This window comes from Geovibrio sp. ADMFC3 (genome assembly GCF_054687035.1).
On the sequence record NZ_BAAFZG010000002.1, the window covers coordinates 402404 to 517746 of the forward strand.

Genomic DNA, 115343 nt, shown 5'->3' on the forward strand with positions numbered 1-115343 from the left:
TTCCGGGGTTTTCCAGCAGGTCAGCAGTAACGGTTGTTCCGCTTCTGGTTATTGCTGCGTCATAATTGCCGATGATCTGTTTCAGGTCGTCATTTTTAATGCCGGCTCTGATGTCAACGTTGATATCTCCGGATGCCTGAAGTATCTTGACTCCTTCTTCGGAGATATGATCCGTAATGATTACATCAAATTGTGCCATTCGCTGCCCTCTTTTATCGCTATAATTTGCATCCCGTACCTGAAAGCGTCAGGGGGAGCGTACAGACTACCAAAACGCTTATCAGATGGCAATAAGATACTAAATGTTAACCGAAATAGAACGTAATTAACAAATAAATACACACTTAAATTAACCGGAATATAATTTTTACATTCACGGCTTTACTAATTGACTTGGCAACATGGTTATGTATTGCTATAGTTTGATTTCAATTGTAATGGTATCAAAAAATTTCACGGAGAACTAAATGGCTTTTAATGACCTTTTATTAAGAACCCTCAATGGAGAAAAAACCGACAGACCCCCTATTTGGCTTATGAGGCAGGCAGGCAGGTACATGAAGGAATACAGAGACGTGAGAAGCAAGGTCAGCTTTCTTGAACTCTGCAAAACTCCGGAACTGGCGTGCGAAGTTGTTCTTCAGCCTATAGATGCTTTCGGGCTGGACTGCGCCATCCTCTTTTCCGACATTCTTGTACCCATCGAGCCTATGGGCGTTAATCTGGATTTTAAACCCGCTCCTTATATATCAAACCCTGTGAGAACCCTTGCAGATGCTGAAAGGATGAGACTTGTTGATCCCAAGACCGAACTTAAATTCGTCATGGATGCAATAAAACTTATGATAAGCAAGCTTAATGTACCGCTTATAGGCTTTTCCGGCGCTCCTTTTACCCTTGCCTGCTATATGATAGAAGGCGAAGGCTCAAAAAGCTTCCTCGAAGTTAAAAAACTCATGCACAACAATACAAAAGCATACACAACACTCATGGAGAAACTCACAGACAACACGATTTCCTACCTTCAGGCGCAGGTTGACTGCGGCTGTCCCGTTGTCCAGATGTTTGACACATGGGCGGGACTCGTATCTACGTACGAATATAAAGAATTCATATTCCCCTATGTTCAGAGAGTTGCGGAGTCTGTTAAAGGAGCGCACTTCATCTACTTCGCTAAGGACAGTTCATCGTTCTACCCCATGATCAAAAAACTGAACTGCGCTGCACTGGGCGTTGACTGGAAAACCAGCCTTAAACAAGCGGATGCCGCACTTGAACACAAGTTTGTGCTTCAGGGCAACATGGATCCCGCTCTGCTTTTCGCAGATAAGGACACCATCACAAAATACGCTAATATAATCCTTGAAGAAGGAAAATCACTTAAAGGACACATATTCAACCTTGGTCACGGCATTATGCCCCAGACTCCGGTGGAAAATGTGAAACACCTTGTGGATATAGTTAAAGGCGTTTGATGAAAGACCTTCTTTTCGCTATGTATATGGGCGGACCCGACTCTGTTGAGGCGATCCGCCCCTTTCTCAAAAATCTGTTTTCAGACCGCACCATAATCGATTTTAAAATCGGAACATGGGCGCAGAATATTCTTGCGGGCGTAATAGCGAAATCACGTTCCAAAAAAGTTGCCCCTCTTTATGAGAAAATGGGTGGTTCCTCACCCCAGCTTAAGCACATGAAAACCGTTCTGGAAAAAACCTCTGCGGTTTATTATGCAAAAACAGGCAGAGAACTGGAAGTAAGGACAGGAATGTGCTACTACCACCCGTATATTGAAGATGAGCTGGATAAGCTGAACGGTTCGGAGTTCGGAAATATATATGTGATGACTATGTACCCGCAGGATTCCTACACCACAAGCGGTCTGTGCTTCAAGCGTTTTGACGAAAAACTGAAGACAGTGAGCATAAAGGGGCATATGAAGCGTATCCCCTTCTGGCATCTCAATGAAAGTTACAACAGCTGCCTCATAGCCCGCATCTACAAAGCAGCGGAAGCTCTTGGAAAACCGCTGACAGAATGCCATATCCTTTACTCCGCCCATTCTCTGCCGGAATATACCTTGGATAAAGGCGACCTGTACACCATCCATCTGGAGGAACAGATCACCTTTATTAAAGATATGCTGCGGCACTATAATTACTCTCTGGCTTATCAGAGCCGCACAGGTCCGGTAAAATGGCTGGGGCCTGAAACATCCGTAAAGCTGGATCAGCTTGCGGATGCGGGAACGGATAATATAATCGTCGTCCCCATATCCTTTGTTTCAGACCACATCGAAACCCTTATTGAGCTTGATGAGGAATACATCAGCCACATAAGGGCAAAAGGCATAAATATAACAAGGATAGAAAGCCTCAATGCTTCGGACGACTTCGCCGAAAGCATATATAATGTTTTGCTCACTTAAACCTACCGCACTGCGGCAGCCCTGTTAGAAGGACTGATTAATCTAATGTATTGATTGGTGACTGAATTGGAAAAACTAAAAACTTTTTTAAGCATGATAAAAGTTGAACATACACTTTTTGCCCTCCCCTTTGCTTTCACAGGAATGCTTCTGGCAGCCGAGGGTCTTCCGTCTGTTCTCACAGTGTTCTGGATAGTCATCGCCGTTCTCGGCGCACGTTCCGGTGCAATGGGCTTTAACAGGCTTGTGGATGCGGCAATAGACGCACGTAACCCCAGAACCGCCAAGAGAGATATACCTGCGGGCAGAATAAGCAGGAAAGAAGCAGGACTTTACACGGCCATATCATTTGCGGTATATCTTTTTGCCGCATATATGCTGAACCCGCTGTGCTTCATGCTCTCCCCTATTCCTCTGGGTATTTTTATACTTTACTCATATACAAAACGTTTTACCTTCCTCTGCCATATAGTTCTGGGCATTGCTCTGGGGCTTGCACCCATCGGGGCATGGGTTGCAGTCAGGGGTGAAGTCAGCACGTCAATAGTGATGTTGGGTATTGCCGTTCTCCTCTGGGTGGCGGGATTTGATATAGTGTACGCATGTCAGGATATTGACTTTGACAGAAAAGAGAATCTCCACTCAATTCCCAGATACATCGGAGTCACAGGTTCTTTGAATCTTGCCCGTGCGCTTCATGCTTTAGCGTTCCTGATCTTTTTCTCCGCTAAATTCATGTTCGGATTGGGGTGGGTATATCTCGCAGGGGTTTTCCTCACAGGTATTTTCATGCTTTATCAACATGCTATACTCAAGCCCCATGACCTCTCAAAACTGGACATGGCATTTTTTAATCTCAACGCTTATATCAGTCTAACTATATTCCTCTTTACAGCCGTTGATATATTTATCTAATATAACTTATGAAAAAGTTTTTTCTCGGCATAACCGGTGCAAGCGGGGCTGTTTACGGATTAAGATTTCTGGACGAGCTGTCAAAGCTTGATGCTGAAATCCATGTCTGCATAACCCCAGACGGTCATGAAAACATAAGGATCGAAACCGGAAAAGAATTCAATCAGGAAGATTACGGCAATAATGTCATTTTTCATGACAGCAGAAATTTTGCTGCACCTGTATCCAGCGGTTCTTTTATGGTGGATCACTATATTATCGCTCCTGCCTCCATGGGCTGTGTGGGGCGTATTGCATCCGGAGTGAGTTCAAATCTTGTGGAGCGCTGCGCAGATGTGGCACTGAAGGAAAGAAGGGATCTGATAATCCTGTTCAGGGAAGCTCCGCTTAATCTGATTCACCTTGAAAACCTCACAAAACTGGCACAGGCGGGTGCTGTTATAATGCCTGCTGCACCTGCATTTTACCATAAGCCTGAATCCATAGACGATCTTATATCGTTTATGATCGGGAAAATATTTGATATACTTAAAACAGACCACAGGCTCTTTAAAAGATGGGAATGATAAAAGGCATCTGTAAAAACTGCTCCGCAGAATTTTCCTTTAAACAGGGAAAGAAAACGGAATGCCCCTCCTGCGGGCGGGTTTATCCGGTGAAGAAGAAGGCAAACCGTTTTGATGTGGCTTCGGGTGAGGAAGCAAAACAGGGCTTAAGCGAACAGGAGATCCTGAGCGGTATTGAAAAAGGAGAGTTTCTCGAAACCGACCTCGCTGCCTCAGTTTATACTCCGTGGATGGAAATAAAATACCTTATCCCGCCGAAAAGACCTGCGGTAAAAGAGTCTAAGGCATATATTGCAGGATATGTGCTGTTTATGTTCTCGCTGCTTATAAATATTATCCTGATCTGCATAATTCATCTGCAGCAGGAAAAAATAGAGATTTTGACGAGATAACAGGAGGAAATTATGGATAAAGAGAAACGCAGTCAGGAAGAGACAGAAGAAATCGAAGAAACAGAAGAAGTTGAAACACGCAAAAAATTCGCCCATGATTCATCCTGCTGCTCAGATGTGGATCTTGACGAAGAAGAAGCCAAAGAAGAGGATGAGCCCTCTGAGCAGGCGAAAAAACGCAGCAACTACGGAAACTACAAACACAGGCACGGCTCCTTTGAGAATAAAGTACACAACACCGGCGAAAAAATGGGCGACTGGCTTAAGGACAGCTACGAGAAAGGAAAAGAAGAGGTTCTCAGGCTTACTAAAATAGCTAAAATCAAACTCGACATAGTGGCACTTAAAAAGAAAAAAGACGAAAGACTTAAGCTTCTCGGCAAAAAAGCCATTGAGCTGGTCAACGAAGGCTATATCGAAGCGGATATGATCGAACCCGAATACTCCATGATCAAATCCATTGAATCTGAAATTGCAGATAAAAATATGGACATTTTCGACATAAAAAAGAAAAATAAAGAGCAGGCTCCTGAAAAAGAATCTGCAGAAACAGAAAGAAAAGCAATTGAGGCAAAATCTATACCTCTTGACGACAAAGACGAAAAATAACAACTACTGAGTGATTGATGCAACGGATTAATGAGTCTGACAAGCTTAAGAATATACTGGACTCGGTCAGGGATTTTCCTCCAATACCGCAGACGGCGTTTAAGGTAGTGAAAATCCTTGAAAATCCGGACTATCATGTGACAGACCTTGTTTACTGCGTATCAAAGGATATGGGGCTTACTACGGAGATCCTCCGTCTTGCGAACTCCGCCCTTTACAGCCCCTCATCCAAAATCTCCACCATAAAACAGGCAATAACCTACTTGGGGATGAACACAGTTAAAAACCTTGTAATATCCCTCTCTTCCAAAGCGCTCTTTGGTTCCGGGAATCTGCGCCTTCTTGAGCAGAAACTGTGGGAGCATTCGCTTACAGTCGCCATAGGTGCTAGGCTCGCAGCGCTTAAAGTTAAACCCTCTCTTGCGGAAGAATGTTTCATAATAGGACTTTTACATGACCTTGGTCAGCTTATACTGGCGAAAGAGGTAAGCAGCTATGAAACAATAGTTCAGGATGCTTACAATAAAATGCTTGATCTGAGACAGATGGAAAATGACACTCTGGGGTTTGACCACACTGATGTGGGAGGGCTCGCCCTTGAAAAATGGGGAATGCCTGAACACCTGACTGATGTGGTACGGTGGCACCACCAGCCGGACAGAAGCAAGTATAAAGACTTGGCACATCTGATATGCTTTGCCAATAATCTTACCAAATCAAAGCTTATAGGAATAAACAATCACCACGATACAGAAAAGTTTCAGAACTCAATGAAATACCTAGGAATAGTACCGGAGGACGCTGATGAGCTTGAAACAGCACTTATGGACATATACGGAAAAGAGAAAGAACTTTTTAAAATTTAGCGTCTTCCTTTGCGCCTGCGTTTTTGCAGTATCATGCGCAGGAGCGCCGCTCAATTACAAACCGACCAACGAACTTCGTGAGGATTACGGTTATGTTGCCGCATCTGAACATTTCAGGGCTTTTTATGACTTCAGTCCTATGGGCAGCGGGATAATAGTGAAAGGCGTAATCCAGAACATAAGCCGTACATTCGCCAGCAACGTTACTCTGGACGTTTCCGATTCTCTCCGCGGTCAGTTTCAGGAAAAATCCCATGTATTCAAAAATCTTGGCAGCATCAAAATGCTCAGTCACAAATCCTTTGAGTTTTATGTGCCGTCAAAGGATGAAAAAGAGCTTGTAATTGTGTACGAATTCATGCCGTCCGCAGAAGATACATTTGTTAAGCAGGGGCAGACAACAGCAGACACCCCTGATTATTTCTTTCAGCCCATAAAAGGCACAATAAAGCTTATGCTGACCAAAAAAGAAAATAAATAGAAACGTTTACAAATGCCGCCGGTAACACCGGCGGTTTTCACTTCCTCACCGCTCCTGATCCATTCTGCACGAATTTAATTCAAATTTATATTTTTTACATCTGCTGCAATTTTTATATGTTAAAATATCATAAATAGGTTAAAAACCACTGTATAGTATAAGGCAGTTTCTCTCCCGGGTTATTCATATTCATTTTTCCTCTGACTGTTGACAGTCAAAATCTGAAATTTCTCATAATTTTAAACTACTTAAATAAAAATAACTCAACATTATAAAAACATAGTTCTATTTATATTATACATTAAATACACTAAATCTGAAAAACCATGAGTGGTGGCTTAAGCTATATATATTTTACATATATTCAGGTTTTAATGTTAAATACACTTTTGACATAGTAAACAAGTGTAAGAATGAGTTTAAAAATAATAAAAAACTGCTATTTACAAATATTTTATATATAAAAATACTTTAACACATAACCAGAATAGCGAAGAGGTGAAAAAGTTTTAATTTTGACTTATATAAACTTTTTTTAAAGAAACATTGAGCATATCAATGCAGTCCAATACTTAGTTTTTACCGTAACTTAGAAATGGTAAAATTGTATACTGCACACAAACCATCTATAATACAGGATTTTTTAATGTTGACAATTTTAAAACGCTTTACTATTCTCTGAGTAGAAATTCAGGTTAATTAAAAACTCACAAATTAACCTGAATTTCACAAGGCATAGGGAGGTTGCTGAAACAGAAAAATCGGACAGCCAATTTCGGAGTACAGAAATAACCTAGCGAGGTGTTGTTTTTATGGAAAAGTCACATGAGCTTTACTGGAAAAAAGTATTAGGACTGATTCGCAATGTCCTGATCGTATGGTTCTTATGCTCTTACGCAGCAGGAATAATGTTTTCAAGCGTGCTGGACAAAATCAAACTGGGCGGCTACCCCCTCGGTTTCTGGTTTGCACAGCAGGGCTCCATCTATATCTTTGTCGCTCTTATTTTCATCTATGCGAAACTCATGGGCAAGATAGACGAAGAGTTTGATGTAGCAGAGAAATAAGGAGGGGACAATGAGTTTACAGGCAACAACGTATCTGGTAGTCGGCTTGACATTTGCCCTCTACATAGGAATCGCCTTCTGGGCGCGTGCGGGCAGCACAAAAGAGTTTTATGTCGCAGGCGGCGGTGTGCATCCGGTATTAAACGGTATGGCAACCGGAGCAGACTGGATGTCTGCGGCGTCTTTCATATCAATGGCAGGAATGATCGGTTACATGGGTTACGGCGGCGCTCTGTTCCTTATGGGATGGACAGGCGGATATGTTCTTCTCGCTATGCTTCTTGCACCTTACCTGAGAAAATTCGGAAAATTTACAGTACCTGATTTCTTTAAAGCACGTTTCTACTCCGACACAGCAACAATTGTGGCGGTTATTTGTCTTCTGGTAGCTTCAACCACGTATATTATCGGTCAGATGACCGGTGTTGGCGTGGCGTTTTCCCGCTTTCTCGGCGTATCAAACAACATGGGCGTTATAATCGGTATGGCGATAGTTTTCATGTATGCGGTTTTCGGTGGTATGAAAGGCATAACCTATACTCAGGTTGCACAGTACTGCGTACTGATTCTTGCTTACACTATCCCCGCTATATTCATATCATTCCACCTTACCGGCAACCCTATTCCCCAGCTTGGTCTCGGTTCATCTTTTTCAGGTTCTGATATGTATCTGCTTGAAAAGCTTGACCATATCGTAAACGATCTGGGATTCGGCAAATACACCACAGCGGTTCCGGGCGATAAACTGAACATGTTTGTTTACACAGTATCACTGATGATCGGTACGGCGGGTCTTCCCCACGTTATCATTCGCTTCTTTACTGTTCCCAAGGTTAAGGATGCCCGTTCTTCAGCAGGCTGGGCACTGGTTTTCATAGCCATTCTTTACACAACAGCTCCTGCTGTTGCTGCTATGGCTCGCCTTAACCTTCACTCCACAATAAACACTGCTGTCCAGTCTGGCGGCGATGTTTTTGCAGAAGAAGCAAGCATACAATACGACAACCGTCCTGAGTGGTTCAAACGCTGGGAAGTTACAGGACTTCTTAAGTTTGAAGACAAAAATAATGACGGACGTATTCAGTACTACAATGACAAGTCCAAAGATGCCGAATTCCTCTCCAAAGCTGAAGCAGCTGGCTGGCAGGGCAATGAACTCGGCGTAAACGTGGATATTATGGTTCTTGCAAACCCCGAAATCGCAAGGCTTCCCAACTGGGTTATAGCACTTGTGGCAGCGGGCGGTCTTGCGGCAGCTCTTTCAACGGCAGCAGGTCTTCTCCTTGCTATATCATCCGCAGTTTCACATGACCTTCTTAAAAACATGTTCATGAAGGATCTCACTGAAAAAGGCGAGCTGATGGCAGGAAGAATAGCAATGGCTTTCGCTATAGTCGGAGCCGGATATCTGGGGATGAACCCCCCTGACTTTGCAGCAGGTACGGTGGCAATAGCCTTCGGTCTTGCGGCTGCTTCCATCTTCCCCGCTCTTATGATGGGAATATTCAGCAAAACCATGAACAAACAGGGAGCCATAGCAGGCATGCTCGCCGGTCTCTTTGTTACAATGTTCTATGTGTTTGCTCACACAGGAATATTCTACATCAAAGGCACTGAGTTTTACCAGTTCTTCGGCGGGAAAGATTTCTTCTTCGGCATATCTCCCAACGCATTCGGAGCAATAGGCGCAGTAATAAACTTTGCAGTGGCATTCGCTGTTAAGAACATGACAACGCCTGTTCCTGAGCATATTGCAGAAATGGTAGAGAACGTACGTATCCCCAGAGGCGCAGGCGAAGCCACCGGTGGACACTAATAGACCTCTTTCCTGAATTGGAAAGGAAATGATTGACACTGTCCCGCCGGGAGCGTCTTCCGGCGGGACAGTTTATAAAGCAAAGGCAGAAAACCGCCTATGCTGAACATAAGGAGCTTAAAATGCATTATTCTTCATACGTCAGCCTTGCTCTTACGTGGGTATTATTCCTTGCACTTTTTCCGTTGACTTTTTTCTGGCTTCGCAGGGCTTGGCGCATTTTTATCAAGAATGACTACTCCGAAGTTGCCCTCAAAAGAGGAGAACAGCCTGCAAACCCGAAAAAATGGGCGCCGTTTACAGGAACAGTCAACCTTGTTGCCGGTCTCTTCACTCTCTGGACTGCTTTCGGCGTAATAGCTCTGGGTTATCCTTATGATAAATGGTCCGCAATGGCGGGAATCACAATCTGGGGTAAAATATTTGCTGACTTTATACTCCGTCAGCAGGCGCACCCCATGGTATTCGGCAAAAAAAAGAAAACAGCCGCCGCTGAATAATACTCACTGTCTACGTTTTCATATTTCAGCTTCATCAGAAAAAGTCTCCGGCGGGAGACTTTTTTGTTATAATGACACAAAGTATTCATTCACGGGGTAAAGATTATGACCGATCTTAAGCAGCTGCGCGAATGCGAACCATTTAACCATATTTCTGAAAAAGCCGCAGATGAGCTGGAAGCATTATCAAGAACCGCAGTGTATCCTGCGGATACTGTAATATTTACTCAAAAATCAAACCCCAGCGGTTTTTTGTATTTCATACGGAAAGGTCAGGTGGAAATAAGCGCCGAAACCAGTGAAGGCGTTGAAATGGTGGTCGACTACCGTAACATCGGCGGCTTCTTCGGCTGGTCTCCTATCTTCACGGGGGAAACATACGCAGCAGGAGCAAAAACAACTGAAGAAACCCACTGCCTGCTCATTCCCAAAGAGCCGTTACTTGCCCTCGCACAGCAGTACCCGATAATATCCAACTACTTCAACAAGGCGATCTATTCCCAGATACGCAAACTATACAGAGAGATGACAGAACACAAGTCTCTCGATCCTGTTGCACAAATGGAGGCCTACCCTTTTCAGAAGCGTTTAAGGGAAATGATGTCCAGACCTGTAAAAACATGCCGCATGAATACTCCCGTACAGGAAGTCGCACTGAAAATGACAGAACTGGATATTGCTGCCATAGTCGTTTGCGATGAAAACGGAAAAATGACAGGGATAGTAACAGAAAGAGATATGGTGAGGAAAGTTCTTGCAACAGATACGGAAAACTGCCTCAAACATTATACCGCAAAGGATGTAATGACGCCTAATCCTTATTTTATGACCCCTGACACATACATGTATGAAGCGGCAACTTTTATGCTCCGCCACAGCATAAGGCATCTGCCCATAATTGAGGGCAGTTCAATTGCGGGGATTGTATCAATACAGGATCTGATGAAATTCCGCAGCCAGAAATCAATGCTCCTTGTGGGAAGCGCAAAAGAAGCTGAAACCATAGAGGAACTCACCAAAATCAGGGGTGAAATATTTAAAGTTGCAAAGATACTGCTTGCGGAAAACCGCTCACATGTTGAAACAATGGAGATACTGTCATACATCCATCACAGCATAATACGACGCTGTTTTGAGCTGGTTATGCTTTCAATGATAAAAGAGGGGCACAAGGCTCCTCCGATAAAATATTCATTTATCATAATGGGAAGCGGCGGGCGTAAAGAAATGCTCCTCGGACCCGATCAGGATAACGGTTTCATCTTTGAAGACTACCCTGAAGAACTTCATGAAGAGGTTGAGGCGTTCTTTGATTCTCTGGCGGAAAGGCTGGTTACTGCTTTGGCGGATGTGGGCTACCCGCTTTGCAACGGGCAGGTTATGGTAAATAATCCGAGCTGGCGTGGACGGCTTTCCGAGTGGAAAGAGCGTGTCAGCAGATGGATTCGTGTACCCGAACCGCAGAGGGTGCGTTATTCATCCATTTTTTTTGACTTCATGCCCATTCTCGGAGAGGAGTCACTCTGTGAAAGCCTGCGTGAAACAGTATTTCAGGAGATTAAGGCTAATCCGCTGTTCCTGTTTCAGATGATGGAGCTGGATTTCAAACATAAGGTTCCCCTCAATCTCATAGGCAGGTTTATAACTTCGGGTGAAAAAGACCACAAGGGCAAGCTCTCCCTCAAGGAAAACGGCAGTATTTTCATTGTGGACTGCGCCAGAATGTTCACTCTTCAGCAGGGAATACATGCAGTGACAACCCTTGACAGACTTGATGTTCTTCAGGAAAAAAAGCTGTTCAACAGATCCACAATCGAAAACCTTAAAGCAGCCTTTGAATCGTTCACTTACCTGCGTTTACAAAACGAGATAAACCTCATTGAACAGGGAGAATACCCCAGTCATTATCTTGACCCCGATACCCTGAGCGAGCAGGAAGCAGATCTGCTGAAAGAAGCATTTAAAGTAACCAGCAAGCTTCAGGATTCCACTAAGAGATATTTTTCAAAAATAATAGGACGCTAAAAACAAAACAGAGGAATTGTCAGCAAATAATTTAAAAACCGATTTAAGATAATTTATTTTTAAATCGTGTATTATTATAATAGATATAATTTTAATAACTGTACATTTTTAAACAGATGTGTTATTTTTCAGCATACAGAGGTGGATCATGTCCATTTATTCCAGACTTGCAAATAACTGCAAAAACTTCCAGCGGCACTCTCTTAACAAAGCAGAAATGGATAAAATACGTTCTCTAAGCGGCGATTATGAAAAGCTGCATGACTATCTGGCGAAAAGATATCTCGTATGGGAAAAGGAATACACCTCTCTGTACTGGGGTGAGAAGCTTGCTCCCAGATTTTATGAGAACGGAACGCTATGTGCCCTTGAAAATATACTCGGCAAACACCTTACAACCACTAAGAAAAACAAGGCAGCAATAATATGGAAAGGTGCTGATCACGCCCAGATGGTTTATACATACCAGTCACTTTATTCCGAAGTGATCAAATGCGCCTCGGCACTCAAAAAACTCGGACTGAAAAAAGGAGATAAGGTTCTCCTTCACCTCCCTAACATACCGGAACTTATTATAGCCATGCTCGCATGTGTGAAGCTGGGTGCTGTTCACATTGTTTATCACACAAGCTACTCTACTGACTCTCTTGCAGACAGAATAAACGACTGCCGCCCGAAGATAATCATCACTTCAGACGGAACAGTTACTGCCAATCAGAATCTTAAGAACAAACTGGACAACGCACTTATAGTTTCAGACCACCAGCCCCAGTACTGCATAGTGGTGGAAAGGGTTTCAAAAAGAGTTCATATGAAGCCCCTGCGTGATATATGGTTCCATGATTTGATAAGCGATGAGCATTACTCCATAGCCAAAAATCATGGTCAGGAGTACGCAAACGCTGAAGATCCCATGTTCATGCTCTACACCTCCACGAATATGAAAGACCCTAAAGCCCTGGTTTTTCATACCGCAGGTTATCTGCTTTGGGCTTATTTCTCTTATTTACTGATGTTTGATGCCCGTGATACAGACACATTCTGGTGTACGGCAGATATCGCATGGATAACCGGACACTCCTATTTGGTATACGGTCCACTGATGGCCGGTGAAACTGTTCTGGTGTTTGAAGACACAATAGACATGGACAATGCACACAGATTTTATGATATATGTGATAAATTCTGTGTAAACAAACTATATACCCGTCCGTCAATATTGAAATCTCTTATGAACGCAGCGCAAAAAAAGAAGAAGTATATGAAGCTCGATACCTTAGAGCTGATAGCCACCGGCGGAGAGAAAATGACAGACGATGTCAGAGAGTGGGCAGCAAAAGCACTGGGCAATTATAATGCCGCACTTTTCGACATATACTCGATAACAGAGACCGGAGGCGCAATTGCATCAGCCATTCCCGGATATGAAGAATGCAGACCGGGCACCGTGGCAAAGGCTCTGCCCGGCGTTTCTGTAAGCATAATCAACAACGCCAGCGGAGAAATTCTCCCCGAAGCGGGAACTCAGGGGGCTCTGGTTCTGGACAGACCAATGCCCTCCCTCTGCCGGACTATAAATAATTCCTATGACACTTATAAAAAAATTTACTGGAAATCTTATAATAATCATGTATTCTTCAAAACAGGAGACTCCGCAGAGATTAATTCCGAAGGGTATCTTACCCTTAAAGGCAGGCTTGACGATGTTCTCCACCTGGGCGGTAAAAGGCTCAGTTTGATTGAGATTGAAGAAGCAATAAAAACACACGACAACGTTGAAGATTGCGCCGTAGTCAGCATTCCCGATGAGAAGCGCGGGGATGCCCTTATTGCGTTCAGCGTTCTGAAAAAAGAGATAGATGAAAGCTATCACGACACTACGGTTCGGGAATTGAGAGAGCGGATTATTGAAGAAATAGGAGAAATCGCTCTGCCCAGTGAAATAAGATTCACACGGACACTGCCGAAATCTCCCGACGGGGTTATCCTCCGTGATCTGCTTAAAGATATAGCAATGCAGATGTAAAGGAGTCAGATTTGAAGATTAGAGACATAATGACAACAAAGGTTATTAGCGCAAAGCCTGATGAAACGATAAAAGAAGTTATCCTCAGACTCAGAACAAACAAAATTTCCGGACTGCCTGTGGTAAACAGCAGCAACAAGCTTATCGGTGTTTTCAGCGAATCAGATGTAATGATGGCACTCCCCGATATACTTAATGATGCGGACGCCATACCTCTTATTGATATTAAAGAGCTGACAGACAACTCCGTACGTATGGTAATGTCTGAACCCAGATTCACAATTAGCCCGGATTCAGATGTGAAAGAAGCAGCAAGAATAATGCTTGAAAAATATGTTCACCGTCTCCCGGTTATTGAAAATGAAGAGCTGATAGGGCTTGTTTCCCTTGGCGATGTACTGAAAGCCCTTTCCCGTTAAACCGGCTTAACAGGGCTTCGGGATTGCCTGACATGCAGTCCCGAAAAACAGTACCCCCTATAACTGCCCCTATTTCCGGAACATACTTATAAGTGCTTCTTTGTATGGGGCTTTTATTATTCCTTTCTCCGTTATAATACCTGTCACAAGCTCATTCGGCGTTACATCAAACGCAGGGTTACAAACTTTTATCCCATCCGGCGCTGTACGTTTTGCTCCAAAGGATGTCACTTCCTCCGCATCACGTTCTTCTATTTCTATATCCCCGCCGAGTGCAGTATCAAGATCAACGGTCGATGACGGACAAGCCACATAAAAAGGTATCCCGAAATGTTTTGCTGCCACAGCAACGCCTAAAGTGCCTATTTTATTTGCAACATCGCCATTCGCCGCTACTCTGTCTGTTCCTACGATCACAAGGTCAATCTCACCTTTTGCCATAATTGATGCCGCCATATTATCGCAGATAAGTGTCACATCAATCCCTGCCCTCTGAAGCTCCCATGAAGTAAGACGTGAGCCCTGAAGAAGAGGTCTGGTTTCATCGGAAAAAACTCTGAAACGGCGTCCCTGCAAATGTGCTGTGTACATAGGAGCAGTCGCTGTGCCTATGCCTGATGTAGCCAAAGCTCCTGCATTGCAGTGAGTCAGAACGCCGCACCCTTCCCTAATCAGTTCCGCACCGTATTTTCCTATTCCGTCACAGATGGCACGGTCTTCAGCATGGATTGATTCCGCTTCCTGAACAAGCAGATCATACAAGGCCGCCGAATCTGCTAATCCGCTGACTTTTGCATTGTTTACCATACGGTTCAATGCCCAGCTAAGATTGACGGCAGTGGGGCGGGAGGAGTTAAGATATTCGGCGCATTTATGAAGCTCCTCCATAAATAAGGAAGCGGGAAGTGCCTGTTTATTTCTCATGCCGACAACAAGTCCGTAAGCGCCTGCAATACCGATAGCCGGCGCTCCCCTTACTTTTAGACGCTTAATTGAATCCCAAACCTGCTCGGCAGTTTCCTGTTTTTCAGATACTGTTTCAAGAGGCAGCATTGTCTGGTCAAGAAAATAAAGCTCACCGTTTTTCCATTCAACGGTTCCGGGCAGCTTAAATGAATGTCTCATAGATTCACCGGATGAAAATTTGATTTAAGTTTAATCAGCCAGCATACGGAGCTTGCCGGCGCATTCTTTTGATATCTCGTATATTTCTATGCCCGTCCAATGTGCATCAAACCAGACTGCACGCCCTTTCATAATACCGACAAAAAGAGTATCGTTGTACGTTGGGTTCTCTCCGGCATCATTTACACCGAGGCTTTTCACTTTATCATAGGTACCTATTTCAAAAGTATCTGAACCACGGAGTTTTCCATTGTCTTTGACACGCAACCCTTTTTCGGAGATGTCAAAAACCTTGAAAGGCTCAAAAAGCTCTCCCTTCCCTTCTTTTCTTATAAAAAATTCAGTACGGATCTGCGTTCTCTCATTGTTACGCTTCTCCTTGTTGTATAAATCCATTATCCACACACCGGAAAAAATAATTATTTCTAAATATTACACTTAAAATAACCTTGATTCAAGCAGTCCCTTGATAAATAAACTTATATTTTCAATTAAGCTGAACATCCAACGTTGTGACATATGGACAAACCTGATTAAGATTTAACCAGTAATGTATAAAATGAATAAAAATTAAGCATAACCATTGATAAGTAAAGATTATCCCAACAATTCGATTTTTAGGAAAGTGTTGACACATAAAGGCGCAATCAGTTATTCTTACCATATATAAGGGTGCGGAAATCAGCGCTCCATTCCTTTCGGAGACACTTTTCTGCGTGGTCTTACCTTTTTCAAGTATATTCTACAGTTTGTAATTCCCTGCATCGGGTTACAGCGCAGCTAAACATTGCGTCTTCCGGTTCAGGGTTAAATAAAGGAGGAAAGCATGAGGAAACTTACAGTTCTTATTGCGGCTCTTTTCATGGTCGCAGCAGCAGTTCCCGTTTCTTTCGCCAAAACCACTTTCGTTACGATTGGTACAGGCGGAGTTACAGGGGTTTACTACCCCACAGGCGGCGCAATCAGCCGTATGGTTAACGCAAAATCAAAGGAATACGGAATCAAAGCTACAGTTGAATCCACAGGCGGTTCTGTTTACAACGTAAACGCAGTTCTCGCCGGAGACCTTGAATTTGGCGTGGCCCAGTCAGACATCCAATACAAAGCTTACTACGGTAAAGACGAGTGGAAAGACAAAGGACCGCAGAAAAAACTTAGGTCTGTTTTTTCTGTTCATCCCGAAACAATTACCCTCATTGCCACTGAAGCAAGCGGCATCAAGGACATCATGACTCTTAAAGGCAACAGAGTTAACCTCGGCAACCCCGGTTCCGGTCAGCTTCAGAACTCAAAAGATCTTTTCGAGGCTTTCGGAATTAATGAAAGTGACCTCAAGGCAGAATACATAAAAGCTGTCGAAGCCCCCGGACTTCTTCAGGATGAAAGGCTTGACGCCTTCTTCTACACAGTGGGACACCCCAACGGAAATATTAAGGAAGCCACTTCAGGCAGAATTAAAGTTGCTATAGTACCCATCTCCGGCGAACCTGTTGATAAACTCATAGCAAAATACCCATACTACGCTAAATCAAGAATCGCCATAAAAGACTACCCCACAGCTGTAAATAAGGAAGATGTTGAAAGCGTTGGTGTTAAGGCAACTATCGTAACATCCTCCGATGTTGACGCTAAAGTTGTTTACGCCATTACGAAAGAAGTTTTTGACAACTTTGAAGAATTCAAAAAGATCCACCCGGCATTTGCAAATCTTGAAAGAGAGGATCTGCTTATGGGTCTTTCAGCTCCGATACACCCCGGCGCACTTAAATACTACAAAGAGGCTGGACTTGATAAGTTCATAGACAAGTCTCTTATCCAGTAATCATAATATTTTCAAAGGGAATCCGCCATAAAGGCGGGTTTCCTTTTTATTCAAGGGGTTTCTATGAGCAGAAAAATAAAATCGGCAGAAGAACTTCTGCGGGAAGAAACAGGTGAGATAAGACACCTGCGTAAATTTGAGCGAATTCTTATAGGCGTCATTGCTGTGGCGTGGGCACTCTTCCAGCTTTCTCTTGCCAGCTGGCTGATTCTTGACAGCACAAAAACAAGGGCGATTCACCTTGCTTTTGCTGTTGTTCTTCTTTTTCTCAACATACCAATAATCAAAAAGCCTAAAGGATGGCTTAAAAAAATAGTTGCTCTTAACAAGATAAGTATTGTGGACTACCTTCTGGCAATTGCCGGAGCTGTTTCTGCGCTTTATATAATGCTTGCGTGGGAAGGGCTGGCAACCCGTCAGGGAGCCCCCATAACCATAGATATAATTGCCGGGCTTGCTATTCTTGTTCTTCTCTTGGAAGCCACAAGACGCTCAATAGGACCGGCACTTTCTATTATTGCCCTTGTTTTCACCGCATATGCCTTCTTCGGACCATACATGCCCGATGTACTGGCATTCAAAGGTGTTTCTCTTAATAAATATCTCAACCAGATATCTCTTTCCACTGAAGGGATCTATGGAATACCCCTCGGTGTTTCCGCATCAATTGTTTATCTTTTTGTTCTTCTTGGAGCAATGCTTGATAAAGCCGGAGCAGGAAGATTCTTCATTGACCTTGCCCTGTCTCTTCTCGGCAGGTTTAAGGGAGGTCCGGCAAAGGCCGCAATAGTTGCGAGCGGGCTTACAGGTCTGGTCTCCGGTTCAAGTATAGCAAACGTTGTAACCACAGGAACTTTTACGATCCCGCTGATGAAAAAGGTCGGCTATCCCGCAAAGAAAGCGGCTGCCGTGGAAGTTGCCGCCAGTACGGACGGGCAGATAATGCCCCCTATAATGGGTGCAGCGGCATTCATCATAGCCGAATACGTAAATGTACCTTACCTTGAAGTGGTTAAGGCTGCTGCAATTCCTGCTTTTGTTTCATATACAGCTTTGTTTTACGTTGTTCATATTGAAGCAAGCAAACTCGGAATGAAAGGACTCCCGAAGGAAGAAACACCACGTTTCTTCGCCACTCTCAAAGGCGGTATTCACTACCTCCTGCCCATAGCAATGCTTGTTTATGAGCTTGTTGTTCTCCGCCATTCACCCGAAAAAGCTGCATTCAATGCAATACTCGTTCTCATAGCAATAATTCTTATAAGCTGCATAAGAAGTGGTCTGAAAGATAAATCTATGGGATTCGCCAAAGGTCTTTTTGAAGGTCTCGTTGTAATGTGTCAGGGCTTTATAGCCGGCAGCCGAAACATGGTCGCAGTCGCCCTTGCCACTGCTTCTGCCGGAATTATCGTAGGCGTGGTAAACATGGGAATAGGCGGCATGATCACGATGATTGTTGAGCAGCTTTCAGGAGGAAGCATATTCCTGCTGCTGTTTATCACTGCTGTCGCAAGTCTTCTCCTGGGGATGGGACTGCCCACAACAGCCACATATATCGTTATGGCGTCCCTTACTGCTCCTATAATAGTGGAAGTCGGCGGATTATACGGATTTATAGTTCCGCTCATGGCAGCGCATCTCTTCTGCTTCTACTTCGGAATTCTGGCGGATGATACGCCTCCGGTGGGTCTTGCTGCTTATGCAGCTTCAGCAATAGCAGATTCCGATCCCATCCCTACAGGTCTGCAAAGCTTCTCATATGACATGAGGACGGCGATAATACCGTTCTTTTTCATATTCAATACAGATCTTATACTGCACAATATTTTCAGCTGGACACAGGGGCTTCTTGTGTTTGTTATGGCGTGCCTCGGTGCTTTCTCATTTGCAAGTGCCATTCAGGGGTGGTATATAACAAAAAACAAGTGGTATGAAATACCCTTTTTCCTGTTTGCAACACTTGTGCTTTTTCATCCGGGTTCCATAAATAAATACCTTAATATACCTGACAGCAACAGGTATCTGGTTTATCTTATAGGTCTCGGAGTGCTGGGGCTTCTGTTCCTTGAACAGAAATTCAGAGCAAAAAGACAAACAGCATAAAAAAACATACAGGCGGGGCAGAAACCCCGCCTTACTTTTTTAAGGTGAACCGCATGAGACGAAATCTTCCCATTAATAAAATAATCAGCAGCATGCCCGTTTCAGCCACCCTTGGCATAAATGAACGCAGCAACGCAATGATAAAAGCGGGCAAAAAAGTTTATAAGTTCGGACTTGGGCAGTCCCCCTTCCCTGTTCCGGAGCATGTGGTAGAAGCTCTTAAAGCAAACTCTTATCAAAAAGATTACCTTCCTGTGAGGGGACTTAAAGAATTAAGAGACACTGTTGCTGTTTATTATGAAAAAACACAGGGATTAAACTTCACCGGAGACGACATAATTATCGGTCCCGGCTCGAAGGAACTCATGTTTATCCTTCAGACAGTTTATGAAGCTGACCTCCTTCTCCCCTCCCCAAGCTGGGTTTCATATGCTCCACAGGCTGCAATAACAGGCAAAAAAGTAATCTGGCTTAATACTGAGAGGGACAATAAATGGCTTCTAACTCCAGACACATTAGAGGCTGAATGCTCAAAAGACCCTGATAGAGCCCGTGTTCTGCTGCTTAATTATCCTAACAACCCCACAGGATACTCATACAGCGCATGTGAGCTGAAAGCTTTGGCTGAAACAGCCCGCAAATACGGCGCATTAATACTTTCTGATGAAATTTACGGAGAGGTACACCATGATGGCGACCATGTTTCCATAGCGAAATTTTATCCGGAAGGGACAATAGTTTCAGGCGGTCTCAGTAAATGGTGCGGTGCAGGAGGATGGAGACTCGGAACTTTTGCTGTTCCGTCTAATCTTCGTAAAATACTTGATGCCATGGCAGTTGTTGCCAGCGAAACTTTCACCTCTGTCAGTGCGCCTGTGCAGTATGCGGCAGTAACGGCATTCAGACAGGATAAAAAAACAGACGACTACCTTCTTCACTCCAGAAAGGTGTTGAAAGCTCTCGGGACATACTGTGCGGATACACTTATAAGTGCAGGAGCAAAACTTGAAAGACCGGACGGGGGCTTTTATCTTTTCCCTGATTTTTCACCTATGTCTGACAAGCTTCATAAAAATGGAATAACAACATCAACTGAAATGTGCGAGAAACTCCTTGAGGAAACAGGTGTTGCAGCCCTTGCGGGAAGCTGCTTCGGGCGTCCGGCGAATGAATTTACACTGAGGCTTTCCTATGTTGACTTTGACGGCGGGCTTGCCATTAGCGAATCAGCAAAATTGGGTGCAGATGCGGAACTTGGCACTGATTTCCTGAAAAAAACATGCGGTGCTTCCGTAGAAGCCATCGATCGCATGGCCGAATGGTTTCAGAAATAGATACCCCCGGGTAAACCCGGGGTTCTATGCTTTCGCCATGCTATCGCATGTTTTTTACAGCTCAATCTTGAGCTGTCCTGAATCCTGTTGCCCTTGCATTTCGACGTAATTTTTAATTACGTCTTCATTCAAACCAATACTGCTAACGAAGTAGCCTGGCGACCACACTATATTTTCATTCCAGTATACTTTTTCTAACCAATCAAAAAATTTTCGCATACGGGAAGCCAATTGGCTTTTTAATCTACCCATAACATCTGAAATACTATATTTGGGAGGAATAATTATAACCATATGCAAATGATCTAAGTCAAAGCCAATGGCTTCTATTTCAACGCCAGGCATACTTCTCAATAAACTGGGCAACGTTTTACGAATATAAGAACAGACACCAGGCTTCAGGATCTTTCGACGGTATTTACAAACCCAAACTACATGATATTTCAAGTAATAAGCACTGTGAGAGGTCTTAATGATTTCCATAGAAAAGTATACCGTCGAAAGGCTCATTCATCCACGCTTAAAAGCGTGGTGTTCTGTCTTCGACCGCATAGATACCCCCGGGTAAACCCGGGGTTCTATGCTTTCGCCATGCTATCGCATGTTTTTTACAGCTCAATCTTGAGCTGTCCTGAATCCTGTTGCCCTTGCATTTCGACGTAATTTTTAATTACGTCTTCATTCAAACCAATACTGCTAACGAAGTAGCCTGGCGACCACACTATATTTTCATTCCAGTATACTTTTTCTAACCAATCAAAAAATTTTCGCATACGGGAAGCCAATTGGCTTTTTAATCTACCCATAACATCTGAAATACTATATTTGGAAGGAATAATTATAACCATATGCAAATGATCTAAGTCAAAGCCAATGGCTTCTATTTCAACGCCAGGCATACTTCTCAATAAACTGGGCAACGTTTTACGAATATAAGAACAGACACCAGGCTTCAGGATCTTTCGACGGTATTTACAAACCCAAACTACATGATATTTCAAGTAATAAGCACTGTGAGAGGTCTTAATGATTTCCATAGAAAAGTATACCGTCGAAAGGCTCATTCATCCACGCTTAAAAGCGTGGTGTTCTGTCTTCGACCGCATAAAAAAAGCGGGGTTATGCGCCCCGCCTTAGTCTTTATTTTGTGAGCCCTACGCATTCATACCGAGTAACATGGACGCTCACAGGGCAGTTGCGGATCATTTTTTCCGCTGTTGTTCCATAAAGAAACCTTTTTACACCCCTTTTACCGTGAGAACCCAAAACCAGCAGATCATAGTTTTTGTTTTCTATTTCAAGAAGCCCTTCTTCATATGGAACTCCTCTTCTGACAAGTGATTCCCAAGCTATTTCCTTAAGCAGCGGAACATCCGCCTCAAGTTTGTTAAATGCAGCTTCGGTTTCTTCTACTATCTTTTTATTTATAGAATCCAGTTCTCTTTCAAATACATAGAGGTCAAAGTGCGCTTCATCATGCGCCACATGAAGGACAGAGAGTTCAGCCTTGAACTTCTGCGCCAGTGTAGCTGCTGTTTCGACTGCTATGTTTGAGTCCTTTGAAAAGTCTGTCATAACGAGTATTTTTTTGTAATCCATAATAAACCTCTCCCGTAAGCCTTAATCTTTGCCGAAAAGCTTCTGTATTATGCTCTGATACCGTTTTTCTATGGCATGTCTTTTCTTTTTGAGAGTATTAGTGAGATCCTTACCAGGCTCAAAGTCATTTTCCATAAAATGAATATTATGAACCTTTTCATGAGGCTTAAAGCCTTTTTTGGCGTTAAGCAGCTTATTTATCTCACGTTTTGCCTGATCAATAACCCTGCTGTCTTTGAGCATATCCTCCACATCGTGAACCATATTCTCAATCTTAGGCAGAAAGGTTTCCTTCAGTTTATCCAAATCAGGGACAATAAGAGCGCCCAGCCCCTTTTTATCCTGCCCTACAAGAACAGCGTCCTTAACAAAAGGCAGTTTTGTAATCGTGGACTCTATACGGCTGGGATCAATGTTTTCACCGTTTGCCAGCACTATAATTTCCTTTATTCGTCCGGTGATCACAAGCTCTCCGGTGAGGGTAAGCTTTCCGAGGTCGCCTGTCTTCAGATAACCGTCGGGGGTGAAGGTTTTTTCATTTTCGGTATCGTTATCGTAGTAACCGGGCATTACCTGCCTGCCCTTAACCTGAATTTCGCCTTCAGTTCCGGCGGGCAGAGGGTTATTGTCCTCATCGGCTATCCGAAGCCTTGTGTTCCCCACAGCAGGTCCCAGTGTGCCGAAGACCTCGCAATTTAGTGCCCTTCCTGCAATCGCCGGAGCGCATTCAGTCATTCCGTAAGCATTAATAATCCTGATCCCCAAAGCGTCAATCCACTCATCAAGATACTGAGGCAGACTTCCGCCTCCGCTTATGGCAAGTCTCATTCTGCCGCCGAACTTCGCCTGAACAGCCTTAAGTTTTTTGACAGCGAGCAGATTCAGAGGATAAAGCAGAGAACAGGCTGCAAAAGCTTTGAAATCTCCTGCAAGTTTTTTGAACACGGGCTCTTTCTCAAAAACCGGAAGATGCCCTTTAAGGCGGCGTTTATTTCGTTTGTATGCTGCTGATACAGCAACCAATACGTTAAATATTCTGTGTTTTGATTTACCCTGTTTTTCAAGAGCTGCGTTCACTTTGGTGTACATAGACTCCCATAAGCGGGGAACAGTTGCAACAATTGTCGGCTTATAATGCTCTAAATCTGCGGAAAAGGTTTTTATAGAGGAGTAGATTGTACAACACCCGCTCATAAGCGCCGCATATTCCGCCGCACGCTCGAATATATGCCATGTGGGCAGGATTGAAAGCCACGTATCATCATCCCGAAGTGCTATGAGCCATGGAATAACCTCAAGGTTGTACATTATGTTGTCATGGGTAAGCATAACACCTTTGGGAACGCCAGTAGTGCCTGATGTATATATAAGAGTAAAAACATCTTCCTTAAAAAGCTTGTGTTTTCTTGAGCGAAACCTTGAAATATCCTCATCGGATATGGTTCTGTCCGTGAGCAGCTCATTGTATGTATAAACACGGGAAAACATTTTATGCCTGTTCTCCCCTTCCATGATAAATATGCCTTTTACCTTGTCCAGTCCTTCAACAAAAGCTTTATGTTCATCATAGAGTTTTTCGGTTTCAAAGATTATGAACTCACAGCCGGAATGCTCCATGATAAAAGAAAGTTCCTGCTCAGGGCACTCACTCCCTCTGGGTACGCTTATGGCACCGAGAGACACAAGGGCAAGATCTGTGACAATCCATGCGTATCTGTTGTCTGACAGAAGAAGAACACGGGTATCTTTAACGATTTTTTTATCAGAAAAAGCTCTGGACAGAAGAAGAACATCTTCAAAAAGTTTCTCATATGTAACTTCATGTTCATCTTCGGTCGATCTGTATATGAATGCTGTATTTTTTTTATATTTGTCTACTGACTGTAAAAATGAGTGAAAAAGGGTTTCAGGGTTCTTGTTTTTTTTGTTCATCACCATTATCCCGACCGGTTATTAAAGAAAAGATTATAAAGCAATTACGGAATGGAAAAAAGCATTATTTTACATGAGGGGACTCAATATAAGCATGTTGAAAGAGAGGAAAAAAGGTGCGGAGAGATCCCCGCACCAGTATGATTTTTTTTGTTTTCTTAAAAGGATTGAACTTCTTTTACTTCAGGAATCTGGTCTTTCAGCCTGCCTTCAACTGCATGTTTCAGTGTCATAGTGCTGAAAGGGCAGCTTCCGCATGCGCCGGTAAGCTGTACTTTAACTATCCCGTCTTCTGTAACACCGAGAAGTTCAATGTCTCCTCCGTCTGCCTGAAGTGCGGGTCTTACCTGCTCAAGGACTGCTTCAACTCTTTCTTTTAAGCTCATTAATTTCCTCCGGTTGCGGCACTTTTTATTTCTTCTTTCATTTTCTGAACAATAGCAGGATCTTCGCCTTTTCTGATATAGAAGTCCTTAAGGGCTTCTTCAATAGCTTCCTCCGCCATTACGGAGCAGTGAATCTTCGCAGGGGGAAGACCGCCGAGAGCGTCAACAATCGCCTGATTTGTAAGAGCGAGTATCTCTTCCACTCTTTTACCTTTTATAAGCTCAGTAGCCATTGAGCTGGAAGCGATAGCCGCTCCGCAGCCGAATGTTTTAAATTTAACGTCTTTAACTATTCCTGCATCGTCTATGTCGAGGAAAATCTTCATAACATCGCCGCAGGCGGGGTTTCCCACTTCTCCGACAGCGTTAGCACCGTCTATTTCCCCCATATTGCGGGGATTCATAAAGTGGTCCATAACTTTTTCGCTGTATGGTCCTTTTGCCATTGTAACCTCCTAGTTTCCTCTGTTGTAAGCGGGAGACATTTCGCAAAGTCTTGTAACGATACCGGGCAGTTCCTCAAGCACTTTGTCCACATCCTCGTCAGTTGTATAACGAGAAAGTGAGAAAGTAATTGATCCTGCGCAAACATCGTCGGGAACTCCCACCGCCGTGAGAACGGGAGAAGCCTGAAGGTCTTCCTCGTCTTCGGCAAGGATGTTTGACGAGCATGCAGAGCCGCTCGCAGCATATATTCCTTTCAGAGCAAGCCACATAAGCAGCGACTCACCCTCTATGAACTCTATCCAGAAACTTACGTGTCCGGGAAGCCGGCGATCAGGATGCCCCGTAAAATGCAAAAAGTCAAACATATTTGCAAGCCCATCCCAGAGCCGTTTGCCGAGCCTTTCCATCTCTGCGGAGTATATGTGCATTTCCTCTTTGGCTATTTTAGCCGCTTCGCCCATGCCCACAATAGCCGCAACATTTTCAGATCCGCTTCTGTAGCCGAACTCCTGATGTCCGCCCTGCATAAGAGAGGCAACTTTCGTTCCTTTTCTTATGTAAAGAGCAGCCGCACCTCGGGGTCCGTAAAAATTCTGTGACGCAAGGGAAAGAAGATCGCAGTTAAATTTGTTTACGTCGATCTCTATGTGCCCTGCTCCGTCAACAGCGTCTATATGATAAAGAACGCCTTTTTCCTTACAAATCCTGCCTATTTCCTCATTATATTGAACAGTGCCTATTTCTGGGTTGCCAAGCATCACTGAAACAAGTGCGGTGTCAGGTCTGATCGCCTTTTTGAGATCTTCAAGGTTAATAAGACCATTGTCCGCCACTCTGAGCTTGGTTATTTCGTAACCATCATTCATAAAGGATATAAGCGGGTTCTGCACTGAAAAATGCTCAATTTCGCTTATGATAACGTGTTTCTTTTTGCAGTCATGATGCTTAAGCACTCCTTTTACCGCAAGGTTGTTTGACTCCGTACCGCAGGAGGTGAAAATCACTTCCTCTTCCTCCGCCCCTATAAGCGCCGCAACATTCTTCCTTGCTTCCTGTACGGCTTCAAATGATTCTCTGCCGAGGGGATAGAAATGTGCGCTGGGGTTACCGTAATGCTCCGTAATGAACGGAAGCATTTTATCAACCACTCTGCTGTCGGGCTTAGTTCCCGCAACATTGTCTAAAAAAGCCATTCTATTCTCCTGTCAGTTCTTTCAGATACCTGATTATCTGCTCTGTCAGAACTTTTATATAATCGCCCGTGAAACTTACCATGTTTCCGGACGGATGCTTTATAACTCCGATGCCGCCTTGCTCCATCGCTTCTTCCAGATTAAATGAAGCATATTCATAAAAAATTCCGTCCTCATCACCTGTAAACTCTGTTCCGTCTTCCATGAAAAAATCCGCAAGAAAAACGGTGGACACGGGGATGATTCTGAAATTTAGGGACATTCCCGTAACTTCTTCAAGCCTTTTTTTGTAACCGCTCATTATGTTTGAGCTGTCGTCCGCGCCAAGAAGAACATTAAAGGCGATTCTTTCCTCAAAAACCTTTGACCTGTCCCGCCCAAAGGAGAAAAGGTTTCTTGTCTGGCTTATGAGGTCATCTATTGCGTTTTTACCAAAAAGAGCTGCCGGCATCATAAGACTGCCCCGCACCTTTGTTTTATCGCCTTTAAAATGCTCTGTTATGTATTCAACAGGCTCTTTGACCTCGTAAAGATCATCATAGCCGCTGAATATTCCCGTGCAGTCTATAAGGGAGGCATCCAGCTTTCTGATGTTTTCCGCATATACACCCGGATCACCCAGAACAATGGCAATCTCCTCATCGCCGGTATCTTTAATATTCTTTGCCTCGTAAGCGGGTTTTTCCGCAGCTATTGCGGGAAGGAAATCCTCCGAGGAGTAGATGTTTACATCAAGAAGAGGCAGTTCCTCTTCTATTCTGCCCAGAAGTTCGCTGAGCAAAAGGGAATCGTTAGCATATACGGCAGCTTTCATGCCTTTCATATTATTCGCACCATTAATGTCTCTTTTAGGATAAGTTTGCAGGCTCTAAATTGCAAGGTTTAATTCTGCTTCTGATAAATAAGCTTGCCCGATGCATCGTAGGAAAATTTCAGGTTTTTAACCGGTTTGCGGTATTCACCAAAGCCTCTGTAGCGTGTGTTTTTGTCATGCACCTCAGCGGCAGCGGCATTTCCGAGATTCAGCACAAAATAGTCCTTAAACTCAACAGTCCTTTCTATACCTTTTTCTGCTATGAAATCATAGACAGTTCCGTTATCAATTTCAATGTTCACCCAGCAGACATCATTAAAGCTCAGCACTGCTGCCCTCATACCGGGCGCAGGAGCAGGAACACTTACGGGGAGCGGCTTCGGCTGTGCTTCGGCGGTTTTAACCTCTTCGGTATTTCCGGCGGGCTTGCTTTCTGTTTGCGCCTCAGGGCTTTCAACAACAGCAGGAGCCTCTGCCGTGGAGTTATCCACAGGCTCAGCCTGCGGGATCACGCTGTTCGGTTCGGAATCACCTTGTGCGGGAGCAGGTTCGGCTATGCTGATTTTTGTCTCTTTCTTCTCAAGGGCGTTGTTGTTCTTCATGGACATAAAGAAGTAAACACCTGCTATAACAAGTATCAGAACAATAATAAGAGCTGCAACAAAACCCACAGGACTTTTTCTGTCTATGGGCTCATGGGTTACAGGAGATGCCACGTAGTGAATCTCACGGTTAAAGGATTCTTTGGTACACTCCTCATCAAAAAGAGCGTCCACCTGCTCCGGTTCAAGCTTGAGAAAATTAGCATAGGTTTTCACAAAGTTTCTGGCATGCACATAGCTGGGAAGCTTGCTGAATTCGCCGGCTTCAAGGCGCAGGAGTATCTCCTCGCTTATTCTGGTCTTGTCGGTAATTGTGTCGAAATCTATGTGTTTTTTTATTCTTTCTGTTTTGAGAAATTCACCGAGTTTACTCATTTAACAACCCCAATCTTTTCATTAGTTCGCCTGCCCTTTTCCCCTGCGGAGCATCGGGAAAGTTTTCAAGCAGTTTTTCAAGGAAGGGAACGGCTTTGGAATACTCTCTGCTGTCAAAGTAAAACTCAGCCGCTCTCAGATAATTATCAGGATCTTCGGGAATCATCTCCGCCTCTTTCAGCAGAGTCTGTTCAGCTTTTGCCCTGTCACCTGTTTTTATGTAAGATTTAAAAAGAAGCCTGTAGGCGTCAGTGTATCTTCTGTTGATGTTTAAAGCTTTGTCCAGATAATAAGGAACACGGCTGTATCTGCCGGCATCGTAAAGAGCGTTTGCAGCATTGTAGAGAGCCATGATCTGATAGGGATAGCCGGGATCGTTTATAACCTTGTCCCAGTATTCCACCGCTTCATTAAGCCTGCCCGTTCCGGCAAGAACAGCAGCATATGCGTTCAGATACTCAGAGCTGTCAGGTTTTATCTGGATAGCTTTTTTGATGTACGGTTCAGCTTCGGAATAGCGTTCCTTCTTCATGAAGAAAAGCCCCATTGTATAGAGGTATTTGTCATTATCGGGTGCGAGTTCGAGAGCGCTTTGGAGTTCCTGAAAAGCCTTGTAGTCTGTATTGGTGTTAAGATACGCAACACCCATTTTATAACGTGATTCAGCGAGAGCCGCCTTATCCGGTGCGGGAGTTTCAGGTCCTTTGGCTGCGCATCCTGCTATTACCAATGCTATAAGCAGACTAAAGGTTTTTTTCATAAATAAGCCTCAGTCCCGTTAGAGTCAGGTCGGGGTCGTAGTGTCCGATATATTTGGAGTCTCTGGCGAATACGCTGCCTAGTCCGCCTGTTGCTACGACAGCAATATCGCAGCGCCCGAATTCCTCGGTCATAATCCTTTCCAGCAGACCGTCAAGCATAGACAGGTAGCCGTAATATATCCCCGACTGTAGTGAATGTATAGTGTTTTTTCCGACAACTCTTTCCACTTTTTCTATTTCAATTTCAGGAAGTTTCGCTGTTTTTGAATGCAGTATTCCGGCAGAGAGCTTAACACCCGGGCAAATTACTCCGCCGGTGTACTCCCCTTTTGCATTAACCACGTCGAACGTGGTAGCAGTGCCGAAGTCAACCACTATAACAGGTGCGCCGAATTTCTCTCTGCCTGCGACAGAGTTTACTATCCTGTCCGCCCCAACCTCTTTAGGATTCTCATAGCGGATGGGCATTCCGGTTTTCACCCCGGGCGCAATAACCATAGGCTGTTCAATATTCATATATTTAGTAGCGAGCTTTGTGAACGAATATATAAGCTGCGGAACAACGCTTGAAATTATAACCCCTTTTATATCGGTGATTTCAACGCCTTTGTTCTTAAGCAGAAGCATAATAGTGGAGGCATATTCATCCGTTGTGCGCTGTGTGTCTGTGTGGAGACGGAAACTGCATTTAATTTTATCCCCCTCAAAAATCCCCAGAACTATATTTGTGTTGCCAATATCAACCGCTAAAATCATATCCAATATCACCGGTAACTATTTCTGTTTTCACCCCTCTTTCATCCTCTGCGATGAGAAAGCCCGAAGGGGTGATACCTTTCTCCGTAAAAACGGTTTTGACACCATTCTTGTGCAGGGCTATCTTTTTGTCAAGGGAAGCCGAATATTTTTTCCATTCCTCAACAATATTTATCCTGCCTTTAAAAAACAGATCCGAAAACGATTCAAATCCGTTCATGAGGCGTGCCAGTATCTCTTCTCTGGAAAATGTCCGTCCTGTTTCAGTCTTGAGAGAAGCGGCAATTTCATTAATTTCGGGCGGAAACTCAGTCATATTCACATTAATCCCTATTCCCAGAATTACTTTATCCATCACCGAGCCGCTGATTGCTGTTTCAAATAATATTCCGCCGAGCTTTTTGCCGCCTGCCATTATGTCATTAGGCCATTTCAGGTTTACATCAGCATATTCCCGCAGAACGTCACAGACAGCAAAGCCGATGGCTATATTAAAAGCGAGAAGATCTTCAATTTTCATAGGGGGAAGATTTACGGAGAAATAAAGATTGACTCCGCTTTCGGAAACCCATCTCCTGCCGCTGCGCCCCCTGCCTGCTGTCTGGCTTTCAGCAGACGCAACTGTATAATAAGGGGTCTCGCTGTCTAAAAGGCGTGCTGTCGTGGAGTCTGTCTCATCGAAAACAAGTATATTCCTGCCGAAATTCTCTGTGGCAAGAAATTCACGGTAGAGCTTTTCATCAAACATACGCAAGCTTCTGCGAACACTCCATAAGTTCTTCAACATCGGTGGATTTCAGAATAACTTCCACATGTTTCAGATCAGCGGTATCAAAAATCATGTCAGGATTTGCCGTGTAAATAATCACGGGAATATCCGGTGACTGAGCTTTAAGATGCTCCAGCACTTCTTTACCGTTTATTTTAGGAAGGTTGAGATCCAGAATAACCAGATCAACATTCTCCTCATTAAAGCTTACCAGCCCCTCTTCGCCGTCACATGCGGTAACAACATTGAAGTTTCTGTCAGAAAACTCATCTCTTAAGAGAAGCCTTAAGCTCTCATCATCATCGATTACTAATACGGTTTTCAAGCGTTCCTCCTGCTTGGGCTCCCGGATTGCGGGAGATTTCAGAACCTTTTGTATATTTCCTTGCTTATAAAAAAGTCAGCAATCTTCATGTCCAGTGCGCCTTTTTCAGCGTCTTTTTTGACTTCTTTTGCTGCCTCATCGGGCATCATGGACTGTCCATACGGACGGGAATCTGAAGTATAGCGGTCATAACTTTCTGCGACCGCCATTATTTTTGAGAAAACATGCAGATCGTCTCCCGTTGTACCGAAAGGATATCCGCTGCCGTCAGTTTTTTCATGGTGGCTTGCCGCTATAATCGGGACATCCCTGAGTTCGGATGTCCACGGAATATTCCGAAGGAATTCATATGTGCCGAGGGCGTGAAACTGCATGCTTTTAATCTCTTCATCAGTATAAATTCCCTCACGTATGCTGAGAAGACGGTATTCCTCATCGGTAAGAAGATTTACCTCCTCGCCGTCTGAGTCTTCAAACACATATCCGGCACACTTTTCCAGATCTTCAGATATTTTATCATTAATATCCGAAATGTTTGCGTTTTTTATGACTTCAAGAAGCCTGTTCAGCTCACAAACAAGCTCTTCCGGTCTGCCTTTGAGCCTTGCACAAGCTTTAGCAAGTCTGAATCTGTTTTCTATATTTTCAGTCATGCCGGGGTAAAGTTTTTCCGTTTTAGTTAATATTTTTTCCGGCACAAATAACTTACCTATGTCGTGCAGGCGGCATGAATAGCGAAGGATCTTATCTTTCAGCCTGTTCATGAAAAAATCAGGGAAATCATCCAGATCCCTGTGCATCTCCGAAGCCAGCGTTTCACATATTGCGGTAATTCTGTTTACATGCCCCGTACGTGCAGGCTCTCTGTTTTCAAGAGCCTTTGAAAGCTCCGTTATAAAACTCTCATTCATTTTTTCGAGATTATCGTAAAGTACACCATTTTCAAGGGCAAGGCTTATAACCCCTGTCAAAGACTCGGCAACCATCTCATCATTATCATTAAACGGCAGAACGATCCTGTTGACATTTTCAAGGGTTAGGGGAACTTCGTATCTCTTTTTATTTATTATCTGAAGAACACCCGTAAGCTGGTCGTTTAGATCCGTAATAGGAAACGCCAGAACCGATTTTGTCCTGTAGCCGGACATCTTGTCAAAGCTGACATTGAACCCGAACGGGTATTCGTCATCAAGGTGATAGACATCTTTCAGGCGCAGTGTATTGCCTGTTTTTGCAACGTATCCGGCTATGCTGTTATCGTTTGCAGGTATGGTAAATTCCTTGAACGGGAGCTGAACAGAATCATTCTGCGTATATTTGAAGATAAGCTCATCCCTCTCCTCATCATATATAAATATACTCCCTGCGTCTGCACCGAGCATCCCTCGTATTCTTTTGAGAATAGTTTCCAGAAGAACATCCAGATCCCTTATTCTTACAAGTGTATATGCCAGTTCAAGGAAACTCTCGCCCGTAATTTTCAAATCCGACTCCGTTTCAGAATCATTCATGCCTGTGCAATTATAACAATAATCAGCAGCATGGAAAACAGAAGTTATAATAAAAAAACATGCTTTATGCCAGATTTAATAACGGAAAGAACAGCCGTCCAACACTTTTTACCCTTGCGGACAATGTGGTATGTATGATAACTTTTTGCGGATCAGGCGGAACATCCGTTTCCGTCTTTTTTATAGTCCGGAGGAGTCAGAAGATGAAGTACAGTCCCGTAGAAATTGAACATAAATGGCAGAAAAAATGGGAAGATGACAAGCTTTTCAAGGTAGAAGCTGACAGCTCCAGAGAAAAATTTTACTGTCTAGAAATGTTCCCTTACCCTTCGGGCAAAATACACATGGGGCATGTGCGAAACTATGCCATAGGCGATGTTATATCCCGTTTCAAGTTTATGAAAGGGTTCAACGTTATTCACCCTATGGGATGGGATGCCTTCGGGATGCCCGCTGAAAATGCGGCAATTGAACACAAAACACACCCAGCAATATGGACAAAAAGCAATATCGAATACATGAAAAAACAGCTTAAGCAGCTTGGTCTCTCATACGACTGGGATAGGGAGATAGCCACCTGCGACCCCGAATATTACAAATGGGAACAGCTTCTTGTTATCAAAATGTTTGAGAAAGGGCTTGTTTATAAAAGAACCTCACACCTTAACTGGTGCGAAGCATGCCAGACTGTTCTCGCAAATGAGCAGGTTGAGGACGGAAAGTGCTGGCGCTGTGACGGCGAAGTGAGAATTAAGGAGCTTGACGGCTGGTATTTTAAAATCACCGATTATGCTGAAGAACTCCTCTCATGTACCGAAAAAATGGACGGCTGGCCAAAAAAAGTTCTCACAATGCAGCAGAATTGGATAGGCAAGTCCTTTGGCGCTGAAATAGATTTTAATATTGAAAACACCGATGAAAAAATAACCGTATTCACTACAAGGGCAGACACGCTTTTCGGAGCCACTTTTATGTCTGTGGCGCCTGAACATCCGGTTGCCAAGAAACTCCTCTCCGGAACAGAGCAGGAAAAGGAAGGACTTGACTTCATTGAAGGAATTCTCAAGGAAGATAAAATAAACCGTATGGCAGATGATAAGGAGAAGAAAGGCTTCTTCACCGGAAAATATGTCATAAATCCCCTCAACGGACGCAGGATGCCTGTTTTCATAGCCAACTTTGTCCTCATGGACTATGGAACAGGTGCAGTTATGGCTGTTCCCGCCCACGATCAGAGGGACTTTGAATTCGCAAAAAAATATAACCTTGATATTAAAATAGCCATAATGCCTGAGGATCAGGAGCTTGTTCCCGCTGAAATGACTGAGGCATACTCCGGCGCAGGCAGACTTGTTGATGCCGCTCAATTTGAAAGCATGCCCAATGAGGAAGCAAAAATTGCGGTAGTTGAGTTTCTCGCAGGAAAAGGCATAGCAAAAAGCACTGTAAATTTCCGTCTGCGTGACTGGCAGATATCCCGCCAGAGATACTGGGGAGCACCGATTCCTTTTATAAACTGCCCGAAATGCGGCACAGTTCCCGTACCGGAAGACCAGCTCCCTGTCAGGCTGCCGGAAGATGTTGAGCTCTCCGGCACAGGCGGAAGCCCGCTGAGAAAATCAGCAGCTTTCCTTAACACCACATGCCCCAAGTGCGGCGGCGCTGCGGAAAGAGAAACCGACACCATGGACACATTCGTGGAATCATCATGGTATTTCCTCCGTTACTGCTCACCCAAGTGCGATACAGCACCATTTAAAACCGATGAGGCAAACTACTGGATGCCCGTTGACCAATATATCGGAGGAATAGAACACGCAATACTCCACCTTCTCTACTCAAGGTTTTTTACCAAGGTTCTGCGTGACCTCGGTTACATAAACTTTGACGAACCTTTTAACAGACTGCTTACGCAGGGAATGGTCTGCAAAGAGACATACAGGTGCGAGGAACACGGCTGGCTCTTCCCCGAAGAGGCCGAAGGCGGAAAATGCACCAAATGCGGCAAAGAAGTTACAGTCGGCCGTGTAGAAAAGATGAGCAAATCCAAAAAAAATGTAGTAGACCCCAACAAGCTTATTCAGCTCTACGGTGCTGATACTGCAAGGCTGTTCATTATTTTCGCTGCACCCCCTGAAAATGAACTTGAGTGGAGCGATCAGGGTGTTGAAGGCTCTTTCAGGTTCCTCGGCAGGGTCTGGAGGCTTGTTAAAAACAACATCGGACTCATTCAGCAGAACTTCGGCACAGGCGGAGATGAGGCATTCATCAAAGAAATGCTTTATCACACCCATTCAACGATCAAAAAAGTTACAAACGATATAGATAAATATCACCTTAACACGGCTGTTGCCGCCCTGATGGAGTTTGTAAACTACCTTTATAAAGCGGAAACAAAACTCAAGGCAGATGGGGAAAAACTGGTTTTCAAAGAAGCTCTTACGGCTCTTTTAAAACTTCTTAACCCCTTCACCCCTCATATAACAGAGGAACTTTGGGAAGAAGCGGAAATGAAGGAAATACTTTCCAGAAGCGACTGGCCTTCATATGTTGAAGAATATACAAAGACAGACGAAGTAACAGTTGTGGTACAGATAAATGGTAAGGTACGCTCACAGCTCTCCCTTCCCCGTGACTGTGCGCAGGAAGACGCCTTTTCAGCAGCTTTCCTTGATGAAAAAATCAAAGGCTATACAGACGGGAAAGAGGTGGTCAAAAAGATATTTGTTCCCAACAAACTGATAAACATAGTGGTGAAATAAATGCTTAAAAGCTTAAAGGGCGGCGTATCCGCCCTTATCCTCATTCTTGTTATGATAAACGGCTGCGGATATAAAATGGCAGGTATGGAAGAAAGAGCAAACTATACGCTCACCATCGCCAGCGTGTATAACCAGTCATCTGAGCCTGATATGGAAAGGGAGATTGAGGATGTTGCCGTAAACTTCTTCAGCGCAAGAGGCGCGCTGGGAGATAACGGAAAAAGCAGATACATAGCAGATCTCCGCCTTAAAGACCTTTCTTTTGAATCAAGAATCGTTACCAGAACAGGTCAGACAGGAACCTCGTCCGTTTCATGCGAACTGGAAGTAACAATACATGATCGTACAGGAAAAGAAGTTTTCACAGGAACTTTCAACAGCAGAACAGTTTACGACCTCACAAGCGATCTGGGTAAAAACAAGCGGAATAGAACTGATGCAGTAAATTACGTCATCAGGCAGTCCTTAACGGATTTTTACCATGACTTCAGACCATGATTCCAAGCTGATAATTCTCGGTACGGCAGGTTTTATTGACGCCGAGACAGAAAAAATCCGCGCATCTCTGGACGATCCTGAAGACACAGTATGGTTCGGGGATGAGATGGATTTATCCGATTTTTTCAGCTTTGTTTCCTCTCCATCTCTTTTTAACCCTATAAAACTTGCCATTGTTCATAACGCAGATAAGATCAAAGAGCTTGAGGCGTTTATGAATCAGGCACACAGATGCCCGGAGGCAGCGATAGTTCTCACTGCTGCTGCGGATGCTGAAAAAAAACTCGGCGCATTTCAAGGGTTCAGACTGACGGTAGAAAAGAAAAAAAGCCGCCGTGACAGTGTTATGGAAGTGAAAAATGAGTTTGAAAAGCATGAGCTTCCCTGCGATTACGGTGCGGCGGATGAGATCTATGATATTTTCGGCGGAGACATCAAGCAGATACGAAGCGAAATAGACAAGCTATCAATTTATTACGCACATAAAAAACCTTCATCGCCGGACGAAGTGCTTAAGCTGATAACCGCTGAAAAGCAGGAAAACATATTCGCATTCATAGACAGCTTCGCCTCCAGAGACCGTAAATCCTGTGTGCGGATACTGGACAGCCTTATAAAAGGCGGAGAGGCTGTCACAATTATCTTTGTTCTCCTTGCCCGCAGAATGAAACAGATCTATTTACAGAAGAAAGTTCCCTCTGCTCTGCAGGAAAGGATGTTCATACTCAACAAAATTAAGTCCGATGCAGCAAAATGGAAGCCGTCAGAGCTTGCCGTCCTTGCGGGGCAGTTTGCCGAGCTTGACTATAAAATCAAAACCGGACAGATACGTGACACAGATGCTGTGTACACACTGATCGGTCATATGTAATGCTTAGACCATCCTTTTCAGGCTGACAGTCCCCTTTTCAGGGTCGAAATCCGTATAATAAACCAGAATCTGAACTCCGGAGGACTTCGCCTTCTCAAATTCCGCTGCGTATGCAGGATCTATCTCATGAGCGGGTCTGAAAGCACTGCGCTTCACCTGACACATATACAGCATACAGGCGTTATACCCTTCCCTGACAGCTTTCTGCAAAACCTCAAGGTGCTTTTTACCCCTTGTTGTAACCGCATCGGGAAACATAACTGTATTCTCATCATAAAGGGTGCAGTTTTTTACTTCGATCAGAAACTTTCCCTTATCTGACTCCACATAAAAATCAAGCCTCGCCTCGTCATATGAGTATTCTCTGCGGCACAGGGAAACACTGCCCAGCTCTTCTATTTCACCGTCATTTATGGCGCTTTCAGCTATGCGGTTTACAACCATGGTATTCACCACCAGCCACTCACCGTTCACACACATAGCCTCAAGGGTGCAGGACAGCTTACGGGCGGGATTGTCTGAAACAGAACAAAGCACAGGATTACCCTCTGTAAGCAGGTTTTTCATTGAGCCTGTGTTCGGGTTATGTACAGTAATTGTTTCACCGTCTTTTATCACGTCGGTGAAAAACCTTTTATATCTTTTTACAAACTCTGCTTTAAAAAGCGCTGGAAATTCAAACATAAAATATCAACTTTTTTCCTTTATCCTGTCAGTGTTTTTGGGTGAAGTGTGATTTTTTCACTTTACACTTCATGCCGCATAGACTATTTTTCGCAACAAGAAGCATGATAACAAAAAAACTAAGGTTTTGTACTCTGAATTTTTCAGAGAATGATTTGTCCTATTTTACGAACCTAATTTACGCAAGGAGCGTTACTCAGAGAATGAAAGCTATCGAAATGCAGGCTAGACCTATAGCGCTGATGCTGTCGGTGTTTATATTCTTCCTGCTTGCCGTGAACTTCTTCTTCCTTAACATCGTAAACTACAATCTCGGCGGTATGGAAGAAAAAGCGCAGATGCAGCATGACAAAATGATCAGCGTATCAGAGAAACTAAACGCTGAAAGGGAAAAAATGACATTCGCCACCCAGGTGCTTGATGTCAGGGATATACTTTCGACCTTTAATCGTCCTCCGGGCGGATTAACCGCAATGGATATGGCTTACCTTATAGTAAGCGAGTCACGCAAACACAGCATAGACCCTTATCTGGTGCTTGCGGTAATAAAAACAGAAAGCTCTTTCAACAGAAATTCAGTGTCAAACAAAGGAGCCGTCGGGCTGATGCAGCTTCTTCCGGGAACAGCACGCTACATATCAGACCAGAAGCCTGACGTAAATATACGCAAAACAGAAGAGCTTTTCGATCCGGTCACAAATATCAAACTAGGCATAGGCTACCTCTCCTACCTCATGAATAAATACGATAACCAGAAACACGCAATCATAGCCTACAACCTCGGGCCCGGCAACTTACGCAAAAAACTCCAGAGCGGGAGCGGACTTCCTCAGGTTTACTACAGCAAGGTAATGAAAAACTACCGTCTCATGCTGAGTCTGAGCAACAAAGCTTAGATGCCCGATTTTAAAGATAAAATAACTGTACTCCTAAGTGAACCGGAAGGCGCAGCCAACCTTGGGTATATTGCCAGAATAATGGCAAATACCGGATTCAGCAGGCTTGAGCTTACCGGTATTCTTTCAGGCAGAGAGCAAACAGCGTCAATATATGCGGTGCATGCTTCCCGCATTCTTGACACTGCTGTTAAGAATTTATCCTTTAAGGAACTCACCTCAAAAGCAGATGTGGTAATAGGCTTCAGCCCCAGAAACCCTTGGGATAACGGACTTTCTTTGCCTTATGAGAAGCTGTCGGAAACAGTTAAGTCAGAAATATCCTCAGGAAAAACCATAGGACTGTTATTCGGTAATGAAGCAAACGGACTGAGCAATGAACAGCTTGCAGTCTGCCGTTACAGAGTTGCACTGCCCACAGAAGCTGAATGTCCAAGTATGAACCTTTCCCACGCTGTTCTGGTTGTTCTTTGGGAACTTAGACTTGCTCTCAAAGATATTGCCGCTGAAACTGCCGAACCTGATTTTGCGTCAGTTTCACAGAAACAGATATTCAAAGAAAAATTCTCCGAACTGCTTGAGCTGTCAGGGTATCTGAACGGGCAGAATAATGATGTTAAACTGATGGAAGTTTCAATGATGTTTGACTCAAAAGAATGGTCGGAACGGGAAATGAACCTGCTTACCTCTGTGACGGGAAAGCTGCTGCGGGAAATAAAAGCACTGAAAAAATAAAGGCGGCTTTCAAAAAACCGCCCCTTCCTTCTCCCTGTCAGTTATCTTCAAGATATTTTTTAAATTCCTGAGAAACATTTTCCCTCTCAAGGAAATCAACAAGTTTATTGATTTTGTTGATAACATCCATGTCCATGACATGTTCCATACGACACGCATTTTCCTCTGCCTGATCTTCGCTCAGACCAACAACGGTTTTGAGGAATTTTTTCAGTACCTCGTGGCGGAGAAAAATATTTTCCGCATACTTCTCACCTTCTTTAGTGAGAGTGATGAAGCTGTAGCGGTCGTAATTAATAAATCCCTTCTCGGAAAGGTGCTTGAGTGCATTTGTTACGGATGACATTTTGACGCCGAGCTTTTCTGAAATTTCTTTAGCTCTGGCAACCGGATTTTCTTTTTGGAGCAGAAGAATAGTCTCAAGATAATCCTCCATGCTTCCGGAAAGCTCTCTTTCTCTCATAAACACTCCTGTCCGCTTTTGTCTAACAAAGTTTAATACAGTCTAAAAAGAATTGAAAGGCAAATTATGTAAATAGGTTCAAAAAAGTTTAACTGGAACGAAAAAGAAATTAATTAACATCTATTTGACATTTCTCTCACATTGACGTCACAGAATTCAAATATGTTAAATTGTTATTCAGACACAGGCTTAAATTAATCCGCCTATCTGATATAATAAATAAAATATTCTCCACAGGCAATATGTACAGACTTCAAACCCTGCATATGCGGGTGGATATAACATTTATGTTTGATAAAGGGGTGTTATATGTCACAGCAGCATGAAACTGATTATATCAGGCTTAAAGCACTGATAGCCGAAATGGCGAAAGAATGTGAAACCATGATAGAAGGTTCTGTAAAAAGTCTGGTGGAACGCAACAGCGACCTCGCCCGTGAAATAATAGCATGGGACGATAAGGTGGATAACCTTGATATAGAGGTTGATGCCCTCTGCCGCAGAATAATTGCCCTCTATGAACCCAAGGCTGTTGACCTGCGCTTTGTTCTCACGGCTTCCAGAATTATCGTGGATCTTGAGAGGATAGGCGATTACAGTGTTGATATAGCTAAAGAAGTGCTAAAGCTTAATGAAATTCCCCAGATAAAGCCCTACATAGACCTGCCGAAGATGGGCGAAGCATCAGCCGCTATGCTTAATGACGCCGTAAACGCCTATTTCAACAAAGACACAGGCGCCGCATATCATGTAATCAAGAGAGACGACATAATAGACGGTCTGCACTCACAGATAATCCGTGAGCTGCTCACCTACATAGCAGAAGACATCAAAAAAACTGCGGGAGTAATATCTCTCATGCAGATAACAAGATGTATTGAGCGAATTGCCGACCACGCCACAAACATAGCAGAGCTTGTTTATTTTATGGTGGAAGGTAAAATAGTCCGCCATCAGAGGCTGGACTGAAGGAGTCAATATGATAAAAATACTGGTAATTGAAGACCACGAGGAGATGAGCGATCTCATCAAATTCAATATGGAGCAGAAAAACTATGAAGTAATATGCTCCGCTGATGCAAATGACGGTCTTATCCACCTCGAAAACTTCAGCCCTGACGTGATCCTGCTGGATCTCATGCTGCCCGGACTGAAGGGCATGGATTTTTTAAGCATCGTACGCCATAACCAGAAATACGTCCACATTCCTGTAATTATTATATCTGCCAAAAATACCGAAAACGACATCATCAAGGGTCTGGAAAACGGAGCTGATGATTACCTCACCAAGCCTTTCAGCATGAACATTCTCGCAGCAAAGGTTAAAGCTATTCTCCGTCGTACCCCTGCGATGGAAAATAAAATAATCTCCGAATCAGGCATCACAATAGACACGGTAAACTACACTGTTAAGGCAGATGGTGACGAGGTTGTTCTCACAAACAAGGAGTATGAACTTCTTGTGACTTTCCTCCGCAATCCCAAAAGGGTTTTCACCAGAAACCAGCTTCTTAACGCTGTCTGGGGTTATGATACTGATGTTTACTCCAGAACAGTGGATACACATATTTCATCACTTAGAAAGAAGCTCGGAGACAAAGGGAAAATAATCAAATCTGTTCCTAAGATTGGCTACCGCGCCGATACATGAGACTATTTGCAGGCATTTTTCTTACAATATTTGTTCCCGTAACCCTTGTTCTGATGCTTACCCTGCACTACTCCGCAGGGAGGCAGGCAGAACCGGAGGCAGGGCTCAAAATTCACGAAGTGCGTGGAAAAAGCGAAATACTGTCTGAAAATATAACCAACATGCAGGCGGAAGAACACAGCCGTGATGCCATCAACTCAAACTTTCGCATCCTCCTTATTTCTGTTGCGGTATCCGGTCTTATCTCATTCCTCCTTGCGGGCAGAATATCAATACCAATGCGGAAACTCGCTGACATAGCAGATAGAATCGAAGCCGGAGACAAAAACATAAGTTTCCCTGTATTCGGTGATAAAACAATGTCCAAAGTTGCGGACATTTTCCACCGCATGTACAGCTCCATGACCAAAAAACAGAATGAACTTGAGAATGAGCGCCACAAGCTTCAGCATGTTTTCTCAATACTAAATTAAGGAATAATCCTTCTGGATACATCGCACAAAATAAAGCACTTCAACAGTAAAGCCGTAAAAGATCTGGGTACGGAGCTTACCCTTGGCAAAAATATTGTAGATTCTCTGAACAATATGGACACAATCAACTTTGTCAGCAGGATTTTGGAGTGGAATGAGGACGGAATACACCACCTTGAACTCCGTCAGAAGATTTTTGACGCCCACGTCCGCCATCTGGACAATGAAATCCTTATAGTTTTATACAACATAACTGAACGCACCCAGTATGAGGATTTCAAAACTGAGCTGATCGGCAATATAACCCATGAGCTGAAAACACCCCTTGCCATGATAATGGGCTATGCGGAAACTCTGCTCGGCAACACGGCTGTTGACAGGAAAAATCTTGAAAAATTTCTCACTATCATCCACAGCAACTCAAAGAGACTTAATAACATCATAAACGATATCCTTGAGCTTCACAGGCTTGAACACATAGCAGACGGATTCAGCGTGGACGAACCATTACAGCTTGACTCCGCTGTCAGTGAGCTGGAGGAACGCTATGAAGATTTTGAAGTAAAAACCTTAATCAAGGCGGATTGTACCGAAATCCCCATACTGCGTGAGCATTTCATGACACTGGTAACCAACCTCACGGATAACGCACATAAATACAGCACCGGAAAAGTAATCGAAATCAGCATCAGCAGAAAGGATGATGAAATAGTTATCCATGTGGCTGATGAAGGACCAGCCATACCGGATGAAGACAGAGAGAGGATATTTGAGCGCTTCTACACCGTAAACAAATCCAAAAACAGAAACCAGACAGGCACTGGACTAGGATTATCCATAGTCAAACATATTACCGGGCTTTATGACGGCTCAATCACATTGGAAAAAAACAGCAAGGGCGGCAATACATTCACCGCCACCCTGTTTGAAAGACCCGCCAAAGCTTCTACAGAAGAAGATTCTTAGTCTTTTTTCTCTGCCTTAAGCAAAGAAACTATAATTCCCGCCGCAAGTATCGCCAAAGTCACACCAAGGCTCATCGCCGGAGGTATTTTAACCAGATGAAACATCTCCGATACAAAAATTTTGGCACCTATAAATATCAGAACAACCGAAAGAGCATACTTGAGATAGTAAAATTTTGATATCACAGCCGCCAGAGCAAAATAAAGTGACCTCAAACCTAGAATCGCAAAAATATTACTGGTATAAACCACATAAGCATCTGTAGTAATACTGAAAACCGCAGGTACGGAATCCACGGCAAATATAACATCCGCAATCTCTATGAATACAAGGGCAAGCAAAAGCGGTGTGGCATACAAAAACCTATGCCCGGTTTTAGGATTCGTGCGGTAAACAAGAAAACTGTGACCGTGGAAATCTCTTGTTACCCTTATCTTTTTGCGGATAAATTTAAGCACGGGGTTTGAGTCTAAATCACCTTCATCATCATCCTTAAACAGCATTTTAATGCCGGAATAAATGAGGAAAGCAGCAAAGATATAAAGCACCCATTCAAACTCACTGACCAGCTTGGCGCCCACACCTATCATTATCCCACGCAGGACAATGACACCCAGAATACCCCAGAAAAGCACCCTGTGCTGATATATTCTGGGTACGCAGAAATACGAAAAGATCATTGCTATGACAAAGATATTGTCCATAGCCAGTGTTTTTTCCACCACAAACCCGGTGAGGTACTCAAAGGCTTTTTCACTGCCCAGTATTTTGCCCACCCAGAGGCTGAAAAGCAAACCGATACCTATGTAAAAAACAGACATGAGAAGACTTTCCTTTACTCCGATTTCATGATCTTTGCGGTTGAATACACCCAAATCAAGAACAAGGAGAAACAGCACCACGGCAAGAAAAACAAGCCACATCCAGACAGGTTTGTGAAGAAAATCCGAAAAAAGGATTGCATGAAAGGTATTCATTGAACATCTCTGCCCCATGATTACGGTTCCGGACGGAACATACCGACATCGCATTTCGGGGACAAAATGCCAGAGGGGCCCGGTACGGTGATTATTATAATATCAATTCTGCGGAATGCAAGTGGATGAATTTTTCAGCGAAAAATACCGTATTGACACTTAAACCACATATAGTTACACTATGTTAATAGATACCCTCGGGTAAACCCGGGGTTCTATGCTTTCGCCATGCTATCGCATGTTTTTTACAGCTCAATCTTGAGCTGTCCTGAATCCTGTTGCCCTTGCATTTCGACGTAATTTTTAATTACGTCTTCATTCAAACCAATACTGCTAACGAAGTAGCCTGGCGACCACACTATATTTTCATTCCAGTATACTTTTTCTAACCAATCAAAAAATTTTCGCATACGGGAAGCCAATTGGCTTTTTAATCTACCCATAACATCTGAAATACTATATTTGGGAGGAATAATTATAACCATATGCAAATGATCTAAGTCAAAGCCAATGGCTTCTATTTCAACGCCAGGCATACTTCTCAATAAACTGGGCAACGTTTTACGAATATAAGAACAGACACCAGGCTTCAGGATCTTTCGACGGTATTTACAAACCCAAACTACATGATATTTCAAGTAATAAGCACTGTGAGAGGTCTTAATGATTTCCATAGAAAAGTATACCGTCGAAAGGCTCATTCATCCACGCTTAAAAGCGTGGTGTTCTGTCTTCGACCGCATAAAAAGAGGTGCATTATGGCGCATTATTATGTAAACAAAAATGCTCAGCCTAACGGAGATCATGAAGTTCATAAGGAAGGATGCTCATGGATGCCTTCCGCTGAGAACAGGTTGTATTTAGGCAATTTCAGTTCATGCAAACCTGCTGTAGATGAAGCCAAAAAGAAATATCCACAGTCAAATGGCTGCTATTACTGCTGTAACGAATGCCATACAGGCTAACAATCAGTTTCCGTCAATAATGTTGACATGCCTGTCACCGGACGGGCGCCACGCAGGAGAGATAACGCTTGAACCTTTGCGGCGGCAGTTTAGAACCGAACCAAACTGCAAAGTGCGCTCTCCGTACTTTGTGTTGATTTCATCCATTACAGAATACAATCCTTCCCAGTCTTTCCCGCTGTCTTCTATATTGTAAAGAGTGACGCATTCCGGCACAAGGTTTGAAATGCACACACCCAGAAGCCTTATGCTGTTTCCGGTCCAGAGCTTGTCAAAAACTGTCAGTGCCTCGGCATAAATATGGTGAGTTGCCGAAGTGAAAAAAGGTATTGTATGAGCCTGTGAAAATGTGCCCATGTCCGGATAACGTATGGTCACTGTGATTGTTTTACCGGAATAACGCAGACGTCTTGCTCTGGAGGACACCATATCGGAAAGCTGAAGCAGATAACCCTCCGCCTCTTCCCTTGCTGAAATATTCTCAGGCAGTGTGAGGCTGTGCCCTATGGACTTCATGGGTTCCTCTTCTGTTTTCACTCCTGATATATATTCACCGCAGGCAAGTCCGTAAAGATGATCGCCGTTTACACCGAATATCTGCACAAGCCTTTCCCTGCCCATTGCACGCAAATCTGCCGGAGTAAAAACCCCCATATCAGCAAAACGTTTCGTGAGCCGGCGCCCTATTCCCCAAAAGTCTTTAAGCCGGAACATATCCACAAACTCAATTACCTTATCCTTTTCAACACAGTAATATCCGTCCGGCTTTTTAATTCCGCTCGCCATTTTGGCTATGAACTTGTTGGGTCCTGCACCGATAGAGCATGTGATACCGAAATTCTTCTTAACAAAGCTCTTTATCATATATGCAGCATCCTGCGGGGCTATGCCTGTTCCGCTTATATCAAGGAATGATTCATCAATGGAATAAGGCTCGACATGAGGCGTGATCTTATGCAGAAAAGAGGAGATCTCTTTTGATACGTAAGTATATTTCCTGTTTCGGGCATTCACAATAGTCAAAAACGGGCAGACTTTCAGAGCCTCATATTTACTCATTCCGGTTTTAACACCGTATCTGCGTGCTTCGTAGGATGAAGTTACAACAACAGTACGCTCCTTCGCCCCGACAACAGCAATAGGCTTACCCCGTAAAGAAGGGTTTGACGCCTGCTCAACAGACGCAAAGAAGGCATCCATATCCATGCAGAGGATCATGACGCCTCATCCATAGCCACCAGATACCAGCATACTTCCATACTACTGAACATGATTTCAAAGATGTTAAAACCATCTGTCACTGTAAATTTATATATAACATCCGTGCCTTCACGCTCTTTCCATTTGTAGCAGACTTCTTTTATAAGCACCTTCTCCCCGTGCAGACCAAACCACACAGGCTTCGGAAATCCGCCGTCAAACACAGCACCCACACGGATTTTTTCATGAATATTTAATATCATACTGCCCCTTGAAGAAGCGGAGAACCATATCCAGAATACCGATTACCTCAAACTCATCACCTTCATGAACCGGAATAACCGGATAATCCTCATTTTCAGGCACAAGAAACATCCCTTCCCTGTTCCTGCGGAAAGTTTTCAGGGTAACCTCACCGTTAAGGCGGAATGCGCCTATCTTTCCGTTATCGATAACGGGACTGGGACGCAGCAAAGCAAAATCACCATCCATAATCCCTTTATTTTTCATACTGTCCCCTTCCACACGGAGAAAAAATGAATCGGAACGCACAAGGTCTTTCACGGAAATGTATCCTTCAAGATTTTCCTCAGACATAACAGGCATACCCGCCTTGATTCGCCCGATAACAGGAATGGAACGCTTTCTGGTGAGTTCTATACCTCTGGCGGAGGATGAGGCTCTTCTTATGAATCCGCCTTCAGACAGCCTGTCCAGCATTTTTTTGACACTTGCTGTGGATGAAAGCTTCAGCCCCTCGCCTATATCACGTATAGAAGGCGAATATCCGTTCGCTTCAGTAAATTCTTCGATAAAATCCAGAAACTGCTTTTGTCTTTTAGTGGGTTCAGACATGCAACAACCTCCTGCTTAATAACATTGACCCGTACATACTTCCTGATTGACTTACGCATCCGCACTCTGCAAAACAAAACTTATCAACACAAGCGAATAAAGCAAACAAATGTTCGCTTTATTCTGATAATAGATCTGTTTCTTAAAAAAGTCAAAAAAAAATCGGCATCGTTCAGTAACACATAATAAAAAAACAGTAACGTAATCCTTTAGGTTAGAAGAAGATAACTTTAAGCATAGGCTTAAAACAGTTTTAACCGACTCTAAAATAATTGACAGTTTCTTTTAAAATTGTTAGACACATCTATGAAAAGTGCATAGCTATTCACCCTTACAAAGTATTGAAATAAAAATAGAAATTTTATATTTCCAAAAATTATAAAATATAAACGATATTTGTTTTAAGGAGAGAGTCATGAGAAAAATACCGTTTGCGGCGGCAATATGTTTATTTCTTATAAACACACCCGCCATGTCTGAAACAATGATGCAGGACACAATTTATCTTGAAGAGGTAACAGTGTCCGGTTCTGTTGATGAGGATCTTAAATCATCGGAAGCAAAAGTGGTCGAAAAGAAAAGAAGCAACAACATAGCAGATTTTCTGGCAAAAGACCCTGAAATTAACCTTACCAGAAAAAGCGCAGTGGGTGACGGAGCAAACACCCTGACCATAAGGGGACAGGGAAGCGAGAGGATACAGGTTAATATTGATGGCGTGAATATGAACTCAACAGGAAACATAGGCGCAGGATACATTGATTTTAATATGCTTCCGCTGGACAATATAGACAGAATAGAGGTGATAAAAGGCGGAAGCTCCGTTGAATACGGCAACGTAATCGGCGGTGTCATAAACGCATATACCGCACACCCCACCTCTAAGCCTAAAGCAAATATATATGCCACAATGGGCGGATGGGACGAGGCTGACGATTTCTACAACATAAGAGGCAGCTACTCTCAAATGTTCGGTAACTTCGGCGTAAGCCTCGGTATGAGCCGTCAGGAAGCCGATGAATACTTCAAAAACAGCGATTACAAAGTAACCCACATAGCGCCCAAGTTTTTCCTCAGACTTCCGTGGAAGGCAGAACTCACCGCAGGAATAGACTATACAAAATCACGCAGAGGGATGATAATAGCCAACGTCCCCGGAACAGCAGGCTATGATTCCGATTTCCCCACAGTTGAAACCTCTGACGGATTCGCAGGGGGCGGCGGACCAGACATGACGCCCAACGAGGGCTCATATCAGGAAAAAGAAAGAGTAATGTACAACACTGCATATACTCAGCATATTAATGACAACGCATTCTTTGAACTCAGCGCTTACAAGGTATATGAAGACCGTACAGATAAAAACTTCGCCGCAAAAGACAGCAATAACGGACTGGTAAAAGAAGGCGACACTATTTATGAAAGAGAGCTGGAAATGGACAGAAGCTACGGCTTCAAAGGCAAATCAGAAGTAAAAATCAGCGACCACACTATACTTTTCGGTGCCGAACGTAAAAATCTTCAGGGCGGTGAGACTGATATAAAAGTCAGTGTAAACCCCAATAACGGAAACAACCAGCGTCCCCTCGGCTCAACAGACAGCAGGCAGAAAATCATAACCAACGGTTTTTTCCTCGCAGATTCATGGAAGCTGAATGATATGTTCACGGTTGACCTCGGCATGAGATACGACACATATAAAACAGAAAACTTCACATACGACCACGATGACAGCAAGCTCACCCCCAGAGCAGGGCTCACATACACCATAACACCGCAGGACAAAGCGGCTGTGTACGTCTACCAGAGTTACAGAACCCCCACAATGCCTGATACGGTTCATTACTCCAACGGTGAGGATGTTGCTGAACTCAGAGGCAGAGGAATAAAGCCCGAAGAGGTCAACGCCATTGACTTTGTTTACAGACACGACTTCAGAGGCAAAGGGTTCATAAAATTCTCCGCATGGTACTATGACATAGACAACTACTCACTCAGGAGAACCGTACCCACCACAGCCGACCCCACCCAGACGGTAAATGCACAGTATAATATCGACAACGCAGAATTTATAGGAACCTCGCTGGGCGGTGAATACAAAGTGTTTAAAAACCTTACGGTAAACGCAGGCGTATCTTATCAGAAATCCGAAAAAAGCGGCGACCCCACAGACAAGGATTTCAGCTCATCATCAGACGAAGTTGACAACATACCTGAATATAAAGGAAACGCCGGATTTGTCTGGAAAATAACCGATAAACTCACTTTCGACATGGGGCTTAACTACATAGGCGAACGCCCAAAATATGAGGATGGAAAACAGAAAACACTCTCATCATACACTCTTGCCGATGCCAGTATAGCTTACGAAGTGGCTAAAAATACGATCCTTGAAGTTTATGCGGATAATCTCTTTGATAAAAAATACGAAGAAACATCCGGATACGAAGCGATGGGATTCAACGCCGGCGCAAGTGTCAGATGGGCATATTAAAATAAACTACAAAGGCGGTTCTAATGGACATTCAGAGAAATGCAGACCCGAAAAATGCGGAAAAAATGTGGGACAGGCGCGCAGCGAACTATCCCAGATACAGAGATTCCGAAGATACACTGGAAGCCAAAGTGATGAGGCTTATGGAAGAGAAAGGCGCAGACCCGACAGGTCTGCGTGTTCTTGACGTTGGCTGCGGAAGCGGGAAATATACCCTGCGCCTTGCTAAAAAGGCTGCTTCGGTAACAGCAACGGATATCTCCGGCGAAATGCTCCGCATACTTAATGAAGACGCCGCAAAGGAAGGAGTAACAAATATCACCGCAGTGCATGCTGACTGGTCGGACTTTAACCCGGAAGAGGCAGAGTTCGACATTGTCTTCTGTGCCACCACTCCTGCGGTAAGAAATGAGGCAGATTTTGCAAAAGTAACCGGAATTGCAGGAAAATTTGTCGTTTATCTTGGTTTTGCAGGTAAAAAGGACTCAGAAGTAATGATGGAGATCTACAAGGCTCTGAACATAACTCCGAAAAGATTCAACGATATACCAATGCTCAAAGCATGGCTTGACAGCAGGAATTTATCATACAGCTCAACCCTCATCGAAGATAAGTGGGAGAAAAGAATCCCTGCAGCAAAAATGAAGGAACACTGCATGGATTTTCTTATGGAGAATGCAACAGAGGATGCCTTATCCGCAGTCGATAAAGCTGTCTCCGCAAGGACAGACTCAGAAGGAATGGCATCGGACACAACCCACTTCAGAATGGAGCTGGTAATCTGGGAAACAAAATAATTATTTTTTTTTACGGGACAAAATTAAATTTTGTGTTATAAATTCTAGCATGTGTAACACAAGGTTTTTTATATCAAAAATAGCAGCAGGTATAACAGTATGAGGGGCAGAATTTTTTTCTGGCTGTCCCTTATCTGCCTGCTTATTCTGTTTGTTCTTTTCGGGCTCAAGCACGGCGCAGTTCAGAATACGTGGAGAGATACTTTGTCAGCCCTCGTCATGAGTGGTGAGCATGAGGATCTGGAATATTTCATATGGCATCTCCGTATGCCTAAAATCCTTGCCGCTCTTGCTGTTGGCGGTGCGCTTTCCGTGAGCGGAGTGATATTGCAGAACATCCTGAACAACCCGTTGGCGTCTTCATTCACACTAGGTCTCTCGCAGGGAGCAGCTTTCGGAGCAGCTTTTTCCATAATAATCCTCGGCGCCGGTTCTCTCATGCACACAGGCAGCGGGCTCGTTTTCGGCAATATGGGCATGATAGCCGCAGGAGCCTTCTGCGGCACTATGCTTGCCTCTTTTGTGATTCTGATGTTCTCATTTGTAAAAGGAATGTCCGCACAGGGGCTTATACTTGCGGGTGTGGCAATGTCCGCTTTTTTCAGCGCATGTACCATGCTTCTGCAATATTTTTCAACCGACAACCAGCTTGCAGCAACAGTTTTCTGGACATTCGGTGACTTAAGCAAAGGCGGCTGGCACGAAGCCCTGACAGTCCTTGCCGTAATGCTCTTCGGTATGCTGTTCAGTTTCCGCTTCAGCTGGGATTACAACGCAATCCAATGGGGAGAGCTGCATGCGGCAGGGCTTGGGGTAGAAGTCAGAAAAATACGCATATACTCTCTCATAATAACATCCGTAATGGCGGCTTTTGCCACGGCATTTTACGGTGTCATAGGCTTTGTGGGGCTCATAGCTCCGCACATGGTGCGCCTTCTGTTCAAACACACAGGGCACGGTTTTCTCATACCGGCATCTGCTCTTTTAGGCGGAGTTTTTCTTTTGGGAGCAGATCTGCTGGCGCAGATTATATTGTATCCATTGGCGCTTCCAGTGGGCGTAATAACAGCTTTTGCAGGAGTTCCGATGTTTCTGTTCCTGCTGATGAAGAGGTCAATCAAAAATGCTCAAGGCTGAAAATATCTGCTGTACACTTAAAAACGGCAGGAAAATACTTGATGATGTCTCCTTTCAGCTTCAAAAAGGAGAAATATGCGGAATTATAGGTCCAAACGGGGCAGGGAAAACCACACTGATGAAGATCATAGCCGGTGTTCTCAAACCCTCCGGAGGCAGTGTAAAAGTTGAAGGGTGTCTTATAAACCAGATGAAGCGTAGGGAAACCGCACGGAAAATAGCCTATCTGCCCCAGACAACCCACGCCGTACCGTGCAGTGTTTATGACTCGGTTCTGATAGGCAGAAAGCCTTATATGACTTGGCACCCGAAACAGGAAGACCGCAGCATGGCGGAAGATGTAATGGACGAACTGGGCATAGCCCATATGAAGGACAAATGTGTAACAGAACTTAGCGGCGGAGAGTTTCAGAAAACACTTATCGCAAGGGCGTTAGTTCAGAATGCGGAAGTGCTTATGCTTGATGAGCCCATAAACCATCTGGATGTTAAAAACCAGGTGGAAATAATGGAGACTGCGAAAAGCATAACTGAACGCAGGAACCTCACAACGCTGATCGTACTTCATGATCTCAATCTCGCTGTGCGTTATGCGGATAAAATACTTCTCCTTGATAACGGCTCAACACTGTACTACGGAAACAAATGCGAAATGGACGAGGCGCACCTCAGCAGCGCCTACAAGATCCCCATTGAAATAAAAAGTATAAACAAAAAAAGCTACGTTATTTACTGAGCAGGAACGCAGGTGAGTTTATCAAAAACAAATTGCATATCAGCGGTAATCTGCCTTTTTTCCTTATAGAGCCTTGCTGTTTCAGAGGCGGCTTTTTTGAGGGATTCGGAAGTAAACTCTTTTACAGGGCTTAACGCCTGCGGGGCATAATTCAGAAGATCATATCTGTACTTCATTAGCATCTTTGCAGATTCATCATCTGAAGTTGTTACGCTTATGGTTCCGGTGCATACAAAGGGAAGCCCGCTGCCGTTGGTAAACAGTTTAACATCCGTAAAGAGAATGGTGTTTATGTCACCATCCTTGCTTTTTTCAATTGAAGCAAAGCTCCCCTTCCCCGCTGCCTGCTGGAAGGAGTCAAAGTCAGAATCGGTTCCCATAAATTTGCTTGTGTAGTAGATCATTCCGAACGCCACTATAAACAGCGTGATGGACATTATCATATATCTTACTGATTTCATAAATCTGATACCTCTCAATTAATAATGCAAAAAACCTGCATCCTGTAGTTTTCTGCATACACGCTCACATTACTCAAGTTCTCTCAGCTTTTCAATGCTTCAACAGGCTTTACTTTGGTTGCCAGAGAAGCAGGATACGCACCGGCAACCACACCAATCAGAAGAGAGGAGACAAATGCGGCGACACCTCCGGCAGTGCTGAAAGCAAATGGAAGCTTGCCGCTGGCAAAGACTCCGTAACATGTGAGAAGCCCTAAGAAACCACCGAATATTCCGCCGCACAAGCCTATAATTGCTGATTCACCGAGGAATTGACGCATAATATCACGCCTGCGTGCGCCCACCGCCCGGCGTATTCCTATCTCCTGACTGCGCTGACCGACAATAAGCAGCATGATGGAAAATATGCCCAGTCCGCCTATCAGATAGCTCACGGCAGCAGTGATATTACCGAGAAAACTGACTATTCCGAGAACTTCCGTACGCATTTCCATCATATCAGAAGGTGAGATAATGTCAAAGTCATCCTCCTGACCTGCGCCTATTTTATGGTTTCGTCTCAATATGTTCTGTATTCCTGTTATTATCTGGGGCTCATAATCATATTTCTGCATCTGCACCATGATACCGTCCACATAGTCAACGTTTCTGATGCGCTTCATATGGGTATTCAGGGGCATGACAAGGATATCATCAAGGCTTGCTCCTGTAAGATCCGTACCCATTGGCTCCAGCACGCCGGAAACGATAAAAGGCACACGGTAGATCAGAACAGTTCTGCCCACGGGGTTTTCATTGCCGAAAAGCTTCTGTTTGACTTCCGAACCGATAATGCAGATTCTCGACATGTTCGCATCATCACTGTCACTGAACATACTCCCGCTCTCCAGAGCTAGATTTTTCAGTTTAAAACCTTCCGGAGTCACACCTGTGGCACTGGTACTTACAGTTATGCCATCATAGGTTACAAGTGCCGTGCGCATAGTGAAAGCTTCTGCAGCCTTTACACCGCTGACTTCATCGCTTATATCCTGAAGGTCAACAGGCTTAAGCATCGTTGACTGGTATATAACCTGTGCCGATGCTCTGCGGCGAACTTTGCCAGACACCACGGTAAGGATATTCTCGCCGAATTTATCAATCTCCAGCCGTACCTTTTTCTCCAAAGAAGCAGTAAGACTTGTGACCAGAATAACCGCATATGTACCAAGAAGTACACCGATCACCGCAAGAGCCGTACGCACCTTGTAAGCCCTGAGAACATCTATGATTATCTTAAAAGTAAGGAGATACTTCATTTCATCTGCTCCGTATGGCGTCTATGGGGTTAACCGAAGCCGCCCTGCCCGCCGGAGCGGTTCCGAAAACAGCAGCAATGAGCATTGACACAAAAAGAGCAGCAAAGAACACTACAGGGGAGACCTGCGCAATAAATATTCCAAAGCCTGAAACCGCTTTTGCACCTATTGAGCCCAAAAGAAACCCTAAAAGAGCCCCCAGAAGAGTTATTATGCCGAACTCCAGTATAAACTGCGTAAATATATCAGACTTTGTTGCGCCGAAGGCACGCCTTATACCTATCTCCTTAGTGCGTTCCTGAACAGAGATAAGAAACATGTTTGCCATTACAAATCCGCCCACAGAAACTGTGAGCAGGGTCATTATCCCGATGAAAACCATTATTGCGCCGCTGACAGCAAAAAAGAATTTCATTATCATATCGGGACTTATTATCATAAAGTCGCTGTCCTGATCATCAGCCAGATTGTGACGCATGCGGAGAAAGCTTTCAAGCTCGTCAACCCGCTGACTGATATTTTTTATATCCTCGAAGCTCACACGGAGCATCATAATATGCTTGTACTGACCGGAGATACGCTTCATCACAGACGAAAGAGGCATTATAAACCTGTCATTCATATCACCCCTCATCCCCATGAGAGACGCAGGCTTAAGGACACCGATTACCTGACAGTAAAAGCTGTTAACCTTAACATATTTGCCTATAGGATCCTCTGATTCATCAAACAGAGTCCGCTTAACAGTATCACCCAAAACACATACATTAGCGGCGGATTCCTGATCAACAGGCAGAATGTCTCTTCCCGAAGCCAGTTCCCATGACTCCATCCCCGTATATGCAACAGGAGTTCCAATAGCAAAAGCCACATGGTGCTTGTCACGGTATGAGATCCTTGTGCTGCCGTTCGGCAGAAAGGGATGGACACTGTATGCCGTGGGGAATGCATCTTTAATAGCCTGGACATCCTCAACTGTAAGAGTCATCGACCTGAAACCGTGCCCGCCCACATTCCTTTGCCCGCCGAAAATCATGACAGTATCAGGACCGAAGGTGTTTATCAGCTCGGTAACAGATTTATAGGCTCCGTTGACTACTGCAACCACAAGAGTTACAGCCGCAATACCCAGACCTATAGCAAAAACAGAAAGAAATGTTCTGAGCCTGTAGGAAATGACTCCCTGAACAGCCTCAAAGAAAATATTTATAAGTTTTTTCACTCAGCCGCCGTTTTTATCTTTGTCCAGATCGTACTGCTTGATTTTGCGGTGAAGATACGTCCGCTCAATATCAAGAGTCTTTGCCGATCTGCTTATGTTCCATGAGTTACTCTTTAGAACATTCAGAATGTAATATTTCTCAAAATTTTCTTTGGCGTGCTTCAGAGTGTAGCTGAATTCTATATCATACTTAACAGGTTTTTCCGGTGCGCCTAGCAGAAAAGAAGGAGCATCCTCCACTGTGAGAGTATCTTCATCCGCAAGAACAACCATCCGCTCAACTATATTTTTAAGCTGACGCACGTTGCCCGGCCATTCAAAACGGGTAAACGCATCCATAAGGTCATCGTCTATCCTGCGAAGGGGCATCCCGTTCATGGAACATGCTTCTCTCACAAAGAAATTGACAAGGGAAGGAATATCCTCGCTGCGCTCTCTCAGAGGGGGTACAACAAAGGGGACAACATTGATCCGGTAATACAAATCCTCACGGAAGTTTCCTGCTTTGATCTCCTCTTCGAGATTTTTGTTTGTGGCGCATATAAGCCTGAAATCCGATTGTATAAGCTCATTTCCGCCCACTCTGGTAAACTGGCTTGTTTCAAGCACACGGAGCAGCTTTGCCTGTGCGGCAAGCTCCATATCGCCTATTTCATCAAGGAAAACAGTTCCGCCGTCCGCCATCTCAAACTTACCCTTGGTTGTGGCGTGGGCTCCGGTGTATGAGCCTTTTTCATGCCCGAACATTTCACTTTCAATCAGGTCAGAAGGTATGGCGGCGCAGTTTATCTCCACAAAGTTTTTCTTGTCCCGTTTGCTGAGCATATGAACAAGGCGTGCCACATGCTCCTTTCCTGTTCCGTTTTCACCGGTGATGAGAACCCAGGCGTTGGTCGGAGCTATTTTTTCTATTTTTCTTTTAAGCTCTGCCATGCGGGAGGAGGAGCCTATAAGGTCATATTTTTTGAGAGTGTTAAATTTATATTCACGCAGGTCGTGTATCAGCTTGAGCTTGTCTTCAAGGTGCTTGACAATAAGCACAATACGCTCAAGGGAAAGAGGCTTCTCAAGGAAATCCCACGCCCCGAAGCGGATCGCCTCAACTGCGTTTTCGATATTGCCGTGTCCGCTTATCATTACCACTTCAATTTCGGGGTAGTAGCGTTTGATCTCTTTTAAGCCTTCTATTCCGTCCTTATCCGGCAGCCATATATCCAGAAAAAGAAAGTCATACATCTGGCTTTTGAGCTTTTCATATCCTTCGGAAAATGTAAGAGCATAATCAACCTCGTAGCCTTCATCCTCAAGGATTCCCTGTATTGTCGTACATATATTCTTTTCATCGTCTATAATGAGTGTTTTCAATGTCATACCCCTTTGGGCAGCTCCAGAGTGAATCTGGTATATTCATTCTGCCTGCTTTCAACCGTGATAGTTCCGTTGTGTTCATCAACAATCTTCTTAACTATCGCAAGCCCAAGCCCTGTTCCTTCCGCTTTTTTGCTGAAATACGGAACAAAAACCCTGCCTATATCCTCCGGTGCTATGCCTGCGCCGTTGTCCTCCACTGTGATACGGCACATGCCATTCTCAGATATGACATTAATCAGTATCCTGCCGCCTTTTTCCATGGCATGAATGGCGTTGTTCAGCAGATTATAAAAAACACGTTTAAGCTGATTTCTGTCGGCATTTATTTTACAGTCACGGCTTTCATAAACAAATTCAATATCAGGGTGCGACTGACGGTAAAAGTCTGTCACCTCAACGAGAAGCTCACCCAGATTAAACACACCTTTGGTGAGATCAGGCAGACGGGAGAAAGAGTTAAACTCATTCACCATATTCTGAAGCTCGTTAACCTCTGTTATAATCGTATCCATACTGCTGTTCACAAGTTCACCGTCAGCACCTTCAAGGCTTTTGCCCAGACGCTTCTTCACCCTTTCCGCAGTGAGTTTTATGGGAGTAAGAGGGTTTTTTATCTCGTGCGCTATTCTGGTAGCTATCTCACGCCAGATGTTCATTCGCTGGTTTTGTATAATATCAGTCAGATCATCAAGCACCATAACCACATTTTCCACATCGCCGTCCGCACCGAAAAGCTTGGTGATTGTAACTGCGAAGGTGCGCAGGTCATCCCCTACAGAAAGCTCTGTCTGAGAATGTTTTGAGGACTTGGTACTGAGCATGAACTCACGGAGTTCTCCCATTACATTATTTTCAAAAGAATCAGGGTTATTGTTCCGCAGCATCTCGGCAGGATCGTTGTATTTAAGGATCTGTAAAGACTCATCAAAGAGAACTATAGCCGATTTTACATTTTTAAAAACAGTATCAATATACTGGTTATCCTTTGCTATCTGCATGAACATTTCTGCGAGCTTTTCATTTTTCAGATTAAGCTCCTCATTATGTTCCTTAAGCCTTTTAACCATGTCGTTGAATGCTCCGGTCAATACTCCGACCTCATCCTCGCCCACGGATTCCAGCTTAACGTCAAGATTACCTCTAGAAACATTAAGAGACGCTTCCGCCAGTTTTTCCAGAGGCTGTGTTATACCCCTTGAGAATATAAGGCTGCCCCATATCCCGGCGAAAACCACAAGAAGAGTCATAAGCACAAGCAGAAGCTTATAAGCGTTTTTAACAGGTTCTGCAAAAAACTGTGTCTGGCTGTAGTTATTATATGAATCGAGTATTTTAGAGACCTGCTCCGCCTCATTAGCGGGAACCTTTCTGTAAATAAAAACAGCACCGAGAACCAGATTTTCATTGCTTTTGGAAACAACAGGATGCCCAACCCAGTAGATCTGCTCGTAACCGAAAAACTCATAACGGGCAACTCTCTGCTTGCTCAGTATCTCGTTAACCACGTCACCGTTAACAAATGAGAAAAAGAAGAATCCTCCCTTTTCTTCTGAGCTTATTTTTGCTTCCTGATTATTGTATATGGCTATGCCGTCTATCTGGTTTTTAGCGGAATATTCTTTTATATACGCATCCAGCTCTTTTTTGTACCTGGTCTGCATAAAGTCACGTTCGGATATAACCTTTGAAAGAGTGCTGCTATGTTCGATAATATCCTGCTCAAGCCTGTTCTGGTATTTCTGCATCAGGTCTATTGAGCTTTTGAGCGCCTGCTCTATCTGGGCGTCAAACCATTTATCAATGGTTTTGTTTATTACGGTGCTTGAAAAGGCGAACACTATAAAGACGGGAATAACCGTAAGCACAACAGAGAATATAACCAGTTTGCTTTGAAGCCTTGCACCGAAAATATTCCGCCGCCGCTCCGCCAGCATCTTGCCCAGATTGCGGAAAATAAGAATGAAAACAACAAGCAGAAGGATAATGTTTATATTGATAAGCAGGAATATTGATACGTTGGAGTACCACGGGAAGCCGGTGTTGACAATATTTGAGCCCGCAGCGAGGTTAACTGCCACAAGAGCGGCAAAGAGAAGTGCGTAAAGCCCTATGCGTTTTACGGTGAATTTGCCCTTAAGCAGCATCAGTTTCTTTTTGCGTTCCGAGAGTCCGAACATTCTGAATCTATTTATCATCCTCGCCGAGGAGTTCATCAAGAGCGCCGGAGGTAATGGACGGGTTGGTGCTGTCCTTGGTTTTCTTCTCCGGTCCGGCTGTTTTTTTACTGTCAAAATCGAAAGTGAGGTCATCCAGAGAAAGCGCTCCGGCTTCCTCTTCCTGCTTTTCCGGTTCTGCTTTTTCCACAACTATCTCAAGGTCATCAAAGAGATCATCAAGCCCGTTGTCAGGCTGATACTGCTCGTGGGAGACAGAAGGTTCATCGTCTTTTGTCTGCGGTTTTATCTCAATGTCACCGAAAATTTCACTTTCATCGAAGTCATCATCAACCTCTATCAGCCCGAAAGGTGAAGGCTCGTTCTCTTCCTTTGCAGGTTCTTCAAAGACAGCTTCACCGTATCTTTCAATAAGATTTTCAGGCTCGGCACGGCTTTCAGAAGCGGCGAATTTATCAAGATCCAGTCCGCTTTCCTCTTCCGCTGCCGGTTCATTAACAAAAGAATCGAGGTCAAATTCAGAGGTTACTATGGAAAAATCATCTATTTCAGGTTCGGCAGGGATCTCAATAACAGGTTCCGGCTTTTTCTTTGAAGGAATAGGATCCATAAGTGAATATTCAAGAAGGCTGTTCACTTCCGGATCATCAGTATGATCAAAAGAGTCTACAGCCAATGTGCCTGCCTCCTTTTCACCGCCGATAAGACCGGATTTTCTGCCGTGGAGTTCATCATCTATCATCTGTGCGCTTTTTGAGTCACCGGATCTTGCGTATGCTTCACGGAGCATGTCAAGCACCTGATGCTTCATATCCATCGCCTGTGCTTTTTCCACTATACTGCGCATGCTTTCAAGGGCGGTTATGGTTTTCATTTCATCTATGAATTTAAAGCAGGTTTTCGCAAATGAGTAATCGAGAATGGCATCAGAAACAGAAGCTATTTCAGACAGTATATGCTCAAAGCTGTCCGCATGCCCTTCGGCAACTGCATTTTCAAGCAGATAACCGTATATTTCAGGCTTGGGATATTTTCTCTTCAAACGCACAAACAGAGGCACAAGGGAATCAAGCTCCGCACTTTTTACTATTTCAGCAAAGTAGGCTTTGTCAAAATTCTTTTCCAGATGCTCGGCTATAACATCAGTGAGGGATGCTGTGCTTTCAGGGTTATTTTTTATGTATTCAGGCAGATGCTTGATATATATCGCACTGTCTGCTCCGGTATCCACGGCGCAGTTTATGAACAGAGTAAGATCCGCAGGTGCGATGCTTTTGAGGGCAAGCCCCTTTTCGGCCATGAGCCTCACTTCGTTTGAGGAGCCGAAACGGCGCATAACCTCAATGAGCGAGGCGATGTCAGACGAATTAGCAGATTTAACAGAGGTAAGACGGCGCAGGATACGGTCTGTCTCCTGAACAAACCCCCTGCGGGATTTATCCTCCAGAAGTCCGGTAAGGATGCTTATCTGCTCTGTTATCAGAGCCTTTTGTCCGTAAAGATCCGCAAGCTTTTCCTGATACGATTCTTTATCAGGATAATTGCGGATTATCTTTTTAACCAGTGCTATGGACTTTTCAAGATAATTTCCGCCTTCAAACTTTCTCAGGAGAGCGTCATAAACCTCAAGACATTTTTCCTTATCCCCCATCTGGCAATAGGCATCGCCCATAAGGTTCATCGCCTCAAAATTGTCAGGCTGCACCGTAAGAATTTCGCCGCAGGCTTTAACTGTCTGTTTGTAGTTTTTTTTGGAGTATAAGGACATAGCGTCCTGAAAGTTTTTTTCTTTTCTCCCGAAAAAAAGCATCATCTTATCCCAAGAAACCTATGTATTTGAGGACGGTAGAACATTTCGACCCCTTCCTTTGAGAATATCACCTGAACTGTGTCTATTCTATTAAAATCCGCTTTATTATCCACCGATTGAGCAAAAATTTCGGTCACTCCCGCTTTATATAATATAGAAGCGGCCTCGGCTAATTCTTCTTCTGTGTTGCTGTCGTCAAAAACAGCCTTAAGATAATATCTGCTCTTACCCAGAAACTTCAGTACCGGCAGCAGCTTGGCAATATTTTCACGCCAGTCCGCACGGCAGAGTTTAATATCCACACTGAATATATCAAAGACAGCCTTAAGCTCCTTCAGTTCGGAATGCCTGTAGCCGGAAGTTTCCAGAAAAAGCATGCAGCCTGCCTGTTTAAAAAGCATCGCTGTTTCCTTAAGGAATTTAAGCTGTTCCGTCGGCTCACCTCCGGTGAAAGAAACGGAGTGAAACAGGCTTAAGTCCGCTCCGGCGCAGACGGAAACAAAAAACTCCTCCGGAGTAACAGGATTGCTTACTGTTTTGCCATATACATCAAAGCTTTCGGGAGTGTTAAACTCAGTGTCGCAGTATTCGCACCCCACAGAGCATCCGGCAAGGCGGACAAAAAGCTGGCGGGCACCTGCATAAAGCCCCTCACCCTGAACCGAGTGAAAGACCTCGTTTACCTGCCCCTTATTCCCAGTATTCCGCAGCGGCATTATCGCTCTCCCATACTACAACTCTCTCCACCATGGAGCCGAAATGCTCTTTCAGTTTATCGTAGATAAACTTGCTCATATTTTCGCTGGTGGGGTTAACTGTTCTGAAATATTCCAGTTCGTTTATGTATTTATGGTCAAGCCCGTCCAGAATTTCGTTAAGGTGCTTCTTTAAAACCTTGAAATCCACAAGCATGCCTATTTTATCCAGCTTATCAGAAGAGAGATAAGCCTCTACCTTCCAGTTATGACCGTGGAGGTTTTCGCAGTCTCCTTCGTATTCCCTTAAATTGTGGGCGGATGCGAAACTTTTTATAACTCTTACCCTATACATTTTCTTAGCTCCGTAATTTCTTTCGGCGAGAGACTCTTTATCTCCCCCGTTCTTAATCCGTTTATGGTTATGTTGCCTATTCTCACTCTTAAAAGCCTTGATACACGCAGTCCGAAAAAGCGGAAAATCTCACGCACCTGACGTTTCTTCCCTTCGGTGAGTATAAGGCGGAAATGCCCCGACTTTATCCTTTCCGCACCGCAGGGCAGATAGTGCATCTCATCGGTTTTCAGACCACTGCGTATTTCGTCCAGTTCTCTTTCGTCCAAATCACCGTTTACCCAGACAAGGTATTCCTTTTCAGCCTTAAATTCCGATTTCTGAAGCCTGAGTATCAGATCACCGTCGTTGGTAAAAATAATAAGACCTTCGCTGTCATAGTCAAGCCTGCCGGAGTAAGCCAGCTTCTTTTCCCTCAAAAGAGGTATCTCCTCAAGGGTGTCCTTGCCTCTGCCGTCACCGTAAGCTGTGAGCATGCCTCTCGGCTTGAAAAACCTGTAATATTCGAGGGCAGTCTCCGTAACAGGCTTACCGTCCAGTTCAACGGAATCTGTCTCTGCAACCTGAACGCCAAGCTCCGTAACACCTGCGCCGTTTATGCGCACACGCCCTTCTTCTATCAGCCTGTCCGCCTCACGGCGGGAAACACCGCAGTTAGCGGAAAGAAATTTATTAAGTCTTACTGTCATCCGCCGCCCTGTTTAAGTTCCTGCCACTCACGGAAGGTGGGCATCTCGGAAAGGTCATTCATCCCGAAATATTCCAGAAAGTGCTTTGTAGTTACATAAAGAAGAGGTTTCCCGGGCACATCCTTTCTGCCAGCCACCTTGACAAGGTTTCGGTCAAGGAGATACTTCACAGTGCCGGAGGAGTTTACCCCTCTTATTTCGTCTATTTCGAGCCTTGTCACTGGCTGTTTGTATGCTATTATCGCCGCTGTCTCAAGGCTTGCCCTGCCCAGTGCATCAGACTTTTCGCCGAAGTGAGGTCTAAGTGCCTCCACAAGAGAGCTTTCCGTAACGAGCTGAAACCCGCCGGAAACCATGCGGATTCTAAGCCCTGTATCCAGCTTATTAAATTCTTCGGCATATTCCAGAAGCCTGTTTTCAAGGTTCATCGGCTCAAAAAATGCACGGAAGAACTTTTTCTCAAGAGGAGTGCCGGAGAGGAAAAGAGAAGCATAAAAAATCTTTTTTTCCCGTGTTTTATCCATCCTTCTCCTCCGTTTTTTCTATAACAATCTCGCCGAAGTTTTCATTCTGGGACGCATCAGCAACTTTGTTTTTAAGAAGGTCAAGTACCGCAAGAAGCGACACAGCAACCTCTTTTCTGCTCCTGCATGATTTTACAATATCGCTCCAGAACATGCGGCATTTCCTTATGACCAGACTTTTCAGCCTCGCCACTACTTCCTTGAAGTCCACAATATTCTTCTCCACCACCATCTTGGTTTTTCGTTCCTTTGTGGTGAGGTCAAAGAAGGAATCAGCCAGTAAAAACGGGTCTTCAGTATCCGCCTGCTCCTTGGCAATGAACACAGTGTCCGCACGCATGAGAAATTTGGAGGATTCCTCCTCCCTCTTCTTAAGAACAGCGGAAACATCCTTATAAAAGGAGTATTCCACAAGCTTCTGTGTAAAAAGGTATTTTTCCTCTTCAGGATCAAGCTCCTCCTCAAAGAAGGTGTCTCTGGGAAGGAGCATTCTTGACTTCAGATAAACAAGGTAAGATGCCATGTTTATGAAATCTGAAGCCACTTCTATGTCAAGCTGCTCCATCCTTTTTACAGCGGCGATGAAGCTTTCCGTAATGATCGCTATGGGAATGTCGTAAATATTCAGCTCATTCTTATATATGAGGTGGATCAGCAGATCCAGTGGACCCTCAAAGTTTTCCAGTGAAACATCAAGAAGTTCGCTGCTCATATTTTTATGGCTTCACGCACCTTTTCCATAAGCTTGCCCGCCTCATCGTTCGCTTTTTTCTGCGAACCTTCGAGGAACTCGTCCATGTCTTTTATCTCTGAGTCAAACTTGCGTCTGCGCTCCTGAATCGGTTCAAGGAACTCTCTCATATGCTTAACAAGGATCATCTTGCAGTCCATACAGCCTATTCCCGCTCTTTTGCACTCCGTTGTGATATACGCCCTCTCCTCATCTGTTGAGAAAACCTTATGGTAGTCAAAAACAGGACAGACCTCAGGATCGCCCGGATCTGTCTTACGCTGACGGCGGGTATCTGTTTTCATGCGTTTCAGCTTCATTTCAACTTCATCAAGGTCTTCGGAAAGCATAATAGCATTGCCGTAGCTTTTGCTCATTTTGCGCCCGTCAAGCCCCGGAAGCTTGGGAACTTCCGTCAGCAGACCTTCCGGCTCAACAAATACATCAGCATTATAAAGAAACTGGAAGCGGCGCACTATCTCACGGGCTATTTCAAGGTGAGGAAGCTGGTCTATACCAACAGGAACATAATTTGCGCCGTAGATTATTATGTCCGAACTCATAAGAACCGGATAACCGAGAAAACCGAGGTTTGAAAGGTCTTTATCAGTAATTTCCTGTTTGATCTCCTTATATGTCGGGCATCTTTCAAGCCAGCTCACGGGAGTGATCATAGAAAGCAGCAGAAAAAGCTCCGCATGGTATAAGTTTTTCGACTGAACAAACAGGGTCGCCTTTTCGGGATCAATGCCTGACGCGAGCCAGTCAAGCACAAGCTCACGCCTCATCTCTATAATATTTTCGGGATTTTCATAATTGGTTGTAAGTGCGTGCCAGTCCGCCACGAAGTAAAAGCATTCATGTTCGTTCTGAAGTTTCACCCAGTTTTTGAGCGCACCGAAGTAGTGTCCTATATGGAGTTTGCCCGTAGGGCGCATTCCGCTTAAAACTCTTTTCATCTATTTTTACCTCTTATCAAATTCTAAAGAAGAAACGCTGTCAGGTAACGGATTACGGGAAGAACTGTTTTATCAAAAATACCAGTAAGAAACAGCAGGATAATGATGATAAACCCGTAACGCTCTGTCTGCGAAAATTTGTACGCTTTTTCAAAAGGGAGAAAATTGGTGAGTATTCGCCCTCCGTCAAGGGGAAGGATCGGAATAAGGTTGAATATGGCGAGGGCAACATTTATCTGCACAGAGAGTTTCAGCATTATCGCAATGGGCATAGCCACTCTGGCAAGCATTGTATCAGCATGGATCGGCACAACAAGTATTGCCTGTAAAAGCAGTGCAGATGCAAGGGCAACTGCGATATTAGAAACAGGACCTGCGGCGGCAACAATAGCCATGCCGTATTTATTGCCCCTTATGCGTGAGAAATTCACAGGGACAGGCTTCGCCCAGCCGAAAAGCTGTGTGATAAGCAGGAAAAGAAGCCCTACAATGTCAATATGTGCAAACGGATTAAGGGTAAGACGCCCAAGCCTTTTTGCTGTATCGTCACCAAGCATGTATGCCGCAACCCCGTGCGAAAGCTCATGCACGGTGATAGCAAAAAAGAAAGGCACAATCGCCAGAGACATAAATCTTATATATTCTGTAATATTAAAATCCATCAGAATTTAATACCAGATAAACGGGTTGCCGTCAATTTCTCATACCGCACATCACAGCAGCAGAACAAAGGACATAAACCAGTTAAGCTCCATCCTGTCCAGATCTCGCTGTCCGCAGGGAGCGGAGTAATATTTGAGTGATTTTCTGGTGAGGCAGGGGTAGCGGTATTCTTTGAGGATATGCTCATATTCCTTCATAGCCTCTCCTCTTCTGCCGGAAATATCCATAAGCATGGCACGCATCATCATCACTGTGCCTTCTCTGTAATGGTCAAGCCCGTGGGCAAGGGTTTCATCGGCAAATTCCAGAGCTTTTGCGTATTCCCCCAGCTTGGCATACGAAACAGAGAGAAACAGCGGGAAAGCGTACTCATCCTGTTTCATGTTTTTCAGCCCTGACATTATGCTCACAAGCTCTTCATAGTCATGCTTTTCTGAATGTTCGCAGCCGGAAAGGGTGTAGGTCTCCATAACTTCCGAATGCGGAACATCAGGCTTAATAACCCTTAAGGGCTCTGTTTTGCCTGCAAACAGGTCAGAGATGGAATAGTCGTATATATCACCCGCTGTTGACGGGGTTGTTCCGTCTGCAACGGCTATGCGGTCATCAGCAAAACTGAAGCTGGCGCTTGAGATTGTGTTGCTGTTGGCAACAGTACATCCGGCATAGAGATCTTTCTTCATGCCTATATCATAAAAATCGCCGAGTATTTTGAACATTTTTATATGGTCCACACCGAACCACATTGAACTCAGCATATCATCCATTCTCTTCTTGCGATAAAAGTTGTTCTGAACCCAGATGTACGCCGGAACAAACTCATCCGCTCTTTTTTGAGGAGTATGCGCCATGTTCGCATAGCTGAATTTGTTTTCAGTGACTTTAAACTCGCTCATTCCTTTGCTGTTCATCTCGAAAACGGAGCATTCACCTGTTTTGCCGTCCGTGATAAGGATACCCCAGCCGCCTGCCGTTTTCTTAGTTTCAAGGAGAGAACGGACATCAGCTATGTTGCGGCATGTTCCCATAATGTCAGAAACTATGCCAAGCACAGGTTCACCGCTTAGTGACACTTCTCTGGTGAAAAGAACATGGAGCGATATGGCGAGACCTTCCTCGTTTATGCTGGTAAGACCGGGCAGAAGCAGACCATCCGCCGTGAGGGTTATTGAGCCGATTTTGTTCTTGGGTTTGATAACGATCAGGGCGTGATCCCTTGTCCAGTATTTCCCGCCGTAAAAGTCCAGATTTCGCCCGTGGATTATTCCATTCCCTTTTTTGACGGCGAGGCTTGAGCATCCGAGAAAAATCTGCGGCATTCCGCTTATGAAATAGCCGGATTTGCCAACCAGATACAGAAGCATATCAGGGTATGAGAGACTTTTTGACACTGTGGCGTAATCGAGCCCAAGCAGTTCGGAATATGTTTTCCAGAAGACAAGGTCGTTTTTGTTATATTTTGATGAAATAAGCCCTGTGAGCTTTTTCAGGGCAAAAAGCCCCATATTGCCCAGAAGGTTGTTCCCCATTATTCCGCCGAGAACCATGCGGGGGAAATCCATGAAGTAATCGAGGGTTTCCCTGTGCGCTATCTGCCCGTAAAGGGCGGTAGCTATCTCTTCCTGTGTACCTTTAGCGTATATAACTTTCATATATTACCGTGATATTTGTCCATCAGACTTTTCACCAGTTCAATATCGGATGAATAGGTGATTTTTATATTTTCCGGAGTGGATTCCACATATTTTACAATGTGACCTGCCATCTCCATAGCCATTGACTCATCTGTCGGGTTTGTTTTCATCCTCGCTGCATCCATTACGGCGGCAAGGAGCTTTCTAAGCTCAAAAACCTGGGGTGTGTGGCTCAGAACATATCTGTTTCTGTCCACAGTACCCTCTATTCCGTTTTGCGATATTTTTTTGAGGGTCTCCCTCACAGGGACACAGCATATGCAGGCGTCATGTTCCTCTGCTGTTTTGATGGTTTCCCTTGTAACTTCCGCCGGAACAAACGGACGCACAGCATCGTGTATAAGCACATGGCTGCTTTTTACCTCAAGCAGGCAGTTAAGCACTGTCTGCCAGCGTTCGGAGCCGCCCTTCACCATGCGGTACTTTATACCCAGAGAATCGGCAGTGTCCCTGATTAGAGGGAAGTCGTCCTCCCCTGCTCCGATTATAAATTCATCAAACTCATAAGCATCATGCAGACATTTCAGAGCGTAATATAATACCGGACGTCCGCCAAATTCTGCAAACTGTTTTTTAACATCACCGCCGAAACGCTTTCCCACTCCGGCGGCAGGGATAACAGCAGTTACGCTCAAGAACGCACCTTAGTGAAAATTATACGCCCTGATTCCGTCTGGAGAAGGCTTGTAACATTCACTTTCACAGTTTCGCCCATCATCTTGCGTCCGTTTTCCAGAACAACCATTGTGCCGTCATCCAGATAACCCACACCCTGTGCGTGTTCCTTGCCCTCTTTCACTATGGTGATTGTAAGGTCTTCACCGGGAAGAATATTCTGGCGCATAGCCATGGCGAGGTTATTGAGGTTTATCGCTCTGATGTTCTGAATTTCAGCCACTTTCAGCAGGTTAAAATCTGTCGTGATTATATAAGCTTTAAGCTTTTTCGCCAGAGCCACAAGTTTTTCATCCACAGTGCCTATATCGGTGAAATCTGTCTGGTTTATCTCAACGGGAATTTTGGTCTGTTCCTGTAATTTCTTCAATACATTCAAGCCCCTGCGCCCCTTCTGCCTGCGGAGATGATCATGTGAATCGGCAATGTTCTGAAGTTCCTTCAAAACAAAAGTGGGAATAACCAAAGCGCCTTCCATCAAACCAGTGTCAACAATATCCGCTATGCGTCCGTCAATCAGGGTTGAGGTGTCCAGAACCTTCTGCTGGGCAACGTATTTCACAGTTTTCTGCTTCGAGCTTAATATCTTGGAAAACAGAAGCTCAAAGACCCAATGCACCTTCATTCCGAGGATGATACCCAGATAAAGCATAAAGAAATACAGACCGAGTTTAACTGCCTCGTTTGATACCAGCGAGTCAAAAATCGTCGCAAGCAGATAGGCAATAAGCGAAAAAACAACTCCGCCCACAGCTCCGGCTAAGAACTTGTAACTTTTAAAATCAGAAAAAAGACTCTCTATGAAGTAAATAGAGAAAATAATGACCACTGAATAGGTCACTGCGTAATAGATGTCGATGCCGAGAGACTCATGCATCAGCACAAAAACGGAAAAAATCATTAAAGAATACAAAAACCTGAAAAGCCACATAAGCTTCCCCCTAGAATAGAAAAAACAGCCCCGCCGGTATTAAAAGAAGGCGGGGAAAAAGACTATAATTCCAAATATGGTCGGATATACAAAAAAAACAAGCTACAGCAAACCTATAAGCCTGCTCAACATTATACGGACAAAATATATCACCACAAGCAGTATAATCGGGCTTATATCTACAAAGCCAAGGGGGGGAATTATCTTCCTGAAAGGCTCCATTACAGGTTCTGTCATAGCTATAACAAACTGAACCACAGGATTTCTCGGATCCGGACTAACCCACGACATAAGCGCACGGATAATTATAAGCCATGTAAAGAGTCCGAGAAGGTCTATCAGCACCTTGATTCCTCCGGCTACAGCACCTTTCACAGCCGGAACAAGCTGCACAGCACCGGTGGTGGACATATAAAAACCGAGATGGAAAAAGCTGTCCATAACAACAAAAAGAGCAAAAAGAACAATCAGCGCAGGCAGAACAACGGCATTGCCGGGCAGATTAATAAAGCTCCTTGTGAGTTTAACCCAAGGCAGAGCAATACGGTAGAAGAAAGTGGAGTAAGTTGTTGTGCCAAATCGATTTATCGTACTGCCAACAAGAACGGCAACAACATAAAACATCAGAATAAAACGCAATACATCATCAAAAGCATAGAAAAAACCCCACACTATCCCGCTTGAACTGAGGAACGAGACTGTGAGCCCGTAAGCCACAGCTATAACAGCCACAAAAAGCGGAGCAAGGGTGTCGGAACGTTTTTTTGTCATTTTAAGCATGTTCATATATACAGGATTGGTAATAGACGCAACCAGCTTTCCAAGCGGGTTAAAATGAAGCTCCTGCGAAGTCATCGCCGCATGAAGCAGTATTACGCATATAAGAAATTTAACGGCAAAGCCTAATATAATAATCATTTAAACAACTTCCTCCTCAATAACGTCCGCCGAAAAGAGCTGTACCGATCCTGATCAGAGTCGATCCTTCTTCCACGGCGACTTTAAAATCATCGCTCATTCCCATTGAAAGAATGCGCAAATCTATATTATCGCAAGTAAATTTCTTCTTCATCTCTTCCATAAGCTCACGGGTGCGTGCAAAATGCACCCTGTTTTCCTCCGCCTCATTCACGAGGGGCGGCATCATGGTAAAGCCGTTTACTCTTATGTGTCCGCATTTTGACGCCGCTTCAAGAAGTTCAGGCAGTTCATCCACAGAAACACCTGATTTGGCGGGATCATTTGCGGTATTAACCTGAATAAGCACGTCCTGCACTCTGTCAATACGGGCAAAATGCTTTTCCATTTCATTTAAAAGCGGTATCCTGTCCACAGAGTAGATCAGCCCGAAATTGTCTTTAAGATATTTTACCTTATTTGTCTGCAAATGTCCGATGAAATGAAGATCCAGATCCTTTAATCCTTTCAGTGTTTCACGCTTTTCCAGAGCTTCCTGAATCTTGTTTTCACCGAATAATCTCTGCCCCTGTTCATATGCCTCAACTATGCTTTCTGCGGGAAAAGTTTTGCTCACAGCAAGGAGAGTCACACTGTCCGTTCTTCCGGCACGTTTTAAAGCGTCTCCCACTTCCCGCATTATTCTTTCTTTCTGTTCCTTGAACAATTTACTTCCTCATCAGGACTGAAATCATCCTGCCTGTTCTGCCGTTGTCCCGCCTGTACGAGAAAAGATATTCTGATGAGTATGTACAGTCAGAAACACGGACTATTTTTGTTATTCCGGCATTGCGGAGTATGTTCTCAACCGCTCCGCCAATGGAGAAGCAGGTTCTGCCGCCGGAAACTTCCACATTCCCGCCGTGTCCTGCTTCGGTAAAAGCCTTAACCAGCTCTTCGCCGACCTCGTAGTTTGCCGCACTTATACCTGGACCTACAACGGCTTTTACAACCTTATCACCCGCATCTGCAAACATATCGAGTGCCTTCTCCACTATTCCCGCAGCTGCGCTCTTCCACCCGCAATGTAAGCTTGCGAGACAGGTTTCACCCATAAGATGCACATTCCAGCAGTCAGCAGTCAAAATCCCCAGAGCGATTCCCCGCTCACGGGTAAAAAGCCCGTCACCGTCAGAAAACATAACATCGGCTATATTGCCCGCCGTAACTTCGCGAATAATGTTTCCATGAACCTGATTCAGCGTAACCAGCCTGTCGATATTCCATGCGGTTTTAAGCTTCTCAAGGTTTTTCAGCACCTTAAAGCAGTCATCCCCCACATGCAGAGCAGCATTAAAAGAGGTGTATTCCCCTTCACTGAACCCGCCTCTGTTTGTGGAGGTTATCTGCAAAATATCGTCATCATTAACAGCGCATATATAATCAGCGCCGTCTTTGGTAATCAGCAAAATTATTTCCTTTCCTGAAGCTTGGCAAGCAATCTGAGTATTTCAATATACAGCCAGATCAGCGTTACCATAAGCCCGAATGCCGCATACCACTCCATATATTTCGGAGCACCTGCTTCTGCTCCGTTTTCTATGAAATCGAAGTCAAGCACAAGGTTAAGGGCGGCGATTATCACCACTACAACGCTTATTCCTATGCTGAGCGGGCTTGAATCGTGCATGAAGTTCATCTGAATGCCGAAAAAGCCGAGGACAAAGCTTGCAAGGTACAGGATCATTATTCCGCCCGTGGCAGCAACAACACCAAGCTTGAAGTTTTCTGTCGCCTTGATGTACCCGCTTGTATAAGCAAGGAGCAGTGCAACAAGAACAGCCACGGTAAGCATGATAGCCTGAAGGACTATGCCCGGATAGCGCATTTCAAAAAGAACTGATATTCCGCCTATGGCAAGCCCCTGAAGAGCGGCATAAAGGGGAGCTGTTATCGCAGCATATTCCTTTTTGAACGCAGTAATAAGAGCAACCACAAGTCCGCCGATCATACCAGTTATCATGAGTGCGCCAAGATACTGAGTATTCCCGCTTACAGCCATATTCCAAGGGATATAGCCTGCAATGAGAAGGATCACAGTGAGCAGGAATGTTTTATTGACTGTGCCTCTGATTGTCATAGCATCGTCAAATCTGGCTGCGGATGTGCCAAGGGAACTTCCGCTCTCGCCCTTGGTGTAAGTGGCTGCAGATGCAGCCACCCTTTCGCCTCTGGCGGCAGCGGCTGCTTTCTGGAATGCTTTGTCTGTAAGCATAGGGTTTGATGTTCTCATTTTCGTAAAAGCTCCTTTATTTAATAATCTAAAAAATTACATCCTGTATTTTTTGTATACACGCTCGCGGCAGGGTAAACCTGCCTTCGCTACGCACGGTGGAAAATTCAGCTAAACCATATATCAGAATATCCCAGAGGCGGAAACTCTTCAAGAGAATCCGCCATAGTGTATGGAACATAAAATATGCTTATGGTTTTTACAAGACAATAATAACTATGAAAAATTCAAAGAAATTTTGAATCAGTATGTCAATCCTGCCCTTTGAGGCGTAGTTCTCTGTCGATAAACTGGCTGAATACCAGAGAGACAAGAGCAAGCACGGCACCTGCTACAAAAGGGATACGGTAATCAAGCATCCAAAGCAGACCACCGGTTAAAGGAATTACAACAGCGGCAATATGGTTTATGGTAAAACCAACAGCCATTGTGGGGGCTATGTCCGCAGAATCACCTATCTTCTGGAAAAAGGTTCTTATAGCCACGGCAAAATTGAAAAAGATGTGATCCAATATATACATAACAGCTATTATCCATTTATTGTCCACATAGGCGTAAGCAAGGAAAATCCCTATCAGGCTCACATACTCAAGGGTAAGTACCCCACGTTCGCCAAATTTATTAATTGCCTTCCCTATCATCGGGTTAAGGAAATAATTAACAGCATTGTTAATAACAAAAAGCACAGCAATGGCAAATGCTGAAAACCCGAATTTTTCAACCATAAGAAACACTGAAAATGCCACGAAAACCTGCCTTCTCGCACCGGAAAGGAATGTCAGAGTGTAGTACAGCCAGTATTTCTTCCGCAGAAACATGTTCTTGCGCTGAACAGGCATATTTTCCTTTGTGGGGTCGATAAAAAGGCAGTAAATACCGCCGGCAATAAGCAAGACACCGACAAGGAGATAGATTGTCTGATAGTCGAAGACTTTCAGCATCCCCATAACTGCAATACCCGCTATAATGCTGCATGCGGCGGATATGCTCCTGAATCTGCTCAGAACAAGCGGTGTTTCCTGTTTTGTAAAATACTGGAGCGTAAGGGACTGGTTCACTGTTTCGTAATAATGAAACCCGAAGGACATTATCAGTGTGGTAAATATAAGCCCGTAATAAGTAGGCAGAAAACCGGTAAGAGCTATACCGGCTCCCAGGAGAATTATTGAAACAGCACCGAGTTTATGTTCAGGGATAAAGCGGATAACATATATCACAAGTAGAGCAAGAAAGCCGGGAATCTCCCTGACTGACTGTATAACGCCCATTTGATAACCGTTTATGCCTGCCTGTTCCACCGCAAAGTTATTGAAAAGAGTCTGCCATGTCTGGGTTCCGACAATAGCCGCAACGGTAAGAAGAAACAGGAAGAAATACATTTTATTGTCTCTTGTCACCGCACCCTCTTAAATAAGAAAAATCATAGAACAATTATAATCAGCCGGGAAATATGCTTAAAGCTTTTTAGCGGCCTTCTCGAAAACAGCCAGATCTTTATCGGAGTAAAGGCATACAACCACTTTTTTAAGGCTTTCCGGTGAATGTTCAGCAAAGTCACTCACTGCCTTTATGATGATACCCGCCGCCTCATCTTCTGGAAAACCGTTTATCCCCATTGATATAGCTGGCAGGGCAATGGATGATAAGCCTTTTGTTTCAGCCGTCATAAGGCTTGAGAAAACAGCACCGTAAAGATTTTTTTCCGGTGCAGGGTCAATGCCGTATCTGGGACCGACGGCATGGATCACATATCTTGCCTTAAGGTTTCCGCCGCCTGTGATAACAGCGGAACCAAGAGGACAATAGCCGATTTCGTCACACTCTTTCTGAATACTGTCTCCGCCTTTTGTCCTGATAGCGCCGGCAACACCGCTGCCGAGTTTGAGGTTTGTATTTGCAGCATTGACAATAGCGTCCATTTCGGTTTCGGTTATATCACCCTTTACGAGTCCGAGAGTAACTCCGTTTACAAGCATTTTAAGCATCCTCAGTCCCCTTTGCGCCCCGCTTTCCAGTTTTCGTATAATTTAATGAAAACAGGGTGGTATGTCAGCGTGGAGTCCATACGGAGATAATTCATTGTTTCGTCCATTTTCTCAGACGGAATAGATATAAACTGCCCGAACCCTTCCGCATACACAGTACCTTCAGAATCTTTTATACACCCCTCAGCCTCATAAAACATCCTGTTTTTTCCTGAGAAAGATGTAATAAGTGTCAGAGGAGTTTCCGAAGGCGTATTCTTTCTGAATTTTATATTGAGGTTTCTGGTAAAGCAGAGAGTATCTTTTGTTCCGAAGACACTCGCGCTCCATCCCATACATTCATCAAGCAAAGCCGAAACTATGCCGCCGTGGACCACGCCATTAAAACCGCAGAAGCGTGAAGGTATCCAAAGATCCGCCTTAACATACTGATCCTCCACGTAAAAACGTGCGTCCACTCCGAAAGAATTTTCCTCACCGCAGATAAAACATCCGCTTGAATGAGGGAGATAATATCTTATGCCCATTTTATCTGATTCAGCTCAAAACGTTCCTTTATAAATTTATGTCTGGGAAGAACAGCAAAAGCCACTTTCATCTTGCCCGCTTTTTTCAATTTTGTACTTGTTGAAAAGCTGTAAATGCCGTTTTCAGTTCCCTTGAACTCAAGCTCCACAAACTCAGGATCTTTAAACTCGCCGCTTGCACCGTCAAACTCAACAACGGCGCATACGGAAAGATTGTCGGGCTGAATAGCATCTGAGCGGACAGAAGCGCTGAATGTCACACCGGACTCCATCTTCATTTCGTCCGCTTCAACTCGGGTATCAGTAAACTGCACATTGTCCCAGCTCTGGATTATACTGTCCTTCCAGAGAATGTATTCCTTAGCCTCTTCGTGCTTGTTCGCTCTGAAGGCGGAGTTAAGCTCATGAACAGGAACATAATACTGATCCGTGTAGTTCATAACCATGCGGGATGTGTTAAAGAAAGCGGCGCAGGTTTTTATTGCCTGCTTCATCATCCTTGTCCATTCCCTGGGAACGCCCGCTCTGTCTCTGGTGTAGAAAAGGGGTATAATCTCGTTTTCCAGCTTATCGTAAAGCTCCATGCTTTCCACATGGTCCTGATAAGTTTCCTTCTCATACTCCTCGCCAGCGCCTATCGCCCAGCCGTTTTCACCGTTGTACCCCTCGTCCCACCATCCGTCAAGTATGGAAAGGTTAAGCCCGCCGTTTGCGGCTATTTTCATCCCGCTCGTGCCGGATGCTTCCATGGGTCTTTTCGGCGTGTTCAGCCATATGTCTACACCCTGAGCGAGATACTTCGCCACTTCAATGTCATAATCCTCTATAAACACAACCTTATCCCTGAACATCGGCTTACGGCATATGTGGAATATCTTTTTGATAATCTCTTTTCCGCCGTTATCCTTGGGATGCGCCTTTCCGGCTATTATGATCTGCACGGGGCGGTCTGTGTTATTAAGTATCTGGTGAAGCCTCTGTTCGTCCATAAACAGAAGATAACCTCTTTTATAAGTTGCAAACCTTCTTGCAAAGCCGATTGTGAGATAATCAGGGTTAAGAACCTCATCAGCTTTTACAAGCTCACCGGATGTTCCGCCGCGCTGAAGGATCTGATTTTTAAGATGCCTTCTGGCAAATGCGATAAGTTTCTCCCTCTGCCTTTGTTTTGCTTTAAACAGGGCTGCATCGGGTATGCTTTCCGCTTTTTCCCATATGCTGAAGTCATAAGGTTTATAGTACCAGTTTTCGCCTAGGTATCTGTTATACATGGTTTTAAAATCATCGGATATAAATGTGGGGAGATGCACACCGTTTGTCACATGCCCCACAGGAATAGAATTTTCAAGGGCGTTAGGCCAGATATTTTTAAACATCTTCCTCGAAACCTCTCCATGAAGACGGCTTACACCATTTCTGTATGTACTGAGTTTGATTCCGCAGACAGCCATAGCAAAGCCTTCACTTTCATCAAACGGGTTTACTCTGCCGAAGCCCATAAGCTGATTTATGTTCAGGACGCAGTTTTCAAAAAGCGGTCCGAGGTAACGCTTGATCTGGTCTGTTCCGAATATATCAAATCCGGCGGGAACAGGCGTATGTGTTGTGAATATTGTACTCTTGCGTACAACCTCCACAGCAGTGCGGAATTCCATCCCTTCTGATACGTAGTTTCTGATACGCTCAAGGTTCACAAATGAGGGGTGTCCTTCGTTGATATGGTAAACGGTGGGGCGTCTGCCTATGGCACGGATAGCTCTGTAACCGGCTATGCCGAGGATTATCTCCTGTTTGAGACGCATATTCGAGTCTCCGCCGTAAAGCTGTCCTGTGATCTGCCTGTCCTCTTTGGTGTTTCCTTCTACATCAGTATCAAGGAGGATAAGCTCAATCTTGCCCACAATCATACGCCATACATTGACCTTAACGTTTCTGTTTTCAACCATAACTTCAACGCAAACCTCTTCTCCATCGGGGTTGAGGGCACGGCGCATGGGCATGTTGTAAAATTCGTTATATGGATAATATTCCTGCTGCCATCCGTCTGAGTTCAGGTACTGGTGGAAATATCCGTTTCTATAAAGAAGACCTATGGCAGAAAAAGGTATGCCTACATCGCTGGCAGATTTGCAATGGTCTCCTGAAAGAACTCCGAGACCGCCTGAATAAAGCTTAACAGACTCATGTATGCCGTATTCAGCGGAGAAGTATGCAACATGCATATTTTCAGCAACCTTATCGGGATGCTCAAGCTCAAACCAGCGAGGCAGACTCATATATTCGGAAAACTGTTTATGCACAGCCTCAAGGCGGGACATAAAAACAGGATCTTTAAGCAGTTTTTCGTAACCCTCATTAGTGAGGCTTCCGATAACAGCCACTGGGTTATGGCGTGATTTTTCCCATGCAGCGGGATTTATGCTTTTAAAAAGCTCAAGAGCATCATCATTCCAAGCCCACCAGAGATTATATGCTATCTCTTCAAGGGCTTTCAGCTCCTGCGGCAGATCAGGCTTCACATTGTATTCTGAAATTTTCATAATAATACCCCCTGAGAATTACATAGAGAAAAATACATATTTGATTCAATTATACTTGTAAAAGAAAATTTTTCCATCGGGTTTTTGGAAAAGAGCAGATGAAATCATGGTTTCTTTAAATCAGTCAGTATAATGACAGTTTTAAAATCCGATCATTTCACTTATGCTTCCATATTTTGTAAGAGGAAATGAAAAGTATCGCCGAAAGAGAAGGAATAAGTATGTATTCGGGCACGATTCCGAGAAGCCTGCCGCCGATAAATGTTCCTGCTATGGAACCTGCCGCCATGAATATTATGAATATATTATTCTTTCTGATCACGGCAAAACTCCGGTCTTTTGAATATCTTGCAAATCCTGCAAGCATTGTCGGAAGACTCACTGCAAGGGAAAGGCTTCCTGCTGTTTTTATATCAAGCCCGAAGAGAAGAATAAGCGTAGGGATAAGCAGTTCTCCACCGGCAACACCCAGAAGAGAAGCAAACACACCTATGATAAACCCCGCAGCAACTCCAAGAACTGTCTGAAGAGTTCCCTGTTCAAAGTATGCTGCTCCGGATATCATACCGTGGCTGAAAAGCAGAATAAAAGCTATTATAACAAGCATCGCAGCAATTATCCTGAAAAAGGTCTTTGAATGCAGTTTAACAGCAAAGCTGGCTCCGATCCATGCACCCAGAACACTGCCTGCCAAGAGATTAAGGATTACTGTCCAGTGGTCACTGAAAACGCTTACAGGAACAGACTGTGCCCTGAAAGGAATAGCGGAGGCAACTACCACTAGGCTGGCCGCTTTGTTCAGTATTACAGCGTCCAAAGCAGAGAAACGGAAAAAAGATATGAGAACAGGAAGCCTGAACTCTGCTCCGCCCAAACCGATTAAACCGCCCAGAGTGCCTATAGACAAACCGCTTATAAAACTTGCGATATTCCTTCTCATTTCAACCTCTGTCAAATCAATATAAAATATCAAACAGTATGAAACATGATAAATATAAACATTAAATCATGTTTCATATTGTTTAATCATGCAATATCATCTATAAATATATTAGTCAATATTATTAAATGAACATATACATAAAACTAAAAGGTCGAATTATGAAAAACCAGACAGCATTAACAGTTCAAGATGTCGCCGAAATGCTTAATATTGCTAAAAACACAGTCTATGACTTGATCAAGAGGAAAGAAATCAACTCTTACAAGGTTGGAAGAAAAGTCAGGTTTACTCTAAAAGATGTTGAAGACTACATCTCAAACTCAAAAAAGATCCGCACATTGGAAAAATGTGAGATATGCCATGCTGAAAACATTTCTGCAGAAGGACAAAAGGAGAAAGGTTTTGTAATATGCGGACAGGATCTGGTTCTTGACGCTCTTGTGGAGAGCATGCAGAAAAAACCACTCCAACAGCCCGTTCTCCGCTCATATCTCAGCAGTTATGACGGGCTTGTTGAGCTTTACAGAGGCAATGCTTCCGTTACCGCTGCTCATCTTTGGGACAGTAGCACAAATACATATAATATACCTTTCGTACGTGCCCTGCTTCCAGGCGTTTCTGCCGTAATAGTGCATCTCACCGTAAGAATACAGGGATTTTTTGTTGCAAAAGGAAACCCAAAACATATAAAAGGCTGGGAAGACCTCGGTCGCAAGGATATTAAAATAGTCAATAGAGAAAAAGGAGCTGGCTCAAGAGTTCTGCTGGATGAACATCTTCGCCTGTTAGGGATTAAGGCATCCTCTGTTAACGGATACTTCACTGAAACCGCTGCACATGTAGGGCTTGCCAGTACAGTTGGCAGAGGAGATGCCGATATAGCGGTGGGGAGCGAATTTATTGCCTGTCAAATGGAATCAGTGGATTTTATACCGTTGCAGAAGGAAAGCTTTGAACTTGTCATAAAAAAAGAAGATTTAGTTAAAGACAGTGTCAGGCAAATGATGCGTATTTTAGAATCTTCTCAATTTCGGCAGGAGTTTGAAGGCATAACTGGCTACGATGTGGCAAATATGGGCACAATCGTAGCCGAAACCTGAGTTTTTATTTTACTCCGGAATGCCCGAAACCGCCTGAGGAGCGTTCTGTATCGTCTAGGGTTTGAACCGCCTGAATGTCCATCCTTGCAACTTTCGCAAAGACAGCCTGAGCTATGCGATCCCCTTTTTCATATTTGAATGTATTTTTTGAGTGATTTATGAGGATAATACCCACTTCGCCCCTGTAATCGCTGTCGATTGTACCGGGAGAGTTAAGTACCGTAACGCCCTGTTTGAGAGCAAGCCCGCTTCTGGGACGAATCTGGGCTTCGTACCCTTCGGGTATAGCCATTTTCAGTCCGGTTTTAACCAGCTTGAAGCAGCCTGCTTCTATCTCGCCTGATTCCCCTGCTCTTATATCCATACCAGCAGCACCGTCTGTCTGATACATAGGGATAAATTCCGCTCCGTGTTCGCTTATGATTCTGACGGTAGTATAAGACATCTCGACTCCTCCGCTGAGTAATATTTTTCCGCAATGGAATTAACGCCCGAAAGCGTCATACTTTTGATTCTCTTCGTTATATTGTCACTGTCAACAGTCTTTCCATGAAAAAAGAACTGGCGAAGATTGGAAAACATTCTGCCTGATGAAGTTTCCAGACCGGAGCAGAAGCCGTAGAGCATCTGATTAACCGCAAGCTCAAACTCAGCCTTTGTAATGCCGTGCTTTGCCATACGTTTAATTTCATTCATTGTTATTTCCTCAACTGCTCCGAGATTTTCACGATCACAGCTGAAAAATACAGAAAGTGCGCCGCACATTGCGTACAGGCTCATATCTGTCTCAATATTATAGCAAAGCCCTCTTTTCTCCCTGACCTCTTGAAAGAGGCGGGAACTCATCAGGCCACCAAGGATCATATTAAGGGCTGAAAGCTCAAAACGCTCGTCATTTGATGCTGTACAGGCCGGCAGCATGTACTGAGCATAGACCTGTTCTACACCAAGGCTGAGAGTTTTATCAAACCTTTTGCTCACGCACTCTTTATCGAATGGGGCAGTCGCTTTTGAATATACATCAGCACCAATGTTGTCCAAAGCTTTTACAACATCATCTGCTGTTGCACTCCCCGCAACCGAGATAATACAGTTCCCTGCGGTGTACTTCTCATTGTAAAAGGTTCTTAAAGATTCAACACCAAACCCCTTCACTGACCGTTCTGTACCCGAAATAGGCATAGCCATCGGGTGTCCTTCAAAGAAATAACCTTCCGCCTCTTCATCAAGATATTCTTCCGGACTGTCTTTCAGAGAAGCTATCTCTGTAAGAATAACCTTCTGCTCGTGCTTAAAGTCGGCTTCGGAAAGCTTCGGGAAAAAGGCAATATCAAGCAGAATATCCATAAATTTATCAAAATTGCCGGAAAAACCGTTAATGTAGAAGGTCGTCTGTTCTTTTGTGGTATAGGCGTTCATGTACCCGCCCAGTCTTTCAGATTCCTTACTTATCTCTTCCTGAGTGTATTTGCGGCTTCCTCTGAAAACAAGATGCTCAATAAAGTGAGATACACCGTTTACTGCCGGAGTTTCAGACATGCTGCCGTTTTTAAATGTTACAGATAAGGAGACAAGCCCGTTTGAACCGATGGAACTGTCTGTTAGTATAGGCAATTCGCCGTGATATGTAAGTATGGGTTTCATAAGAATCTACAAAAAAGGCACACATAAAGTGTGCCTTTTATTATTTTTATTAATTATTTCAAAAAATTCGTAAAGAACAGAGATTACAACAGCACCTTTCTGGAAATTTTGTGCCTGCCGTTCTGATCTTTTCCGAGATATTTTACTTCAACAACGTCACCGAGTTTAAGAAAATCAGCTATGTTATTGATACGCTCGTTGCTGTACTGGGAAACGTGAAGAAGAGCTTCAACGCCGGGGATTATCTCCACAAATGCGCCGTAGTCCATTATCTTCTTAACTTTGCCCTGATAAACCTTGTCAAGCTCCACTTCCTGAACCGTACCGTTGATTCTGGCTATGGCTGCTTCTATGGCTTCTTTGCTCACGGCAAATACGTTTACCTGACCTGTATCATCGATATCGATCTGGGCTCCGGTATCTTCAACGATTGCTTTTATGTTCTTTCCGCCGGGTCCTATAAGAAGTCCGATCTTCTCAGGGTTAATCTTGAGAGTCTGGTATCTGGGTGCAGTTTCGGCGAGTTCTTCCCTGTAAGTGGGGAGAGCTTCTTTCATTTTACCGAGGATATGCAGCCTTGATCTCTTAGCTTGTGCAAGGGCTTCCTCAAGAAGCTTTCTTGAAAGACCTTCAATCTTAATATCCATCTGAAGAGCGGTGATTCCGTTTTCTGTTCCGGCTACTTTAAAGTCCATATCGCCGAGGTGGTCTTCAGTTCCCATAATGTCGCTGAGGATTATGTATCTGTCGCCTTCTTTGATGAGACCCATAGCAACACCTGCTACAACATCCTTAACGGGCACGCCCGCATCCATAAGGCTGAGGCAGCCGCCGCAAACAGTCGCCATTGAAGACGAACCGTTGGACTCAAGAACCTCAGAAACAACTCTGAGCGAATAAGGGAAGTCCGCTTCAGCGGGGAGAATTGGTAAAAGGGCTCTTTCAGCAAGAGCGCCATGACCTATCTCTCTTCTGCCGGGACCTCTGAGAAAGCCAACCTCACCCACACAGAATGGGGGGAAGTTGTAGTGAAGCATAAAGCGTTTTTTCGATTCGCCTTCTATGTTGTCCAGCATCTGTGTATCGGTTTTTGTACCGAGAGTGGCAACAGCAAGTGCCTGAGTTTCGCCTCTGGTGAAGAGAGCAGAACCGTGGGGCATGGGCAGAAGGTGAGTTTCGATATCGATGGGGCGTACATCTTCAGCCGTACGTCCGTCGATTCTTTTACCGCTGTCAAGGGAGAAGTCACGGAAGACTTTTTTCTCAACATGGTGCCATACTTCTTTATAGAAGCTCTTCTTATCAGCGTATTCTTCGCCGAGTCTGGCTTCAACTGTTTCAAAATACTCGTCCCTGACCTGATCAAGGGCTGCGTATTTTTCAAGCTTGCCGGGAATAACAAGAGCTGCGTTGATTTTTTCTTTAAGTTCTTTTTCAGCTTCTTCCAGAACTTCCGCAGGAACAGAGAAATCTTTATATTCAAATTTCGCTTTTCCGCATTTTTCGGCAAATTCCTTCTGAGTGCTGCAAAGAATTTTTATTTGATCATGGGCAAACTGGAGTGCCTCGACAACCTCTTCCTCGGTAACCATTTCCATTCCGGCTTCAACCATGTTAATGGCATCGTCCGAACCTGCAACAACTATATTCATCGTAAGTTCGCTGAATATTTCGTATGAGGGGTTGATTATAAGCTGTCCGTTGTGTTTACCGATCCTTACACCCGCAACAGGAGTGTTAAAGGGTATATCCGAAATGAGCAGAGCAGCACTGGAAGCGTTTATTGCAAGTACATCAGGCGAATGCTTGCCGTCATAAGACACAACGGTAGCGATAACCTGAGTCTCGTTTCTGAACCCGTCGGGGAACATAGGACGAAGGGGTCTGTCAATAAGCCTTGCTATAAGGGTTTCCTTGTCAGAGGGTTTATTTTCTCTTTTAAGGAATCCGCCGGGCACTTTGCCCACTGCGTAGAATTTTTCAACGTAGTTTACAGTAAGGGGGAAGAAATCCACACCGTCAGAGGCTTCTTTTCTTCCTGTGGCGGTAACAAGTATAACTGTGCCGCCTTGACGTATCCAGATACTTCCGTTAGCCTGCTTTGCTTTCCAGCCCGTTTCAAATATTATGGGTTCGGCATCTTCACGCAAGCTTACCGATACGGTATCGAGTTTTTTATCCATGCGTTATTTCCTGATTCCGAGAGTCTCGATAATCGTGCGGTATCTTTTGAAATCTTTCTTTTTCACGTAATCGAGAAGCTGACGTCTCTGTCCGACAAGGAGGAGCAGACCTCTTCTTGAGTGGTGATCCTTGGGATTAGTTTTGAAGTGTTCAGTCAGGTAAGTTATTCTCTCAGTGAGAAGAGCTACCTGTACTTCAGGTGATCCTGTGTCTTTTTCGTGCGTTTTAAACTTGTCGATCAGTTCTGTTTTCTGTTCTTTAGTCATGACCATTATGATAATACCTCCACAAGCTAAGCCTGAATTTATAACAAATCCGCTGCCAAAAAACAAGGCAATAATAACATTTGCGGCACATTTTTTGTATGCCGCTATAATTATTTTACCCGATTTTCCGCGTTTTATCCTATACAAGAACTTTTATAATTTTTAACGGACAGTCCCCGCCCCTTGCTTTCTCTGCGATGGCGAGTACACGCCCGTTTTTCTCTGATATAAAAAACATTTCCCCGTCTTTGCTCCCTTCAAAAGGAAGACAGGCATAGTTCCATTCTTTTACCGAAACCCCGTTGGAAACAAGTTTAACCGCCTCATCTTTAACAATTGCATGTTTCCAGTTAAGCATAGTTGAAACCGGATGAACAGCAGCGGTGAGCGTTCCCTTGGACGCCATTTCTTCCAAAGCGCTCAAAGTAACCGCATGGGCTACACGGAACATTCCGTTTGCAGAGCGTATAAGACCGCTCATTACAGCGAAGCAGCCCATTTTAAGCCCTGCTTCATGGATTATGCTCCGTATATATGTCCCCTTGCCGCATTGCACTTTAACAACGCCCTTAGGGTATGCGTATTCAACCAGCTCAACGGAGTATATACGCATATTCCGTTTTCCGGCATCTTCTATCTCGCCTTTTCTGGCAAGTTTATAAGCTCTTTCACCGTTTATTTTTTTTGATGAAAAAGCTGGTACAGTCAGTTCAACTTCTCCGGTGAAAGATTTAAAAATATTTTCAACTTCGGTTATATCCGGGCTAATCTGATGATTTTCATCAAGGACAGTCCCTTCAGTGTCAAAGGAGTCGGTTTTCATTCCAAGAGTGAATTCGGCAATATATTCTTTGTCCACATCCATGAGGTAGTCAACAAATTTTGTGGCATTGCCCACGCACACTGGCAAAACCCCTTCCGCCATAGGATCAAGAGTTCCAAGGTGTCCGCATTTCTTTACACCGATAATCTTCCGCAGCCTATCCACCGCCTTGAAAGATGTCACCCCTTTTTCTTTGTAAAGATTAACTATCCCGTTCATCGTCTTCTTTGATTATTTCACGGAGAACCTCATCAATTCTGCTTCCGTATTCGGAAGAATCATCAATGAAGAACATAAGTTTAGACGGTGTTTTTTTAAGATGCACCGCTTTTTGAAGCTGATGTCTTATGAATCCGGCTGAACTCATAAGCCCCCTGTGGATATACTTCAGATTCTCTTTGTTATAGCTGGTGAAAAAAACTTTCGCCTGAGAGAGATCTCTTGTCACCTCGATTGAGGTTATAACAACATCTTTGACCTTCGGGTCTTTTACATCAAACTGTATTATTCTTGAAATCTCCTCTTTAAGGAGTTCTGAAACTCTTTCTATTCTATGCAATTTAAACCTGACCTTTTAAGAAGCTCAGAATATTTCCTCATTAATGGAAATAACCTCAACTTCCCCATACGATTCAACAAAGTCCATCACAGCCGAAAGCTGGCTTTCAGCATGCTGCCGTTCGGCAGAGACCGTAACAACGGCTATCTCTGCCCTGTTCCATATATCATGTGACCCTACTTCGCTTACGGCAACATTAAATTTATTTTTCAGTCTGGTTTTGAGACCTGAGATAACCCGTCTTTTATCCTTGAGGGAAAAAGCCTGTTCTATCCCAAGCCCAAATACCACTGATGCAATGATCATACACTATGCCACTTGTATCGGCAAACCAGCATCCTGTGTTCGCCTGAAAGCATTGTTATTCTGTTTTTGCAGCTTCCTGTGCTTTCTGTTTTTCAAGATCGCTTTTCTTAACATCGTCAAGCGTTCTCTTTTCCTCAACAGTGATAAAGGCTTCTATGACATCGCCCTCTTTAAGGTCGTTGAATTTCTCCACACCAATACCGCATTCATAACCAGCCATAACTTCTTTGGCATCGTCCTGAAAGCGTTTGAGTGAGGATATTTTGCCCTCGTAAACAACAATTGAGTTTCTGATTACACGGACACCAGCCGCTCTTGTAACCTTGCCTTCCGTAACGTATGCACCGGCGATTTTGCCGATTTTCGGTACGGAGAACACCTGTCTGACTTCCGCCTGACCGATTATCTGTTCTCTGAGGTTCGGGTCTATCATACCTTCAAGCGCCTGTTTAACGTCGTCCACAATCTGATAGATTACAGAGTAAAGGTTGATATCCACACCCTCTTTCTCCGCCTTTTCTCTGGCTTTGGCATCCGGTCTTACGTTAAAGCCGAATATCAGACCGTTTGAAGCAGCGGTGAGGATAATATCGTTTTCGTTAATACCGCCCACACCAGAGTGGATTATATTAACCTTGATTTCTGTGCTGGTGAGCTTGTTGAGCGAGTTTTCAAGAGCAGCAAGTGAGCCCTGAACATCCGCCTTAAGAACTATATTAAGCTCTTTCAGCTCGCCTTCTTTAATTTTTGCAAAAAGATCAGTAAGAGAAACTTTTGTTTTCTCCATAAGAGCTTTTTCGCGTTTATTGTCCGCTCTGAGTTCTGCCAGCTGTTTAGCTACCTTTTCATCAGGGGTGACGATAAATCTATCGCCTGACTGAGGAACATCGGAAAAGCCCATAAGCTCCACAGGAATTGAAACTCCCGCTTCCTTAACAGACATTCCCTTATAGTTGAACATAGCCCTGACCTTGCCGTATTCTGTTCCGCATACAAAGTAATCGCCTTTTTTGAGGCTTCCGTTTCTTATAAGAACTGTGGCAACCGGACCTTTCTGTTTGTCAAGTTTGGACTCAATAATAATACCTTCAGCAGGCTTGTTTGGGTTACCTTTAAGGTCAAGCATTTCTGCCTCAAGGAGAACTCTTTCAAGCAGAGTATCAATATTGAGGTTCTTTTTAGCTGAAATTTCCTGAAACTGGTTATCCCCGCCCCATTCTTCAGAAATAATTCCGAGTTCGGAGAGCTGGCTTTTAACCATATCAGGGTTGGCATTTTCCTTATCTATCTTGTTGACTGCAACAACGATTTTAACGCCTGCCGCCTTTGAGTGGTCAATTGCTTCTTTTGTCTGGGGCATAACGCCGTCATCCGCCGCAACCACCAGAATAACTATATCCGTAACCTGTGCGCCTCTTGCACGAAGAGTTGTGAACGCCTCGTGACCGGGGGTATCGAGGAATACGATCTTTCCGTGGTCGAGTTCTACTTCATATGCGCCGATATGCTGAGTAATGCCGCCTGCCTCTTTTTCTGCAACAGATGTTCTTCTGATTGCATCAAGGAGTGATGTCTTACCATGGTCAACGTGACCCATAACCGTAACGATCGGAGGACGGGGAACGAGATCTTCCGGTTTGTCAGCAACAGTGGGGAGGAGATCCTCTTCTGTAACCACTTTTGTTTTGACATCTATGCCATATTCTGTAGCAAGAAGTGCAGCTGTATCCGCATCAACAGCCTGATTCATAGACGCCATAATGCCGAGGCTGAGAAGTTTTTTAACAAGCTCAGTCGCCTTAACCGCCATAAGTTTAGCAAGGTCGGAAACAATAATGTTTTCACCTATTTCAATGCTTGACGGACGCACTATAACCTTAGGTTCAGTCTCCTGACGTCTTCTGCCTCGTTTGTCCATTCTGGGTCTTGAGGTCTGCGGTTTTTTCTTAACCGGTTCCTCTTCTACCTCTTCCTTTTCAACCGGAGCAGCAGCAGCCACGCTTGTATCAATTTCATGTTCAATAGTGAGTTCGTCAAAACCTTCAGCCACTGTTTTGTGGAAGCTTTTAGGTTTATCCGTCTTTTTGACCGGCTTCTTTTTAACTTCAGCCTTCTGAGGTTCAGGTTTATCTTTTATCTTCTTCTTGATCTCAAGTTTAATTTCATCTTTAGGGCTCATGCCGTTCGACTGGGCAGGTCTCTGCGGACGTCTGTCACCATACTGCGGTCTGTCGCCTCTGTCTTTATCCATAGGAGGACGTCTGTCGCCGTACTGAGGTCTGTCGCCCTGAGGACGTCTGTCACCGTACTGCGGTCTGTCACCCTGGAGACGCCTGTCACCGTACTGGGGTCTATCGCCCTGAGGACGTCTGTCACCGTACTGAGGTCTATCACCCTGAGGACGTCTGTCACCGTATTGGGGTCTATCACCCTGAGGACGTCTGTCACCCTGCGGTCTGTCGCCTCTGTCATTGTTGTACTGAGGTCTGTCGCCCTGAGGACGTCTGTCACCATACTGAGGTCTGTCGCCTCTGTCATTGTTGTACTGTGGTCTGTCGCCCTGAGGACGCCTGTCACCGTACTGAGGTCTGTCGCCTCTGTCATTGTTATACTGGGGTCTGTCACCCTGAGGACGTCTGTCACCCTGAGGTCTGTCGCCCCTGTCATTGTTGTACTGGGGTCTGTCGCCCTGAGGACGCCTGTCACCATACTGCGGTCTGTCGCCTCTGTCGTTGTTGTACTGGGGTCTGTCGCCCTGAGGACGCCTGTCACCCTGAGGTCTGTCGCCCCTGTCATTGTTATACTGGGGTCTGTCACCCTGAGGACGCCTGTCACCGTACTGAGGTCTGTCGCCTCTGTCATTGTTGTACTGGGGTCTGTCGCCCTGAGGACGCCTGTCACCGTACTGAGGTCTCTCGCCCCTGTCATTGTTGTACTGACGGTCACCCTGAGGTCTGCGGTCGCCGTACTGAGGTCTGTCGTTTGAATGGGGCTTTGATGCAGGTTTTTCCTGTTCTTCGCCTCGCGTCTGCGAGTCTTTTTCCTGCTGAAGCATTTTTTCTCTCTCACCTTGTTGACGGCTTTCAGGCGCTTTCGGGGTTTCAGCCTGAGCAGAGCCGGCAGATATATTGTTCTGGGATTTTTCAGCGGAAGCAGGAGTCTTTTCAGTGGTAACCGGGGTTTCCTTTTTCTCTGCTGAAACAGTCTGTTCCTTTGCCGCAGAAGCTGCTTCGACCGGTTTGGAAGCAGCGGGAGCAGTCTGCGGTGTTTCGGGAGCCGCCGGTGCTTTTACATCTGTTTCCTTAGTATACTGCTCCCTCTGTTCATCCACTTTACGGATGTTTTTCTCAAGGGCGCGTTTGCGGTTAAGCAATTCTTCACGGGATATTTTCTTAGGCTGCTGAGGATCTTCCTCTCCGCCTTTTATTTTCACTTCTCTTGCTCGGGGGTGTCTTTTGTGTCTTTCGAGGGCTTTTTGAAGCAGTTCCTGACGTTTGTTCAGTTTGGATTTTGCGGATTCATCGGAATCGCCTTCGGCTAAATCCATTCCCGTATTTTCAAGTTCGTCATTTCTATTCAATTTTTTCCCCTCATCATTATTTTTAAAATCTGACATCAATTACACCCCGTTAAGCCAACTCTTTATTACATCCGCTCTCTTGAGCGGAACGGATACAGCTTCCGCTAATTTCTCGTCCGTTACTGCAAAAGCGGCTCTCAAGGGAACATCAAGTTCCTCCGCCATTGCAAGCTTTGCCGGACATTTCATCACGGTAACGCCTTTTGCTTCCGCCACGGTGAGAATTTTCTTTACCGTATCATCAGAAGCGTCTTCGGGAACAAGAACCAGCTTTGCCTGTGATGTTTCAAGCAGCTTTTCGCATTTCCCGCTGCCGCCTGCCACAAGTTCCGCTCCTCTGCCCGCTTTGAGCAGAGCGAAGAAATAATCGGCGGTAACCGTGTATATCTCTTCCAGAAGCTGTTTATATTCCTTTTTATTTATCTTTTCCTTAAAGCCTTTGGAAAAAAGATTCTTTTTTGCCGCAAGCTTAAGGCACTCATCGTCAAAGCAGAGGTACACACCTCTTCCGGGCAGTTTGCCCTTGCGGTCATAAACCACTTTCCCTTCACCGTCCGTCACAAAGCGGAGAAACTCAGGTTTTTCTGCCGTCTTTCCGCATGCAATGCAGGTTCTTTCGGGAATTTCAGGTTTATCTACCTTCTTCGTCTTCTCTGATTTCTTCGTTTTCTTCGTCTTCTTCGGAGAAATCTTCTTCAAGTTCGTCAAGTTCGCCTTCTTCAAAAACGCCCGCCTCTTCAAGTTTTGATGAAAGGTAGTCTATTGCTTTATTAATAAGCCCGACAGCCTCTTCCTCTGTTATTTCAAGTTCTTCCGTAAGCTCATCCGGCGTGGCATTGGAGAGCTTTTCTATATCGTCTATCCCTGCTTCAAGGAGAGCGGAGATTGACGAATCGCTGAGACCTTCAAGATTTTCAAGGTTGTACAGCTCATAGAAGTCTTTCATTTCCTGTTCCTGAGCAGCAAGACGTTCTTTTCTGATTTCAGCGTATTCACTTTCTTTCAGAACGTCAATTCTCCAGTCGGTAAGTCTGGCTGCGAGTCTTACGTTCTGCCCTTTTTTACCAATGGCAAGCGAAAGCTGATCATCGGGAACCACGACTTCGATTGTTCCTTCATCTTCAAAAACATTTGTAAGAACAACATCAGCAGGTGAAATGGCGTTGCACACAAACCTCACAGGATCGGGTGACCACTCAACCACATCTATTTTTTCGCCTCTGAGTTCATGGCTGATTGAGTTAATTCTTGAGCCTTTAAGACCGATGCAGGCACCGACAGGGTCAATATTGCTGTTCTGGCTGTAAACTGCAACCTTTGCTCTGTCTCCGGGTTCTCTGGCAACTGATTTTACATCTATAATCCCCTCGAAAACTTCGGGAATCTCTGTTTCAAAGAGTTTTTTCATAAATTCAGGATGAGTTCTGGAAAGAACAAGCTGCGGCCAGCCTTTATGGGTTTTGATGTCAAGCAGAAGAGCGCGCACATAGTCGCCTCTGTTGAAGTAATCACCTGCCATCATCTCCCTGCGGGGAAGGATTGCCTCGGTTTTGCCTATGCTGACTGTCAGCAGGTCTCTGTCAGCTTTAAGGAGAGTTCCGTTTATGATATCGCCCTTTTTGCTGTTGAACTGGTCAAAAACAACCTGGCGTTCGGCGTCACGGAGCTTCTCAAAAAGTTTCTGTTTTGCAACAAGAGCCGCCTGTCTGCCAAGATCATCCAGAGTAACGGAAACCATAAGCACATCGCCAAGCTGTGGGTCTTCTTTGTATTTCGCAGCTTCGTCCATATCTATTTCAAACCATTTGTTGGTCACATCTTCACTGACCTCTTTAGGGACGAGTATTTCTATATGTCCTTTATCAAGGTCAACAACCACTTCCGGTTCAAGGTATTTTCCTATTTTTCTGCCAACAGCCGCAACTATCGCCTCTTTGAGTGCTTCTGCGAGAATTTCTCTGGAAACCCCTTTTTCACGACCCAGTTCATCGGCAACCTTAGCAAGTTCCCTTATCATTGTTCCTCCTAAAAATCGAGCTGTAAGACCGCTTTAGCGATGTTGTCCAGCTTTATGCAGAATTCTTTATTTTCTTTTTCAACAAACAGCTTAATGCAGCCGTTTTCTACACCGGTAATACTTCCGGTGTAGCTTTTGCGCCCCGTTTCATCCTTTTCTTTGGCTGTAACTTTGCAGATTTTCCCGGAGAACTTGAGAAAGTCCTTCTCGCTGCGTAGCGGTCTTTCAAGTCCGGGAGTAGAGACTTCGAGGCTGTAGCGTTCGTAAGGGATCAAATCTGTTTCGTCCAGCCATTTTGAAATGCGCCTGCTGACTTCTGCACATTCGTCAAGTCCGGGCAGGTTATCTTCCCTGTCGATAATAATACGAAGGGTGCGACCTGTTTTTTCCCGCCTGAAAGTTACATCAAAAATATCTACGTCTATCTCTTTTACGATAGGAATAAGCGCGTTTCTGACTTTGGACGAAATTTCTTTCTCTATAAAACTACCCATATAAACAGCTACAAAAAAATTGGTGGGATAACTCCCACCGCTAATTTAACTACCACATTTTTTATTCTAATGCAAGATTTTTGATTGTACGAAGCCTGTACAGTGTTCAGATTCTGAAAAGCGAGCAGTTTTTATCCATAATTCTCTCAATAAGACACTCCGCCACGGAAGAATCCGGACAGCCATGTCCGCCTAAATGTATGGAAGGTTTAATTCTATCACCATGAAAATCGCTCCCCGCTGTTACAAGCAGTCCTTTTGCAGCTGCAAACCTGAGGTAATCAGTCCTTTGCTGCGCATTATGATAGGAAGAGTAAACCTCTATCCCTTCCACACCGTCAATAAACAGTTCATCCATTTTTTTCTGAGGATAAAGCCCCGGATGAGCAACAGCAAGCACTGATTTATCGGCGAGCGCTGCGACCGTTTTACGGTAGTCCAGCAGACTGACGTCAACATACGCCCTCCCGCCTTTAAAGAAATAGTCAAAATAGAATTTGGTATAAGGGGAATCAGACTTTTCACCCTTAAGATAAGGATGAAGCTCCGCCCTGTTTTTCTCATTCTCCGCCAGTACCTTAAGGAATGTGACGCCGGAAGGAGTCTTGCCGTCAGCAACCTCTATAACACGGTCAAAATCTACTTCAAATCCGAGACTTCTAAGCTTATCTGTACGCAGTTTCGCCTGAGAAAGCCTGTTTGCGGCAAATTCTTCAAGCAGAGCCGTAAGGTCAGCATCATCAGGATCTATGCCGTATGGGATAATGTGTATCTCTGTGTCCTTATGATATGTGGAAAGCTCAACAGCGGGAATATATGTCATGCTGCCGTCACCATGCTTAAAGGAAAGCATTTCACGAACAGATGAAACAGTGTTGTGGTCGGTTATGGCAAAAAGGGAGTAGCTTCGTGAGCGCAGAACAGTATAAACATCAACAGGAGACAATACGCCGTCAGAGCTGTGATTTGTATGAATATGCAGGTCGAATTGATCAATAGTTCGCAGACCGGTACATCCTGTCCGGCTGCTCACACGCTCACGGCAGGGCAAGCCCGCCTTCGCTTCGCACGGCGCAGTTCCATCCTTGGAACTGTGATGAGTGGGTTTATTCATATTACTTGTCCATATCCATAGTTCGCAGACCGGTACATCCTGTCCGGCTGCTCACACGCTCACGGCAGGACAAGCCCGCCTTCGCTTCGCACGGCGCAGTTCCATCCTTGGAACTGTCAGTACCCGATTTATCCATACAGATCTTCCTTTTGGTTGATAGTTCGCAGACAGGTACATCCTGTCCGGCTGCTCACACGCTCGCGGCAGGGCAAGCCTGCCTTCGCTTCACACGGCGCAGTTCCATCCTTGGAACTGTAACTATCTAGAACTGATAACCTGCGTTGAATGCAGCCAAATTAACATCAATGGTCTTAGGCGGAACTTTTTTGGAGATTACAGAGCGCCAGATTTCCGCATCAAAGGGAAGAAGAGCTGCAAGCTTGCCAAGCATAACCATACCCGCAACCTTTGAGTTGCCTAAGCCTGTGGCTGTGGTCATGGCGTCTATCTCAAAAACTTCCTTGAAAGCAATTTTGGTCTCTTCTGCCTGTTCCGCAGGGTACGTTTCCTGACCGCCTGCAACAGAAGGAGGATAGATACGGTATTTATTCACAACGAGAGATGTTTCCTTGCCTGCATATTCGGGGTAGCGGAGGAACTCCATATTTTCAAAAGAGATAACAATATCCGCCTCACCTACAGGGATAACAGGTGAAAGCACCTTGTCCCCTATACGTACATGGGAAACAACACTCCCGCCCCTCTGCGCCATGCCGTGAATTTCGCTTTTTTTAACGTCCGCATCTCCGGCAAGAGCCACATCGCAGACTATATCGCTGGAGAGAACAGTTCCCTGCCCTCCCACACCTATCATGAGTATATTAATATCTTTCATTATTTACCTACCTTACTGATAATTCAAAATTTATCATCCATGAAAATTTTGAATACACGCTTGCGGTCTGCAAAGCAAACCTTCGCTACACACGCAACCACATATATGTGGTTTTTTATTTTCTCTGGTGGATAGCGTCAAATCTGCATACCTTCACGCAAAGCTCACAGCCGGTGCAGAGAGTTTCGTCTATAAACGCCCTTTTCTCTTCTTTGTTCCAGAGAATTGCGGGGCATCCAAGCCTTGTGCAGATTGTACATCCTGAGCAATTATTCACATCCACAAAGAAAGGCGGGCGAATCACGCTTCTGTCAGCAAAAATACATGGTTTATCAGTAACAATAACACTCAGCTCCTCTTTAGCGGTTTCTTCCTTAAGGACCTTTATGCATTCGTCAGGATCAAATGGGTTCACCGTCCTGATATTTTTCACTCCCATAGCTTCAAGAAGCTTGGGAAAATTTATTCTCTGCGTTGGCGTGCCTTTAATTGTGCAGCCTGTTCCGGGGTTGGGCTGGTGTCCGGTCATTCCTGTTATTCTGTTGTCCAGAATAATCACTGTAGACGTGCCCGCATTATAAACAGAGTTCAGAAGACCGTTTATTCCCGTATGGAAAAAGGTTGAATCGCCAATAACAGCAACAGACTTTCTTGCCATTGCTCCGTCAGTTGCTTTATCCAGACCATGAGCCATAGGGATGCTCGCACCCATGCAAACAGTGGAGTTTATTGCGCTCAAGGGCGGCAGGAGACCGAGGGTATAACAGCCGATATCACCGGCGGCGAAAAGCTTCAGTTTAGCGATTGCGTAGAACATTCCCCTGTGTGAACAGCCTGGGCACATATTAGGCGGACGTGCTGGAAGCTGTTTGGGGTCAAAAGCAGGCTCTTTCACCTCTTTGCCGAAAAGCTTTCTGACTTCATCCACCGAAAGCTCACCGCACACGCTTCTGTTAAGAGGCTGAACCTCAATTCCGGCGGCTTTGAGTTCATTTTCGATGAATCTGTCGAGTTCTTCAACTACATAAAGCTTCTGAACCTTCTCAGCGAAACGCTTAACCTTTTCAAAACAGATAGGGTAAACCATTTCAAGCTTCAGTATAGAAGCTTCGGGCATTGCTTCTTTAACGTAATGGTAAGTTACTCCGGCACAGATTATGCCGATCTCCTCGCTGCGGAATTCCACAGGATTGAGAGTAAGCCTACCCGTATCTGCACAGTCTGAAAGCCTTTCAAGTCTGTTTTCAACTACCTTATGGCGGACTCTGGCATTTGCGGGAACCATAACCCATTTTTTTATATCATTCTCCGGTTCAAAAACAGGAGGTGTATTTCTCGGTTTAATTTTGACAACGGATTTACTGTGGGAAATCCTTGTGCATGAGCGGACAAGCACGGGAGTACAGTATTTTTCAGACATGTCAAGGGCAACGCCTATGAAGTCTTTTGCTTCCTGACTATCTGCCGGTTCAAGCATGGGAACCTTGGCAAGACGAGCATAGTGTCTGCTGTCCTGTTCATTCTGTGAGCTGAACATATTAGGGTCATCAGCCACAACAATTACAAGACCGCCGTTCACCCCTGTGTATGAGACTGTCATAAGCGGATCAGCCGCCACATTAAGCCCCACATGCTTCATACAGGTCATAGCACGTCTTCCGGCAAGGGATGCTCCAATAACTGTTTCAAGGGCAACCTTCTCATTGGTCGCCCATTCGCTGTATATCTGTTCATACTGAGCCACATGCTCTGTAATTTCGGTACTGGGCGTTCCGGGGTATGAGCTTACAACTTTAACCCCGTATTCATACGCTCCTCTGGCAAACGCCTCATTTCCGCTTAAAACTTCCTTCATTTAGCTTTCCCACCTTTTAACCATTTCATAAAGAGGACTCTCCGGATATTTTGAGCCGAACTCCTCAAGAAGTTTTGCTTTTTCATCACTTTCTGCTGAAAGCACAGCCCTGTAATACCAGAGAGGCTTCATGCTTCCTTTAGCAATGTATGTTTTGGGGTCAATATCTTTTGAGCCAAGGTCATAGGCAAGGCTGTCTGCAAGCTCTGCGAGACTTCCGTCAACAGCGGCAAGTGTTGCCTGCGCATCAGGCATATTGTTGTTTGCCTCGATTATTCCGGCTTTGAGGTAAATATAGTTTTTTGAGGAAGATTTCCTGCCCGCAAGAGCCTTATAAGAGGAAAGAGATTCTGCATTTGCACCGTTTACCGCCATTTTTGTTTCCGCTGATCCGATTTCCGCTTCAGCTTTTTCTGCACTGACTGCCATAATCTGACGGACAGTATAAGCTGCAATGAAGATAAGCAGACATGCACCCACAACCATCACTATTTTTTTGTAGTTCTGAAACATAAAGTCTTCGACTTTATCAATCGGCACTTCCTGAACGGGCTTTTTCTTTCTCCTGACCACCTTAGCCTCCCAATTTACTTAAAAAAAGTTTTTTATTATTTTCAAAAACTTCCGCCGCCTGCAAGGTATTAAGCCCTGCGCCGAGGAGTATTTTTTCCGCCTGTTCCGCACTCACAGCATCACCGGGAGCGTGGAAATCATTATTAATAACAAGTGATGCACCGTTTTCAAAGGCTGTCTTTGCTACGTAACCGTTGGAAAGTGAGTGCCCTTTCCTTGTGGTTATTTCAAGATACACACCTTTTTTGGCAGCAAGTCTGCAAAGCTCCGCAGATATAAGCCCCGGATGTGCCAGTATATCCGCTCCGGCTTCTATGGCTGCTTTATTTGTGCCTTCTGCCACTGGTTCTGTGAGAGTCTCACCGTGTACTATAACCAGATCCGCTCCGAAGCGCCGAGCCTCTTCCGTGAGCCTTCCCACAGACGAAGGCAGAACATGGGTAAGCTCAACACCTGCAAGCACTTTAAACTCTCCTGACTCTCTGTTGAACCTTTCCTTAAAGCGGAGAAGGTTCTCAAGAACCAGAATCAGGTTAGAATCATCGGCGTGGTCGGTAAACGCCATACCGCCGTATCCTTTTTCCTCTGCCCTGCGTGCTGATTCCGCAGGAACAAGAACTCCGTCACTGAAAACTGTATGAGTGTGCAGATCATACATCCGCATAACATGCCCCCTGTTTTATATCACAAAGCCTTAACTTGCAAGGAAACGCTTAACAGCTTCCACCGCTTCGTAAGGGTCATCTTCCATCTGAATGAGGTCAAGATCTTTGGGGGTGATAAATCCTCTTGAGAGCATGCTCTCCTTGACCCAGTCGATCATCCCTTTCCAGAAGTCGCTCCCCATCATGATAATGGGAAAAGGCTTTATTTTATGTGTCTGTATAAGGGTGATTGCTTCAAAAAGCTCATCCATAGTACCGAAACCGCCGGGCATTATTATGAATGCGCTTGAATATTTCACAAGCATTACCTTGCGTATGAAAAAGTAGTTGAAGGAAACGCTTACATTAGTATAGGGATTGGGCTTCTGTTCATACGGAAGCTCAATATTGCAGCCCACAGAACGCCCGCCTTTTTCAAAGGCTCCTCTGTTTGCTGCTTCCATGATGCCCGGACCGCCGCCTGTCATCACGGCTATGCCTTCATCTGCAAGCAGACGTCCGACTTTGCGGGCGAGTTCGTAATCGTAATCTCCTTCTCTTACACGTGCAGAGCCGAACACAGTAGCGCATCCGCCAACTTTGGAAAGGGTTTCAAATCCGTCCACAAATTCTGCAAGTATTTTGAACACACGCCACGTATCACCGACTTTCATGTCGTCAATGAGATACTGAAGCCCGTTGAGATTAAGTTCACCGTTATTCAATTGAATCACTCCTCATAAAACCGTACTGTTTTTGACCGATAAAAAAATATAATAGAGCATTTTTTCAAAAGCTTCAAAGAAAAACATTTCCCGTTCATAGCCCTTAACCTTGAATTGTCGTCGGAATCAATATTATGCAAACTTTATTGCTTTTTAGATGTCAGTTTTTATGCGGGATGCACTGTGCGGTTATTTCTTTAATGTTTCCGCATGCTTTCCGTTTGTGCTAATATTCTTTAATTACTACGGAAGGTGACAATTTATGATAAAAAAAGCTGCGGCGGCTGCTTTATGTTTTTCATTCGCTGTTTCCGCCCATGCCCTCACACTTGAGGAGGCGGTGAACAAAGCTCTGACAGGCAATCACGAAATAACCGAATACAAGTACCTCACAGAACAAAAGGAAAGGCAGGTAGGCGCTGCTTTTTCCCCTTTTCTTCCTTCTCTTGATGCAAGCTACTCTTACCAGCGTTCAAATGAGAACGACAAATACGGTCTGGACAAGAATCAGGCTTCAAGCGCTGATGTAACTGTCAGCTATAACCTTTTTAAAGGAGGGGCGGACAGTCTGAACCTGAAGTCGGCAAAATCATCCCTTGAAGCACAGAAATACATGGAAAACAGCATCAAATCAGACGTTGTTCTTGATGTTAAAAAAGCTTTTTTCAGCATTTTACAGGCAAAGAAGGATGTTGAGGCGGCAAAAGAAAGCGTTGAGCTTCTCGAAAGCCAGCTTAAAGATGCACAGCTTAATTACGATGTAGGCATATCACCAAAAAATGAGGTGCTTAAGGTTGAAGCTGAACTGGCATCACAAAGACAGGCGCTTTTACAGGCAAAAAGTACCGAGAACACCTCTGTATTTGAGCTTGAAAGGCTTATAAATGAAAATATTCCCTCAAATGAAGTATACGAGGATTTCAGCGCACCATCACAAAAGAAACTGGATTCGGCGGCTCTTTTTGAAAGCCTCAAGGCTAACAGGAGTGAGCTTAAATATGTGCGTGAGCTTGTAAAGGCTCAGAATTATTCTGCCGATGCAACAAAACGGGGCGGACTGCCATCAATAAACGTATCTGCTTCGTACAATTCCTACGGTGACGATGCAAAGCCCGCAGACAGGGACAGCACATATGACGATGAGGTTATCTTCGGCGCAAGTGCAAACTGGAGTATTTTTGACGGAAATGCCCGCAGAAGCACGGCAGCAGCGGAAAAAGCCTACGCAATGTCCCTCAAGCATCAGGAACTTAAAACAACAGCGCAGATGAAATACCAGCTTGAAAATGCACTTGAGCAGTATGACCTTGCCACCGGAAGCCTTGCTGTGGCAGAAAAAGAAACCGAGTCAGCAGAAGAGAACTACCGCATAACCGAAAATCAGTATAAACAGCGTGTGGCAACATCCACTGAGCTTTTGGATGCCCGTGTGATGCTCACCAGAGCAAGAAACAACTATAACAAGGCTTTGTATGACATTTACAAGGCAATGGCAGAAATAGAGCGGGTTACGGAAGAGCAAGTCTTCTGAAAAAACTTAACCAGTAAGTGAACAGTTTATCGTCTGAACGGAGCGGTCAACACGCCTGCTCCGTTTTTTTATTGTATAACGTCACCAAGTTTGAAAATCGGCAAATACATTGCGATAATAACAAAACCTACCGCTCCGCCCACAAAAAGCATGAGAAACGGCTCGATAAGCTTTGTAAGCCCTTCCACAGACCTATCCACCTCATCATCATAAAAGTCGGCTATTTTCTGAAGCATAAGGTCAAGGGAGCCTGTCTCCTCGCCCACAGAGATCATCTGGATAACCATAGAAGGAAAAACGCCTGATTTTTCAAGTGGTTCAACAATAGTTTTACCTGATTCTATATCCCTCTTGCTGTCCAGAAGAGCCTTTTCAATAACCTTATTGCCACTGGTTTTAGCAACAATATCAAGCGCCTCAAGAATCGAAACACCGCTGGACAAGAGAGTTCCGAATGTTCGGGAAAATTTGGCAACTGCAACTTTGCGGATCAGATCCCCGATTTTCGGAATACGCAGAAAAACCTGATCCATCTTGTACCGTCCCGCTGGGGATCTTGTATAAGTGAGCTTGAGAAATGTAAACGAGACTATGATAGTAGCAAAGATAAGCCCGCCCCCGTACCATTTACTAAGGAAATCGCTTATGGATATGGCAAGCTGAGTCAGAGCGGGAAGCTCACCGCCGAAGCCCTCGTACATCTCCTTAAACTTAGGAATGATGAACACCATAAGTCCGTAAACAACTGCTATAGCCACAATGAGAACCACAGTGGGGTATGTCATAGCCGCTTTGACTTTTCTTTTAAGAGATATTGATTTTTCGAGATAGTTGGCAAGCCTGTCCAGAATAGAGTCAAGGAGACCGCCCGCCTCACCGGCGGCTATCATGTTAACGTAGAGATCGCCGAACTCATTTTTATATTTACCCAGAGCCTTATTAAACTCTGAGCCTGTTTCGATACCGCCTTTAACATCGGTGAATATTTTACGCATGCGTTTCTTGGACGCCTGCGTAGCGATTATATCAAGCGCCTTAACAATGGGCAGACCAGCATCCACCATAACACTAAGCTGTCTGGTGGAGATGAGTATATCCTCGTCCTTCACCTTTTCGGGCAGGCTTATTTCAGCCTTGCCCAAGTCTCTTTTTATCTCCCGCACATTGATTTTGCGGTTTTTGAGAATATCCTGAGCTTGCTGTTTGTTATCTGCTTCGATAATACTTTGTATGGGCTGACCGCCGGGGTCTGTGCCTCTGTACTTAAAAACTGCCATGAGACCTACCTTTTCCTGCGGGGTCCGCCTGCCCTGTCGATAAGCTGTCTTACCTCGTCAGGGTAAACGGCACGGTTTACAGCATCTTCATATGTGATAAGCCCTTTACTGTAATTTTCAAACAAAGACTGGCTCATGGTCTGCATTCCGTGCTCGGACTGCCCTGACTGCATCATGGAGTAAACCTGATGGAGCTTGTCTTCCCTGATCAGGTTGCGTATGGCGGAATTGGGAACCATAACCTCACAGCACATCACACGCCCTTTGCCGTCTGCCCTCTGAATAAGCTGCTGGGAAACAACCCCTTCAAGGACAAAGGAAAGCTGCGCCCTTATCTGCGGCTGCTGGTGGGGCGGAAAAACATCTATAATACGGTTGATGGTCTGCACAGCACTGTTAGTGTGCAGTGTTCCGAAGGTAAGGTGACCTGTTTCGGAAACGGTGAGCGCAGCTTCTATGGTTTCAAGGTCACGCATCTCACCTATGAGAACAACGTCAGGGTCCTGACGGAGTATATATTTAAGCGCATTTCGGAAAGACTTTGTGTCTGCATGAAGTTCTCTCTGATTCACTGTGGCTTTTTTATGTACGTGAACATACTCTATGGGGTCTTCCACAGTTACGATGTGAACGGGTTCCTCTGTGTTTATTTTATCTACCATAGAGGCGAGAGTGGTCGATTTACCGCTGCCTGTAGGTCCTGTAACCAGAATAAGTCCCCTTGGTTTGTCGCATAATGATTTCACAACAGCAGGGAGATGAAGCTCTTCAAATGTGAGGATTTTATATGGAATACGGCGGAATGCGGCTGCGATAGCTCCTCTCTGCATGAAAAAATTCGCCCTGAAACGGCTGACGCCTTTAAGTCCGAAGGAAAGGTCAAGCTCCCAGTCCTCCTCAAGCCTCTGTTTCTGAGCCTCAGTGAGAATACTGTAACAAAGCTGTTTTGTTTCGGCGGGCTTCATGGACTCGCCTTCAATACGGACAAGATCACCGCTGACACGGTATGTGGGCGGTGTACCCACTGTTATGTGCATATCGCTTGCGTCAAGCTCCACCATTTTGGAGAGAAGTTCCTGAAGGCTGTACATTTATAATCCTCCGAATCAGTCGGTGAAGGTGACTCTCACCACCTCTTCCACTGTGGTTATGCCGCTTTTAATTTTTTCAAGACCGCTGCGTCTTAATGATATCATACCGTCACTAAGCGCCGCTCTCTTAATTTCACCCGCATTTGCACCCCTGAGAATACACTCACGGATGTTTTCGGTTATCTCCATGACTTCGTAGAACGCCACCCTTCCCTTGTAGCCTGTTCCGCCGCACTTTTCACAGCCCTTACCCTTATGCGGCTTAAAAGTGCCTATTTCGTCTTTTCCGAAGCCTATACTCAGGAGAGCCTCCGGCGGAAGGTCTATTTCCTCGGCGCATGACTGGCATATCCTCCTCGCAAGCCTCTGGGCAAGTATGAGGTTTGTTGAGGATGCAACAAGGAAAGGCTCTATACCCATGTTAAGCAGCCTGTTTATGGTGCTTGGAGCATCGTTCGTATGCAGGGTGGAAAGGACAAGGTGCCCAGTAAGGGCTGCTTTGATGGCTATTTCGCCTGTTTCATAGTCCCTGATCTCACCCACCATGATGATGTCCGGGTCCTGCCTGAGAAATGAACGCAGGGAGGCAGCAAAGTTAAGCCCTATTTCATCCTTCATCTGAACCTGATTAACACCGAAGAGGTTGTACTCAACCGGGTCTTCAGCAGTCATAATGTTTACATCTTCCTTATTGAGCCTGCTGAGGGCGGAGTAAAGAGTTGTGGACTTACCGCTGCCCGTCGGTCCTGTTACAAGAACCATTCCGTAAGGACTTTCTATAGCTTTGATCAATCTGTCCAGAGACTCCCGTTCAAAGCCTAGCTTCTCCATATCAAGCTGAAGGTTGCTTTTATCCAGAAGACGGATAACCACCTTCTCTCCAAAAAGAACCGGCAGGGTTGAAACCCTCATGTCTATGGTTGTTGAGCCGAGTTTCAGCTTAATACGTCCGTCCTGCGGGAGTCTGCGTTCTGCGATATCAAGATCCGCAAGAATTTTGATACGGGAAATAACCGCATCCTTAATGCTTTTCGGCGGGTTCATCAGCTCCTGCAATACGCCGTCAACCCTGAGGCGAACACGAAACTCCTTTTCGTAGGGCTCTATGTGTATATCCGATGCACGTCTTTTGACAGCTTCGTTCATTATATGGTTAACCAGCTTGACAATAGGTGTGTCTTCTATGTCTTTACGGAGCTGTTCGAGGGCGATGTCCTGTTCAGCCACAGTTTCGATCTCAAGGTCATCCATATCAAAGTCGCCGATCTCTTTAAAAATATCGGCTTTACTTTCCTCATCCTTCTCCTGCCGCTGCTTGATAAACTCATTCATCATGGATTCAACAGTCACATACGGTTCCATGTTAAAACCTGAAACAAAGCGGAGTTCTTCAAGAGCGTATGCGTTGGAAGGATCGGTTATGGCAACTTTGAGGGTTTTACCCTGTCTGGCAAAAGGGACTACATTATATTTTTTACAAAGGTCAGTGGAAAGGGCATCTGCTGCGGACTGGTCTATCTCTATTTCGGAAATATCAACATAAGGAACACCATACTGACGGCTCAGGAGCTTGGCTATATGAAGCTCATCCACAAAACCCATTTCGATAAGGATTGTGCCCAGCCTGCCGCCCCTGTGAACCTGATGCTCAAGGGCTTTTTCAAGCTGCTCCTGTGTGATCAGATTCTCCTGAATAAGCATGCTTCCAAGCTTGGTGCTTTTCCTGACGGTGTTCAATTAACAGCTCCGCTCAGTTTTATTAAATTCTGCATGTCTATTTCGGCTTTTCTGCCTGTCCAGATCTCAAAAGCATTGTGAGCCTGATGAACAAGCATTGAGAAACCATTAATTATTTTACACCCGCTGTCTGCATAACATTGCAGAAAAGGCGTGACCCAAGGTTTATACTGTAAATCGACCGCCGCCTTTGTGCAGATTGTTTTTTTCATATTTATAAAAGGAGAACCGTCCAGACCGATGGAAGTGGCGTTAATTACTGCGTCATAAGCGGCTTCCCTGCTGATGTAATTATAATCGTATATTTCAGCGTTGTCAAAATTAAGAAATTTCAAAATCTTTTCAGCTTTTTCAGTGTCTCTGTTTATTACAGTAAGTCTTATATCCTCATAGTCTTTCAAACAGCGCAGAACAGCCTTCGCAGCCCCGCCGCAGCCCAGCATCAACACTTTTGAGCCGTTGAAATCAAGGCTGTTTTCTCTCAGTGTTTCGGCAAAACCGTGTACATCGGTATTAAAACCCTTTGTATAATCGTCTTCAAAAAGGATAGTATTAACTGCCTGTAGGTCTTCCGCCAGAGGGTCAAGAAAATCCATAAACCTTATGACGTCTTCTTTGTAGGGAACAGTGACGTTGACGCCTCTGAATCTGAATTTTTTAAGTAAGGAAAAAACATCAGGAAGCTGTTCTTTTGAAGGAGTCTCAAAGCAGGCATATCCGCCGTTAAGCCCGGCGGATACAAGAAAGCGTGAATGGATCGATGGTGAAAGGGTATGCGACAGAGGATTGCCGATCAGACCCAGATTAAGATACATTTCCCTTTTCCGGTGCGTAATCTTTGTCGAATGGTTCAAGTATTCCGGCGGAGATAATGTATTTTATGCCTTCCTCAACAGGTATCTTAAGCTCAGTTAGTTCGCATTTGGGAATAATAAGCACAAAGCCGGAGGTTGGGTTCGGGGTGGTGGGTATGAAAACACTCACGCAGTCCTGCCCTGTGGCTTTTGTAAAAAAGTCTGATGCATCCTTGGTTATAAAGCCCATGCTGTATATTCCCTTTCGGGGATATTCCACCAGAATAACTTTCTTAAAATTATTCCCGCCTGCGTTCTGAAAAGTATCAACAATCTGGCGCATGATACCGTACACACTTTTTGCAAATGGGATCTTGGATACCAAAACCTCAAGAAGGTTAAAAAACTTCTTTCCCACATAATGTTTAGCCACAAGCCCTATACAGAGTATGGCAAGCAGTATCACTATAAAGGAGAATAACTCCATTATGTATCTGGGAATTACAAGGTCATACCTCACCACGAACATATCGAAGTAAGGGAGCAGGAAGCCGGAGAACTTCTCAAATACGAAACGGAGAAAATAGAATGTCACCACTATGGGTAAGCACGATAAAATTCCGGCTATAAAGGCATTTCTCAAAAATATTCTGAATTTTTTCATGAAAAAAAGCATACGATAGGAAATTGAACTTGTCTATATTAATCAAATTAAAAAATCACCATCCATGGGATTTTTTAATACACGCTCGCGCCGTGATAAACACGGCTTCGCTTCGCACGGAGGAAAAGCACATCCTGCGCTTTAGCTGAAAGCCCCTTGCTGCTTACGCTTTGTTTGCGTTCCTCACATTCGTTGCGGTACGCACTCCGCAAACACATCCATGTGTTCACATACACGGCTTCGCACGGCGGAAAAGCACATCCTGCGCTTTAGCTGAAAGTCCCTTGCTGCTTACGCTTTGTTTGCGTTCCTCACATTCGTTGCGGTACGCACTCTGCGAACACATCCATGTGTTAATATACACGGTTTCGCTTCGCACGGCGGCTTGTATGCTTTAGCCGCCGCAGTGCCTTAAAGAAAAAACTATTCCTCTTCTTTGTAGCCGTGTTTGAAGATCTGACGCTCCAGAAGCCTGTCGTAGCCGCTCCAGCCTGTTTCCTGAACCTCGTCTTTAACAAAAATAGAAGAGAATGTATTTATTTTGGCGTCCATATCATCAATATGGTGCAGTATAAGTGCCTCAATTGTTTTAGGTTTTTTCGGTGATCCAAACTCAAGGAAGCCGTGATGGCTCGCTATCATATGACAGATAAGATCCTTTACATCATCAGGGAAGCCTTCCACTCTGTCTGCCATGTTTCTGAAAATCATGATCCCCTGAATGAGGTGTCCAAGCAGCTTACCGCTTGACGTATAGTCAAAGCCAAGTTTGGAATCAAGCTCAACAATTTTACCCATATCATGAAACAGAGCCCCGAAAAGCATATGCTCTGTGTTAACTTTTTCCCCGTAATAATCACCCATAAGCACAGCAAGCTTGGCAACACTCAAAGTATGCTCAAGGAGTCCGTTCACATATGCGTGGTGAACTGCCTTTGCTGCGGGACTCTTCTTAAATTTATCGACCATCTTTTCATCAGCAAAAAACAGTTCCATAAACTGTTTGAGATAAGCTGTTTTGATCCTTGTATCAAACAGCCCTTTCAGCTCGTCCATAAGTTTATCTGCGTCAAGACCGCTTGTGGGGAGGAAAAGCGAAGGATCTGCATCCTCTTTTTTCTCCATCATAGTTATTTTGAGCTGGGTCTGCCCGGAATACTGCTGAAGCACGCCTTCCACAGTAACCACGTCACCGCCGGCAGGTTCAAACCCAAGCCTGTTGCTGTCAAACATGATTCCGTTATGTCTTGTGCCTTCGCTGTCGTTCAGGACAAGGCGGAGAAAAGGCTTGCCGTCCCTTGTTACATTCTTGTTTATGTCAGTGAGCATAAAATCTTTTTTAATAGTAAGTTCCATTATTTACCGCCTACAGTTATCAAAGGGATACGCAGAGTCGGCTGTGCATCGGAGACAGGCACACCCTGTCCCGCTTTGCCGCAGGTTCCGATCCCGAATCCGAGGTCGCTTCCCGTCATATCGATACTCTGCATAACTTCCGGTCCATTGCCCATAAGAGTAGCATTTTTGACCGGTCTGTCTATCTGTCCGTTTTTTATTATATAGCCTTCGGTTACTTCAAAAACGAAATCACCGTTAACTGTATTTACCTGTCCGCCGCCCATGTCAGCAACATAAATTCCGTTATCCACAGATTTTATAATGTCTTCCGGCTTGTCCTTACCGGGGGCGATGAATGTATTTGTCATGCGTACTATCGGTTTATGTCTGTAGCTTTCACGCCTGCCGTTTCCGGTGGGGGTGCCGCCGTTTTTCAGTGCATAAAGCCTGTCACGCATGTATCCTTTCAGTATGCCGTCTTCTATCAGAATGTTCCTTGCTCCGTCTGTACCTTCATCATCAAATGGAATGTATCCACGCTTAGGTTTGAGTGTTCCGTCATCTATAACGCTGATAATCGGATTCGCAACCTGCGTGCCGATCTTACCTTCATAAACACTCATTCCTTCTTCAGCGAGATCCGCCTCAAGTCCATGTCCGACAGCTTCATGTACCATTGTTCCGCCAGCTTTAGAAGCAAGCACAACAGGCATGCGCCCTGCCGGGGCATAATCAGCCTCAAGGTTGTTAAGCGCCTTACGCAGAGCCTCTCTGCCGACAGTCTCAGGATCGAACCCTTCAAGACCTTCCGCACCGAAGACTCCGCCAAACGACTCATAGCCGGTTTGAAGCTCATCACCGTCTTTTGCCACGGCGTTTGCATAAATTGTCACGTATGACAGTTTCTTGGTTTTATCATCACCAAGGGAGTTGATAATCCGCACATCCCTGAAAACATCTCCGTAAAAGGAGCGAACCTGAACGACACGCTTGTCGCCATATGCGGCACGGCTTACTGCTTCTGCTATCTTAATTTTATCAGGCAGAGAAACCGCCTCGCACGGACGTTCAAATGTGTAAACCGGAGCAGATTTTGTGAAATCAAGAATCCGCTCCTCACCTTTTGCGCCCAGAGCGGTAAGACCGTCTGTTATTTCGTCAAGAATATCAGGATCGGATGAGTTTGTGTATCCGTAGAAGGTTCTGCCGTTACGGATAAGACGAAGCCCAACCCCTGCATCATCTTCAGAAGAAAGGGTATCTATTTTACCGTCCTCAAACACGATAATGCGCCTGAAGGAGCTTTCTATAAAAATATCTGCGTAATCACCGCATGAGGCGAGTTTTTTAAGAATGCGGCTATAGTCGGGAGATTTTACCAATTATCAACTTCCTCACTGAACTCTGTTCTGACATCTGTAATACCGATGCCGGATTTATTCAGTTCATCCAGTACCTTAATCAGTTTTTCATAAACAGTATCAGTGGAATATATAACCACATTGCCTTTAGCACTGTCCAGCGTACGGACAATGCCTAAGCCTTCATACGAGTCTACAAGACTGTTTACAAGGAGAATATTCTTCTTGTCTATATGACACTTAACTTTTACGGTACGGGTCATCTGTAAATTCCATAAGCACTATTTCAATGCCCTCAAGCTCATCCTGAAGTTCTTTCACGTCAAAGTTAAGGGCATTTTCCATGTATATTTTAGTAAATCCTGCCTCTTTCACCTTTTCTGCAAACTTTGCGGGTGCTATTGACTGGAAATCTGTTACAAAAAAACCGTTTTCCTCAAAAAAACCGGTGGAACGCAGAAAAAGCCATTCCTCTTTTATAAAACGTCTTTCTTCAGAATTCAGACCACTCAGAACCCTGTTCAGCCCGCCGTAATAGAAAAGATCGAGCTTTGCAGACATTCCTCTGCATTTAAGCTCGGTTACGTTATAATCCAGAAATGCAGGGAAGAGCCCCTTATTATGCAGACCGACCTTGGCTTTAAGCATTTTCACCTGCCGAAAGACTGTAGCTTTTTCTCACATTGTCCAGAATCCCGTTAACGAGTCCTGCTGCGGCTTCATCGCTGAATTTTTTTGTAAGAGTGACAAAATCATCCAGAACAGCAAAGTAAGGCGACTTTCCATCAAGAAGCTCAAACAATGCTACACGCATTATGTTTTTCTCAATTTCGCCCATACGCTCAAATGTCCAGCCGTTTTTGAGAAATTTTTCGATCATTGCGTCACTGTCGGATGCTTTTGCGGCAGCACCTCTGAAAAGAGTCTCCGCAAAATCCTTAACCTCCGGTTCAATTGTGCCCAGAGGCTTCCAGAAGGTCAGCGGAATCTGAGCGGGAGTCTCTCCCGTCATACCGTAGCGATACATCATCTGAAATGCGTATTCACGTGCTTTTGTCCGTTTCGATTTATCAACCAAGTTTATTGTCCTTAAAGAGATTTACAAGCTCAAGCGCACCCATTGCACAATCAGCACCCTTATTACCGCTTTTAGTTCCGGCTCTTTCCACAGCCTGCTCAATGGTATCTGTAGTAAGAACGCCAAATATAACAGGAACACCTGTATCCAGAGCAACTTTGGCAACACCTTTGGAAACTTCGGCAGCCACAAAGTCAAAATGCGGAGTGGCTCCTCTTATCACGGCGCCAAGGGTAATTACTGCATCATATTTCTTACTGAGAGCAAGTTTTTGTGCAGCAAGCGGAATTTCAAAAGCTCCGGGAACTTTGAACAAATCGATATTTTTTTCATCTGTGTTATGTCTCACAAGTGCGTCAACGGCTCCGTTTATGAGTGGCTGTGTAATAAAATCATTAAAGCGGGAAGCGACTATGGCAAACTTTAATCCTTTGCCGTCATATTTTCCTTCTATAGGCTTGATCATAAGGAACTCCTTATATTATTAATTTGCTGATTACCATGGAATTGTGTTCGCTGAAAGCGCAGCATCACAAATCCAGTTTATGCCCCATTTTATCTTTCTTTTTATAGTTCGAGAAAACTACTTCCTGTGTTTTCTCTCACATGCTCGCACCCTGCAAAGCAGGGCTTCGCTTCGCACGGCGCAATTCCTTCCATGGAATTGTGTTTGCTGAAAGCGCAGCATCATAAATCCAGTTTATGCCCCATTTTATCTGTCTTTATAGAGTTCGGGAAAACTACTTCCTGTGTTTGCCCTCACACGCTCGCGCCCCGCAAAGCAGGGCTTCGCTTCGCACGGCGCAATTCCTTCCATGGAATTGTGTTCGCTGAAAGCGCAGAATCACAAATCCAGTTTATGCCCCATTTTATCCTTTTTAGTAAACAGATATTTTGCGTTTTCGGGGTTGAGGTCACTGTGTGTGCCGACCCTTTCCACAAGCTCAAGCCCATAACCAGACATGCAGCGCATCTTTTTAGGGTTATTTGTAATAAGGCGTATCTGATTAATGCCAAGATGTCTTAATATCTGCGCACCGAAACCATAGTCACGCATATCTTCATTAAAACCCAGATGAATATTCGCTTCTATGGTGTCAAGCCCTTCATCCTGAAGATGGTAGGCATTGATTTTATTAAGGATGCCTATTCCTCTGCCTTCCTGAAATAAGTAAAGTACAACGCCTCTGCCTTCCGCTTCCACAAGATCCATAGCCTCGTGGAGCTGTGAGCGGCAGTCGCACCTTCTTGAACCGAAAACATCGCCGGTGAGGCACTGCGAATGCACACGTACAAGCACGGGCTCGTCAGTGGTAACATCGCCTTTCATAAGAACAACAGCTTCCTGACCGTCCACAACGCTTCTGAAGCCGAGTATATTAAATTCGCCGGCACTGGTGGGAAGCCTTGCGACATTAGTTTCTTCGATGAGCTTTTCATGCTCCATTCTGTATGAAATAAGATCCGCTATAGTAACTATCTTCAGCCCGTGGATTCCTGCAAATTCATCAAGCTGGGGCATTCTTGCCATAGTGCCGTCATCGTTCATTATCTCGCAGATAACTCCGGCAGGTTTAAGCCCGGCGGACTTCATAAGATCAACAGAACCTTCTGTCTGTCCTGCACGCACAAGCACTCCGCCCTGCCTTGCACGCAGAGGGAAAACATGACCGGGTCTGGCGAGGTCTTTTGATGTTGATTTATCATCAATTGCAACCTTAACTGTGTGCGCTCTGTCAAAAGCAGAAATACCGGTAGTGACACCCTCTTTCGCCTCAATAGACACGGTAAAGGCTGTTCCGAAGCGGGCTGTGTTACCGTCTCCGCCAACCATGAGGTCAAGCCCCAGTCTGTCGCAGTTTTCTTCTGTCATTGCGAGGCAGATAAGACCACGGCCGTATTTAGCCATAAAGTTAATGGCTTCCGGCGTCACATACTCAGCGGCGCAAACAAGGTCGCCCTCATTTTCTCTGTCCTCATCATCCACAAGGATAATCATCTTACCCTGTTTAAGATCCTCAATAGCTGCGTCTATCGTAGCAATATTTTTATATTTCATCTTTTACCACCTGATTTTGTACTAACCGTTCACGGTAAGGTAAACTGTATTAACGTTCCACGGCGGATTTCCCTCCATGGAAATATATTCATTACAGCATATTAAGAAGCGAAGTAATATCCACTTAACTGCTCGTGTTTGCCTTCCATGGAAACACTCGCCACACGCTCGCGGCAGGATAAACCTGCCTTCGCTTCGCACGGCGGATTTCCCTCCATGGAAATATATTCATTACAGCATATTAAGAAGCGAAGTAATATCCACTTAACTGCTCGTGTTTGCATTCCATGGAAATATATTCGTTACAGCATATTAAGAAGCGAAGTTATATCCTTCCCTTCCTTCTTTATCAACTTTTCAAGATAGCGTGCTATGACGTCAGCTTCAAGATTAACTTTATCGCCACGGCGTTTATCTGAAAGAACCGTTTCCTTAAAAGTATGGGGAATCACAGCCACATCAAACGTCAGTCCGTTTAATGAAGCCACAGTAAGGCTTATACCGTCTATTGTTATTGAGCCTTTTTCCGCTATATATTTATCCATTTCCTGCGGAAACCTGATCCGCAGAACGTAAGAATCGCCCTTCGGTATGACAGAATCAACAGTGCCCAGTCCATCAACATGTCCGCTGACTATGTGTCCTCCGAGACGAGTTGTGAGTGTGAGTGCCCTTTCCAGATTTACCCTTGTTCCGGCAGATACTCCGGCGAGGGATGTCCGTTTGAGGGTTTCGTATGAGATGTCCGCACTGAAGCTGTCTCCCGCAATTTCAGTAGCCGTCAGGCAGACACCGTTTACCGCTATAGAGTCACCGATTTTAGAATCTTCAAGCACCTTGGCGCATCTGATTCTGATTACGGCGGAACTCCCTTTTATATTCAGGGCGTCGATCTTCCCTGTTTCTTCTATAATCCCCGTGAACATCTGTTCCTCAGTTTTTCTGTTAAATTCAGCACATGGCTGCTGTAGTCATTAAAGCGTCCGCTTATGAGTATATCGTTCTCAAAGTGCCTCATATCGGTCTCCAGCATCTCTTTTGAATGGCTGACAAGATCAGCACCCTTTCCGCCGACAGTCATAACAGCATCACGTCCGCCGATTATTTTCGGAGCTATGAAAAAATAGCCCTTATCCACAAGATCTGCATCAAAAAAGCTTCCCGCTGTTTCGCCGCCGCCTTCAATGAGAATGTTCATTATCTTCATTTCAAGCAGTCTGCCGGAAAGTTCACGCAGATCCAGAGAGCCGTTTATACATTCAATATCAATCACATGTGCGCCCTTTGAGCGAAGCCGTGACGCAGCGGCAGTTTCAGCCCCTTTTTCTGTTACATATATAAGTTTATCAGGATTTTCTTCAAGCTTCCTGCCTTCGGGCATTCTTCCGTGAGGGTCAAGAACAATTTTGTATGGGTCATTTTCCGAGTCCAGATCCCGCACATTAAGCTGGGGGTCATCGGCTATAACAGTATTCACACCCACAAGCACAGCGTCAGACACACTGCGGAGGTAATGCACATACGCTCTGGACGAAGCAGAGGAGATCCATTTTGAGTCCTTTGTTCTGGTGGCGAGTTTACCGTCTATGGATGTGGCGGTTTTAAGAGAGTAATACGGAAGACCTGTGAGGATACGCTTTGTAAAGTCCTCTATAAGAGCGGCGCACAGAGTTTCCCTGTATCCGAGGAAGACCTCTATGCCGTGCTCCATCAGTATGTTAAGTCCGTTTCCCGCATTCACCGGATTAGGGTCAACAACCCCGACAAAAACACGTTTTATCCCTGTTTCGATAATTTTATTAACACATGGAGGGGTCTTTCCGTGATGGCTGCAAGGCTCAAGGGTCACATAGAGATCAGCACCCCGAACATCTCCCGCATCAGCGATTGCCATAACTTCTGCGTGGGCTTTTCCGTATTCAGTGTGCCAGCCTCTTCCGATAACCTTGCCGTCTTTAACGACAATAGCACCGACAATGGGATTAGTTTTTGTAAAGCCCTTCCCCGCAAGAGCAAGGGAGGCGCACTCATCCATTATATCAAGAGGATTTACGGTTGAACTCAATTTTATTTTCCTCGCCTTTCATAATTCGGCTGATGTTTGTTCTGTGTTTATAGATCACAAAAGCGGCGATAACCACTGTAAAAATCTTTAAAGGCAACCCCGTGTTCATCAGGACAACAGAGGCGGCGAGCACAGCGGCGGCTGTTATTGAGCTTAAAGACACCATGCGGGAGATATAGACCACTACGCCGAATGCCACAGCAGCCACACCGAGGGGGACAGGAGCAAGAGCCAGAAAAACACCCACAGCAGTGGCGACCCCTTTTCCGCCCTTGAAGTTAAGAAAAACAGTGTACGTGTGTCCGAGAACAACAAGCACAGCGGCAATGAGAACCACTTCGGGATAATAGATACCGATGATCCAGACAGGGAGAAAGCCTTTGAGCATATCAATGGCAAAAACGGTGATAAAACCCCACTTGCCGAGTATTCTCGCCGCATTTGTTGCGCCTACATTACCGCTGCCGACCGTTCTGATGTCAATCCCTTTCAGCTTTTTAACAAGAAGATAGCCCGTTGGAACCGACCCGATAAAATAACATAGAATAAGTAAAACAAATTTCATCTTACAAACACCTTATGAAGAAATGAACGCCTCATGCCCACTGCGTCTGACTCACAGACCTCGTGACAGCAGAAGCACTCTATACATTTGTCAGGCTCTATTAAAAACTCATCGTCTGCCCGTATTGCGTCCACAGGACAGCTTTTTACACACAGACGGCATTTTATACATTTTTCCGATATAATGAAAGGTTTTACGAAAATCCTGTCAGATACCCATGATTTAAGAAAGGCAGGCAGAACAGGAACCCGCTTTGAGACGGGGATCTTTATGCGAAACTGACCGTCCGGCTTGTCCGCTTTAATATCTGAAGTGTCGTATCCTTTTCTTTTTGCGCCCAGCGTAGTCAGACAGAAGTCTTCATCCAGGCCGAGAAGCCTTGTCACGGCGGCATCCAGTGCCACGGCATCATCTGATGCTGCCATAATACCGAGATGAACGGGTTTTCCCCTTGAGGGTCCGTCCCCCTCGTGCGCGGTGATTCCATCCAGAATATTAAGGATTCGCCCCTCGAACATAGAGAAGAAATCGTAGATATTATAAGCCAGCTCCCTGTCGTCCGGGTGTGCTCTGTGGTAGCCGACCTTTGCATTGCCGGGGACAAGCCCGAACATGTTTTTGACACACAGAGTAAGTCCGGTGAGGGAGTGGGTTTTCAGCTTGGCGATATTTATTATAAGATCAGCCTCATCGGCGGCGGGAGCATAAACACGCCCGTTTCTCATCTTAGGAGCAGATGCCTCCATACGGACAATTTTTATGCCATACTTTGCGCATACATCAGCCATGCCTGTTTTGTTAAGAACAGTCTCGTATTTTCCGAAGTTTGCTCCAGGGCTGTCACCAAGGATAAGCTCTGATTTTGTATATTTACGAATAACATTTATAACTGCTTCAACAAACAGCGGATGTGTGGTTATTCCCCTTTCCGGCGGAGCGGCAAGGAGCAGATTAGGTTTGAGGAGAATTGTTCCCGCCTCTTCAAGCCTTCCGGCATGGCGGGAAAAGAACGAATCTATAAAAGAAACAACGGCAGGGTCATAATAACCCTTTGCGGTATCAAGCTTTACTGTTTTCATCAGCAGGTTTTCTGTAGTAGCCCCTGAAATATTCCCATGCGGAATACATTGAGAATATGAGTGATATATAGACAAGAATTGTCCCCACGAGATGTACATTCAGACCAAAAAGGCTGTTTTTGAAGATAATACAGCCTACACCTGTCATCTGAAAGCCGGTTTTCCATTTCCCTGCGTTTCCGGCAGCGATGATTATCCCTTTGCTTGCGGCAAGGTTTCTTAAAGCTCCCACGGCAAAATCACGGGTGAGGATTATCATCAGCACAAAGCCTTCCAGCCTGCCCATTTCCACAAGGGCTATCATAGTTGCGGCTACAAAAATCTTGTCAGCAACAGGGTCGAGGATTTTCCCCAAGTCTGTGACCATATTATATTTTCTGGCGATATAGCCATCCACATAATCAGTAACTGCAAAAACAGTATATATCACGCACGCAATAACATTGAGAAGAGGCTTATCGAAATAGAGAAAAACAAGAAAAACAGGCACAGAAATAATTCGCAGTGCTGTAAGGAGGTTTGCAGGGTTCAGCTCACGCTGTGCTTTATTCATAAAAACTTCCGTTATAATTTTCTAATCCGCATGAATTATATACGCTCAAAGATATTTTACAAGGCACTTTTTCAGGAGAAGAAAATACCCTCTCCCTGTTTTTCCACAAAGGCTGTAACTTTCTCCTCCGCCAGAATGGAGGTATCGCACCTGATAAGTTCTGTCACAAGCTGTTCGCAGTCATGAACCTTTAGCTGCTTTATGAGTTTCTTGGCACGCAGAATGTGCGCAGGGCTCATACTGAGCTGTCTGTAGCCCAAACCAAGCAGTATGGGGATATAGCGTGGTTCACCTGCTATCTCACCGCAGACAGAGCAGTCTATCCCCTCTTTCCTGGCTGCGGTTATAATGGTATTCAGCAGTGTGAGTATTGCCGGATGCGCAGGCTTGTAAAGATAAGCCACATATTCATTGTTTCGGTCTATCCCTAAGGTGTACTGAATAAGGTCGTTAGTGCCGACACTCATAAAATCCACCTCACGGGCTATCATACCGCTTATGATAGCTATGGACGGAAGCTCCACCATTATACCCAGCTTAATATTATCTGCAAAGGGAACTCCTTCCGCACGGAGTGACTTTTTAGCAGTTTCGTAAACTTCTCTCACCTGACGGTATTCATGCAGACCTGAAATCATGGGGAACATGATCTTTATTTCACCATGCACTGAGGCACGGAGAATAGCCCTTAGCTGCCTGATAAAGAACTCTCTGAATCTGAGTGAGTAACGCACGGCACGAAGCCCCATCACAGGGTTCTGCTCCTTCGGGTGGGGCATTTCCTCAGACAGTTTCTCCCCTCCGAGGTCAAATGTCCTTATGGTTGTGGGTTTCCCTGCGTTAAGTTCTATTGCTTCTTTAAGCACCTGAAACTGTTTCTCTTCCGAAACATCCCCATACTGAAGGTATATATATTCTGTTCTGTAAAGTCCGACTCCGGAAGCATTGTTAAGGTTTGAGAGATGTATCTCGTCATTCAGTTCAACATTTGAGTAAAGATAAACATCCACGCCGTCCGCAGTCCTTACCTCGGTGTCGCGGAGATTTTCAAGAGAAGTTATATAGTCTTTATATCTTTTTTCCTTAATTGTATATTTTTCAAGGGTTTCGGCATCGGGGTCAATGATTACCACCCCTTCAAAACCGTCAAGGATAATGGTGTCGCCTGTTTCAGCAATCTTTGATATATCCTCCAGTCCCACAACAGCGGGCAGACCAAGGGAACGGGCAAGTATTGAGGTATGTGAAATCTTGCTGCCGAGATCCGTTGCAAACCCTTTTATGTTTTTCTTGAGGATATGCGTTGTGTCAGAAGGTGAAAGGTCGTGGGAAACAACAACAGAGTGTTCCTCAACCTTTTCCAGAATGTCGTATCCTTCCCCTGTGAGAAAACGCATCAGTTTCTGTACGATATGTACAACATCGTTGCCTCTTTCCCGCAGATATTCATCATCAGCACGCTGGAACATGCGGCTGAGTTCCCTGCCGGTCATGTGAAGGGCATGTTCGGCGTTTACCAGACTGTTCCTGACCAGCTCTTTGCTCTTTCCGATAAGCATTTCATCACGCAGAAGCATCAGGTAAACGTCGAAAATCATTGAGTGGCTTTCAGAGTAACTGTCCTTGCCCATCTCCCTCACCTGCTCAATATATGCGGTGGCATCGGCAACAGCAGCGTCCAGCCTTAAGCATTCGCTGTCTATCTCGCCCGGCTCTATTTTTCTCCTCTGAAAACTTACTTTCAAGCGGTCAAGAAGGTAGCATTTCCCGATGGAAACGCCCTCTGACGAACCTATGCCTTTATAGATCTTCATTTTCCCTCACCAAATCTGTCAGAGACAAGATTTTCTATGGCGCATACAGCCTCATCGGCATCCGTTCCGTTTGCTGTAATTTCGATAAAACTGCCTTTCTGCGCAGCAAGCATCATAAGTCCCATGATACTTTTTCCGTTTACCTCAAAGCCGTCCTTTTTCACTTTAATATCGCAGGAAAACTTCTCAGCAACCTTAACAAGGCTCGCTGCAGCTCTGGCGTGCAGACCAAGCTCATTTACTATTTCCAGCTTTTTGTTAAGTAACTGCATTTAAACTCCCAACTGAAAAAAAATTATACCGCTTAAAATCAGGTTAATCATAAGCCCAAGGGTTATATCCAGCTTTTTAGCCATAATAAGCCCCATAGCGAGATAACCAGCGGCAATAAAGAAAACATCCACGCTTATTTCAGCGCCGGTTTTAAATATATATGCAAGAAAAACGCCTAAAAAGAAGACGCTTACTAGATCAAAGTGTTCAGGCCATTTGTTGAATCCTATCCGGTTAAACCAGACAATAACATCTCTTCCCAGCTCCATTCCAAGGCTGTAGCCGGTGAAAAGAAATGTAAAGTGAAACAGATTAAAAGTCAGAAGATATATCATTATCCCCAAAAACGGATCCACTGTTCCGGTTATTGCTGCAAATACAAAGGAAAAAGGGCGCAGAGAATGCCAGAAAAAGCTGTCACCTAATGCTCCGAAAGCAGATGAATAGGCTTTTTTGAAAGTTTCCGGATCCGACCCGTTTTTATATTCCGTAAGCCACATGCCAAGGATGAAGTTCACCAGAAAAGGATGTGTGTGGAAATACTTCCGCTGGTTTTCAAGAACAGCGGAATCTATTTCAACCCCGTTACGCTTTGCGGCATCCTTTAAAAGGTAAAAGAAGCCTGTACCCTGCATGTTTTCGTGGTTAAGCCCCGCATGGTAAAAAAGGCTCTTGAAAAGGGTGATTAAGCTTTTCATAATACTGCCCACCCCACGAGAACACCGCCAAGAAACAGCAGATACTTAACATAACTGTTCCCTGAAAGAAAACGGAGCAGAAAGCCC

Annotated in this window: 121 protein-coding genes (2 of these 121 running past the window's edge); 33 read left to right on the plus strand and 88 right to left on the minus strand. The window is 44.6% G+C overall.

Annotated elements, in window-relative coordinates; all coding sequences use genetic code 11:
* Positions 1-199: the 5' end (the start) of a phosphoglycerate dehydrogenase gene (serA, locus tag ACYRYY_RS02145; RefSeq protein WP_460213848.1), read on the minus strand. 1424 nt of this gene lie to the left of the window's left edge; the window shows 199 of its 1623 coding nt (coding positions 1-199); it begins with the start codon at positions 197-199; its stop codon lies beyond the left edge, outside the window.
* 268 nt (positions 200-467) lie between these two features.
* On the opposite strand from serA, the gene hemE reads away from it, so the two are divergent.
* The 14 genes from hemE to ACYRYY_RS02215 all read left to right on the plus strand — a co-directional run bounded on the left by hemE (position 468) and on the right by ACYRYY_RS02215 (position 14110).
* Positions 468-1475 carry a uroporphyrinogen decarboxylase gene (hemE, locus tag ACYRYY_RS02150; RefSeq protein WP_460213849.1) on the plus strand — a complete coding sequence of 336 codons (1008 nt, stop codon included), beginning with the start codon at positions 468-470 and terminating at the stop codon, positions 1473-1475.
* Complete coding sequence (gene hemH, locus ACYRYY_RS02155; RefSeq protein WP_460213850.1) at positions 1475-2428, plus strand: ferrochelatase; 954 nt, start codon at positions 1475-1477, stop codon at positions 2426-2428. The genes hemE and hemH overlap by 1 nt, the downstream gene beginning before the upstream one ends.
* Positions 2429-2485: 57 nt before the next feature.
* Positions 2486-3343 carry a UbiA-like polyprenyltransferase gene (locus ACYRYY_RS02160; RefSeq protein ID WP_460213851.1) on the plus strand — a complete coding sequence of 286 codons (858 nt, stop codon included), beginning with the start codon at positions 2486-2488 and terminating at the stop codon, positions 3341-3343.
* An 8-nt stretch (positions 3344-3351) separates the two neighbouring features.
* The gene (locus tag ACYRYY_RS02165) at positions 3352-3909 is read left to right on the plus strand and encodes a UbiX family flavin prenyltransferase (protein ID WP_460213852.1); all 558 of its coding nucleotides are present in this window, start codon (positions 3352-3354) and stop codon (positions 3907-3909) included.
* Entirely contained in the window at positions 3900-4301 is a 402-nt protein-coding gene (locus ACYRYY_RS02170; RefSeq protein WP_460213853.1) for a TFIIB-type zinc ribbon-containing protein, read from the plus strand. Before ACYRYY_RS02165 ends, ACYRYY_RS02170 begins: the two co-directional genes overlap by 10 nt.
* A gap of 12 nt (positions 4302-4313) precedes the next feature.
* The gene (locus ACYRYY_RS02175; protein ID WP_460213854.1) at positions 4314-4910 is read left to right on the plus strand and encodes a hypothetical protein; all 597 of its coding nucleotides are present in this window, start codon (positions 4314-4316) and stop codon (positions 4908-4910) included.
* Positions 4911-4927: 17 nt separating this feature from the next.
* Positions 4928-5776 carry an HDOD domain-containing protein gene (locus ACYRYY_RS02180; protein WP_460213855.1) on the plus strand — a complete coding sequence of 283 codons (849 nt, stop codon included), beginning with the start codon at positions 4928-4930 and terminating at the stop codon, positions 5774-5776.
* Entirely contained in the window at positions 5715-6257 is a 543-nt protein-coding gene (locus ACYRYY_RS02185; RefSeq protein ID WP_460213856.1) for a hypothetical protein, read from the plus strand. The genes ACYRYY_RS02180 and ACYRYY_RS02185 overlap by 62 nt, the downstream gene beginning before the upstream one ends.
* 812 nt (positions 6258-7069) lie before the next feature.
* Positions 7070-7324 carry a DUF4212 domain-containing protein gene (locus ACYRYY_RS02190; protein ID WP_460213857.1) on the plus strand — a complete coding sequence of 85 codons (255 nt, stop codon included), beginning with the start codon at positions 7070-7072 and terminating at the stop codon, positions 7322-7324.
* Positions 7325-7334: 10 nt separating this feature from the next.
* On the plus strand, positions 7335-9140 hold the full coding sequence (locus tag ACYRYY_RS02195; protein ID WP_460213858.1) for a sodium:solute symporter family protein: 1806 nt from the start codon (positions 7335-7337) through the stop codon (positions 9138-9140).
* Positions 9141-9262: 122 nt separating this feature from the next.
* Positions 9263-9640, plus strand: a complete 378-nt coding sequence (locus tag ACYRYY_RS02200; RefSeq protein ID WP_460213859.1) for a hypothetical protein — start codon at positions 9263-9265, stop codon at positions 9638-9640.
* 105 nt (positions 9641-9745) lie between these two features.
* Complete coding sequence (locus tag ACYRYY_RS02205; RefSeq protein ID WP_460213860.1) at positions 9746-11665, plus strand: DUF294 nucleotidyltransferase-like domain-containing protein; 1920 nt, start codon at positions 9746-9748, stop codon at positions 11663-11665.
* A gap of 148 nt (positions 11666-11813) precedes the next feature.
* Positions 11814-13691, plus strand: coding sequence for an acyl-CoA synthetase (locus ACYRYY_RS02210; protein ID WP_460213861.1), 1878 nt, complete (start codon positions 11814-11816; stop codon positions 13689-13691).
* An 11-nt stretch (positions 13692-13702) separates the two neighbouring features.
* Positions 13703-14110 carry a CBS domain-containing protein gene (locus tag ACYRYY_RS02215; protein ID WP_460213862.1) on the plus strand — a complete coding sequence of 136 codons (408 nt, stop codon included), beginning with the start codon at positions 13703-13705 and terminating at the stop codon, positions 14108-14110.
* A gap of 69 nt (positions 14111-14179) precedes the next feature.
* Here the strand turns inward: ACYRYY_RS02215 and mtnA are convergent, their stop codons facing one another.
* Together mtnA and ACYRYY_RS02225 are read right to left on the minus strand one after the other, a co-directional pair.
* A complete protein-coding gene (mtnA, locus tag ACYRYY_RS02220) occupies positions 14180-15235 on the minus strand; it encodes an S-methyl-5-thioribose-1-phosphate isomerase (RefSeq protein ID WP_460213863.1) in 1056 nt (351 codons plus the stop codon).
* 30 nt (positions 15236-15265) lie between these two features.
* Positions 15266-15631 (minus strand): hypothetical protein, encoded by a 366-nt coding sequence (locus tag ACYRYY_RS02225; RefSeq protein ID WP_460213864.1) that lies wholly within the window; start codon positions 15629-15631, stop codon positions 15266-15268.
* Positions 15632-16061: 430 nt separating this feature from the next.
* On the opposite strand from ACYRYY_RS02225, the gene ACYRYY_RS02230 reads away from it, so the two are divergent.
* From ACYRYY_RS02230 to ACYRYY_RS02240, 3 genes are all read left to right on the plus strand, one after another.
* A complete protein-coding gene (locus ACYRYY_RS02230; protein WP_460213865.1) occupies positions 16062-17057 on the plus strand; it encodes a TAXI family TRAP transporter solute-binding subunit in 996 nt (331 codons plus the stop codon).
* A 63-nt stretch (positions 17058-17120) separates the two neighbouring features.
* Positions 17121-19160, plus strand: a complete 2040-nt coding sequence (locus ACYRYY_RS02235; protein WP_460213866.1) for a TRAP transporter permease — start codon at positions 17121-17123, stop codon at positions 19158-19160.
* Positions 19161-19213: 53 nt separating this feature from the next.
* The gene (locus ACYRYY_RS02240; RefSeq protein ID WP_460213867.1) at positions 19214-20494 is read left to right on the plus strand and encodes a pyridoxal phosphate-dependent aminotransferase; all 1281 of its coding nucleotides are present in this window, start codon (positions 19214-19216) and stop codon (positions 20492-20494) included.
* Positions 20495-20548: 54 nt separating this feature from the next.
* Here ACYRYY_RS02240 and tnpA (ACYRYY_RS02245) read toward each other — a convergent pair whose 3' ends face one another.
* The 14 genes from tnpA (ACYRYY_RS02245) to ACYRYY_RS02310 all read right to left on the minus strand — a co-directional run bounded on the left by tnpA (ACYRYY_RS02245) (position 20549) and on the right by ACYRYY_RS02310 (position 31937).
* Entirely contained in the window at positions 20549-21004 is a 456-nt protein-coding gene (gene tnpA / locus ACYRYY_RS02245) for an IS200/IS605 family transposase (RefSeq protein ID WP_460213868.1), read from the minus strand.
* Between the two features lie 98 nt (positions 21005-21102).
* Positions 21103-21558, minus strand: coding sequence for an IS200/IS605 family transposase (gene tnpA / locus ACYRYY_RS02250; protein ID WP_460213869.1), 456 nt, complete (start codon positions 21556-21558; stop codon positions 21103-21105).
* Between the two features lie 76 nt (positions 21559-21634).
* Positions 21635-22093: a universal stress protein gene (locus tag ACYRYY_RS02255; protein WP_460213870.1), complete on the minus strand. Its 459-nt coding sequence runs from the start codon at positions 22091-22093 to the stop codon at positions 21635-21637.
* Positions 22094-22114: 21 nt separating this feature from the next.
* Positions 22115-24025, minus strand: a complete 1911-nt coding sequence (locus ACYRYY_RS02260; RefSeq protein ID WP_460213871.1) for an AMP-dependent synthetase/ligase — start codon at positions 24023-24025, stop codon at positions 22115-22117.
* Between the two features lie 158 nt (positions 24026-24183).
* Entirely contained in the window at positions 24184-24411 is a 228-nt protein-coding gene (locus ACYRYY_RS02265; protein WP_206617513.1) for a NifU family protein, read from the minus strand.
* Complete coding sequence (gene nifU / locus ACYRYY_RS02270) at positions 24411-24857, minus strand: Fe-S cluster assembly scaffold protein NifU (protein ID WP_460213872.1); 447 nt, start codon at positions 24855-24857, stop codon at positions 24411-24413. The genes ACYRYY_RS02265 and nifU overlap by 1 nt, the downstream gene beginning before the upstream one ends.
* A 9-nt stretch (positions 24858-24866) precedes the next feature.
* A complete protein-coding gene (locus ACYRYY_RS02275; RefSeq protein WP_460213873.1) occupies positions 24867-26051 on the minus strand; it encodes a cysteine desulfurase family protein in 1185 nt (394 codons plus the stop codon).
* 1 nt (position 26052) lies between these two features.
* Entirely contained in the window at positions 26053-26874 is an 822-nt protein-coding gene (locus tag ACYRYY_RS02280; RefSeq protein WP_460213874.1) for a hypothetical protein, read from the minus strand.
* Between the two features lie 59 nt (positions 26875-26933).
* A complete protein-coding gene (locus tag ACYRYY_RS02285) occupies positions 26934-27842 on the minus strand; it encodes a helix-turn-helix domain-containing protein (protein ID WP_460213875.1) in 909 nt (302 codons plus the stop codon).
* A complete protein-coding gene (locus ACYRYY_RS02290) occupies positions 27835-28602 on the minus strand; it encodes a tetratricopeptide repeat protein (protein ID WP_460213876.1) in 768 nt (255 codons plus the stop codon). The genes ACYRYY_RS02285 and ACYRYY_RS02290 overlap by 8 nt, the downstream gene beginning before the upstream one ends.
* Complete coding sequence (locus ACYRYY_RS02295; RefSeq protein WP_460213877.1) at positions 28586-29359, minus strand: type III pantothenate kinase; 774 nt, start codon at positions 29357-29359, stop codon at positions 28586-28588. The genes ACYRYY_RS02290 and ACYRYY_RS02295 overlap by 17 nt, the downstream gene beginning before the upstream one ends.
* Positions 29343-30107: a biotin--[acetyl-CoA-carboxylase] ligase gene (locus ACYRYY_RS02300; protein ID WP_460213878.1), complete on the minus strand. Its 765-nt coding sequence runs from the start codon at positions 30105-30107 to the stop codon at positions 29343-29345. The genes ACYRYY_RS02295 and ACYRYY_RS02300 overlap by 17 nt, the downstream gene beginning before the upstream one ends.
* Positions 30100-30453 (minus strand): response regulator, encoded by a 354-nt coding sequence (locus tag ACYRYY_RS02305; protein WP_460213879.1) that lies wholly within the window; start codon positions 30451-30453, stop codon positions 30100-30102. Before ACYRYY_RS02305 ends, ACYRYY_RS02300 begins: the two co-directional genes overlap by 8 nt.
* Before the next feature lie 38 nt (positions 30454-30491).
* Positions 30492-31937, minus strand: a complete 1446-nt coding sequence (locus tag ACYRYY_RS02310) for a GAF and HD-GYP domain-containing protein (protein ID WP_460213880.1) — start codon at positions 31935-31937, stop codon at positions 30492-30494.
* A 230-nt stretch (positions 31938-32167) separates the two neighbouring features.
* On the opposite strand from ACYRYY_RS02310, the gene leuS reads away from it, so the two are divergent.
* From leuS to holA, 3 genes are read left to right on the plus strand one after another with little or no spacing between them, the layout of a single operon-like run.
* Positions 32168-34726, plus strand: a complete 2559-nt coding sequence (gene leuS / locus ACYRYY_RS02315) for a leucine--tRNA ligase (protein WP_460213881.1) — start codon at positions 32168-32170, stop codon at positions 34724-34726.
* Positions 34727-35224 (plus strand): hypothetical protein, encoded by a 498-nt coding sequence (locus tag ACYRYY_RS02320; RefSeq protein ID WP_460213882.1) that lies wholly within the window; start codon positions 34727-34729, stop codon positions 35222-35224.
* The gene (gene holA, locus ACYRYY_RS02325) at positions 35208-36095 is read left to right on the plus strand and encodes a DNA polymerase III subunit delta (RefSeq protein ID WP_460213883.1); all 888 of its coding nucleotides are present in this window, start codon (positions 35208-35210) and stop codon (positions 36093-36095) included. Before ACYRYY_RS02320 ends, holA begins: the two co-directional genes overlap by 17 nt.
* A gap of 3 nt (positions 36096-36098) precedes the next feature.
* Here holA and sfsA read toward each other — a convergent pair whose 3' ends face one another.
* Positions 36099-36779, minus strand: a complete 681-nt coding sequence (sfsA, locus tag ACYRYY_RS02330; RefSeq protein ID WP_460213884.1) for a DNA/RNA nuclease SfsA — start codon at positions 36777-36779, stop codon at positions 36099-36101.
* Between the two features lie 203 nt (positions 36780-36982).
* Between sfsA and ACYRYY_RS02335 the strand changes: the two genes are divergently transcribed.
* Positions 36983-37675, plus strand: a complete 693-nt coding sequence (locus tag ACYRYY_RS02335; RefSeq protein ID WP_460213885.1) for a lytic transglycosylase domain-containing protein — start codon at positions 36983-36985, stop codon at positions 37673-37675.
* Positions 37676-38410 (plus strand): RNA methyltransferase, encoded by a 735-nt coding sequence (locus ACYRYY_RS02340; protein WP_460213886.1) that lies wholly within the window; start codon positions 37676-37678, stop codon positions 38408-38410. It abuts the gene before it with no gap.
* Positions 38411-38447: 37 nt separating this feature from the next.
* Here the strand turns inward: ACYRYY_RS02340 and ACYRYY_RS02345 are convergent, their stop codons facing one another.
* On the minus strand, positions 38448-38873 hold the full coding sequence (locus tag ACYRYY_RS02345; RefSeq protein WP_460213887.1) for a metal-dependent transcriptional regulator: 426 nt from the start codon (positions 38871-38873) through the stop codon (positions 38448-38450).
* A gap of 309 nt (positions 38874-39182) precedes the next feature.
* Between ACYRYY_RS02345 and phoU the strand changes: the two genes are divergently transcribed.
* The 4 genes from phoU to ACYRYY_RS02365 all read left to right on the plus strand — a co-directional run bounded on the left by phoU (position 39183) and on the right by ACYRYY_RS02365 (position 41963).
* Complete coding sequence (gene phoU / locus ACYRYY_RS02350; protein ID WP_460213888.1) at positions 39183-39842, plus strand: phosphate signaling complex protein PhoU; 660 nt, start codon at positions 39183-39185, stop codon at positions 39840-39842.
* A gap of 10 nt (positions 39843-39852) precedes the next feature.
* Positions 39853-40524: a response regulator transcription factor gene (locus tag ACYRYY_RS02355; protein ID WP_460213889.1), complete on the plus strand. Its 672-nt coding sequence runs from the start codon at positions 39853-39855 to the stop codon at positions 40522-40524.
* A complete protein-coding gene (locus tag ACYRYY_RS02360) occupies positions 40521-40997 on the plus strand; it encodes a hypothetical protein (RefSeq protein WP_460213890.1) in 477 nt (158 codons plus the stop codon). Before ACYRYY_RS02355 ends, ACYRYY_RS02360 begins: the two co-directional genes overlap by 4 nt.
* 114 nt (positions 40998-41111) lie before the next feature.
* Positions 41112-41963, plus strand: a complete 852-nt coding sequence (locus ACYRYY_RS02365; RefSeq protein ID WP_460213891.1) for a sensor histidine kinase — start codon at positions 41112-41114, stop codon at positions 41961-41963.
* Here ACYRYY_RS02365 and ACYRYY_RS02370 read toward each other — a convergent pair.
* Both ACYRYY_RS02370 and tnpA (ACYRYY_RS02375) read right to left on the minus strand, forming a co-directional pair.
* Positions 41960-42940 carry a TerC family protein gene (locus tag ACYRYY_RS02370; RefSeq protein ID WP_460213892.1) on the minus strand — a complete coding sequence of 327 codons (981 nt, stop codon included), beginning with the start codon at positions 42938-42940 and terminating at the stop codon, positions 41960-41962. The genes ACYRYY_RS02365 and ACYRYY_RS02370 overlap by 4 nt on opposite strands.
* A gap of 245 nt (positions 42941-43185) precedes the next feature.
* The gene (tnpA, locus tag ACYRYY_RS02375) at positions 43186-43641 is read right to left on the minus strand and encodes an IS200/IS605 family transposase (RefSeq protein WP_460213868.1); all 456 of its coding nucleotides are present in this window, start codon (positions 43639-43641) and stop codon (positions 43186-43188) included.
* Between the two features lie 57 nt (positions 43642-43698).
* Between tnpA (ACYRYY_RS02375) and ACYRYY_RS02380 the strand changes: the two genes are divergently transcribed.
* Positions 43699-43905 carry a hypothetical protein gene (locus ACYRYY_RS02380; RefSeq protein WP_460213893.1) on the plus strand — a complete coding sequence of 69 codons (207 nt, stop codon included), beginning with the start codon at positions 43699-43701 and terminating at the stop codon, positions 43903-43905.
* 3 nt (positions 43906-43908) lie between these two features.
* Here ACYRYY_RS02380 and dinB read toward each other — a convergent pair whose 3' ends face one another.
* The 3 genes from dinB to lexA are packed head-to-tail and all read right to left on the minus strand — an operon-like array spanning position 43909 to position 45960.
* Positions 43909-45123 (minus strand): DNA polymerase IV, encoded by a 1215-nt coding sequence (gene dinB, locus ACYRYY_RS02385; RefSeq protein WP_460213894.1) that lies wholly within the window; start codon positions 45121-45123, stop codon positions 43909-43911.
* Positions 45120-45368, minus strand: a complete 249-nt coding sequence (locus tag ACYRYY_RS02390; protein WP_265821494.1) for a hypothetical protein — start codon at positions 45366-45368, stop codon at positions 45120-45122. The genes dinB and ACYRYY_RS02390 overlap by 4 nt, the downstream gene beginning before the upstream one ends.
* Complete coding sequence (gene lexA / locus ACYRYY_RS02395) at positions 45349-45960, minus strand: transcriptional repressor LexA (protein ID WP_460213895.1); 612 nt, start codon at positions 45958-45960, stop codon at positions 45349-45351. Before lexA ends, ACYRYY_RS02390 begins: the two co-directional genes overlap by 20 nt.
* A gap of 415 nt (positions 45961-46375) precedes the next feature.
* Between lexA and ACYRYY_RS02400 the strand changes: the two genes are divergently transcribed.
* From ACYRYY_RS02400 to ACYRYY_RS02415, 4 genes are all read left to right on the plus strand, one after another.
* Positions 46376-48454 (plus strand): TonB-dependent receptor, encoded by a 2079-nt coding sequence (locus tag ACYRYY_RS02400; protein ID WP_460213896.1) that lies wholly within the window; start codon positions 46376-46378, stop codon positions 48452-48454.
* Between the two features lie 23 nt (positions 48455-48477).
* Entirely contained in the window at positions 48478-49251 is a 774-nt protein-coding gene (locus ACYRYY_RS02405; protein WP_460213897.1) for a class I SAM-dependent methyltransferase, read from the plus strand.
* Between the two features lie 99 nt (positions 49252-49350).
* The gene (locus ACYRYY_RS02410) at positions 49351-50388 is read left to right on the plus strand and encodes a FecCD family ABC transporter permease (RefSeq protein WP_460213898.1); all 1038 of its coding nucleotides are present in this window, start codon (positions 49351-49353) and stop codon (positions 50386-50388) included.
* Positions 50375-51124, plus strand: a complete 750-nt coding sequence (locus ACYRYY_RS02415; RefSeq protein ID WP_460213899.1) for an ABC transporter ATP-binding protein — start codon at positions 50375-50377, stop codon at positions 51122-51124. Before ACYRYY_RS02410 ends, ACYRYY_RS02415 begins: the two co-directional genes overlap by 14 nt.
* On the opposite strand, the gene ACYRYY_RS02420 is transcribed toward ACYRYY_RS02415, so the two are convergent.
* The 25 genes from ACYRYY_RS02420 to ACYRYY_RS02540 form a co-directional block, all read right to left on the minus strand.
* Positions 51118-51585: a hypothetical protein gene (locus tag ACYRYY_RS02420; RefSeq protein WP_460213900.1), complete on the minus strand. Its 468-nt coding sequence runs from the start codon at positions 51583-51585 to the stop codon at positions 51118-51120. The genes ACYRYY_RS02415 and ACYRYY_RS02420 overlap by 7 nt on opposite strands.
* A gap of 83 nt (positions 51586-51668) precedes the next feature.
* Entirely contained in the window at positions 51669-52883 is a 1215-nt protein-coding gene (locus ACYRYY_RS02425; RefSeq protein ID WP_460213901.1) for an ABC transporter permease, read from the minus strand.
* Position 52884: 1 nt separating this feature from the next.
* On the minus strand, positions 52885-54105 hold the full coding sequence (locus ACYRYY_RS02430) for an ABC transporter permease (RefSeq protein ID WP_460213902.1): 1221 nt from the start codon (positions 54103-54105) through the stop codon (positions 52885-52887).
* The gene (locus ACYRYY_RS02435; protein ID WP_460213903.1) at positions 54106-55476 is read right to left on the minus strand and encodes a sigma-54-dependent transcriptional regulator; all 1371 of its coding nucleotides are present in this window, start codon (positions 55474-55476) and stop codon (positions 54106-54108) included.
* Positions 55473-57689, minus strand: coding sequence for a sensor histidine kinase (locus ACYRYY_RS02440; RefSeq protein WP_460213904.1), 2217 nt, complete (start codon positions 57687-57689; stop codon positions 55473-55475). The genes ACYRYY_RS02435 and ACYRYY_RS02440 overlap by 4 nt, the downstream gene beginning before the upstream one ends.
* Positions 57661-59463, minus strand: coding sequence for a tetratricopeptide repeat protein (locus ACYRYY_RS02445; RefSeq protein ID WP_460213905.1), 1803 nt, complete (start codon positions 59461-59463; stop codon positions 57661-57663). The genes ACYRYY_RS02440 and ACYRYY_RS02445 overlap by 29 nt, the downstream gene beginning before the upstream one ends.
* Entirely contained in the window at positions 59460-60176 is a 717-nt protein-coding gene (locus ACYRYY_RS02450; RefSeq protein ID WP_460213906.1) for a radical SAM protein, read from the minus strand. The genes ACYRYY_RS02445 and ACYRYY_RS02450 overlap by 4 nt, the downstream gene beginning before the upstream one ends.
* On the minus strand, positions 60151-60510 hold the full coding sequence (gene queD / locus ACYRYY_RS02455) for a 6-carboxytetrahydropterin synthase QueD (protein WP_460213907.1): 360 nt from the start codon (positions 60508-60510) through the stop codon (positions 60151-60153). The genes ACYRYY_RS02450 and queD overlap by 26 nt, the downstream gene beginning before the upstream one ends.
* Positions 60498-61199, minus strand: coding sequence for a pseudouridine synthase (locus tag ACYRYY_RS02460; RefSeq protein ID WP_460213908.1), 702 nt, complete (start codon positions 61197-61199; stop codon positions 60498-60500). The genes queD and ACYRYY_RS02460 overlap by 13 nt, the downstream gene beginning before the upstream one ends.
* Positions 61196-61723 carry an SMC-Scp complex subunit ScpB gene (gene scpB, locus ACYRYY_RS02465; RefSeq protein ID WP_460213909.1) on the minus strand — a complete coding sequence of 176 codons (528 nt, stop codon included), beginning with the start codon at positions 61721-61723 and terminating at the stop codon, positions 61196-61198. Before scpB ends, ACYRYY_RS02460 begins: the two co-directional genes overlap by 4 nt.
* The gene (locus tag ACYRYY_RS02470) at positions 61716-62435 is read right to left on the minus strand and encodes a segregation and condensation protein A (protein ID WP_460213910.1); all 720 of its coding nucleotides are present in this window, start codon (positions 62433-62435) and stop codon (positions 61716-61718) included. Before ACYRYY_RS02470 ends, scpB begins: the two co-directional genes overlap by 8 nt.
* On the minus strand, positions 62432-63412 hold the full coding sequence (gene trpS / locus ACYRYY_RS02475; RefSeq protein ID WP_460213911.1) for a tryptophan--tRNA ligase: 981 nt from the start codon (positions 63410-63412) through the stop codon (positions 62432-62434). The genes ACYRYY_RS02470 and trpS overlap by 4 nt, the downstream gene beginning before the upstream one ends.
* 23 nt (positions 63413-63435) lie before the next feature.
* Positions 63436-64074, minus strand: a complete 639-nt coding sequence (locus ACYRYY_RS02480; protein ID WP_460213912.1) for a site-2 protease family protein — start codon at positions 64072-64074, stop codon at positions 63436-63438.
* Between the two features lie 51 nt (positions 64075-64125).
* Positions 64126-65727: a carcinine hydrolase/isopenicillin-N N-acyltransferase family protein gene (locus ACYRYY_RS02485; RefSeq protein ID WP_460213913.1), complete on the minus strand. Its 1602-nt coding sequence runs from the start codon at positions 65725-65727 to the stop codon at positions 64126-64128.
* Positions 65724-66404 (minus strand): 2-C-methyl-D-erythritol 4-phosphate cytidylyltransferase, encoded by a 681-nt coding sequence (gene ispD, locus ACYRYY_RS02490; protein WP_460213914.1) that lies wholly within the window; start codon positions 66402-66404, stop codon positions 65724-65726. Before ispD ends, ACYRYY_RS02485 begins: the two co-directional genes overlap by 4 nt.
* The gene (locus ACYRYY_RS02495) at positions 66401-67375 is read right to left on the minus strand and encodes a PIN domain-containing protein (RefSeq protein ID WP_460213915.1); all 975 of its coding nucleotides are present in this window, start codon (positions 67373-67375) and stop codon (positions 66401-66403) included. The genes ispD and ACYRYY_RS02495 overlap by 4 nt, the downstream gene beginning before the upstream one ends.
* Positions 67376-67477: 102 nt before the next feature.
* The gene (locus ACYRYY_RS02500; RefSeq protein ID WP_460213916.1) at positions 67478-68293 is read right to left on the minus strand and encodes a YggT family protein; all 816 of its coding nucleotides are present in this window, start codon (positions 68291-68293) and stop codon (positions 67478-67480) included.
* Positions 68294-68309: 16 nt separating this feature from the next.
* Positions 68310-68999 carry a YggS family pyridoxal phosphate-dependent enzyme gene (locus ACYRYY_RS02505; protein WP_460213917.1) on the minus strand — a complete coding sequence of 230 codons (690 nt, stop codon included), beginning with the start codon at positions 68997-68999 and terminating at the stop codon, positions 68310-68312.
* 1 nt (position 69000) lies between these two features.
* Entirely contained in the window at positions 69001-69741 is a 741-nt protein-coding gene (locus tag ACYRYY_RS02510) for a polyphenol oxidase family protein (RefSeq protein WP_460213918.1), read from the minus strand.
* Positions 69742-69743: 2 nt separating this feature from the next.
* Positions 69744-70565, minus strand: a complete 822-nt coding sequence (locus ACYRYY_RS02515) for a Bax inhibitor-1/YccA family protein (RefSeq protein ID WP_460213919.1) — start codon at positions 70563-70565, stop codon at positions 69744-69746.
* 251 nt (positions 70566-70816) lie between these two features.
* Complete coding sequence (locus ACYRYY_RS02520) at positions 70817-71944, minus strand: MFS transporter (protein ID WP_460216446.1); 1128 nt, start codon at positions 71942-71944, stop codon at positions 70817-70819.
* A 75-nt stretch (positions 71945-72019) separates the two neighbouring features.
* Positions 72020-72550: a macro domain-containing protein gene (locus ACYRYY_RS02525; protein WP_460213920.1), complete on the minus strand. Its 531-nt coding sequence runs from the start codon at positions 72548-72550 to the stop codon at positions 72020-72022.
* A 2-nt stretch (positions 72551-72552) separates the two neighbouring features.
* A complete protein-coding gene (locus tag ACYRYY_RS02530) occupies positions 72553-73077 on the minus strand; it encodes a PaaI family thioesterase (protein ID WP_460213921.1) in 525 nt (174 codons plus the stop codon).
* Positions 73068-75617: an alpha-glucan family phosphorylase gene (gene glgP / locus ACYRYY_RS02535; RefSeq protein WP_460213922.1), complete on the minus strand. Its 2550-nt coding sequence runs from the start codon at positions 75615-75617 to the stop codon at positions 73068-73070. The genes ACYRYY_RS02530 and glgP overlap by 10 nt, the downstream gene beginning before the upstream one ends.
* A gap of 157 nt (positions 75618-75774) precedes the next feature.
* Positions 75775-76557, minus strand: coding sequence for a sulfite exporter TauE/SafE family protein (locus ACYRYY_RS02540; RefSeq protein WP_460213923.1), 783 nt, complete (start codon positions 76555-76557; stop codon positions 75775-75777).
* A gap of 161 nt (positions 76558-76718) precedes the next feature.
* On the opposite strand from ACYRYY_RS02540, the gene ACYRYY_RS02545 reads away from it, so the two are divergent.
* Positions 76719-77660, plus strand: a complete 942-nt coding sequence (locus ACYRYY_RS02545; RefSeq protein WP_460213924.1) for a substrate-binding domain-containing protein — start codon at positions 76719-76721, stop codon at positions 77658-77660.
* A gap of 4 nt (positions 77661-77664) precedes the next feature.
* Here the strand turns inward: ACYRYY_RS02545 and dut are convergent, their stop codons facing one another.
* From dut to ACYRYY_RS02635, 18 genes are all read right to left on the minus strand, one after another.
* On the minus strand, positions 77665-78105 hold the full coding sequence (gene dut, locus ACYRYY_RS02550) for a dUTP diphosphatase (protein ID WP_460213925.1): 441 nt from the start codon (positions 78103-78105) through the stop codon (positions 77665-77667).
* Positions 78078-79304 (minus strand): M16 family metallopeptidase, encoded by a 1227-nt coding sequence (locus tag ACYRYY_RS02555; RefSeq protein ID WP_460213926.1) that lies wholly within the window; start codon positions 79302-79304, stop codon positions 78078-78080. Before ACYRYY_RS02555 ends, dut begins: the two co-directional genes overlap by 28 nt.
* An 83-nt stretch (positions 79305-79387) precedes the next feature.
* Positions 79388-81487: a polyribonucleotide nucleotidyltransferase gene (pnp, locus tag ACYRYY_RS02560; protein ID WP_460213927.1), complete on the minus strand. Its 2100-nt coding sequence runs from the start codon at positions 81485-81487 to the stop codon at positions 79388-79390.
* 3 nt (positions 81488-81490) lie between these two features.
* Complete coding sequence (gene rpsO, locus ACYRYY_RS02565; RefSeq protein WP_460213928.1) at positions 81491-81760, minus strand: 30S ribosomal protein S15; 270 nt, start codon at positions 81758-81760, stop codon at positions 81491-81493.
* Between the two features lie 133 nt (positions 81761-81893).
* Entirely contained in the window at positions 81894-82796 is a 903-nt protein-coding gene (gene truB / locus ACYRYY_RS02570; protein ID WP_460213929.1) for a tRNA pseudouridine(55) synthase TruB, read from the minus strand.
* On the minus strand, positions 82780-83136 hold the full coding sequence (gene rbfA / locus ACYRYY_RS02575) for a 30S ribosome-binding factor RbfA (protein WP_460213930.1): 357 nt from the start codon (positions 83134-83136) through the stop codon (positions 82780-82782). Before rbfA ends, truB begins: the two co-directional genes overlap by 17 nt.
* A 24-nt stretch (positions 83137-83160) precedes the next feature.
* Positions 83161-83442: a DUF503 domain-containing protein gene (locus tag ACYRYY_RS02580; protein WP_460213931.1), complete on the minus strand. Its 282-nt coding sequence runs from the start codon at positions 83440-83442 to the stop codon at positions 83161-83163.
* Between the two features lie 55 nt (positions 83443-83497).
* Positions 83498-87058, minus strand: coding sequence for a translation initiation factor IF-2 (gene infB / locus ACYRYY_RS02585; protein ID WP_460213932.1), 3561 nt, complete (start codon positions 87056-87058; stop codon positions 83498-83500).
* A 3-nt stretch (positions 87059-87061) separates the two neighbouring features.
* A complete protein-coding gene (locus tag ACYRYY_RS02590; protein ID WP_460213933.1) occupies positions 87062-87721 on the minus strand; it encodes a DUF448 domain-containing protein in 660 nt (219 codons plus the stop codon).
* A complete protein-coding gene (gene nusA / locus ACYRYY_RS02595; protein WP_460213934.1) occupies positions 87654-89039 on the minus strand; it encodes a transcription termination factor NusA in 1386 nt (461 codons plus the stop codon). The genes ACYRYY_RS02590 and nusA overlap by 68 nt, the downstream gene beginning before the upstream one ends.
* Positions 89040-89047: 8 nt before the next feature.
* Complete coding sequence (locus ACYRYY_RS02600) at positions 89048-89533, minus strand: ribosome maturation factor RimP (protein ID WP_460213935.1); 486 nt, start codon at positions 89531-89533, stop codon at positions 89048-89050.
* Positions 89534-89639: 106 nt separating this feature from the next.
* Positions 89640-90647, minus strand: coding sequence for a PHP domain-containing protein (locus ACYRYY_RS02605; protein ID WP_460213936.1), 1008 nt, complete (start codon positions 90645-90647; stop codon positions 89640-89642).
* Between the two features lies 1 nt (position 90648).
* The gene (locus ACYRYY_RS02610) at positions 90649-90783 is read right to left on the minus strand and encodes a hypothetical protein (protein ID WP_460213937.1); all 135 of its coding nucleotides are present in this window, start codon (positions 90781-90783) and stop codon (positions 90649-90651) included.
* Between the two features lie 126 nt (positions 90784-90909).
* On the minus strand, positions 90910-91482 hold the full coding sequence (locus ACYRYY_RS02615) for an indolepyruvate oxidoreductase subunit beta (protein ID WP_460213938.1): 573 nt from the start codon (positions 91480-91482) through the stop codon (positions 90910-90912).
* 115 nt (positions 91483-91597) lie between these two features.
* Positions 91598-93337, minus strand: a complete 1740-nt coding sequence (iorA, locus tag ACYRYY_RS02620; RefSeq protein ID WP_460213939.1) for an indolepyruvate ferredoxin oxidoreductase subunit alpha — start codon at positions 93335-93337, stop codon at positions 91598-91600.
* Positions 93338-93910 carry a hypothetical protein gene (locus ACYRYY_RS02625; protein ID WP_460213940.1) on the minus strand — a complete coding sequence of 191 codons (573 nt, stop codon included), beginning with the start codon at positions 93908-93910 and terminating at the stop codon, positions 93338-93340.
* A gap of 1 nt (position 93911) precedes the next feature.
* A complete protein-coding gene (locus ACYRYY_RS02630) occupies positions 93912-94568 on the minus strand; it encodes a histidinol phosphate phosphatase domain-containing protein (RefSeq protein ID WP_460216447.1) in 657 nt (218 codons plus the stop codon).
* Positions 94569-94604: 36 nt separating this feature from the next.
* Complete coding sequence (locus ACYRYY_RS02635) at positions 94605-95288, minus strand: LOG family protein (RefSeq protein WP_460213941.1); 684 nt, start codon at positions 95286-95288, stop codon at positions 94605-94607.
* A 253-nt stretch (positions 95289-95541) separates the two neighbouring features.
* Here ACYRYY_RS02635 and ACYRYY_RS02640 point away from each other — a divergent pair, with 253 nt between their 5' ends.
* Entirely contained in the window at positions 95542-96810 is a 1269-nt protein-coding gene (locus ACYRYY_RS02640) for a TolC family protein (RefSeq protein ID WP_460213942.1), read from the plus strand.
* A gap of 68 nt (positions 96811-96878) precedes the next feature.
* Here the strand turns inward: ACYRYY_RS02640 and ACYRYY_RS02645 are convergent, their stop codons facing one another.
* The 21 genes from ACYRYY_RS02645 to ACYRYY_RS02745 form a co-directional block, all read right to left on the minus strand.
* On the minus strand, positions 96879-98087 hold the full coding sequence (locus tag ACYRYY_RS02645; RefSeq protein WP_460213943.1) for a type II secretion system F family protein: 1209 nt from the start codon (positions 98085-98087) through the stop codon (positions 96879-96881).
* 5 nt (positions 98088-98092) lie between these two features.
* On the minus strand, positions 98093-99178 hold the full coding sequence (locus ACYRYY_RS02650) for a type IV pilus twitching motility protein PilT (protein ID WP_460213944.1): 1086 nt from the start codon (positions 99176-99178) through the stop codon (positions 98093-98095).
* A 15-nt stretch (positions 99179-99193) separates the two neighbouring features.
* The gene (gene pilB / locus ACYRYY_RS02655) at positions 99194-100879 is read right to left on the minus strand and encodes a type IV-A pilus assembly ATPase PilB (protein WP_460216448.1); all 1686 of its coding nucleotides are present in this window, start codon (positions 100877-100879) and stop codon (positions 99194-99196) included.
* Positions 100880-100911: 32 nt separating this feature from the next.
* Entirely contained in the window at positions 100912-101730 is an 819-nt protein-coding gene (gene aroE, locus ACYRYY_RS02660; protein WP_460213945.1) for a shikimate dehydrogenase, read from the minus strand.
* The gene (locus tag ACYRYY_RS02665) at positions 101720-102373 is read right to left on the minus strand and encodes a DUF502 domain-containing protein (protein WP_460213946.1); all 654 of its coding nucleotides are present in this window, start codon (positions 102371-102373) and stop codon (positions 101720-101722) included. Before ACYRYY_RS02665 ends, aroE begins: the two co-directional genes overlap by 11 nt.
* A gap of 423 nt (positions 102374-102796) precedes the next feature.
* The gene (locus tag ACYRYY_RS02670) at positions 102797-103729 is read right to left on the minus strand and encodes a 3'-5' exoribonuclease YhaM family protein (RefSeq protein ID WP_460213947.1); all 933 of its coding nucleotides are present in this window, start codon (positions 103727-103729) and stop codon (positions 102797-102799) included.
* Positions 103729-105093: a TldD/PmbA family protein gene (locus ACYRYY_RS02675; RefSeq protein WP_460213948.1), complete on the minus strand. Its 1365-nt coding sequence runs from the start codon at positions 105091-105093 to the stop codon at positions 103729-103731. The genes ACYRYY_RS02670 and ACYRYY_RS02675 overlap by 1 nt, the downstream gene beginning before the upstream one ends.
* Complete coding sequence (locus ACYRYY_RS02680) at positions 105087-105335, minus strand: DUF4911 domain-containing protein (RefSeq protein WP_460213949.1); 249 nt, start codon at positions 105333-105335, stop codon at positions 105087-105089. Before ACYRYY_RS02680 ends, ACYRYY_RS02675 begins: the two co-directional genes overlap by 7 nt.
* Positions 105313-105720: a hypothetical protein gene (locus ACYRYY_RS02685; RefSeq protein WP_460213950.1), complete on the minus strand. Its 408-nt coding sequence runs from the start codon at positions 105718-105720 to the stop codon at positions 105313-105315. The genes ACYRYY_RS02680 and ACYRYY_RS02685 overlap by 23 nt, the downstream gene beginning before the upstream one ends.
* Positions 105713-106150 carry a transcription antitermination factor NusB gene (gene nusB, locus ACYRYY_RS02690; RefSeq protein WP_460213951.1) on the minus strand — a complete coding sequence of 146 codons (438 nt, stop codon included), beginning with the start codon at positions 106148-106150 and terminating at the stop codon, positions 105713-105715. The genes ACYRYY_RS02685 and nusB overlap by 8 nt, the downstream gene beginning before the upstream one ends.
* A complete protein-coding gene (ribH, locus tag ACYRYY_RS02695) occupies positions 106143-106616 on the minus strand; it encodes a 6,7-dimethyl-8-ribityllumazine synthase (RefSeq protein WP_460213952.1) in 474 nt (157 codons plus the stop codon). The genes nusB and ribH overlap by 8 nt, the downstream gene beginning before the upstream one ends.
* Positions 106617-106994: 378 nt before the next feature.
* Entirely contained in the window at positions 106995-108209 is a 1215-nt protein-coding gene (locus ACYRYY_RS02700; RefSeq protein WP_460213953.1) for a bifunctional 3,4-dihydroxy-2-butanone-4-phosphate synthase/GTP cyclohydrolase II, read from the minus strand.
* A gap of 302 nt (positions 108210-108511) precedes the next feature.
* Positions 108512-109135, minus strand: a complete 624-nt coding sequence (locus tag ACYRYY_RS02705) for a riboflavin synthase (protein ID WP_460213954.1) — start codon at positions 109133-109135, stop codon at positions 108512-108514.
* Positions 109117-110274 (minus strand): bifunctional diaminohydroxyphosphoribosylaminopyrimidine deaminase/5-amino-6-(5-phosphoribosylamino)uracil reductase RibD, encoded by a 1158-nt coding sequence (gene ribD / locus ACYRYY_RS02710; protein ID WP_460213955.1) that lies wholly within the window; start codon positions 110272-110274, stop codon positions 109117-109119. The genes ACYRYY_RS02705 and ribD overlap by 19 nt, the downstream gene beginning before the upstream one ends.
* Complete coding sequence (plsY, locus tag ACYRYY_RS02715; protein WP_460213956.1) at positions 110249-110839, minus strand: glycerol-3-phosphate 1-O-acyltransferase PlsY; 591 nt, start codon at positions 110837-110839, stop codon at positions 110249-110251. The genes ribD and plsY overlap by 26 nt, the downstream gene beginning before the upstream one ends.
* On the minus strand, positions 110836-111918 hold the full coding sequence (locus ACYRYY_RS02720) for a DUF362 domain-containing protein (RefSeq protein WP_460213957.1): 1083 nt from the start codon (positions 111916-111918) through the stop codon (positions 110836-110838). The genes plsY and ACYRYY_RS02720 overlap by 4 nt, the downstream gene beginning before the upstream one ends.
* A complete protein-coding gene (gene pgsA / locus ACYRYY_RS02725) occupies positions 111899-112471 on the minus strand; it encodes a CDP-diacylglycerol--glycerol-3-phosphate 3-phosphatidyltransferase (protein WP_460213958.1) in 573 nt (190 codons plus the stop codon). Before pgsA ends, ACYRYY_RS02720 begins: the two co-directional genes overlap by 20 nt.
* A 71-nt stretch (positions 112472-112542) precedes the next feature.
* On the minus strand, positions 112543-114285 hold the full coding sequence (gene ptsP / locus ACYRYY_RS02730; RefSeq protein WP_460213959.1) for a phosphoenolpyruvate--protein phosphotransferase: 1743 nt from the start codon (positions 114283-114285) through the stop codon (positions 112543-112545).
* Positions 114282-114557: an HPr family phosphocarrier protein gene (locus ACYRYY_RS02735; RefSeq protein ID WP_460213960.1), complete on the minus strand. Its 276-nt coding sequence runs from the start codon at positions 114555-114557 to the stop codon at positions 114282-114284. Before ACYRYY_RS02735 ends, ptsP begins: the two co-directional genes overlap by 4 nt.
* Positions 114558-115256: a PTS system mannose/fructose/sorbose family transporter subunit IID gene (locus ACYRYY_RS02740; protein ID WP_460213961.1), complete on the minus strand. Its 699-nt coding sequence runs from the start codon at positions 115254-115256 to the stop codon at positions 114558-114560.
* Positions 115253-115343, minus strand: the 3' end of a protein-coding gene (locus tag ACYRYY_RS02745) for a PTS sugar transporter subunit IIC (protein WP_460213962.1). The gene runs 566 nt beyond the window's last position; 91 of the gene's 657 nt are visible here — the last part of the coding sequence; the start codon falls outside the window, past its right edge; its stop codon occupies positions 115253-115255. Before ACYRYY_RS02745 ends, ACYRYY_RS02740 begins: the two co-directional genes overlap by 4 nt.

Excerpts from the sequence above, each read along its gene's own strand:
- ACYRYY_RS02705 (WP_460213954.1), bottom strand. The coding sequence starts at position 109,135 with ATGTTCACGGGGATTATAGAAGAAACAGGGAAGATCGACGCCCTGAAT.
- ACYRYY_RS02320 (WP_460213882.1), top strand. The coding sequence starts at position 34,727 with ATGCTTAAAAGCTTAAAGGGCGGCGTATCCGCCCTTATCCTCATTCTT.
- trpS (WP_460213911.1), bottom strand. The coding sequence starts at position 63,412 with ATGAAAAGAGTTTTAAGCGGAATGCGCCCTACGGGCAAACTCCATATA.
- ribH (WP_460213952.1), bottom strand. The coding sequence starts at position 106,616 with ATGATCAAGCCTATAGAAGGAAAATATGACGGCAAAGGATTAAAGTTT.
- ACYRYY_RS02235 (WP_460213866.1), top strand. The coding sequence starts at position 17,121 with ATGAGCAGAAAAATAAAATCGGCAGAAGAACTTCTGCGGGAAGAAACA.
- ACYRYY_RS02225 (WP_460213864.1), bottom strand. The coding sequence starts at position 15,631 with ATGGATTTATACAACAAGGAGAAGCGTAACAATGAGAGAACGCAGATC.
- ACYRYY_RS02200 (WP_460213859.1), top strand. The coding sequence starts at position 9,263 with ATGCATTATTCTTCATACGTCAGCCTTGCTCTTACGTGGGTATTATTC.
- ACYRYY_RS02665 (WP_460213946.1), bottom strand. The coding sequence starts at position 102,373 with ATGAAAAAATTCAGAATATTTTTGAGAAATGCCTTTATAGCCGGAATT.
- ACYRYY_RS02545 (WP_460213924.1), top strand. The coding sequence starts at position 76,719 with ATGAAAAACCAGACAGCATTAACAGTTCAAGATGTCGCCGAAATGCTT.
- hemE (WP_460213849.1), top strand. The coding sequence starts at position 468 with ATGGCTTTTAATGACCTTTTATTAAGAACCCTCAATGGAGAAAAAACC.
- tnpA (WP_460213868.1), bottom strand. The coding sequence starts at position 21,004 with ATGAGCCTTTCGACGGTATACTTTTCTATGGAAATCATTAAGACCTCT.
- ACYRYY_RS02400 (WP_460213896.1), top strand. The coding sequence starts at position 46,376 with ATGAGAAAAATACCGTTTGCGGCGGCAATATGTTTATTTCTTATAAAC.
- ACYRYY_RS02720 (WP_460213957.1), bottom strand. The coding sequence starts at position 111,918 with ATGAAAACAGTAAAGCTTGATACCGCAAAGGGTTATTATGACCCTGCC.
- ACYRYY_RS02275 (WP_460213873.1), bottom strand. The coding sequence starts at position 26,051 with ATGGCTTTTTTAGACAATGTTGCGGGAACTAAGCCCGACAGCAGAGTG.
- ACYRYY_RS02360 (WP_460213890.1), top strand. The coding sequence starts at position 40,521 with ATGAGACTATTTGCAGGCATTTTTCTTACAATATTTGTTCCCGTAACC.
- ptsP (WP_460213959.1), bottom strand. The coding sequence starts at position 114,285 with ATGAAGATCTATAAAGGCATAGGTTCGTCAGAGGGCGTTTCCATCGGG.
- truB (WP_460213929.1), bottom strand. The coding sequence starts at position 82,796 with ATGAACGGGATAGTTAATCTTTACAAAGAAAAAGGGGTGACATCTTTC.
- ACYRYY_RS02195 (WP_460213858.1), top strand. The coding sequence starts at position 7,335 with ATGAGTTTACAGGCAACAACGTATCTGGTAGTCGGCTTGACATTTGCC.
- ACYRYY_RS02230 (WP_460213865.1), top strand. The coding sequence starts at position 16,062 with ATGAGGAAACTTACAGTTCTTATTGCGGCTCTTTTCATGGTCGCAGCA.
- ACYRYY_RS02165 (WP_460213852.1), top strand. The coding sequence starts at position 3,352 with ATGAAAAAGTTTTTTCTCGGCATAACCGGTGCAAGCGGGGCTGTTTAC.
- glgP (WP_460213922.1), bottom strand. The coding sequence starts at position 75,617 with ATGAAAATTTCAGAATACAATGTGAAGCCTGATCTGCCGCAGGAGCTG.
- ACYRYY_RS02390 (WP_265821494.1), bottom strand. The coding sequence starts at position 45,368 with ATGATATTAAATATTCATGAAAAAATCCGTGTGGGTGCTGTGTTTGAC.
- ACYRYY_RS02365 (WP_460213891.1), top strand. The coding sequence starts at position 41,112 with ATGGACACAATCAACTTTGTCAGCAGGATTTTGGAGTGGAATGAGGAC.
- ACYRYY_RS02335 (WP_460213885.1), top strand. The coding sequence starts at position 36,983 with ATGAAAGCTATCGAAATGCAGGCTAGACCTATAGCGCTGATGCTGTCG.
- tnpA (WP_460213868.1), bottom strand. The coding sequence starts at position 43,641 with ATGAGCCTTTCGACGGTATACTTTTCTATGGAAATCATTAAGACCTCT.
- ACYRYY_RS02340 (WP_460213886.1), top strand. The coding sequence starts at position 37,676 with ATGCCCGATTTTAAAGATAAAATAACTGTACTCCTAAGTGAACCGGAA.
- dinB (WP_460213894.1), bottom strand. The coding sequence starts at position 45,123 with ATGATCCTCTGCATGGATATGGATGCCTTCTTTGCGTCTGTTGAGCAG.
- scpB (WP_460213909.1), bottom strand. The coding sequence starts at position 61,723 with ATGGATAAAACACGGGAAAAAAAGATTTTTTATGCTTCTCTTTTCCTC.
- ACYRYY_RS02530 (WP_460213921.1), bottom strand. The coding sequence starts at position 73,077 with ATGGGCATAAGATATTATCTCCCTCATTCAAGCGGATGTTTTATCTGC.
- ACYRYY_RS02170 (WP_460213853.1), top strand. The coding sequence starts at position 3,900 with ATGGGAATGATAAAAGGCATCTGTAAAAACTGCTCCGCAGAATTTTCC.
- ACYRYY_RS02405 (WP_460213897.1), top strand. The coding sequence starts at position 48,478 with ATGGACATTCAGAGAAATGCAGACCCGAAAAATGCGGAAAAAATGTGG.
- ACYRYY_RS02470 (WP_460213910.1), bottom strand. The coding sequence starts at position 62,435 with ATGAGCAGCGAACTTCTTGATGTTTCACTGGAAAACTTTGAGGGTCCA.
- ACYRYY_RS02460 (WP_460213908.1), bottom strand. The coding sequence starts at position 61,199 with ATGACAGTAAGACTTAATAAATTTCTTTCCGCTAACTGCGGTGTTTCC.
- ACYRYY_RS02555 (WP_460213926.1), bottom strand. The coding sequence starts at position 79,304 with ATGAAACCCATACTTACATATCACGGCGAATTGCCTATACTAACAGAC.
- ACYRYY_RS02700 (WP_460213953.1), bottom strand. The coding sequence starts at position 108,209 with ATGAAATATAAAAATATTGCTACGATAGACGCAGCTATTGAGGATCTT.
- ACYRYY_RS02285 (WP_460213875.1), bottom strand. The coding sequence starts at position 27,842 with ATGAGTAAACTCGGTGAATTTCTCAAAACAGAAAGAATAAAAAAACAC.
- ACYRYY_RS02180 (WP_460213855.1), top strand. The coding sequence starts at position 4,928 with ATGCAACGGATTAATGAGTCTGACAAGCTTAAGAATATACTGGACTCG.
- ACYRYY_RS02685 (WP_460213950.1), bottom strand. The coding sequence starts at position 105,720 with ATGCTTAAAGCCAAGGTCGGTCTGCATAATAAGGGGCTCTTCCCTGCA.
- ACYRYY_RS02640 (WP_460213942.1), top strand. The coding sequence starts at position 95,542 with ATGATAAAAAAAGCTGCGGCGGCTGCTTTATGTTTTTCATTCGCTGTT.
- ACYRYY_RS02355 (WP_460213889.1), top strand. The coding sequence starts at position 39,853 with ATGATAAAAATACTGGTAATTGAAGACCACGAGGAGATGAGCGATCTC.
- nifU (WP_460213872.1), bottom strand. The coding sequence starts at position 24,857 with ATGGCAAAAGGACCATACAGCGAAAAAGTTATGGACCACTTTATGAAT.
- ACYRYY_RS02205 (WP_460213860.1), top strand. The coding sequence starts at position 9,746 with ATGACCGATCTTAAGCAGCTGCGCGAATGCGAACCATTTAACCATATT.
- ACYRYY_RS02480 (WP_460213912.1), bottom strand. The coding sequence starts at position 64,074 with ATGGATTTTAATATTACAGAATATATAAGATTTATGTCTCTGGCGATT.
- phoU (WP_460213888.1), top strand. The coding sequence starts at position 39,183 with ATGTCACAGCAGCATGAAACTGATTATATCAGGCTTAAAGCACTGATA.
- ACYRYY_RS02500 (WP_460213916.1), bottom strand. The coding sequence starts at position 68,293 with ATGATTATTATATTAGGCTTTGCCGTTAAATTTCTTATATGCGTAATA.
- ACYRYY_RS02190 (WP_460213857.1), top strand. The coding sequence starts at position 7,070 with ATGGAAAAGTCACATGAGCTTTACTGGAAAAAAGTATTAGGACTGATT.
- ACYRYY_RS02540 (WP_460213923.1), bottom strand. The coding sequence starts at position 76,557 with ATGAGAAGGAATATCGCAAGTTTTATAAGCGGTTTGTCTATAGGCACT.
- ACYRYY_RS02630 (WP_460216447.1), bottom strand. The coding sequence starts at position 94,568 with ATGTATGATCTGCACACTCATACAGTTTTCAGTGACGGAGTTCTTGTT.
- tnpA (WP_460213869.1), bottom strand. The coding sequence starts at position 21,558 with ATGAGCCTTTCGACGGTATACTTTTCTATGGAAATCATTAAGACCTCT.
- ACYRYY_RS02345 (WP_460213887.1), bottom strand. The coding sequence starts at position 38,873 with ATGAGAGAAAGAGAGCTTTCCGGAAGCATGGAGGATTATCTTGAGACT.
- dut (WP_460213925.1), bottom strand. The coding sequence starts at position 78,105 with ATGTCTTATACTACCGTCAGAATCATAAGCGAACACGGAGCGGAATTT.
- ACYRYY_RS02175 (WP_460213854.1), top strand. The coding sequence starts at position 4,314 with ATGGATAAAGAGAAACGCAGTCAGGAAGAGACAGAAGAAATCGAAGAA.
- ACYRYY_RS02255 (WP_460213870.1), bottom strand. The coding sequence starts at position 22,093 with ATGGATTACAAAAAAATACTCGTTATGACAGACTTTTCAAAGGACTCA.
- ACYRYY_RS02645 (WP_460213943.1), bottom strand. The coding sequence starts at position 98,087 with ATGGCAGTTTTTAAGTACAGAGGCACAGACCCCGGCGGTCAGCCCATA.
- pgsA (WP_460213958.1), bottom strand. The coding sequence starts at position 112,471 with ATGAATAAAGCACAGCGTGAGCTGAACCCTGCAAACCTCCTTACAGCA.
- ACYRYY_RS02605 (WP_460213936.1), bottom strand. The coding sequence starts at position 90,647 with ATGAATAAACCCACTCATCACAGTTCCAAGGATGGAACTGCGCCGTGC.
- ACYRYY_RS02435 (WP_460213903.1), bottom strand. The coding sequence starts at position 55,476 with ATGACATTGAAAACACTCATTATAGACGATGAAAAGAATATATGTACG.
- ACYRYY_RS02445 (WP_460213905.1), bottom strand. The coding sequence starts at position 59,463 with ATGATGCTTTTTTTCGGGAGAAAAGAAAAAAACTTTCAGGACGCTATG.
- ACYRYY_RS02295 (WP_460213877.1), bottom strand. The coding sequence starts at position 29,359 with ATGATTTTAGCGGTTGATATTGGCAACACAAATATAGTTCTGGGGATT.
- ACYRYY_RS02280 (WP_460213874.1), bottom strand. The coding sequence starts at position 26,874 with ATGAAAGGCATGAAAGCTGCCGTATATGCTAACGATTCCCTTTTGCTC.
- ACYRYY_RS02740 (WP_460213961.1), bottom strand. The coding sequence starts at position 115,256 with ATGAAAAGCTTAATCACCCTTTTCAAGAGCCTTTTTTACCATGCGGGG.
- ACYRYY_RS02610 (WP_460213937.1), bottom strand. The coding sequence starts at position 90,783 with ATGGATAAATCGGGTACTGACAGTTCCAAGGATGGAACTGCGCCGTGC.
- aroE (WP_460213945.1), bottom strand. The coding sequence starts at position 101,730 with ATGTATCTTAATCTGGGTCTGATCGGCAATCCTCTGTCGCATACCCTT.
- infB (WP_460213932.1), bottom strand. The coding sequence starts at position 87,058 with ATGTCAGATTTTAAAAATAATGATGAGGGGAAAAAATTGAATAGAAAT.
- ACYRYY_RS02370 (WP_460213892.1), bottom strand. The coding sequence starts at position 42,940 with ATGAATACCTTTCATGCAATCCTTTTTTCGGATTTTCTTCACAAACCT.
- nusA (WP_460213934.1), bottom strand. The coding sequence starts at position 89,039 with ATGATAAGGGAACTTGCTAAGGTTGCCGATGAACTGGGTCGTGAAAAA.
- pnp (WP_460213927.1), bottom strand. The coding sequence starts at position 81,487 with ATGGATAAAAAACTCGATACCGTATCGGTAAGCTTGCGTGAAGATGCC.
- ACYRYY_RS02600 (WP_460213935.1), bottom strand. The coding sequence starts at position 89,533 with ATGGGTAGTTTTATAGAGAAAGAAATTTCGTCCAAAGTCAGAAACGCG.
- ACYRYY_RS02735 (WP_460213960.1), bottom strand. The coding sequence starts at position 114,557 with ATGCAGTTACTTAACAAAAAGCTGGAAATAGTAAATGAGCTTGGTCTG.
- ACYRYY_RS02515 (WP_460213919.1), bottom strand. The coding sequence starts at position 70,565 with ATGAGAACATCAAACCCTATGCTTACAGACAAAGCATTCCAGAAAGCA.
- sfsA (WP_460213884.1), bottom strand. The coding sequence starts at position 36,779 with ATGTTTGAATTTCCAGCGCTTTTTAAAGCAGAGTTTGTAAAAAGATAT.
- iorA (WP_460213939.1), bottom strand. The coding sequence starts at position 93,337 with ATGAAGGAAGTTTTAAGCGGAAATGAGGCGTTTGCCAGAGGAGCGTAT.
- ACYRYY_RS02260 (WP_460213871.1), bottom strand. The coding sequence starts at position 24,025 with ATGAACAAAAAAAACAAGAACCCTGAAACCCTTTTTCACTCATTTTTA.
- ACYRYY_RS02520 (WP_460216446.1), bottom strand. The coding sequence starts at position 71,944 with ATGTATTTCTTCCTGTTTCTTCTTACCGTTGCGGCTATTGTCGGAACC.
- ACYRYY_RS02240 (WP_460213867.1), top strand. The coding sequence starts at position 19,214 with ATGAGACGAAATCTTCCCATTAATAAAATAATCAGCAGCATGCCCGTT.
- ACYRYY_RS02290 (WP_460213876.1), bottom strand. The coding sequence starts at position 28,602 with ATGAAAAAAACCTTTAGTCTGCTTATAGCATTGGTAATAGCAGGATGC.
- ACYRYY_RS02410 (WP_460213898.1), top strand. The coding sequence starts at position 49,351 with ATGAGGGGCAGAATTTTTTTCTGGCTGTCCCTTATCTGCCTGCTTATT.
- ACYRYY_RS02300 (WP_460213878.1), bottom strand. The coding sequence starts at position 30,107 with ATGTTTGATGAAAAGCTCTACCGTGAATTTCTTGCCACAGAGAATTTC.
- ACYRYY_RS02185 (WP_460213856.1), top strand. The coding sequence starts at position 5,715 with ATGAGCTTGAAACAGCACTTATGGACATATACGGAAAAGAGAAAGAAC.
- leuS (WP_460213881.1), top strand. The coding sequence starts at position 32,168 with ATGAAGTACAGTCCCGTAGAAATTGAACATAAATGGCAGAAAAAATGG.
- ACYRYY_RS02525 (WP_460213920.1), bottom strand. The coding sequence starts at position 72,550 with ATGCTTAAAATGCTTGTAAACGGAGTTACTCTCGGACTCGTAAAGGGT.
- ACYRYY_RS02425 (WP_460213901.1), bottom strand. The coding sequence starts at position 52,883 with ATGAAGTATCTCCTTACTTTTAAGATAATCATAGATGTTCTCAGGGCT.
- rpsO (WP_460213928.1), bottom strand. The coding sequence starts at position 81,760 with ATGGTCATGACTAAAGAACAGAAAACAGAACTGATCGACAAGTTTAAA.
- ACYRYY_RS02580 (WP_460213931.1), bottom strand. The coding sequence starts at position 83,442 with ATGATCATTGCATCAGTGGTATTTGGGCTTGGGATAGAACAGGCTTTT.
- ACYRYY_RS02615 (WP_460213938.1), bottom strand. The coding sequence starts at position 91,482 with ATGAAAGATATTAATATACTCATGATAGGTGTGGGAGGGCAGGGAACT.
- ACYRYY_RS02265 (WP_206617513.1), bottom strand. The coding sequence starts at position 24,411 with ATGAGCTTAAAAGAAAGAGTTGAAGCAGTCCTTGAGCAGGTAAGACCC.
- lexA (WP_460213895.1), bottom strand. The coding sequence starts at position 45,960 with ATGTCTGAACCCACTAAAAGACAAAAGCAGTTTCTGGATTTTATCGAA.
- hemH (WP_460213850.1), top strand. The coding sequence starts at position 1,475 with ATGAAAGACCTTCTTTTCGCTATGTATATGGGCGGACCCGACTCTGTT.
- ACYRYY_RS02420 (WP_460213900.1), bottom strand. The coding sequence starts at position 51,585 with ATGAAATCAGTAAGATATATGATAATGTCCATCACGCTGTTTATAGTG.
- queD (WP_460213907.1), bottom strand. The coding sequence starts at position 60,510 with ATGTATAGGGTAAGAGTTATAAAAAGTTTCGCATCCGCCCACAATTTA.
- holA (WP_460213883.1), top strand. The coding sequence starts at position 35,208 with ATGACTTCAGACCATGATTCCAAGCTGATAATTCTCGGTACGGCAGGT.
- ACYRYY_RS02495 (WP_460213915.1), bottom strand. The coding sequence starts at position 67,375 with ATGTGGCTTTTCAGGTTTTTGTATTCTTTAATGATTTTTTCCGTTTTT.
- ACYRYY_RS02680 (WP_460213949.1), bottom strand. The coding sequence starts at position 105,335 with ATGACCCGTACCGTAAAAGTTAAGTGTCATATAGACAAGAAGAATATT.
- ACYRYY_RS02440 (WP_460213904.1), bottom strand. The coding sequence starts at position 57,689 with ATGAACTCCTCGGCGAGGATGATAAATAGATTCAGAATGTTCGGACTC.
- ACYRYY_RS02650 (WP_460213944.1), bottom strand. The coding sequence starts at position 99,178 with ATGTACAGCCTTCAGGAACTTCTCTCCAAAATGGTGGAGCTTGACGCA.
- pilB (WP_460216448.1), bottom strand. The coding sequence starts at position 100,879 with ATGCTTATTCAGGAGAATCTGATCACACAGGAGCAGCTTGAAAAAGCC.
- plsY (WP_460213956.1), bottom strand. The coding sequence starts at position 110,839 with ATGAAATTTGTTTTACTTATTCTATGTTATTTTATCGGGTCGGTTCCA.
- ACYRYY_RS02210 (WP_460213861.1), top strand. The coding sequence starts at position 11,814 with ATGTCCATTTATTCCAGACTTGCAAATAACTGCAAAAACTTCCAGCGG.
- ACYRYY_RS02380 (WP_460213893.1), top strand. The coding sequence starts at position 43,699 with ATGGCGCATTATTATGTAAACAAAAATGCTCAGCCTAACGGAGATCAT.
- ACYRYY_RS02670 (WP_460213947.1), bottom strand. The coding sequence starts at position 103,729 with ATGGAACTTACTATTAAAAAAGATTTTATGCTCACTGACATAAACAAG.
- ACYRYY_RS02450 (WP_460213906.1), bottom strand. The coding sequence starts at position 60,176 with ATGCCGCTGCGGAATACTGGGAATAAGGGGCAGGTAAACGAGGTCTTT.
- mtnA (WP_460213863.1), bottom strand. The coding sequence starts at position 15,235 with ATGAGACATTCATTTAAGCTGCCCGGAACCGTTGAATGGAAAAACGGT.
- ACYRYY_RS02415 (WP_460213899.1), top strand. The coding sequence starts at position 50,375 with ATGCTCAAGGCTGAAAATATCTGCTGTACACTTAAAAACGGCAGGAAA.
- ACYRYY_RS02485 (WP_460213913.1), bottom strand. The coding sequence starts at position 65,727 with ATGAAAGTTATATACGCTAAAGGTACACAGGAAGAGATAGCTACCGCC.